This window comes from Nonomuraea sp. 3N208 (assembly GCF_052245935.1).
Classification (GTDB): domain Bacteria; phylum Actinomycetota; class Actinomycetes; order Streptosporangiales; family Streptosporangiaceae; genus Nonomuraea.
Genome location: NZ_JBQQBR010000010.1, coordinates 54,785 through 168,087, shown reverse-complemented (window position 1 = coordinate 168,087; position 113,303 = coordinate 54,785). Strand labels below are relative to the sequence as shown.

Genomic DNA, 113,303 nt, shown 5'->3' with positions numbered 1-113,303 from the left:
ACAGGTCCTTCGCCTCCTCCTTCCGCCCCTGCATCGCCATGACCTCCACCAGCCAGAAGCTGCACGCCAGGAACGCGCCCTCCCCGCCGGGCAACCCGTCCACGTCGTTGTCCTCGGCGATCGGGTAACGCAGCACGAACCCGTCCGACATGAGCTCCTTCTCGATCGCCGCCACCGTCCCCACCATCCGCGGATCGTCGACGGGCAGGAATCCCACGACGGGCATCATCAGCAATGCGGCGTCCAGTTCCGAGGATCCGTACGACTGCGTGAAGGTGTTCCGGCTGGGGTCGTACCCCTTGTCGCAGATCTCCGCGTGGACGATGTCCCGCAACGTCCGCCACTTCTGCACGGGGCCGGTGCGGCCGAACCGCTCCACGTATTTGACCCCCCGGTCGAGCGCCGCCCAGCACATCACCTTGGAGTGCACGAAGTGCCGCCGCGGCCCCCGCACCTCCCATAGGCCCTCGTCGGGCTCGTCCCAGTGCTCCTCCACGTAGTCGAGCAGCTGCCGCTGGATGGTCCAGGCTCGGTCGTCGGCCGACAATCCGCGGGTGCGCGAGACGTAGAGGCAGTTCATGACCTCTCCGTACACGTCCAGTTGCAGCTGCTTGACGGCCTCGTTCCCGATCCGCACCGGGCGCGACTCCTCGTAGCCGTCGAGCCAGTCCAGCCGCAGCTCGGGCAGGCGCCGTTCGCCGGCGACGCCGTACATGATCTGCAGGTCCTGCGGGCGGCCGGCGATCGCGCGCAGCAGCCACGAGCGCCAGTCCGCCGCCTCCTCCAGGTAGCCGGACGAGATGAGCGCGTCGAGCGTCATCGTCGCGTCTCGCAGCCAGCAGAAGCGGTAGTCCCAGTTACGCACCCCGCCCAGGTCCTCGGGGAGCGAGGTGGTGGGGGCCGCCACGATGCCCCCGGTGGGCGAGTACGTGAGCGCCTTCAGCGTGATCAGCGACCGCATCACGGCATCCCGGTACGGCCCGTCATAGGTGCATTTGGCGACCCAGTCCGCCCAGAAGGCCTCGGTCTCTTCGAGCTGGTCGTTGCAGTCGATCTGCGGCGGCATCGGCTCGTGCGAGGGATGCCAGGTGAAGATGAACGCCAGCCGGTCGCCCTCCTTGACGGTGAACGTGGCGCGGTGGGCGTAGTCACCGCCCTTGAGCGGCACGGGGGAGTGCAGCCACGCCGAGTCGGGCCCGCCGATCGCCTGCAGGTGACCGTTGCTGCGCCGCACCCACGGCACGATCCTGCCGTAGTCGAAGCGCACCCTGAGCACCGTGGACATCTCCACGGTCCCGGAGACGCCCTCGACGATCCGTACCACGTCGGGGTTGCGGTCGCGGGGCGGCATGAAGTCGACGACGCGGACCGTGCCCGTCGAGGTGTCCCACTCGCTTTCCAGGATGAGCGTGTCGGGCCGGTAACGCCGCCGGTCGGCGTGCCTGCGGCCGGTCGGGCCGAGCCACCAGTGACCGTTGCGTTCGCCGCCGAGCAGCGCCGCGAAACACGAAGGCGAGTCGAACCTGGGCAGGCAGAGCCAGTCGATCGAACCGTCCCTGGCCACGAGCGCGGCCGACTGCATGTCTCCAATGAGGGCGTAATCCTCGATCCGCATGCCTATAGACGCTACTAGGAGAAACGGGGGTCCCGCGGCCGGACTCGATCATGTCGCGTCATGTCCGGCGCCGGCCGCGGAGCTCATCAGCGGGGGCCGGCGGGTGCCAGCGGGAACCAGCGGGTGAACAGCTGCGTCAGCGGCCCGATGGCCAGCGCGAACACCAGCGTCCCCACCCCGACAGTGCCGCCCAGCAGCCAGCCCGCCGCCAGCACGGTGACCTCGATGAGGAACCGGCCCAGGCGCACCGACAGCCCGAGCCGGACGAGCCCGGTCATGATCCCGTCCCGCGGTCCCGGACCCAGGCCGGCGCCGATGTACAGCACGGTCGCCAGCGCGATCGCGACCACGCCCAGTGCCACGTACAAAGCTTGGAACGCCAGATGCGCGGGCGTGGGCAGCAAGAAGATCGCACCGTCGGCGAACAGCCCCAGGAACACCACGTTGCTGATCGTCCCGAGGCCTGGCCGCTGCTTGAGCGGGATCCACAGAAGCATCACCAGCGCGCCGACGCCGATGATCACTGTGCCGATCGACACACCCACCCTGATCCCCACGCCCTGGTGGAACACGTCCCACGGGTCGTTGCCCAGCCCGGACTCCACCTGCAGTCCAATGCCCAGGCCGTACAGGGCCAGCCCGCCGTACAGCCGGGTCAGGCGGGCGGGAAGGGAACTCGCTCTCACAACGGTCGTCTCGCTCATAATGGCCCCAGAGTGGCAGGCCATCGGCTTGCCAAAACAGGGCCAATCACGAAAAGTGGCCTTATGAGGCATCTCTCGGCCGCCCAGGTGGCCCGGCTGGTCAACGTCGATCCAGGCGCCCGCCCGTACTACCGCGCGCTCGCCGACCGCGTCCGCAACCTGATCATGGACGGCCAGATCCCGGTACGCGTCCGCATGCCCGCAGAACGCCACCTCGCCGAGATCCTCAAGGTCAGCCGCACCACCGTGACGTCGGCGTACGACCTGCTGCGCGAACGCGGCTACCTGGAGAGCCGCCAGGGCTCGGGCAGCTGGACGGCCCTGCCCGACCCGGCCACCACGCCGGACAACCCGTGGCTCGGCACCGACGGCGACGGCCTGGTCCAGCTCCAGTGCGCCGCCCCGCCGGCACCGCAGGCCCTCCGGCAGGCGATGCTGGAGGCGGTGGAGGACGTGCCCAGGTACGGCATGGGCAACGGCTACGACCCGATGGGACTGCCGGTGCTCAGGGAACGCATCGCCGCCCGCTACACCGCCAGGGGGCTGGCCACCAGGCCGGAGCAGATCGTCGTCACCACCGGCTCCCAGCACGCCATCCAGCTCGTGCTCGGACTGCTCGTCGGTCCCGGCGACCCGGTGGTGGTGGAGTCGCCGACCTACCCGCACGCCATCGACGTGGCCAGGCAGCGTTCCGCCCGCATCGTCCCGGTCGGGATCTCGCAGGAGGGCTGGCAGGCCGACCTGCTGACGGGGGCCATGCGCCAGTCCGGGGCACGCCTGGCCTACCTCATGCCCGACTTCCAGAACCCGACCGGCGCCCTCATGGACGACGCCACCCGCGCCGCCGTCGTGGGCGCGGCCCGGCGTACCGACACGCTGGTGCTGGTGGACGAGACCTGGCTGGAGCTGGCCCTGGACGAGGTGCCGCACACATCCCCCATGGGCTCGTTCGACACCGACAGCCGCGTGATCAGCATCGGGTCGGCGTCGAAATTGTGGTGGGGCGGACTGCGCATCGGCTGGATCCGCACCACCGCGGCGCTGGCCCGCCGCCTGGCCGTGCACCGTTCGGCCGTGGACATCGCCAGCCCGGTGCTGGAGCAGCTGGTGGTGGCGCGGCTGTTCGACCGGCTGGAGGAGACCCGCGCCGAGCGCCGCCGCACCCTGCGGGCCTCACGGGAGGCGCTGGTGTCGGCATTGCGCGAGCAGTTGCCCGAGTGGACGTTCACGGTGCCGCGCGGCGGCGGCACCCTGTGGGTACGCCTCAACGGCGCTGCCACGAACAGGAACGCGCCCGGGTCCGGCGCGACTCGGATCGCGCCCGGGTCCGGCGCCACTCCCTTGGCCGAGGCGGCGGCCGGCCATGGCGTGCGCATCGCGCCCGGCACGTGGTTCGGCTTGGAGGGCACCCTCGAGGGCTACCTGCGCCTGCCGTACACGCAGCCGCCCCAGGTCCTGGAGGAAGCGGTCACCCGCCTCCGCGCCGCCCGCGACCACGGCCCCCGCGGCGCCTCCCGCTCGCCGGACTCGCTCATCGCAATGGTGTGAGCGGATAGACCCCGACCGTCACTCGCCGATGCCTCTGGCCAGCGGCGCGCGCCATTTGAAGCGCATCGCCGCGATCCGCAGCCCGAACGCCAGCACCGCCGCCGCCAGCGTCGCCGGCCACCCGTGCAGCCCATACGAATAGACCACCGCCATCGCGCCCGACCCCAGCATCGCGGGAACGGCGTACAGCTGGCGGTCGTACAGCAGCGTCGGGATCTCCCCTGCGAGCACGTCCCGCAACATCCCGCCGCCCACTGCCGTCACCACCCCCAGCAGGGCCGCGTGCAGCGGGCTCAGCCCGTACTCCAGCGCCTTCTCCGTCCCCACCGCGCAGAAGAGCCCCAGCCCGGCCGCGTCCAGCACCAGGATGGCCGGCATCACCCGGGCCACGTGCGGATGCCAGAAGAACACGATCACCGTGGCCGCCACCGGCACCAGCACGTAGCCGACGCTCTGGAAGGCGGCCGGCCGCACGTTCAGGATGAGGTCGCGCACCACGCCGCCGCCCAGGGCGGTCATCCCGGCCAGCACCATCATCCCGACCACGTCGAGCCGCTTGCGCACCCCCATGAGCGCACCGGACAACGCGAAGACGAAGATTCCGACGAGATCGAGAAGCTGAGACACGGCACCCTGTCTACACGATGGGATCTACAGGATGGCCTCGGCGTGGTAGTGCTCGGCCATCAGCACCCGCAGCCGCCGCGTGAACATGAACAGCGCCACCCCGGCCACGATCGCCAGCACCGCCAGCACCAGGTAGTACGCGGGATCCGACAGCACCCGGCTCAACCGCCCGGTCTGCCCGCCGACCGCGTCACCCACCGACACCGCGATGAACCACACCCCGAGCATCTGCGCCTTGAACGCCTCCGGCGCCAGCTTCGTCGTCACCGACAACCCGACCGGGCTGAGCGACAACTCGCCGAACACCTGGATCACGTACACCAGCACCAGCCACCACACCGACACCTGCCCGGCCCCCGCCAGCGCGGCCGCGATCGCCATGGCCACGAAGCTCAGCCCCACCATGATCAGCGCGAATCCGAACTTCTGCGGCGTGCTCACCCGCGTGCCGAGCCGCACCCACAGCGCCGCGAACACCGGCACGAAGATCATGATGAACAGCGGGTTGAACGACTGCGTCGTGGCCGCCTGGATCCGCACCCCGAACAGCGACAGGTCGGTATGGCGCTCGGCGAAGAACAACAGTTTGGTCGGCGCCAGGTCGTAGATCATCCAGAAGATCGCCGCAGCGACGAACAACCAGATGTACGCCTTCATCCGGTCCCGCTCGTCCTCGGTGAGATGGTGGCCGCCCATCATGATGTAGCCGAAGTAGGCGACCGGCACCGCCAGGATGATCACCGTGAGCACGATCGTGAACCGGTCGATGGTGAACGTGCCGGTCACCACCCACAAGCCCAGCGCGACCACCGCGACGCCCGTCCCCAGCCCCGCCAGCAGGCCGAAGCGGCGCCGCTCTTCGGGGGACAGGCGCAACCCGGGCCGCTCGCCGACGCCGCGCAGGGACCGGCCGCCCCACACGTACTGGATCAGGCCGAGCGCCATGCCGACCGCGGCCGCGCCGAACCCCAGGTGCCAGCGGTCGCCCGCGGCCAGCCAGCCGACCACGATTGGCGCGAAGAACGCGCCCAGGTTGATGCCCAGGTAGAACAGCGAGAACCCGGCGTCCCTGCGCCCGTCCTCGTCCTCGTCGTAGAGCCGGCCCACCATGACCGAGACGTTGGGCTTGAGCAGGCCCGTGCCGGAGATGATCAGCAGCAGTCCCAGCCACACGAAGAACGGCGTGGTCACCGGGATCGCCATGCTGATGTGGCCGAGCATGATGACGAACCCGCCCCAGAACACCGACCTGCGCGGCCCGAGTATGCGGTCGGCGATCCACCCGCCGGGCAGCGCCACCAGGTAGACCAGCGCCTGGTAGACGCCGACGACCGCCTGCGCCGTCTCCGGCGACATGCCCAGGCCTTCCCTGGCCGGGGACGCCGCCATGAACGTGGCGAGGATGGCGCGCATCCCGTACCAGCTGAACCGCTCCCACATCTCGGTGCCGAACAGCGTCGCCAGGCCCCAAGGATGCCCGAAGAACGTCCTGCCGCCGGCCATGGATGAACCCCCGAATCGCATCCGATCGATCACTCTACGTGAACGACGCTTGCAAGGTCTTGCCGCTACCCCGCACGTGTGGTGCGATGCATCCCACTCGTGCAAGTGAATACTGACGGGAGGCGCGCGCCATGGCCGAAGTCCTCGAGGTCCGGGCCGAGATCGAGCAGCAGATTGCCGGCCGTACCGTATGCCTGCAGCTCCAGCAGGTGGCCGAGCGGCATCCCGACGCACCCGCCTATTCCGATCCGGAAGGTGACGGCTGGCGCACGCTGACGTACGCGCAGGCGCGCCAGCGGGTCTTGGAGATCGCGGCCGCCTTCGCCGCGCTCGGGCTCGAGCCCGGCGACTCGGTGGCGCTGATGATGGTGAACCGGAGCGAGCATGTGCTCGCCGACCTCGGCGCGGTGCACGCGGGCGGCGTCGGCTGCACGGTCTACTCGACGTTCGCCCCCGAGCAGATCGCGTTCGTGGCCGAGAACGTGGGCGCCAAGTACGCCGTGCTCGGCGGCCCCGCCGAGCTGGCCCGCTGGCAGCCCGTGCTCGACCGCCTCACCGGCCTGCGCAGGATCGTCATGCTGGAGGGGGCGCCGTCCGACGACGACCGGTTCATGACGTGGGCGGACTTCCTGGAGCTCGGCCGCGTCCGCCTGGCCGACGACCCCGCCCAGGTGGAGGACCGCTGGCGCGGCGTGACCCCCGACGACGTCGTCACCGTCCTCTACACCTCCGGCACGACCGGCATGCCCAAGGGCGTCCCGCTCACGCACGGCAACGTCTTCTACGAGGTCGCCGCCACGGACCGGCTCACGTCGCTGCCGACGCTGGGCACGCAGATCTCCTATCTCACCTACGCGCACATCGCCGAGCGCATCCTCAGCCTCTACCTGCCGCTGCTGAAGGTCTCCCACGTGCACTTCTGCACCGACCTGGCCAACCTGGGCGCCACGTTAGGACAGGTCAGGCCGATGATGTTCTTCGGCGTGCCGCGCGTGTGGGAGAAGATGATGGCCCGCCTGCTCGCCGTGCTCGCCACCCAGCCGGAGGAGCAGCAGGCCGCCGTGCGCGCGGCCATGGAGGCCGGTCAGGCGTACGTCGAGGCCGGCCAGTACGGTCACACCATCACCCCCGAGATCCAGGAGGGCTACGAGAAGGCCGACGCCTCCCTCCTGTCGATCATCCGCGGCATGATCGGGTTCGACCGCGCCGAGTGGACCGCCACCGGCGCCGCGCCCCTCCCCGACGAGGTGCAGCGCTTCTACGCCGGGCTCGGACTCAAGGTCATCGACGTGTACGGCATGACCGAGACGACCGGCGCGTTCACCGGAAACAGCCCCGCCTGCTACCGCCTGGGCACCGTCGGCAGGGCCGAGCCCGGCGTCGAGATCCGCATCGCCGAGGACGGCGAGCTCCTCACCCGCAGCCCGCTCAACACCCGCGGCTACCTCAACCGCCCCGAGGCCACCGCCGAGCTGGTCGACGCCGACGGCTGGCTGCACACCGGCGACATCGGCACGGTCGACGAGGACGGCTTCTACCGGGTGGTCGACCGCAAGAAGGAGCTCATCATCACCGCCGGCGGCGAGAACATCTCACCGGCCGAGATCGAGAACCACCTCAAGCAGCACCCACTGATCGGCCAGGCCCTCGCGTACGGCGACCGGCGGCCGCACACGGTGGCCGTGCTGACGCTCGACGGCGAGGTCGCGCCGGGCTGGGCGCAGGCCCGCGGCATCACCTTCGCCTCGCTCGCCGAGCTGGCCGAGCACCCCGAGGTGCTCAAGGAGGTGGAGGCCGCCGTCGAGGCCGCGAACGGCAAGCTGGCCCGGGTGCAGCAGGTCAAGAAGTGGGCGCTGCTCGGCACCGAGTGGACCGCCGAGACCGAGGAGCTCACCCCGAGCCTCAAGCTCAAGAGGCGGATCATCCACGCGAAGTACGCCGACGTCATCGAAGGGCTCTACGGCTAGCTGCGGTTAGAGGCTGATCCCGGCTTTGCCATTCGGGGCGTGTGTTGTGGTCCTGGTCATTACCGGCCGGTTCCTACCGTCTCGATCATGACCAGAGGACTGCTTCTCGTCTCGCTCGCGGTGGGGGCGCTCACGGCGCCTCCCGCGCCTGCGTCCGCCGCTGTGTCCACAGCCGCGACCGAACTCGCCATTCGAGCCATCACCGTACGTCCCGCGGAGCCCGTGGTCGGGGCGCAAGGCTCCGTCCGCCTGGTGGTCGACGTGGTCGCCAAGGGAGCGCGGCCCAAGAACGGCGTCACCGTCAAGGTCGAGCCGGGCGCCCCACCGGGGCCGGTGCTGGCGTCCAAGCCGCCGGTCATGGATCCGTCCGACCCGTCGCCCTCGATTCCAGCGCCGTCGCCATCGGCCCCGGTCCCTGCACCGTCGGGCGCCACTCAGCCGGGCTCGCTCCAGCCCAACGACCCGATCCACTCACTCGGCCCATCCGGTCAGCCGTCGCAGAACGCGGGACCGATCCAGAACGTGGAGCCGCTCCCGGGAAGGGGACCGGTCCCGAGAATTGAGCCGGTCCCGGGATCAGAGCCGGTCCAGGGTGTGGCGGCCCCGGCCCCACGGCCGATCGAGGGCGGGGCACCCGCGGTCCAGGACGGGAGCCCCAAGCTCGGTACGCAACCCGCCGCCGGCCCCGCCCTCCCGCCGAGGCTCGTGTGGCGGCTGGCGGCGAGCCCGCCCGCCCGCATGGCCGACGGCTGGGAGACCTGGCGTTTCCTGCCCGACAAGCGTCTGAGCCGCTTCTACCCGGCGGGCGCCTGGACCGTCACCGCCACCGCGCGGGGCACGGACGGGACCACGGTGACGGAGTACGCGTCGTTCCAGCTCAAGCGGGAGACCAAGCTCTCCGAGGTGCAGGCCGAGCGCGTCAGGGGCGCGGTACGCGTGCGCGGCTCGCTCACGAGGGTGGACCCGCGCGGCCTCACCGACTTCGGCCCGTTCGACAAGCAGCCGCTGGAGATCATGTGGCGCCGGGACGACGCCGCCGACTGGGAACGGGTCGGTGAGACGACGACGGACGCCGCGGGCGCGTTCGCCGGCACGATCCTGGGCCGCTCGGGCGGGCATTGGCGCGTCCGCTACGCAGGAACAGGGCACTACGCCCCAGACGTCTCCAAATCCCAGCAAATAGCCCAATAACCTACTTGGCGTCGCGCGGGCGTTGCCGAATCGTGATCAGCTTTACCCCAACTTTTCCTTACCCTTACGCGTCATTGGCAGATGACGCGCCCCGCTTGGGGCGCGTTTGACACGGGGAAGGAAAGTCACGTGAAGATGCGACGTCTCGCCGCCGGTTTGGCGGCCGCCGCACTGAGCGCCACCGTGGTGGCCACGGCGGCCTCGCCCGCACTCGCGGACGAGGTTGACCCGGACATCGACGGCGGCAACACGAGCTTGACGTTCGACGCGAACCCGGAGCCCGCCTGGCGCGGCAAGCCCATCGACCTCGAGGGCAAGCTCTCTGTACAGTGCGCGGAGGACTACATCAGCGGGCTCGTGTCGGTGCACCACGCCGACACCTGCAAGACGCAGGAGCGCTGGCACCGTCTCGCCTGGAAACGGATCGTGATCCTCTTCCAGCCGGACGGCAGCGGCAAGTGGGAGTACGTCGAGACGGTCAGGACCGGCCGCAGCGGCTACTTCCACACCACGGTGCCGGCCCGCACGTCGGGCACCTGGCGCGCGGTCTTCGAGGGCGCCAAGTGGCTGGAGCCCGCGGAGGCCACGGACTGGGTCAAGGTCATCGGCCGTCACCACCACTAGCAGCACCGGGACGCCCGGCCGACTCCGGCCGGGCGTCCGCCATGTCCGGCCCCAGGAGTCAGCAGGCGTCAGTAGGACACGGCGACCTGCGCACGGTGGTGCCGGCCCTCGCCGGCCTCGTCCACCACCGCCACCGCCAGATCGGCGAAGGAGAACACCGGCTCGCCCGCCGCGGCGTCCGGCACCCGCCCGCCGCCGATCCGGTACCGGCCGGTCCGGTCCGCCTCCTCGTCCAGGAACACCGGCGGCGGCGCGAGCACCACCCAGTCCAGATCCGACTCCTCGTACGCGGGCAGCTCCGCCGCGTGCCCCAGCGAGAACGCCCGGGCGTCGTCGGGGAAGCCGGGCGTGTCCGCCAGCCGGACCCCCGGCGCGACCTCCAGCAGGCTGCCGACGCCGACCGCCACGAGGCGGCGCACCCCCGCCCGTGCCAGCCCCTCGACCAGAGCGCGGGCCGCTGCCGCGTAGAACTCCTCCGACGGCACATCCATCCTCGCCGCCGCCTGGACCGCCGCGTCGTGCCCTGCCGCGACCGCCGCCACGCTCGCGGCGTCGGTGACGTCCCCGGCGACCACCCGCACCCCCTCGCGTGCCAGGCCTTCGTGCCTGCCGGGATCGCGTACGACCGCCGTCACCTCGTGCCCGCGCCCGGCCGCCTCCGCGACCACCCGGCGCCCGGCCCGCCCGCCTGCGCCGAAAACCACGATCTTGCCCATGCCGGCACTCCTCTCATCGGCCGGGCTTCCCGGCCGCCACGCCGACGGTAGAGGGCGACCTGTCGCTTTCCGCAACGATAGTTACCTACGATGGCGGCCATAAGCCAGATCGATGAGCCTGGGCCGGAGAGAGCGAGGCACGATGCCAACAGAGGCCCGTAGCGAATGCGACGATAAGCACGGAGTGCCGCTCGATCCGGACATGTTCACCGGCTGCCCACCCGTCGCCGCGCCCATCCGCGTCGGCGCCAAGTGGACCGCCAAGATCATCCGCTGCCTGGAGTCGGGACCACGCCGCTTCACCGAGCTCCAGACGCCGCTGCGCGGCATCACCCCGAAGGTCCTCACCGAGTCCCTGCGCGCCATGGAACGCGACGGCCTGCTCACCCGCACCGCGTACGACGAGATACCGCCACGCGTCGAGTACGCGCTCACCGACCTCGGCCGCAGCCTCCTCGAACCCATGGACGCCGGCTGCGAATGGTCCAGGAGGCACCTGGCCGAGCTGATGCACGCCCGCGAGAGCTGGCAGGCGGCCAGGCTGGGGGCATGAGTCCTGACCCGCCACGCCCGACGGCGCCGCGCTGAGCCGCGTGGGAGCGGAATCGATCTAGGCGCGGATGTGTTGTCGTGCGGAGAAGGGCCAATTTTGGGTGGCTGCCGATGGGCGTCGTAGGCTGGGCCCTCTGGCGAACGAACAGGAGGTGACGCCCCGTGTTGCGAGACTCGTTCGGACGGGTGGCGACAGATCTTCGGGTGTCCCTCACGGACAAGTGCAACCTGCGCTGTACGTACTGCATGCCGCCCGAGGGCCTGGACTGGCTCCCCAATGCCCAGCTCCTCACGGCTGACGAGATCGTCCGCCTGGTGCGGATCGGGGTCGAACGCCTCGGCATCACCGAGGTCCGCTACACCGGTGGCGAGCCACTGCTGCGGCGCGAGCTGGTCGACATCGTGACCCGCACCACCGAGTTCCAGCCGCGGCCACAGGTCTCGCTGACGACCAACGGCATCGGGCTGGCCCGCCTGGCCGAGCCGCTGGCCGCCGCCGGGCTCGACCGGGTCAACGTCTCGCTCGACACGCTCGATCCCGAGACGTTCAAACGGCTCGCGCACCGTGACCGGCACGCCGACGTGATCGCCGGGCTCGCCGCGGCCGACCGGGCCGGGCTGCGCCCGGTCAAGGTCAATGCCGTGCTCATGCGGGGCCTCAACGAGCACGAGGCGGTCCCGCTGCTGCGCTGGTGTCTCGAGCAGGGCTATGAGCTGCGTTTCATCGAGCAGATGCCGCTGGACGCCCAGCACGGCTGGAGCCGCGAGGACATGGTCACCGCCGACGAGATCCTGGGCCTGCTTGCCGCCGGGTTCGACCTCGCGGCCGACGACCTGGAGGAGCGCGGCAGCGCGCCCGCCGAGCGGTTCCTCGTCGACGGCGGGCCGTCCAGGGTCGGCGTGATCGGGTCGGTGACCCGGCCGTTCTGCGGCGCCTGCGACCGGGTCAGGCTCACCGCCGACGGCCAGGTCCGCAATTGTCTGTTCGCCACCGAGGAGTCGGACCTGAAGACCGCCATGCGGGCGGGCGCGTCCGACGACGAGCTGGCCGAGCGGTGGATCGCGGCGGTGGCCCGCAAACGCGCCGGGCACGGCATCGACGACCCGTCCTTCCTCCAGCCGTCCCGCCCGATGTCCGCCATCGGCGGCTAGGGCCCGCGGCGATGGGGAACACGACGACCCGCGCCGACACGACCCACACCCACGCCCACGGAACCGGCAGCGCGCCGGCACCTACCGGCCGCGGCGTCGTCTGCCGAGAGCGCCGGCGACGCGACCTCCCCGACCGGCGGCACCCGCGACCCGTCGCCTCCGACTGGAGCTGCCGGCGCTGCGGCGCGCTCGGCGGAGGGCGTAGATGGTGCGCGGACCTTTGCGCACGGCGGCATCCCCGCCCTGACCGCCGGCCTGGCACTCGCCACGGCCCCGTGGGTGGCGCTGCTCGCCGGGGACCTGCCGTTCCTGACAGCGACGCACGTACGGGCCCTGCTCGACGCCGCCGGCCCGGCGCCGGAGCGGTGATGGTGCACGACAGCGGGCGCGAGCAGTGGCTCGCCGGCGCCCGGCCGGCCGCGGAGCTGAAGGCGGCCCTCGCCTCCTACGGCGGACGCTCGCTCTAGGGGCCTGCCGGCCCCCTCACCGGAACACGCCTGGCGCTGCCCGGGCGGCCGTGGTTCGACTGCGACACAATGGACGATCTGGAGGAGGCTCGTATGAACGTGCTCAACGAATGGACCGCGCTGGCCTGCAAGGAGCTGGGCATCGACCCGGCGACTGTGGACCGCGATCAGATACTCGACCTGACCAAGGAAGTCGCCCACGGTGTGGCCCGTCCGGCAGCGCCGCTGACGGCGTACCTGCTCGGGCTGGCCCAAGGGGCGGGCACCGCCCCTGAGGACGCTGTGGCCAGACTGACCACATTGGCGAAAAACTGGAGCCGCGCCACCACCGAGACGCTGACAGACGACTGACACTCGAACGAACTCTTGAAGTCAAGCTCGCTCCCGCCTGAAAGTTTCCTGTGAATATCGGGGCGGGAGCGATGTAAACGATTTCGGGAAAGCAGCCCTACCGACTTCCGAGTGGGCGTCGCACTAGATCGTCCGGCGGGCAAACGTTTCGCCAGGAAAAGGGCGACGCCGGGTGGTTACGGGGGCAAACCACCCGGCGTCGCTTCATCGGCGTTCCGACGGGGGCCCGGAACGCCGGCACCAGCACTCCGACGGGGGACCGGAGCGCTTGGCTAAAGCGTACACCTACAACCCATGGGATGCGTCAAGACTTAGTCACGACCCGATCTCGCGTCGATGCAGCGGTATCTCGGTTTGGTTAGCCTCAGGGCTCTGAAAGGTAGGAGGCGGGGCAGCCTTCCCCCTCTCATTGGCCCCGATTACCGCTATGTATGGCAAAAAGACCGCCGCTGCGATGAACAGCAACCGGTACGGCCACGGCACCGGCACCACCACCGCCAGGATCAGGCAGATCGTGCGGATCCCCATCTTGATGAGGTAGCTGATCTCGCGCTTGCGGATGTCGGCCGACAGCGACGGCCGGGCGTCCGTGACCTGGTGGACGTCTGCTTTCTTGCGCCACCCCTTCATAGGTTCCACGGTAGACCTCGGAGGAGCGGGACGCGACGGCGCACCCGGGTGGTGACGGGGGTCATGCGATCATGGCCTTCGGGTAAGGAGGAGAAGGCGATGACGGATCGAACGTACCGGGTCACCGAGATAGTCGGAACGTCGAAGGAGAGCGTCGACCAGGCCATCCGCAACGGCATCCGGCGGGCTGCGCAGACCCTGCGCCACCTGGACTGGTTCGAGGTGACCGAGGTCCGCGGCTACATCGACGAGGGCGAGGTCGCGTACTTCCAGGTGGGGTTGAAGGTGGGCTTCCGGCTGGAAGACGCCTGAGCGGCGTCCTGAGGGCCTTTCCGGGGATGACAGGGCGGGCGCCGGGCGGCACACCGGGCATGGGGAGCCGTGGCGTTGCTGGCGGCGCTGACCGTCGCCGTGGCGCCCCCCGCCTGGGCCACCGGAGCCCCTCGGGAAGCCGTCGGAGCCCGTCAGGAAAGGGCCGCCGCCGGGGTCCTGCGCCAGGCCCCGCTCAGCGACGCCGAGCCGGCCAGGAAAGCCGCCGGGTGGCCCAGCCGCACACACGCTGGTCCGTCGTCTACGACCTCGACGCGGGCACCGCCAGGCACGTCGCCGGCCAGCGCTGGCAACGCATGCACACCATCCGCCTCTCGTGAGCCGATTTGAGCGGTTAGATTGGCCGATGTGAGTGCCGAGTTCCGACTTCTCCTGGTCTGTACGGCCAACATCTGCCGTTCCGCCATGGCAGAAGTGATCGCCGGGGCGATGCTCCAGTCAGCACCCCTGCCGATGGCCACGGGGAGCGCGGGGGTGCGCGCCCAGGTCGGCCATCCCATGGCGCCGCACGCGGTCGCCGCGCTGGCCAAGCTCGGCCTGGACGGGCGGGCGCACCGGGCCCGGATGCTCGATCCGGACCTGGTCAGGTCCGCGGATCTGCTGCTCACGATGGAGGCCGCGCACGTCGCCGTCGCCGTGGGGCTCGACCCGGGGGCCGCGCACAAGACGTTCACCCTGCCGGAGTTCGCCGCGCTCGCCTCCGGGGCCGGAGGCCGCCGCTATCGCTCCGACACGGTGGAACGGGCCCGCGCCATCGTCCAGTCGGCCGCCGCCCGCCGCGACCAGAGGCGCGTCATGGACGTGTACGACCCCTACGGCGGCCCGCCCGAGGGCTACGACGCCTGCGCCAAGACCCTCGGCGAATCCCTCAGCCACGCCCTCGGCGCCCTCCTCGGCCCCCGCTGACCGCCGTCATCCCTCGGAGGGCGTGACTCACGTACGGCCGGGCCGTCAGCTCGCTTGGCTGACCGTGGACATGTTGAAGTCCGGCACCCGCACCGGCGGCATGATCGTCCGCTGGAAGTAGTCGTTCCACTCCCGTGGCAACGTCCGCTCGCTCGCCCCCACCTCGGCCAGTCGCCCCAGCAGGTCCACCGGGCTCTCGTTGAACCGGAAGTTGTTCACCTCGCCCACGACCTCGCCGTGCTCCACCAGGTAGACCCCGTCGCGGGTCAGCCCGGTCACGAGCAGCGTCTGCGGGTCGACCTCCCGGATGTACCACAGGCAGGTGACGAGCAGCCCGTGCTGCGTGGAGGCGATCATCTCCTCCAGCGACCGCCCGTCCCCGGCCCCCGCCATGATCAGGTTGTCGATGCCCGGCGTCACCGCCAGCCCGCTCAGCTCCGCCGAGTAACGCGTCTGCAGCAGCGCCTCCAGCCGCCCGTCCTTGATCCAGTCGGTCGGTCCCAGCGGCAGCCCGTTGTCGAAGACCGAGCTCTGCCTGCTGGAAGCGTGCGCCGTCACGAACGGCGCGCACGCGATGCCCGAAGCGCCCGGATCGCTCGACAACGTCACCGGCAGCGTGCCCAGCTGCTCGCCCACCCGGGTGCCCCCGCCCGGCTTCGAGAAGACCGAACGCCCGTCCAGCGCGTCCCTGGCCCCCGCCGACCAGAACAGGTAGATCATCAGGTCGGCCACCGCGCTGGGCGGCAGCAGCGTCTCATAGCGCCCGGCCGGCAGGTCCACCCGGGTCTTGGCCCACTCGAGCCGCTGCGCCAGCGAGGAGTCGAGCGCCGACACGTCCACGTCCGTGAAGTCCGGCGTGGACACGCCCGTCCACGCCGACCGCTTCAGATCGGCGGACTTGGCGTTGAGCTCCAGCCGCCCGGTCGGCTGGTCGTGGCGCAGCCGCACGCCCGCCGACGTGCCGAGGAACGTCGAGGTGAGCGAATGCTCGGCGAAGCCGTACAGCTTCCTGCCGCCCGCCTCGGCGGCGGCGAAGGCCTCGCCGAGCGCCGGAGCGAACCTCTCGAACACCCCGATGTCGGTCGGACGCACGTCAGAGTCCCACTGCGACGACTGAGGCACGCCCTCGACGAGGGGGCGGGCGTCCTCCGCCGGCTGCGCGTCCCGCGCCGCCGCGTCCGCCGCCGCCACGACGTCGGCGACCTGCTCGTCGCGTACGGAGGCCCGTGACACCACCCCCACGCCCTCGCCGGCGACCGAGATCACGGTCAGCCGCGCGGAGCGGGCGACGCCGTTCGTGGTGAGCGTGTTGCCCGCGAACCGCAGGTTGGCCGTGGACCCCTCGTCCACCAGCACCACGCAGCCGTCGTTCCGAGAGAGCTCCAGCGCCCTCTCCACCATCTCCTGGGGACCCACTACTTCCCACCCTCCTGCACGGTGTTGAGTATCCGCACGCCCTTGAACAGCGCCGACGGACATCCGTGGCTGACCGGAGCCACCTGCCCCGGCTGGCCCTTGCCGCAGTTGAACGCCCCGCCCAGCACGTACGTGTCAGGCCCGCCGACCGCCTCCATCGACCACCAGAAGTCCGTCGTCGTCGCCTGGTAGGCGAAGTCCCTGATCTGCCCGGCCAGCTTGCCGTGCGAGATCCGGTACGCCCGCTGCCCGGTGAACTGGAAGTTGTAACGCTGCATGTCGATCGACCAGCTCTTGTCGCCGACGATGTAGATGCCGCGCTCCACCCCGCCGATCAGCTCGTCGGTCGAGGGCCCGTCCGGCGCCGGCACCAGCGACACGTTCGCCATGCGCTGGATCGGCATGTGCCCGGGCGAGTCGGCGAACGCGCACCCGTTGGACCGCCCGAGCCCCTTCATCAGCGCCATCCGCCGGTCCAGCTGGTAGCCGACCAGGATGCCGTCCCTGACGATGTCGAAGCTCTGACCCTGCACGCCCTCGTCGTCGTAGCCGATCGTGCCCAGGCCGTGCGTGACGGTCCTGTCGCCGGTCACGTTCATCAGCGGCGAGCCGTAGACCAGCTCGCCCAGCTGGTCGAACGTGGCGAAGCTGGTGCCCGCGTAGGCCGCCTCGTAGCCGAGCGCCCGGTCCAGCTCGGTGGCGTGGCCGATCGACTCGTGGATCGTCAGCCACAGGTTGGACGGGTCGACCACCAGGTCATAGTCGCCCGCCTCGACCGACGGCGCCGCCAGCTTCTCCGCCAGCAGCTCCGGCAGCCGGTCCAGCTCGGCCGGCCAGTCCCACCCCGTGCCCGTCAGGTATTCGTACCCGCGCCCGACCGGCGGCGCGATCGTCGACATGTCGTCGAAGCCGCTCTCGTACGCCTTCATCACGTTGAGCTTGGGATGCACCCGCACCCGCTGCTGCGTGGTCACCGTCCCGGCCGTGTCGGCGTAGAACTTCTGCTCCTTGACCTGCAGCAGCCGCGCCGACACGTGGTCGGCGCCCTTCATCAGCCCGGCCGACCACGCCGCGAGCAGGCCCACCTTGTCGGACTGCGGCACGTCGAACGGGTCCACATCGTACGACGACACCCACACGGCCTCGGCGTGCACCGGCTCCGGCGCCAGCTCGATCGGCTCCCTGTTGATGGGCGCGCTCACCTCCGCCACCCGAACCGCCTGCTCGGCCACCACCGCGGCGGCCTCGGCCGTCAGGTGGATCCCGGCCGCGAACCCCCACGTGCCGCCCTTGACCACCCGCACGGCGTAACCGAGGTCGTCGGCGTCCATGGCGCCCTCGAGCCGGGTGTCGTAGAGGCTGAGCGTCTCGGCTCTGACGCGTTCGAGCCGGAAGTCGGCGTGTTCGGCACCGAGGTCGCGAGCGCGTTGCAAGGCGGCGTCCGCCAGCTGCCGCAGCGGCAGCTCCAGGAATTCGGGATCGATCTGGCGCATGTCCACGATCCTAACCCCGTGATCTTGTGCCACCCGGACAAGTCGATACCGGCGGGTAGGAGATAGCGTCAGGTTCCATGGCACGCTCAGTACTCGTCACCGGGGGCAATCGCGGCATAGGCCTCGCGATCGCCCGTGAACTCGCCGCGGCAGGCGACGCCGTCGCGGTCACCTACCGATCGGGGGAGCCCCCCGAGGGCCTGTTCGGCGTGCGCTGCGACGTCACCAGCATGGCCGACGTCGAGGCCGCCTTCGACAAGGTGGAAGCCGAGCAGGGCCCGGTCGAGGTCCTGGTCTCCAACGCCGGCATCACCAAGGACACGCTGCTGGCGATGATGAAGGAAGACGCCTTCACCGACGTCATCGACGCCAACCTGACCGGCGCCTACCGCGTCTCCAAGCGGGCCATCCGCCCGATGATGAAGCTCAAGCGCGGCCGGATCATCCTCGTCTCCTCCGTCGTGGGCCTGTCCGGCCAGGCGGGCCAGGCCAACTACGCCGCCTCCAAGGCCGGCCTGGTCGGTTTCGCCCGCTCCCTGGCCCGCGAGTACGGCTCGCGCAACATCACGGTCAACGTGGTCTCGCCCGGATTCGTCGCCACCGACATGACGGCCGATCTCGACCACGAGAAGATCGTCACGAACATCCCTCTCGGGCGGCAGGCGGCCCCCGAAGAGGTCGCGCGTGTCGTGCGCTTCCTGGCGAGCGACGACGCCTCCTACATCACCGGGGCCGTGATCCCGGTCGACGGCGGACTTGGAATGGGGCACTGACGTGGGCATTCTCGAAGGCAAGCGGATCCTGGTGACCGGCGTGCTCACCGACGCGTCGATCGCGTTCTCGGTGGCCAAGCTGGCGCAGCAGGAGGGCGCCACGGTCGTCCTCACCGGGTTCGGCCGGCTGAGCCTGGTGGAGCGCATCGCCAAGCGCCTGCCCTCCCCGGCGCCGGTGCTGGAGCTCGACGTGCAGAACACCGAGCACCTCGACACCCTGGCCGCCCGGGTCGGTGAGCACGTCGACGGTCTCGACGGGGTCGTGCACTCGATCGGCTTCGCCCCGCAGAGCGCGCTCGGCGGCAACTTCCTCAACACCTCGTGGGAGGACGTCGCCACCGCCCTGCAGGTGTCGACGTACTCGTTCAAGTCGCTGGCCGTGGCCTGCCTGCCGCTGATGAAGGAGGGCGGCGCGGTCGTCGGCCTCGACTTCGACGCCTCCAAGGCGTGGCCCGTCTATGACTGGATGGGCGTCGCCAAGGCCGGCCTGGAGTCCTGCAACCGCTACCTGGCCCGCGACCTCGGCAAGCAGAACATCCGCGTCAACCTCGTCGCGGCCGGGCCGCTGCGGACGATGGCGGCCAAGTCGATCCCCGGCTTCAAGGAGTTCGAGGACAGCTGGCCGGAGAAGGCCCCGCTGGGCTGGGACCTGTCCGACACGGTCCCGGCCGCCAAGGCGTGCGTGGCCCTCATGTCCGACTGGTTCCCCGCCACGACCGGCGAGATCGTCCACGTGGACGGCGGCGTCCACGCCATCGGCGCCTGACCCCCTCGCTCGGTCGTCAGGCCGGCTCGCAGACACAGACCTGGCGGATGCGGGTGGCCGTCAGGTCGCCGCCCGCCAGATCACCGTCACGGCGCAGCAGGCGAACGCTGCCTTCGCGCCTGCGGCCGCATCCGGCGTGCGGGGGCGAGATGTCTCGGACCCGCGTCCGGGCTGACCGTGCTCATGCCAGGCGGTGGCGGCCACTGCCGACACGGGCCGGCTCGAACGGGATCGACTCCACCTGCTCCGTACGCTGCCGCCGCTGCTGCACGATCCGCGCGGCCAGCACCGCCGACCCCAGCAGGGCGATCGTCAGCGCCGTCCCCAGAACGTCGGAGGCCGGCGGCGTGGGCCGGACCACCTGACGGTCCTGCATCGGCACCGTCAGCTCGTGCGCGAACGGGTTCGGCCACAGCAGGTCCACCCGCGCCTCGTCCGTGTCGGCGGTCGGCCGCTCGGTCACCGGCCGCTCGTCGTCCATCTGCTGCGGCCGGCTCTCCGGCGGCGTGGGACCGCCGGTCGGCGCGGTGGTGGAGGCCTTGTCGCCGTCGCGCGAGGTGCTGTCGGGGGACGGCGTGGAGGGGGTGGTTGACGCGTTGTCCTGCACGGTCTTGTCCTCGCAGGCGAGCACGGGGAGGCACACGTCGCCGAGCCCGTCGGGCACCAGCCCGGTCTTGGTCGGCGTGGCCGACGGCTCGGCGGTCTTGGTCGGGGTGGCCGTGCCGGTGGGGACCGCCTTGCCGACCTCGCCGAGCACCTCGTCGGTGGTCTTGTCCACGCCGCTCGTCACCGGGTCGGTGGTGCCGCCGGTCAGCGAGTCGACCGTGTCGGTGACGGTGGTGACGACGTCGCACAGGGTGTTGGTCACTCCCGACAGCAGGCCGCCGTCGCGCGTGCAGTCCTGGCCCGCGGCAGACCCCGTGGTGGATGTAGTGGTGGACGCACTGGCCGACGCCGCGGCCGGGACGGCCGACAGCGCCACCGCGAGAACTCCGGCCGAGATCGCGGTTCTGCTCCCCATCCGTCCCCTCCTGCCTCGCCTCCGAAGGAAATCTTTATGGATATCGCTCGTCAGACGCAGGCTTTTCGCGGGTAAAGTTGCGATTCGGTATCGACTAGTGATACGTGAGTGATGCTCTCGTTCGTGATCAGTCGAGTGACGACACGTCATCGAGGGCCTCTCGGATCTCTATGGGCAGCACCACGTCCTCGGCCGGCAGGGCCCCGGTGAGCTGCGCGTGCGTACGGGCGCCGACGATGGCCGAGGCCACGCCCGGCTGGTCGCGCACCCACGACAGGGCAACGGCCAGCGGCGACACCCCTAGCCCGTCGGCGGCCGTCATGACGGACTCGACCACCCGGCGGCTCCTCTCGTCGAGGTAGGGGCGCACGAAATCGGCGAAGTGCGGGGTCGCGGCCCGGGAGTCGGCCGGGATGCCGGTGCGGTATTTCCCGGTCAGCACCCCCCGGCCCAGCGGAGACCAGGCCAGCACCCCGACGCCGAGATGGGCCGCGGCGGGCAGCAGCTCGCGTTCGGGCTCGCGGGCCAGCAACGAGTATTCCACCTGAGCCGAGGTGATCGGGATGCGTCCGGGGATCATTTTCTGGGTGACCGCCGCGGCCGCCAGCTGCCAGCCGCTGTAGTCGCACACGCCCGCGTAGACGGCCCGGCCGGAGGCGACGATCGCGTCGAGCGCGGCCAGCGTCTCCTCCAGCGGCACTTCCTCGTCGTACGTGTGCAGCTGCCACAGGTCGACGTAGTCGAGCCCGAGGCGGTTGAGCGAGTCGTCGACCGCGGCGATCAGGTGGCGCCTGGAGGCGTCGCGCGGCCGCCGGCCCGCCGGCGTCACCACGGCCTTGGTGGAGATCACCAGCTCCGAGCGCGGCACCGAGTCGCGCAGCAGCCGGCCGAGGAGCCGCTCGGCGTCGCCGCCGGTGTAGACGTCGGCCGTGTCGACGAGAGTGCCGCCCGCGTCCACGAAGGTGCGGAGCTGGGCGGCCGCCTCGTCCGCGTCGGTGTCACGGCCCCAGGTCATCGTGCCGAGCCCCAGCCGGGACACCGACAGGCCGCTGTGGCCGACATAGCGCTGCTCCATGATCCCGCCAGGTTACCGCCCGGGTGGCCTCAACGTCGTGTTCGGCGGCCGGCGTCACACAGACCCGTCCGCCCGGCTTCGACACTGTGATCGAGGCCTGCGACACTTGCCGGGTGACCACGCTGCTTCTGGCCCGGCACGGGCTGACCCACCTCACCGGGCCGGTATTGGCCGGCCGCACGCTGGGGGTGCGGCTGAGTGAGGCGGGCCGGGCGCAGGCCGCCGCGCTCGCCGAACGCATCGCGGGCGTCAGGCTCGACGCCGTTGTCTCCAGTCCGCTCGAACGCTGCCGGGAAACGGCCGAAGCGGTGGCCGAGGGCCGGGAGTTCGGCGTGGAGATCGACGAGCGGTTCATCGAGTGCGGTTACGGCGGCTGGACCGGGCGGCCGCTGAAGGAGCTCGCCCGTGAGCCGCTGTGGCAGGTCGTGCAGGCGCACCCGAGCGCGGCGACATTTCCGGATGGGGAGTCCCTGGCCGGAATGCAACATAGAGCTGTCTCGGCGGTCCGGGAGTGGAATCAACGCCTGGGGGAGAAGGCTGTCTACCTGGTTTGCAGCCACGGCGACGTGATCAAGTCGATCGTCGCCGACGCTCTGGGGCTCCACCTCGATCAGTTTCAGCGGATAACGGCTGATCCGGCGGCCCTCACCGTCATTCGCTATGCCCCCTTGCGTCCCTTTGTTCTCAAGCTCAACGATATGGGGGAATTGCGGCTTCCCGAGGATTCGGAGGAGAAAGACGGGGGAGAAAACATCACCGGGAGCGATGCCGCCGTCGGCGGCGGGTCCGGAACCACGTAAGGTCAGGCTATGCCGGTCTTCGACTACGACCCACCGGAGAGGTTCGTCGCCGGTGCCCTCGGGCAGCCGGGCGCGCGTGTCTTCTTTCTGCAGGCCAGGGCCGAGGGCAGACTGACCACTGTAGCGCTGGAGAAACTGCAGGTGGCCGCGCTCGCGGGCAGGCTGGACGAGTTGCTCGACGAGGTGCTGCGGCTCAGCGGGGGCACCGCGCACGTGCCCGCACTGGCGCCGGCCGACCTGTCCGACGACGAACCGCTCGATGTGCCGGTCGCGGAGGACTTCCGGGTGGGCACCATGGCACTGGCGTGGGACGCGGAGAGATCTCAGGTGGTGATCGAGGCGCAGGAGGTCATCGACGAGGACGATCTCGGCAGCCCGGACCCCGCGGTGCTGCGCGTGCGGATCAGCGCGGGCGCCGCCCGCGCCTTCACGCAGCGGGCCCTGCAGATCGTCGCGGCGGGCCGGCCGCCGTGTCCGCTGTGCGCGCAGCCCCTCGACGCCACCGGGCACGTCTGCGTGCGCCTCAACGGATACCGCGGGGGTGAGGCGGCTTCATGACCGCTCCGGAGAGCGAACCGGCCGTCAAACCGTCCAATCCGCCGGGCATGCATGACGAGGACGCCCTCACGCTGCTCCGCGACGGCCGCCTGGAGGTGGCGGGACGCCTCGTCGAGGCCACCAACATGACGCTCTACTGCTCGGTCAAGCTGGGCGAACACTCGGCCGCCTGCGTCTACAAGCCGGTACGCGGCGAGCGCCCGCTGTGGGACTTCCCCGACGGCACCCTGGCCGCCCGCGAGGTGGCCGCCTACGAGGTGTCGCAGGCGACCGGCTGGCGCATCGTGCCCCCGACGGTCTACCGCGACGGCCCCTTCGGCCCCGGCATGGTGCAGCTGTGGATCGACACCGAGCGCGAGATCGATCTCATGCGGCTGGTCAAGAGCCGCAACCCGGTGGTGCGCCGGATGGCCGTGTTCGACGCGGTGGTCAACAACGCCGACCGCAAGGGCGGTCACCTGCTGCCGCTGCCGACGGGGCACGTCTACGGGGTGGATCACGGGGTGTGCTTCTCCGTCGAGGACAAACTGCGCACGGTGCTGTGGCAGTGGCGCGGCAAGCCGCTCGCCAGGGAGGCCGTGGCCGTGCTGGCCAAGCTGGAGCGCGACCTGGAGTCGGGCGCGCTGGGGCGCAGGCTGCGCGAGCTGCTGACGCTGGCGGAGGTCGAGGCCACCTGGCAGCGGGTCAGGCGGCTGCTGGACACCGGCGTGCACCCGTACCCGTCGGAGGGCTGGCCCGCCATTCCCTGGCCCCCCATCTGATCGCCTGCGCCGGTTTAATACTCTTTGCCCATGTGCACGCTGATCGTGAGAACCGGGCAGCCGCTGACCCTCATGGGCGTGCGGGACGAGTTCGCCGACCGGCCGTGGGAGGGACCGGGCGAGCACTGGCCGGACTACCCGGGCGTGATCGGCGGGCGAGACCTGAAGGCCGGGGGCACCTGGCTGGCTCTCCATCCGGCGGCCCGCCGGGCCGCGGCTCTCCTCAACGCCTACGGCAGGCCCGCACCCGAGACGACGAAGGTCTCGCGGGGTGACCTGGCGCTGCGTGCGGCGTACACGGGCGAGCTGCCCGACGCGGATCTGACCCGCTACGACCCTTTTCACCTGGTGCTCGCCGACCTGGCGCGGGTGCGGCTGTTCAGCTGGGACGGCGAGCGCAGCAGCGTCTCCGGTCTGCCCGACGGCACGAGCATGATCGTCAACTCGGGCCTGGACCCGGCCAGCGAGCGGGTCATCGCGTACCTGCCCAGGTTCGAGACCGAGGTCTGGCGGGAGCTGATCACGGCGGAGCCGTCCGCCGACCAGGGCGCGCTCATCGTCCGCCACGAGCTGCCCGATGGCCGGGTCTTCGCCTCCCTGTCGGTGATGGAGGTGGCGCTCGCGCCGGACGGTGTGACGTACGACTTCACCGACCTGACCGCAGAACGGGACGGATAGGCTCAGGAACATGAGATCGTGGTCTGCCCAGAACGTCCCAAAGCTCCCTGGTGAGAGCATTCCGCTGCGTCTCTACGACACCTCGGCCAAGCAGGTGCGGCAGACCGATCCCGGACCGACCGCCAGGATGTACGTCTGCGGCATCACCCCCTACGACGCCACGCACCTCGGCCACGCCAACACCTACCACGCCTTCGATCTGGTCGGCCGGCTGTGGCGGGACGCGGGCCACGAGGTCCACTACACGCAGAACGCCACCGACGTGGACGACCCGCTGCTGGAGCGGGCCGCCCAGACCGGCATCGACTGGCAGGACCTGGCCGAGCGGGAGATCGAGCTGTTCCGCGGCGACATGGAGGCGCTGCGGATCCTGCCGCCCCGCGAGTACGTCGGCGTCACCGAGGTCGTGGGCGGGGTGGCGGACCTGATCGCCGCGTTGTCGGCCAAGGGCGTCACGTACGTCCTCGACGGCGACGTCTACTTCAGCGTGGCCGACGCCCCCAAGTTCGGGCAGGTGTCGGGCTACGACGAGAGCGAGATGCTGGCCTTGTTCGCCGAGCGCGGTGGCGACCCGGACCGGGCCGGCAAGCGCCACCCGCTGGACTGGCTGCTGTGGCGGGCCGAGCGGCCGGGCGAGCCGGCCTGGGAGTCGCGGCTGGGCAAGGGCCGTCCGGGCTGGCACATCGAGTGCACCGCGATCGCCCTGGACAACCTCGGCGCCGGCTATGACGTGGCGGGCGGCGGCTCCGACCTGATCTTCCCGCATCACGAGTGCGGCGCCTCCGAGGGGCACGCGGCCACGGGGGAGTGGCCGTTCGCCAAGTTCTACACGCACGCCGGCATGGTGGGGCTCGACGGCGAGAAGATGTCGAAGTCCAAGGGCAACCTGGTCTTCGTCTCCAAGCTGCGCCAGGAGCACGACCCGATGGCGGTCCGGCTCGTGCTGCTTGCCCACCACTACCGCGCCGACTGGGCGTACGTCCCTAGCCTGATCGCCGACGCCGAGCGCAGGCTGGCCCGCTGGCGCTCGGCCGTCGGCCTGGCCTCCGGGCCGCACGCCGGCGAGCTGCTGGCGCGGGTGCGTGAGCACCTCGCCGACGACCTCGACTCGCCGGCCGCGCTGGCCGCGATCGACGCCTGGGCCGAGGCCGCACTCGCCGGTGGCGGCTCGGATCCGGACGCCCCCGCCCTCGTCAAGGACCTGGCCGACGCCCTGCTCGGCGTCGCGCTCTAGCCCCGCAGAAAGCCCCGCGCCTGGCGGGGCTTTCTCGTGGGCACAGTGGCCGGCCCCGCGTCTCTCGGAAGGCGCGGGGTTTTCTTATGCCTACAGCTACCGCTAGACTGATTATCAGTAGAGCTGATTATTTTAGGAGCTGACTATGATTCTGATCACCGGCGGGCTGGGCTTCATCGGCACGCACACCGCGCGGGCGCTGCTCGACCTCGGCGAGTCCTGCGTGCTCGTCCAGCGCCGCCCCGGCACGTTCCCGGACGAGCGGGTCGTCGTCGAGCAGGCCGACCTCACCGACGAGGCCGCGCTCCTCGCCATCGGCGACAAACACAAGATCACCGGCATCGTGCACCTCGCCGGCTCGGTCCCCTGGCCGCCCGGCGCGTGCCAGCCCCTCGACGGCGCGGAGAAGGCCGTCAAGAGCCTGCTCAACGTCTTCAAGGCGGCGAGCGCCTGGCAGGTCGGCCGCCTCGGGCTCGCCAGCACGATCGGCGTGTACGGCGGCGTTCCGACCGAAGGCGCCCTGGGCGAGGACGTGCCGCTGCCGATGACCGCGGGGCACCCGATCCCCGCGTTCAAGAAGATCGGCGAGCTGCTGGCCGGCCACCTGGCCGGAACCCTGGGCCTCGACGTGGTCACCTACCGCATCGCCGCCATCTGGGGCCCGCTCGGCCACTTCCCCTCGCCGTTCTTCGCCGCGCCCCAGCTCGTCCACGCCGCCGCCCGGGGCATCACCCCGGCGGGCGCGCCGATGCGGGCCGGCGACGGCATCGACATGTGCTACGTCAAGGACTGCGCCCGCGCCATCGCCCTGCTCCAGCTGGGCGAGCGGCTGCGGCATCGCACGTACAACGTGGGCTCGGGTCGGCTGACCACCAACGGCGAGGTCAGTGCCGCGATCAAGAGGCTCGTCCCGGATGCCCGCGTCGACCTGCCCGAGGGACGAAGCCCGGGCGCTGCCGGCGCGCCCGGCGTCTGGCTCGACATCACCCGGCTGCGCGAGGACACCGGCTACGAGCCCGCCTACGACACCGACCGCGGGGTCGCCGACTACCTTGCCTGGCTGCGCGCCGGCAACGAGCGCTGAACCAGGCGGTCGTTCAGGTCCGCACCCGCTCGAGCTGCTCGATCGCGGCCAGCTCGGCCGAGAACCACTCGATCGTGCGGCGCAGCCCTTCCCACGCGGGCACCCGGGCCTGCCAGCCCAGCCGCTCGGCCGCCAGCGTCGTGTCCGGCCTCCTGACCTTGGGATCGTCGGCGGGCCGGTCGATGAACACGATCTCCGACGACGACCCGGCCAGATCCCTGATCGTCGTGGCCAGCTCCAGCATGGTCAGCTCGTCCGGGTTGCCGATGTTGACCGGACCGGCGAAGTCGCTGCGGGCCATGGCCAGGATGCCCGAGACGGTGTCGTCCACGTAGCAGATCGAGCGCGTCTGCGAGCCGTCGCCGGTGATGGTGATCGGCTCGCCGGTCAGCGCCTGCCTGATGAACGTCGGGATCGCCCGCCCGTCGAACGGGCGCATGCGCGGGCCGTACGTGTTGAAGATCCGCACGATGCCGGTGTCGGTGCCGCGCGAGTGGCGGTAGGCCGTGGTCAGCGACTCGGCGAAGCGCTTGGCCTCGTCGTACACGCTGCGCGGGCCGACCGGGTTCACGTTCCCCCAGTACGTCTCCTTCTGCGGGTGTTCGAGGGGGTCGCCGTACACCTCGCTGGTCGAGGCGAGCACGAACCTGGCGGCCTTCTCCCTGGCCAGCCCCAGCGCGTGCAGCGTGCCCAGGCTGCCCACCCGCAGCGTCTCGATCGGATAGCGCAGGTAGTCGACCGGCGAGGCGGCTGAGGCGAAGTGCAGAACGAGATCCAGCCGGTCCGGCACGTGCACGAAACCGGTCAGGTCGCACTCGATGAGCCGGAACTCCGGCCGGTCCATCAGATGCTCGACATTGCGCGGACCGCCGGTCAGGAAGCTGTCCATGCAGACGACCTCCGACCCCTCCTCCAGCAGCCGCTCGCACAGGTAGGAACCGAGGAATCCGGCGCCCCCGGTGACCAGAGCCCTCATGATGTGACCTCCAACGCAGCGTCGACGACTTCGGAAACCTCGATCTTCAGCAGGCCGGGATCGACCCGCTGGCCGTGCGGATCCCCGTACCGCCCGGCCCACAGCGCCACGTGGCGCCAGCCGGGCGGCGGGCCCCACAACGCCGGCGAGACCGGCCCGAACAACACCACCGACGGCACGCAGAACGCCGTCGCCAGATGCGCGACGCCGGTGTCGCCGCAGACCACCAGCCTGGCCCGGCTGACCAGGTCGATCAGGTCGGCCAGGCACGTCTGGCCGGCCAGCATCCGCTCGGGCGGCAGCCCGGCCAGCTCGGCGACCTTCCTGGCGATGGGAACCTCCTCAGCGTTGCCGGTGACGACGACGTCGTCCAGCACGGCCGCGACCCGCGCGAACCGGTCGGGCGGCCAGCGCCGCGCCGGATAGGCTGCCCCCGGGTGCACGATCACCGGCCCCGTGCGGTCGGAGATGCCGAGCGTCAGGTCGCCGGGATCGGCCGGGATGCCATGCCACTCCAGCAGGCCACACCAGCGCCGCACCTCGTGCACGCCGTCCTGCCACGGCGGGCCCGTGCCGAAGCTGATCAGCCGCCCCGGCTCGGTGCGCCGCAGCGCGTCGATGCTCTGCGGCCCTTTCCCGTGCAGGTTGACCGCGATGTCCGGCCGCTCGAACGGCACCCTGTCCATCGGTATGGGTCCCGGCCCCGACACGTCCACATGGCCGTCCACCGCGCCGATCGGCGGCAGCAGGGCCTCCAGCGCCCGCGGCGCGGCCAAGGTGATCCGGTGCCGCGGGAACGCCTGGCGCAGGGCCCGCAGCGCGGGCACGGCCGTCAGCAGGTCGCCGAGACCGAGCCCGCGCAGCACCAAGAGCTCTAGGGCCATGACGTCTCCGTCGAGGGGCAGATGACGAGCTCTCTCACCTCGCAGCCGGCCGGCTGCCGCAGCGCGAACACCACGGTCTGCGCGACGTCGGCCGGATCGTTCAGCCCGGCCTCGGGACCCGGTTTGTACTGTTCCGGCCGCCCGTCGAAGAAGGCGGTCCGCATGCCGCCCGGGATCAGCAGAGTCACCCCCACCTCGCCGCGCAGCTCGACCGCCAGCGCCCGGGTGAGGCCGACGACGCCGAACTTCGACGCCGAGTACGCCGACGCGTCGCTCAGCGGCCGCAGCCCCAGCGTGGATGCGCAGGTGACGACCTTGCCGCGGGTGTGCTTCAGGTACGGCAGCGCGGCCCGGACCACGGACGCGGTGCCGAGCAGGTTCACCTTGATGACCCGCTCCCAGTCGGCGGCCGGCACGTCCTCCAGCCGCCCGCACGCGTCGATGCCCGCGGCCGTCACCACGCCGTCCAGGCCGCCGGCCCGCTCGGCGAGCTCGCGTACCGCCCGCTCGGCCTCGCCGCGGTCGGCCAGGTCGGCGGTGACGTGATCAAACCGCTGGTCCGGCTCCCGTACGTCGACGACCAGCGCCCGCCAGCCTTCCTTCTCCACGGCTTCGGCGGTGGCCAGGCCGAGCCCGGAGGCTCCCCCGGTAATCAAGATGTTCACTGGATCTCCCTGATCAGATTCGTTGTCGAACGTCCCGGCAGCGTGCTCAGCACGACGATCTCCGCGCCGAGCCCGGCCAGGACCTCGGATTCGGGCAGGACCTCCCCCTCGTAGTCGCCGCCCTTCACCCACACGTCGGGGCGTAGCAGCTCGATGGCATGGGCCGGGGTGTCCTCCTCGAACACCAGCACGGCGTCCACGCAGCCGAGCGCCCTCAGCACCTCCACCCGGTCGCGGGCGTCCACGATGGGCCGCGCGGGGCCCTTCAGCCGGCGTACCGAGGCGTCGGAATTGACGCAGACGACGAGCGCGTCGCCCAGCGCCCTGGCCCGCCGCAGCAGGCTCACGTGGCCTGCGTGCAGCAGGTCGAAGCAGCCGCCCGTGGCGATCAGCCGGCCGCCGTTGGCGCGGGTGAGGCCGGCCACCTCCAGCGCCGTGCGGGGCCGGTCGCCGAGCCGCTGCTCCTGGATCTTGATGGAGGCGGCGCCGCCGCGCTCCACGAACCGTGACGCCTCCCCGACGCCGATCGCCACCGCACCCGCGACACCGTGGCCGTCGCGCAGCGCCAGGGCCGCGGCGCCGGCCAGCCGGTCGCCCGCGCCGCACGCATCGTGGCCGCCCGCCCGCACCGGCGGCGGCACCTGGATGAGCGGCCCGCCCTCGACGGCCAGCGCGGCTCCGCACGCGCCCGTCGTGACGGCCACCGCCCCGGCCCGCAGCTCCCGCACCAGCCGGCGGGCGGCCTGGTCGGGGCCGCGGTAAGCGGACGGGCACAACACCCGCGCCTCGGCCTCGCTCGGCGTCAGCAGCGCGCAGCCGGGCATGGGCAGCTCGCCTCTCGGGTGCGGGTCCCACAGCACCGGCACGGTTGTGTCGCGTAGCAGCTCGCGGGCCATCTTGGCCACGCCTCTGCCGTAGTCGGACACCAGCACCGCGCCGGCCTTGGCGACCGCGTCGGCGGCCGCCTCGCTGGGGGCGTACCTGGCGGTGCCGTCGCCGGTGTCCAGCCTGACCAGCGTCTGGCCTCTGGCTCTGACCCTGGTCTTGCGCACGGTGCCGCCGCGCAGCGGCAGCCGTACCAGGTCGAGCTCCTCCGACAGCAGACCGCACAGGCGGTGCCCGTCCGGGTCGTCGCCGATCGCGGTGATGAGCACGACGTCGGCGCCGTCGCGGGCGGCCAGCAGCGCGGCCAGGCCGGCCCCGCCGGGGCGCGCCTGCTCGGCGATGACGTCCACCACCGGGACGGGCGCGTCCGGGCACAGCCGCTCCGCCTCGCCCTCGACATCCACGTCGAGCAGCGTGTCCCCGAGCACCACGAGCGGCCCGCCCGCGCTGTGATCCATCACAGCGCCTCCTCCACCGCATCGCACAGCAAGTGGATCAGGGCGAGGTGCACCTCCTGCACCGTGGCCGTGTCGTCCGCGGGCACGGCCACCGCGTCGTCGCACAGGCCGGCCAGCGGATTGGGTGCCGGCCCGGTCATGGCCCAGGCCAGGATCCCGCCGTCCTGCGCCGCCTTGGCCGCGGCCAGCACATTGGGGCTGGTGCCGCTGGTGGACAGGCACAGCAGCACGTCGCCGGGCCGGCCGTGCGCGCGCACCTGGCGGGCGTAGACCTCCTCGGCGCCGAAGTCGTTGGCGATCGCCGTCAGCGACGACCCGTCGGCGTGCAGCGGGATCGCCGCGTACGGCGGCCGGTCGTCCCTGAAGCGGCCGACCAGCTCGGCCGTCAGGTGCTGCGCCTCGGCCGCCGAGCCGCCGTTGCCGCAGGCAAGCAGCCGGCCGCCGGAGGTCAGCACGCCGGCCAGCTTCGCGCCCCATGTGCGGACCCCGGCCGCCTGGGCATCGACCTTCTCCAGCGCGTTCCAGAGCTTTTCCAGATGAGTGTCCACGATCAACCCCCCAGAGCCGCCAAGCCGCACAGCTTGCCGTCGATGACCTGCGTGTACACGGCCTCGGTCCGCTCGGCCACGTGCCGCCAGCCGTACCTCTCACGGGCCCGCCTGGCCCCCGCCGCCCCGAGCCTGGCCCGCTTGTCCGGGTGGCCGAGCACGTCCTTCAGCGCTCTGGCCAGCGCGCGCGGGCGGCGCGGCGGCACCAGCACGCCGCAGCCGGCGACCGTGTCCAGGTGCCCGCCGACCGCGGAGGCCACGACGGGGACGCCGCACGCCATCGCCTCGACCGGGACCATGCCGAACGGCTCGTACCACGGCACCGTCACCACGACGTCGGCGGAGCGCATCAGCGCCGGCACCTGCGTGCGCGGCACACTGCCGATCACGTGCACCCGGTCGTGGAGGCCGTACCCGGCGGCCAGGTAGCGCAGCCTGACGGCCTCCTCGTCGTCCGGGCTGCCGCCGGCAATCACCAGATCGGCGCCGGGCAGCTGGCGCAGCGCCGCGATCACCGTGTCCACACCCTTGCGCGGCACCATCCGGCCGATGCACAAGATCATGTGGCCCGCCGGGCGCGGCGCCACCGGCCCGTCCGGGCAGAACGCCGCCAGGTCCACCCCGCATGGCACGACCGTGATCCGCTGCTCCGGCACGCCCATCGCGCACAGCTCGCCCACCTCGTCGCTACAGGTGGCGAGCACCGCGTCGGCCCGCTTGCCGATCTCTCGCTCGGTGTCCAGGCGGTGCGCCGGGCTGGTGTCCGCCTCGCCCTGCCAGCGCCGCTTGACCGCGCCCAGCGCATGGAACGTCTGCACCACGGGGATTCCGTCGGCCGCCTGGAGCGCCGCCTGCCCGCTCATCCAGAAGTGCGCGTGCGCGACGTCCGGCGGGTCGATCGCCCAGTGGTCGGCGAGGCGGTCGGTGAACTCCGGCATGTACGGCGGCAGCTCGTCCTTGGGTATCGGCACCGGGGGACCGGCCGGCACGTACTCGACCGTGACACCGGGCGCCAGGGGGACCGACGCCGGCTGCGACGTCGACGTGCGCCGGGTGTGGACCGCGATGGTGTGCCCGCGCTCGGCCAGCGCGACGGCCAGCGCGGCGACGTGCACGTTCTGGCCGCCCGCGTCGACGCCGCCGACAGCGGCCAGCGGATCCGCGTGCTCGGAGATGAGATCGACCTTCACTGAGTTAGCTCCCTCACTGCCTTGACCACCTGCTCACTTGTCACCTGGGACAGGCACGGGTGTCCGGGGATAGGGCAGATACGCGCCCTGCTGCCCTTGCAGGGCGCCTGCTGATCGCCGAGCAGCACGGCGGGGACCCCGTACGGGGCCCACCGCGCCGCCGGGACGACGGGGGCGAACAGGCTCACGACCGGCGTGCCGACCGCCGCGGCCAGGTGCGCGGGGCCGGTGTTGCCGGCCACGAGCACGCTGGCGCGTTCCAGCACGGCGGCCAGTTCGGCAAAAGTGGTCGCGCCGCCGAGGTCGGCCGCGTCGTCGCCGGCCACGTAGGCGGTGAGGTCCCGTTCCGTGCCGGTCACGACGACTCGCTGCCCGTCCTCCGCCAGCTCGTGCACGGCCAGCCGATGCCTTTCGGCCGGCCATGTCCTCGCGGGCGCCGACGTCCCTGGATGCACCACGACATACGTGCCTTTGCCGGCACCTCTGGCGGCACCTTTGCCGGCGTCGGCGCCGACGCTGAGCAAATGCCCCGTAAATTTGTCTATATCCGGCAGTGGTCGTTGAACTGCGAGTTTGCCGTCATCGCCCGGCGGCAGCTCGAACCCCGCCGCCCGCGCCACGGCCAGCATCCGCTCGGCCTCGGGCACGTCGACGCTCTCGTCCACGACGTGGCGGACGTCGAGCAGAGAGCCCGGGTAATCGTTGCTGATCGCGGTGATCCTGCGCACGCCGGCGAGCCTGAGCAGCAGCGCCAGCGGGAGCGCCGACTGGTGGAACGAGGTGAGGACCACCGCCTCGTTGATGCCGTGCAGCCGCCCGACCAGGTCGGCAACCTGCGCCTTGCTGACGGGCGGGGGAGTGTGGTCGATCCACGGGGCCCGCCACTCCACCACGCGGTCCACGCCGGGCAGCAGCTCGGCGGCCGCCCTGCCGTTCGGGCCGGCCAGGAAGACGACCTCCTCGGCCAGTGTGCGCACGGCCCGGACTGCCGGACCGGTCAACAGCACGTCCCCGGCGTCGTCGAGCCGCGCCACCAGCACGCGCCCCCGGCGGCCGGCGCTCTTGGCGGCGGCCCGTTCGGCCTGCTCGGCGGTCGCCCTCGTGGGCGTGGCCCTCGCGGGGGAGCCGCATCTCGCGGTGCCCGCCGTCATGCACGGGCCCGCACCGTACAGCACCGCTCCCGGCATGCGAGCGCTCATCGCCGCACCCTCCATTCCCCCCGCAGCCGGTGCGCGCATGCGACCGGCGGGATCACCACGCTGGTGACGACCATCCGCCACACCTCTTCGGGGGTACGCGGCCCGGGCTCGATCCGCTGCCACGCGAACGCCGCCGTCAACCCGGCCCACACGAACCCGGCGGCCCCGGCCACGACGCCCAGCCCTCGCCCCGCGCGCCGCCCGCCGAGTGCCGCCAGGCCGAGCGCCGCCAGTCCGGCCGCCGTGGTCACCGCGTGTGTGCGCAGCCGCCCCCGCCCACCGCCGATGGCCGCACGCCATCCCGGCCCGTGCACGCGCCGCATCAGCGCGTCGTCGGCGTTGCCCCGCTGGAAGCGCACGCTGGCCCAGAACCCGTCCTGCCGCACGGGATGCGCCGTCACCCGGTCGCCGCGCACGAGCCGGTGGCCCGCCCGCACGACCCGCAGCGCGAGGTCGGCGTCCTCCCGGTAGGCCCGCGGAAAACGTTCGTCGAACCCGCCGACCGCCTCCAGCACCGACCGCCGGTAGGCCATGTCGGCCGTCGCCCACAGCGCGTCCGCCAGCCCCGCGGTGTTGCGCTCGGCGTCGGTCGGCCGGCGGTCCGACGGCAGCGGCACCACGATGCGCCCCTGGCTGCCCGCCACGTCCTCGGGCAGGTCCACCAGGTCCTTCCAGACCGCCTCGGCCCACCCGGGCTCGGGAATCACGTCGTCGTCGAGGAACACCACCCAGGGTGTGTCCGCGGCCCGCCACCCGGCGTTACGCGCCGCGGCGGGACCCCGGCCGCCGCTCCGGACGATCCGTACGTGCTCATCAGAAATGCGAGCTCCGGCGGGCAGCATCACACTACGCTCCTTCGTGCGACTGCCACCGCCACGACGGAGAGTACCCTCTCGAACGCGCTTCGTAACACGACGATCGTCCACCACGATGACCTGCACACCGGGGCCCACGGCGGCCACCGTGTCGCCGAGCGTCGGCCGCCCGATGGTGGGGATCACGACCGTGATCACGAGGCGAACACCTCCCCGCGCCGCACCACGTACGGCCCGAGGACGAGCACGTCCACCGGCGCCGACCCGAAGCATTCGAGCGCGTCCCGCGGGTCGTCCACCATGGGCCGCCCCGCGGTGTTCAGGCTCGTGTTGACGATCACCGGCAGCCCCGTGCGGGACTCGAACTCCGCCAGCACCTGCGCCATCAGCGGCTCGCCGGCGGGGGAGACCGTCTGGATGCGGGCGGTTCCGTCCACGTGCACCACCGCCGGGATGCGCGCCGCCCAGTCCGGGTGCACGTCGTGCACGAACAGCATGTACGGCGACGGCACGGGCCCCCGCCCGAAGATCTCGGCCGCCCGCGACTCCAGCACCATCGGCGCGATCGGCCGGAACTGCTCGCGCCCCTTGACGTCGTTGAGCCGCTCGGTGTTCCGCGCGTTCCCGGGATGAGCCAGCAGCGACCGGTGCCCGAGTGCCCGCGGCCCGTACTCGGCCCGCCCCTGGAACCACGCCACGATCTTGTCGGCGGCCAGCTCGGCGGCCACCACCGCGGCCAGGTCGGCGGGCCGGGTGTGCGGCACGCGCGCCACGTCCAGCCACGCTCCCAGTTCCTCGTCGGTGAAGCCGCGCCCCAGCGCCGCCGTCGGCATGGGGACGGTCGGCTCGCCGTGCGCCTGCGCCAGGTGCAGCGCGCCGCCCAGCGCGGTTCCCGAGTCGCCGGCGGCGGGCTGCACCCACACCTCGTCGAACGGCCCCTCGTCCAGCAGCCGGGTGTTGGCCACGCAGTTCAGCGCGACGCCGCCGGCCAGCGCGAGCCGTCGCTCGCCGGTGCGCTCGTGCAGCCAGCGCACCAGTTCCATGAGCACCTCCTCCAGCCTGGCCTGCACGCTGGCGGCCAGGTCGGCGTGGTCGGAGGTCCAAGCGCCGCCCTTGGGCAGGGCCTTGGCGTAGACGTTCCAGTCCACGGGCTCGACGCGGAAGCCGCCGTCGCCGGTCGTGTAGATCGCCTCGCGCAACGCCTCCAGGTGGCGGGGCTCGCCGTAGGAGGCCATCGCCATCACCTTGTACTCGTCGCTGGAGCGCAGGAAGCCGAGGTGCTGGGTGACGTCCTCGTACATGAGGCCGAGCGAGTGCGGCAGTTCTTGGGTGGCCAGCACGTCAAGCTCGCCGTCGCGGTAGCGGCCGGCCAGGTGGGAGACGTTCTCGCCACGGCCGTCGCACACCAGCACCGCGCAGTCGCGCCCCTCCGTCGACCACTGGGAGGCCAGCCCCGCCGAGGCGGCGTGCGCGACGTGGTGGGGCACGTAGCAGACCCGGCCGGGGTCCAGTCCCGGCAATGCGGTGGCCAGGAACAGCGGGGCGCGGACCGCGTACGTCGTGCGCAGGTCCTCCCAATCGCCGTCCGGGCGCTGCGTCACCAGCGCCGGGTCGTACGAATACGCCACCGCGTCGATGTCCTCCGGGGCCAGGCCCGCCTCCCGCAGGCACCAGGCGGCGGCCTGCTCGGGCAATTCCCACGTCGAGAACGCCAGCGGCCGCTTGCCGTGCTTGCGGCGACTGAAGCGCTCCTCCTCAGCCGCGGCCACGATCCTCCCGTCGACCACCAGCGCCGCCGCCGGGTCGTGAAAGATCGCGTTAATGCCGAGAAATCGCATATTTCCTCCCCCGCAGGATGTCGTGAACGGCTACCGAGAGAAGCGGTCCTCAAACCTGCCGCAGGCCCGCGAGATGCGGAAACGGGCGTGGCGGCCTGCGCTTGGTCACCGTACGTAGTTGTTTGCCGGTTTAGTCCCCGGGTAGCTGGCGGGCACGCGACGGAGGTGAAAGGTGTTCGAAAAGCGACGTCCCGGCGCCGTGCTCTTCGACCGGGACGGGACCTTGATCAGGGATGTGCCCTACAACGGCGACCCGAGCCGGGTCGAGCCGATGCCGGGCGCGATGGAGGCGCTGGGCCGGTTGCGCCGCGCCGACGTGCCGGTGGCCGTGGTCACCAACCAGTCGGGCGTGGCCAAGGGCCTGGTCTCCCCGGACGAGATGGACCAGGTGAACGCGAGGGTGGAGGAACTGCTCGGCCCGTTCGACGCGTGGGCGATCTGCGTCCACGACGACGCCGACGGCTGCACCTGCCGCAAACCCGCGCCCGGGCTCGTGATCAGGGCAGCCGCCGTGCTCGACGTCAGCCCGCGCGACTGCGTGGTCGTCGGCGACATCGGCAGGGACATGGAGGCCGCCAGGGCCGCCGGCGCCAGGGGCATCCTCGTCCCGACCGAGCTGACGCTCCCGGAGGAGATCGAGCAGGCCTCCGAGGTCGCCGAGGACCTGACCGACGTCGTGGATCGTGTCCTCAGCGACGCCGAAGACCCCGTGCCCGCCGGAGCTCGCGTCGCCGCGCCGTGGGCCCGCACCATGGGCTGGAGCCGCTGGTGAGGGTCCTCATCTGGCACGTGCACGGCTCGTGGACGAGCGCCTTCATCCGCGGCAGGCACACCTACGTGCTGCCGCTCGTTCCCGGCCGGGGTCCCGACGGGCGGGGGCGGGCGGCCACCTACGACTGGCCGGACAGCGCCCGCGAGGTCCCGTGGGACCGGCTCCGTGACGAGCCCGTCGACGTGGCCGTCTACCAGCGGCCACACGAGATCGACCTGGCCCGCGAATGGCTCGGCCGCGACGTGCCGGGGATCTACGTCGAGCACAACACGCCCAAGGGCGACGTGCCCTCCACCCGGCATCCACTGGCCGGCCAGGCCGACATCACGCTGGTCCACGTCACCCACTTCAACGATCTCTACTGGGACAACGGCAAGGCGCCCACGCGCGTCATCGAGCACGGCGTCCCCGACCCCGGCCACCTCTACACGGGCGAGCTGCCCCGGGCCGGCGTCGTGGTCAACGAGCCGGTGCGGCGCACCCGGGTCGCCGGCACCGACCTGCTGCCCCGCTTCGCCGAGCGGGTTCCGCTCGACGTGTTCGGCATGAAGGTGAACGGGCTGCCGTACCGGGCGTACGAGGACCTGCCGCAGCACGTCATGCACGCCGAGCTGGCCAGGCGGCGGGTCTACCTGCACCCCTACCGGTGGACCTCCCTGGGGCTGGCCCTCATCGAGGCCATGACGCTGGGCATGCCCATCGTCGCGCTGGCCGCCACCGAGGCCGTCGAAGCGGTGCCGCCGGAGGCCGGGGTCCTGTCCACGAAGGTCCCCGTGCTGGCCGAGGCCCTGCACGCGTTCGCCGCCGACCCCGAGAGCGCCGCCCAGGCCGGCAAGGCGGCGCGTGCCGCGGCCCTGGCCCGCTACGGGCTCGGCCGGTTCCTGTCCGACTGGGACCGGCTGCTCGCAGAGGTATGACCCCGGACGGCATGGGTAGGCGCGAACGTCATGATGATGATGCTCGACTGGACACGCAGAGCCGCCTGCCTCGACCTGGACCCGGAATTGTTCTTCCCGATCTCTCTGGAGGGGCCGAGCCAGTCACAGGTCGAGCGGGCCAAGACCGTGTGCCACGGCTGCCCCGTGCGTGAGCCGTGCCTGGAGTACGCGCTGAACACCCGGCAGGCGTACGGCGTCTGGGGCGGCACCGATCCTGAGCAGCGCCGTGAGCTCAGCCTGGCAGGGCCGCCGCGAGAAAGCGTTCCCGCTCAGCCGCTTCGAGATGGTCGCTGAACAACACGCCGTCCAGGTGGTCGGCCTCGTGCTGCAGCACCCTCGCCAGCACGCCGAGCGCCCGCACCGTCACGGGCTTGCCGAACATGTCGCGGCCCCGAGCGGTGACCATGTAGGAACGTTCCAGTGGCCACCACACACCGGGTGCCGACAGGCACGCCTCATCGGCGACGATGCGCCGCTCCGACAGCTCCAGCCGCGGATTGACCAGATGGCCTGATCTGCCGTCGTAGGCGTAGACCACCACCCGCACCGGCTCCCCGATCTGCGGGGCGGACAGCCCCGCGCGGCCGGCTCCCGACCGCATCGTGGCGGTCAGCGACTTCACCAGCCGCCGCAGCTCCCGATCGAAGTCGTGGATCGGCTCCGCGACCGAGCGGAGCACAGGATCGTCGAACGTACGAATAGGCCGGACCGTCACCCCGCCACTCCCCGATAAGCCGCGCCGTCAGGGTGAACGTTTCCCGCGATCGCCTCCGCCAATCGCGAAAGCGCGGCCTTGTAGCACAGCGGTAACAAGAGAGACCCGTGGGCGAAACCACCCGAAAGCAGTATCGGAGGGTGATCTCACTTGCGTCACACGCGCCTGTGATGCCTGGCCGGGTGCTCGGGGCCCGGCCAGGCATCCTCGCATATCTGGAGGTATCGGTATGAGTGCGCTTCCCCTCGAAGGCGGCGCCGCCCCAGAAACAGCGCCTGACGCGCTGTCGGGCTTCACGGTCGGCGTGACCGCGACCCGGCGGCGCGAGGAGTTCGGCGCTCTGCTGGAGCGGCGCGGCGCGCGGGTGGTCAGCGCCCCCGCGATCCGCCTGGTCCCCCTGGCGGAGGACACCGACCTGCTCGCCGCCACCAGACTCGCCCTCGAGTCGACGCTCGACGACGTGGTGGTCACCACGGGCGTGGGTTTCCGCGGCTGGATGGCCGCCGCCGAAGGCTGGGGGTTGTCGTCCGACCTGGGCGAGCACCTGGCCACCGCCCGCCTGCTCACCCGCGGGCCCAAGGCCAGGGGAGCGGTGCGGGCCGCCGGGCTCAACGACTACTGGACCCCGGCCACCGAGTCCTGCGAGGAGGTCAAGCAGTACCTGCTCGCCCAGGACCTGCGCGGCCGGCGCATCGCGGTGCAGCAGCACGGCGAGCCGCTCGACGACTTCGTGGCCGCGCTGCGCCAGGCCGGCGCCGAGGTGATAGAGATCCCGGTCTACCGGTGGCTGCCGTACCGCGACGTCTCGCCGCTGCGCCGCCTGATCAGCCAGACGATCTCCGGCTCGGTGGACGCGGTGGCCTTCACCAGTGCGCCCGCCGTGCACGCCATGCTCGGCATGGCCCGCGCGGAAGGGCTGGAGGACACGCTGCTCGCGGCGTTCAGCGGGCCGGTCGTGGCCGCCTGCGTGGGGCCCGTCACCGCGGGACCGCTGACCGCGCGCGGCGTGCCGACCCTGCAGCCGGACCGCTCGCGGCTCGGCGCGCTGGCCCGCGCGCTGGCCAGGCATCTGCCCGAGCACGGCGTCACCAGGCTGGTGGCCGGCGACCACAACCTGGAGATCCGCGGCCACGCCGTGGTCGTGGACGGCGAGCTGCGGCCGCTGCCGCCCGCCCCGATGGCGGTGCTCAAGCGGCTGGCCGACAAGCCTGGGCATGTGGTCTCCCGCGCCGACCTGCGTACCGTGCTGCCGGGCAGCATCGCGCGCGACTCGGCCGAGCACGCCGTGGAGATGGCCATCACGCGGCTGCGCCGCGCGCTCGGCCCGAGCGGGATCGTGGAGACGGTGGTCAAGCGCGGCTACCGGCTCGCGTGCCAGTACGAGGCGGGGATGTGATGCCCGCACTGATCCTGGCCGCGCACGGGACGCGCAGCGTCGCGGGGGAGGAGACCCTGTCAGCCCTGACGCGGACCGTCGCCAGGGCCCGTCCAGGGCGCCGGGTCGAGCTCAGCTACCTCGAGATCAGCTCGCCCCTCCTGGCCGACGTCCTCGACGCCGTCCGCGGCCCGGTGGTGGTGGTTCCGCTGCTGCTGGCGGGCGGCTACCACGTCCACATCGACCTGCCCGACGTCATCGCCGAGCACCGTCCCGACGCGGTGGTGGCCGGCTGGCTCGGCCCGCACCGGTTGCTGACGTCGGTGCTGGCCCGCAAGCTCGCCCGGGCAGGGCTGCGCTCCACGGACGCGGTCGTGCTCGGCGCGGCCGGCTCCTCCGACCCGGCCGCGCTCGCCGACGTGCGGGCCGCCGCGCACCAGCTCGCGGTACGCCTGGCCCGTCCGGTCACGGCGGCCTTCGCCTCGGCCGGCTCCCCGTCGCTGGAGGAGGCCATGGAGCGGCTCGGCTCGACCCCGGCCGCCCGCGTGGCGATCGCCTCGTACGTGCTGGCGCCCGGCTTCTTCCACGACCGCCTGGCCGCGGCCGGCGCGGGGCTGGTGAGCGAGCCGCTGGGCGCCGACCCGGACGTGGCGGCGCTGATCTGGCACCGCTACGACGAGGCGCTGCGCGGCCGCCGCACCATGCCGCAGCCCGCCCGGGCATCGCAGCGCTGAGAGCCCGGCGACCGGGGGCGTCCCGCTCTGGCGCTCAGGCGCTCAGGCCGCTTGGGCCGTCAGGCGACCGCGGACGGACCGCTTCGCCGAGGCCGTCAGGCGACCGCGGGTGGACCGCTTCCGCGAGGCCGTGCCGTCAGGCGACTGCGGACGTGACGGGCTCCAGGCGCAGCTCGCGCACGATCCCGACGGCGCTCGCCTCGCGCGTCGGCTCCGCGTCGGCGCCGACGAACATCTCGATGTAGGCCCGGTGGAAGCAGCCCGCGATCAGCAGCCGGGCGCTGGCCTCCGGGTCGACGTCGGACCGCACCCGGCCCAGCCGCTGCTCGCCCGCCAGGTAGGCGGCCAGCGGCGCGGTTTCCGTATGGGGCCCGAGCTCGGTGTCACGGACGGCCTGGCGGAATCGGACGGTCACGTTCGGCGAGGTGAAGGCGGGCAGCGCGGCGCTCTGTACGTCGATGTAGTACTCAATGCCCGCCTGGGCAACAGGAAGGAGGTTGTCCGATACGCACCCTTTTCCGATGCGATGGGTGAGATCGTGGAGAATGCTCAGCCAGAGCGGAAGCCGGTCCTGTAGCAGGGCAAGGAAGTGATCCACGGAGCCGCCGGGCCGGTCCTCCCTGAGGGAGACAGCCATCTCCAGGATGCGCCGCCGGGTGTCCTGACTTCTTTGATGCGGATCTAAATGGGAAGTCGCCATGGCGTGCCTAACGTGCGCGGTCAGTGGGTAGGCATCACGGCGCGAAGCCGAAGTTTCGCGATTTATCGGGTAGCTGGCTTAAATCTGGGATCCCAACTTCACTGCAATCTTGTGGTCACCGATTATTACCCGAAAGCGTGAAAAATTGTCGGTTTTAATCCCTGAGGGTTAGCTGTCAGTGTCGCGGCTGGTGAGGCTCTCGTTATCGCGCTGACCTCAGCTGTCGGTGTCGCGGTCCCGTCGGCGCAGGTAGCGCTCGAACTCCGCCGCGATCGCGTCCCCGCTGGCCTCGGGCAGCTCGGCGGCGTCCTTGCGCTCCTCCAACTCCTTGACGTATTCGGCCACCTCGGTGTCCTGAGAGGCCAGCTCGTCGACACCGCGCTCCCACGCGAGGGCCTCTTCCTCGAGATCGCCGAGCGGCATCGGGACCTCCAGCACGTCCTCCAGCCGGCGCAGCAACGCCAGCGTCGCCTTCGGGTTGGGCGGCTGGGCCACGTAGTGCGGCACCGACGCCCACAGCGAGATCGCGTCCAGACCCGCCTGGCCGAACGCGTGCTGCAGCACCCCGACGATGCCCGTGGGGCCCTCGTAGCGGCTCAGCTCCAGGTTGGTGGAACGGGCCAGCGTCGCGTCCGTCGCGCCGCCCAGGATGGGCACGGGGCGGGTGTGCGGCGAGTCGTTGAGCAGCGCGCCCAGCATGACGGCCAGCTCCACGCCGAGCTCGCGGCAGATCTCGATGATGTCGGCGCAGAACGAGCGCCAGCGCATGTTGGGCTCGATGCCGCGCAGCAGCACGATGTCGCGCTCCACGCCCTCCGGCCTGGCGCGCAGCAGCCGGGTCGTCGGCCACACGATCGACTGGGTCAGCCCGTCGTTCATCTCGACAATGGGCCGCGTCACCTGGAAGTCGTAATAGTCATCCGGGTCGAGCGCGATGAGCGGCTCGGCCTTCCAAGCGGTCTCGAGATGGGCGATCACACCGCTGGAGGCCTCGCCCGCATCGTTCCACCCCTCGAATGCGGCAATAAGCACCGGGTCGACGAGCTCGGGGAGCCCTTCGAGCTCTATCACGTGTCGCCTCCTCTCTCCATTGTCCCGCTAAGCCTATGCGGTAAGGAGGCGTCGGCGTCACTGATCTCTCTTCGAACGCCGGGCCGTCCCATACCGCGTTACCGGGCCGTCTCCGCCGGCCAGGTCCGCGACCGCTGCCTTCCGGCGCGCCGGCACCCTTCACGAGCGCGAACGTGTTCGCGCTCGGCGCAGCCCCGCGCTCGGCGCAGCCCCGCGCTCGGCGCTGCCACGAGTGCTCGGTGGCAGCCCCGTGCTCGGTGGATACTCGCTTCGCGTTCGGCGGGGACCCGTGTCCGGCCGGCCGGTCAGCGCTTGCCGTCGGTGGTGTGCACGATCAGCACATCGCAGGAGGCGCGGTGGGACACGCCCGAGGGCACGGACCCGAGCAATCGGCCGGCCAGGCTGTTGAGGCCGCGATTGCCCACCACGATCAGGTCGGCGCGGTGCCTGGCGGCCAGCGAGACCAGCACGTCCACGGCCTCGCCCTTCTCGGCGGCGAGGACCACGTCGGGGGCGCCCGCCGCGACGGCGTGCTCGCGCGCCGCCCGCAGCGCGTCGTCGGCCGGGGTGGAGCCGCTCACCTTGTACGCCAGCTCGCCGAGCCGGTCGGCGGCCGCCGTGCGCTCGCTCTCCCGCATGGGCAGATAAGCGCAGGCCAGGACAAGACTGGCGCCGGTCGCCGCGGCCAGGGACGCCGCCGCGGACACGGCGCGAAACGACGAGGCCGAGCCGTCGGTGCCGACGAGTACGGTGCGATAGGTCATGGAGACCCCTATTGGACGCTGCGTTCAATGACCAATCGGCAGCCTAACGCCCCACCCACCACCCATCGCAGCCACCCACCACCACCCGCCGCCACCCACCGCCCATCCGCCGCCGCCGACCCGCCGCCGCCTACCGCCGTCCACGCGCCGCCGCCTACCGCCGCCCGCCGCCCGCCGCCCGCCACCGGCCACCGGCCACACAAGTCTTCCGCCACTCACCTCTCCTGCCACTCCGGATCACCTGGTCCTGCGCCCACCCACCGCCGGATGTCGTGGTCTCACCCGAGTCACTGTTGTGCCAGCAGGGACAGCATGAGAACGATCTACCGGCCCTGTTACGAACAGCCTCCGGAGTGCAGCCGATAAGCTCTACGCCATGAGCATTTCCCCGTCCTTCCGAGAAGTGTTGTCCCAGCGCGTGATCGTCGCCGACGGCGCCATGGGCACGATGCTCCAGGCCCAGGACCCGACCCTCGATGACTTCCACGGTCACGAGGGCTGCAACGAGGTGCTCAACGTCACCCGCCCCGACATCGTGCGCGGCGTCCACGACGCTTACTTCGCCGTCGGCGTCGACTGCGTCGAGACCAACACGTTCGGCGCCAACCTCGCCGCACTCGGCGAATACGACATCTCCGAGCGGGTCTTCGAATACTCCGAGGCGGGCGCCAGGATCGCCCGCGAGGCCGCCGACCACTGGGCCACGCCGGACCACCCGCGTTTCGTGCTCGGCTCGATGGGCCCGGGCACCAAGCTGCCCACGCTGGGCCACATGCCGTATTCCAGCCTGCGCGACGCCTACCGGGACAACGCGGCCGGCCTGATCGCCGGCGGCGCCGACGCGCTGATCATCGAGACCTGCCAGGACCTGCTCCAGGTCAAGGCCGCCGTCATCGGCGCCAAGCGGGCCGCCGAGGCCTCCGGCCGGGACATCCCGATCATCGCCCAGGTGACGATCGAGACCAACGGCGCGATGCTGCTCGGCTCCGAGATCGGCGCCGCGCTGACCGCGATCGAGCCGCTCGGCGTCGACATCATCGGACTCAACTGCGCCACCGGTCCCGCGGAGATGAGCGAGCATCTGCGTTACCTCGCCCGCCACTCCCGCCTCAAGCTCAGCTGCATGCCCAACGCGGGTCTGCCGGTGCTGACCGCAGACGGCGCCTACTACCCGCTGTCGGCGCAGGAGCTGGCCGACGCGCACGGCACGTTCACTCGCGACTACGGACTGTCCCTGGTCGGCGGCTGCTGCGGCACCACCCCCGAGCACCTGCGCCAGGTCGTCGAGCGGGTCCGCGGCAAGGAGGTGGCGCCGCGCCGGCCGCACCCCGAGCCGGGCGCGTCCTCGCTCTACCAGACCGTGCCGTTCCGCCAGGACACCTCCTACCTGGCCATCGGCGAGCGCTGCAACACCAACGGCTCCAAGGCCTTCCGCGAGGCCATGCTGGCGGGCCGCTGGGACGACTGCGTGGAGATGGCCCGCGACCAGGCCCGCGACGGCGCCCACCTGCTCGACCTGTGCGTCGACTACGTCGGCCGTGACGGCGTGGCCGACATGAAGGAGCTGGCGTTCCGCTTCGCCACCGCCTCCACCCTGCCGATCATGCTCGACTCGACCGAGCCGGCGGTGCTGCAGGCCGGGCTGGAGATGCTCGGCGGCCGCGCCGCCGTCAACTCCGTCAACTACGAGGACGGCGACGGCCCCGACTCCCGCTTCCAGAAGATCATGCGTCTGGTACGCGAGCACGGCTCGGCCGTGGTCGCGCTGACCATTGACGAGCAGGGCCAGGCCCGAACCGCCGAGTGGAAGGTAGGCGTCGCCACCCGCCTCATCGAGGACCTGACCGGCAACTGGGGCATGCGGGTCGAGGACATCATCGTCGACTGCCTCACCTTCCCCATCGCCACCGGCCAGGAGGAGACCAGGCGCGACGGCCTGGAGACCATCGAGGCCATCCGCGAGCTCAAGCGCCGCTACCCGGGCGTCCAGACCACGCTGGGTCTGTCCAACATCAGTTTCGGGCTCAACCCGGCCGCCCGCATGGTGCTCAACTCGGTGTTCCTCAACGAGTGCGTCAACGCCGGGCTCGACTCGGCCATCGTGCACGCCTCCAAGATCCTGCCGATGGCGCGCATCCCCGACGAGCAGCGCCAGGTCGCGCTCGACATGGTCTACGACCGCCGCCGCGACGGCTACGACCCGCTGCAGCGGTTCATGGACCTGTTCGAGGGCGTCGACGCCGCCGCCATGCGCGCGGGCAAGGCCGAGGAGCTGGCCGCTCTGCCGCTGTACGAGCGGCTCAAGCGGCGCATCATCGACGGCGAGCGCAAGGGCCTGGAGGCCGACCTCGACACCGCGCTCGAGCAGCGGCCCGCCCTGGAGATCATCAACGACGTGCTGCTCGACGGCATGAAGACGGTGGGCGAGCTGTTCGGGTCCGGGCAGATGCAGCTGCCGTTCGTGCTGCAGTCGGCCGAGGTCATGAAGGCCGCGGTCGCCTACCTCGAGCCCTACATGGACCGCGTCGAGGGCGAGACGAAGGGCCGCATCGTGCTGGCCACCGTCAAGGGCGACGTGCACGACATCGGCAAGAACCTCGTCGACATCATCCTGTCCAACAACGGCTACCAGGTGGTCAACCTCGGCATCAAGCAGCCGGTGTCGGCCATCCTGGAGGCCGCCGACGAGCAGAAGGCCGACGTCATCGGCATGTCGGGCCTGCTGGTGAAGTCGACGGTCATCATGAAGGAGAACCTGGAGGAGATGAACTCCAGGGGCCTTTCGCAGAAATACCCCGTGCTGCTCGGCGGCGCCGCCCTGACCCGCGCCTACGTCGAGCAGGACCTCGCCGGGCTGTTCGAGGGCGAGGTGCGCTACGCCCGCGACGCGTTCGAGGGGCTGCGGCTCATGGACGCGTTCATGGCCGTCAAGCGCGGCGTGGCCGGCGCGACGCTGCCGCCGCTGCGCGAACGGCGCGTCAAGACCGGCGCCGTGCTCACCCGCACCCCGGTCGAGGAGCTGCCCGCCCGCTCCGACGTGGCGGCCGACAACCCCGTGCCGGCGCCGCCCTTCTACGGCGACCGCATCGTCAAGGGCATCTCGCTGGCCGACTACTCCGCCTTCCTCGACGAGCGGGCGCTGTTCCTCGGCCAGTGGGGACTCAAGCCCACCAGGGGAGGCGACGGGCCCGGCTACGACGAGCTGGTCGAGACCGAGGGCCGGCCGCGGCTGCGCATGTGGCTGGAGCGCATCCAGACCGAGGGCCTGCTGGAGGCGGCCGTCGTCTACGGGCACTTCCCGTGCGTCAGCGACGGCGACTCGCTGATCGTCCTCGACGAGTACGGCGGCGAGCGCACCCGCTTCACCTTCCCCCGCCAGCGCCGTGACCGCCACCTGTGCCTGTCGGACTTCTTCCGGCCCAAGGACTCCGGTGAGGTCGATGTGGTCGGCCTGCAGGTCGTCACCATGGGCTCGAAGATCGCCGAGGCCACGTCCGAGCTGTTCGCCAAGGACGCCTACCGCGACTACCTGGAGCTGCACGGCCTGTCGGTGCAGCTCACCGAGGCCCTGGCCGAATACTGGCACGCCCGGGTCCGCGCGGAGTGGGGCATCGGGGGCGAGGAGTCGCTGGACGACATGCTCAAGGTCAACATCCAGGGGTGCCGCTACTCCTTCGGCTACCCGGCGTGCCCCAACCTCGAGGATCAGGTGCAGCTGTTCCAGCTGCTCGACCCCGAGCGCATCGGCGTCACGCTGTCGGAGGAGTTCCAGCTCCACCCCGAGCAGGCCACCTCCGCGCTGGTCGCGCACCATCCCGAGGCCAAATACTTCAACGTCTGACCCGTCCCGGCCCCGCCGGCGGCCTGCGCCGCCGCCGGGGCGACGGACACGCGGGCCGGTGGGCGGCGCTCGCCCTGTGCCGCCCCAGGCCGGAGCCTGCTCTCCCGCTCGTCCTGCCGGAGGCGTTCACCAGGGCGGCGTTCATCCTTCCGCCACCCGGCCGGACGCGTTCACCACCGGACGGTGACAATGGCGTGCACCTACTCACCGAATCGGGGGAAGCATGGAAGCCGTCTTCTTCGACATGGACGGGCTGCTGGTCGACAGCGAGCGGGTCTGGCTGGAGATCGAGACCGAGGTGATGGGCCGGCTCGGCGGGCGGTGGACGCCCGAGCACCAGGCGCACCTGGTCGGTGGGTCCATGGAGCGGACGGTCGGCTACATGCTCGCCGTGTCCGGCTCCGGGGTTCACGGCGACACCGTGCGGCAGTGGATGGTCGACGGCATGGTGGCGCGCCTGTCGGCGGGGGTACGGGTGATGCCGGGCGCCTCTGAACTGCTCGACGCCGTACGGGCCGGGGGAGTCCCCGTGGGACTCGTCACGTCCTCGCTGAAGGAGATCGCCGACGCGGTGCTCAAGAGCGTCGGCAGGGACCGCTTCGACGTCGTGGTCACCGCCGACGACGTCTCCCACACCAAGCCGGACCCGGAGCCGTACCTGACGGCCGCGAGCCTGCTCGGCGTGGAGCCGGTCCGCTGCGTCGTCCTGGAGGACTCGCCGAACGGCGTGGCCGCGGCCACGGCCGCCGGCTGCGCCGTCGTGGCGGTCCCGAGCCTCCTGCCCGTCGAGCCGGCCCCCGGCCGGCTGGTGGTCTCCTCCCTCGAACAGGTCGCGGTCGCCGACCTCAGGGCACTCCTGACGTTCTGAGGGCTCGTCCCCTAAGGGAAAAGTGGTTCTCGCGGAGGAGGCGACCGGGCGTTCGCGTGCCAGGATGGAGTAACGAGCCACACATTGAGGGGGCGGCACAATGGACATGTTCAACCAGCTTGCTTCGCTTTGGCTGCCACTGTGTGCCGGTGCGACGGTCGCCGGGCTGGTGTTCAGCTTCCTGGCGTTCCGCCGCAGGGGTGCGGCTTCGGGGATGCGGGTGGCGGCATGGGCACTGTTGCCCATGGCGGCCTACCTGACCGGCGCGTTGCAGGCGCTGTGGACCATCGGCACGACCCTGGTGGGGTTCGTCACCGGGCTGGTGCTCAACCCGCTGGTCTGGGCCGGCGTGGCGGTCACGGGGCTGTCGGTGGTGCTGTTCGTCGTGTCCGGGGTCCTGCGCGGCAGGAGGCTGGCCGCGGGCAGGAAGAAGTCCGCTTCTGACACTCCAGCGCAACAGTCCGTTAAGCCTTCAGCGAACAAGTCGGCCGCCGCATCCAAGCCTCAGCCCGCCGTGAGCGCCCCGAAGCCGGCCAAGAGCGACGACGACTTTTCGGACATCGAGGAACTTCTCAAACGCCGTGGTATCGGCTGAATCCGGCTTGTGTCACAGTTCTGAGACTGAAACGGGACGTGCCCCAGACATTCCGTTCAAGATCGATACGAATGAGTTTCGCATCAATCACAGATTAGCCACATAGCAGCCCGAGGGACTGGTCACAGCAGCTCAGGCCATAGATTCTGCCTCCTGAGGTCGCGACTCGCGGTCTAAAGTCATCTCTAATAGACAGCGTCGTCTGGATGCAGGGGGCAATTTCGCATGACCGCGCCGCTAGACGTTTCCGGTTCCGCAGCAGAAGCGCATCCGGAGTCGGTGCTCGCGGGAGCGGGCAAGGCCATCCAGGGCCGGTCGCTCACCGGGATCGCCTGGATGCGGTTGAGGCGGGACAAGGTCGCGCTCGCCGGCGGGATCTTCGTCGTCTTCCTGATCCTGGTGTCGATCTTCTCCTCGCCGATCATCGCCGCTCTCGGGCACCCGCCGCTGGAGTTCCACCAGGACGCGATCGACCAGAACACGCTCCTGCCCAAGGGCACCTTCGGCGGCGTGAGCAGCGAATACCTGCTCGGTGTCGAGCCGGTCAACGGCCGCGACATCTTCAGCCGCATCGTCGCCGGCGCGGGGATCTCGCTGCTGATCGGCTTCCTCGCCACCCTCGTGTCCGTGCTCATCGGCACGGTCCTGGGCGTCCTGGCGGGCTACTTCGGCGGCTGGGTCGACCAGGTGATCGGCCGGATCATGGACGTCTTCCTCGCCTTCCCGCTGCTGGTCTTCGCGATCGCGCTCGCCGGTGTCGTCCCTGACAAGGGGTTCGGTCTGGAGGGCAACGGGCTGCGTGTGGCGATGCTCGTCTTCATCATCGGGTTCTTCAGCTGGCCCAGCATCGGCCGCATCGTGCGCGGGCAGACCCTGTCGCTGCGGGAGCGGGAGTTCGTCGACGCCGCGCGCAGCCTCGGGGCACGCCACGGCTACATCCTGTTCCGCGAGGTCCTGCCCAACCTGATGGCGCCGATCCTGGTCTACGCGACCCTGCTCATTCCGACCAACATCCTGTTCGAGGCCGCGCTCTCGTTCCTGGGAGTCGGCATCAACCCGCCCACCCCGACGTGGGGCGGCATGCTCTCGGAGGCGGTGCGTTTCTATACACTCCCGCACTTCGTGCTCTTCCCGGGCCTGGCGATCTTCGTCACGGTTCTGGCGTTCAACCTGTTCGGCGACGGGCTGAGGGACGCCTTCGACCCGCGCGCGCATTGACCTTCGCCAACGCTCCATCCCCCATCTCACCAACAAGGGGTTAGTCAATGAGAAGGAAATCCGCACTGGCGGCAGCCGCGACAGCGGCGCTCGCCTTGGTGCTCTCCGCCTGTGGCGGAGGTGGCGGCCAGCAGCAGCCGGCCCAGTCGGCCACCGCCGGCGGCGCCGCGCAACCCGCGGCGAACGTGGCGCTGACCCAGGTGTTCAACGCTTCCAGCAAGAAGGGAGGCACGCTCAAGGCCGCGCACTCCTCCGACTGGGACAGCCTGGACCCGGCCGACACTTACTACGGCTACTCCTTCAACTTCGGCCGCCTCTACTGGCGGACGCTGACGATGTACAAGCCGGGACCGGGGCCCGAGGGCGCCACCGTGGTGCCCGACCTGGCCGAGGGACTCGGCCAGCCGAGCGCCGACGGCAAGACCTGGACATACAAGATCAAGAGTGGTCTGAAGTACGAGGACGGCTCGCCGATCACCGCCCAGGACGTGGCGTACGCGGTGGGCAGGTCGTTCGACAAGGAGACCTTCACGCACGGCCCCTCCTACCTCAACGAGCTGCTGGCCTGGCCGAAGGACTTCAAGGGCGTCTACAAGACCCCCGACGTCGACTACAAGTCGGCCGTCGAGGCGACGGACGACACCACGGTCGTCTTCCACCTGACCAAGCCGTTCGCGTCGATGGACTACATCGTCCAGATGCCGATGACGGCCCCGGTGCCCAAGGCCAAGGACACCGGCGCGAAGTACCGCGAGCACGTGATCTCCTCCGGTCCTTACAAGTTCGAGAGCGTCCAGGCCGGCAAGAGCCTGGCGCTGGTGCGCAACGACCAGTGGGACGCGGCGACCGACCCCAACCGTCCGGCGCTGCCCGACCGCATCGAGGTCCAGCTCAACGTCAACGCCGACGACCTGGACAACCAGCTCATGTCCGGCAACATCCACCTGGACGTCCCGGGCACCGGCCTGCAGCCCGCCGCGCTGGGCAAGGTCCTGCCCGACCCGGCGATGAAGGCCCGTACGGACAACCCGGTCCTGCAGCGTCTGTGGTTCGTGTCGGTCATCCCCGACACCAAGCCGCTGGACAACCTCGACTGCCGCAAGGCCGTCATGTGGGCCGCGGACCGCGTCGCCAACCAGACCGCCTTCGGCGGCCCCGTCGCCGGCGGCGAAATCGCCACGAACGTCATGCCGCCGCCCATCAAGGGCCAGCAGAAGTTCGACCTGTACCAGACGCCGGAGAACAAGGGCGACGTGACCAAGGCCAAGGAGGCCCTCGCGGCCTGCGGCCAGCCCAACGGCTTCGCCACGACCATGTCCTTCCGCTCCGACCGGCCGCGCGAGAAGGCGCTGGCCGAGGCGATGCAGCAGGCGCTGGACAAGGTCGGCATCAAGCTCACGCTCAAGGGCTTCCCGGCTTCCAGCTACTTCTCCGACTACGCCGGCAACGTCGAGTACGTCAAGAAGAACGGCATCGGCCTGGCCGCCCACGGCTGGGGCTCGGACTGGCCCGACGGCTACGGCTTCCTGCAGGCCATCGTCGACGGCCGCACCATTCGCGCGGCGGGCAACTACAACCTCAGCGTCAAGAACCCTGAGGTGGACAAGCTGATCGACCAGGCCTCGGCGGAACTCGACGCCACGGCCCGCGAGAAGCTCTGGGTCGACGTGGACAAGAAGGTCATGGAGGACGCCTCCATCCTGCCCGTGGTCTGGGCCAAGGCCCTGCTCCTGCGCGGCCAGGGCGTGACGAACATCGCCTACAACGAGGGCCAGCAGGCGTACGACTACGTCATGCTCGGCGTCCAGTGACCAGGCGAGCTTCGGGGATCTAACGAAGGAAGGTGAAGGCGGGAGCGGCCTGGCCCGGCGACGGGCCGGGCCGCTCGGCCGGTAGCGGTGCTCACATACATCATCAGACGGCTGATCGGCGCGATCGCGATGCTCATCGTGATCAGCATGGTCACGTTCGGCATCTTCTACATCGTGCCCCAGTGGGCCGGGGCCACGCCGGAGGCCCTCGCCTCGCGGTACGTGGGCCGCGCGGCCACACCGGAGACGGTGCACCTGGTCGCCCAGAAGCTCGGCTTCTACGACCCGGTGGTCGTGCAGTACGGCCGGTTCCTCAAGAGCCTCGTCTTCGGCGCCGAGTACGACTACGGCGCGGGGGTCGAGCAGTGTCCCGCACCGTGCTTCGGCTATTCCTTCATCACCGGCCAGCCCGTCTGGCCGGACCTGATCGACCGCCTGCCGGTGACCATCTCCCTGGCCATCGGCGCCGCCCTCATCTGGGTCGCGGTCGGCATCGGCGTGGGCGTGCTGTCCGCGCTGCGCCGCGGCAGCTTCTTCGACCGCCTGTCGATGGGCACCGCGCTGGCCGGCGTGTCGCTGCCCATCTTCTTCACCGGCATGATCACCCTGGTCATCTTCAGCTACGGCCTGGGCTGGACCGCGCCCGGCGGCGCCTATGTCCCCTTCACCCAGAACCCGGCGCTGTGGGCCTACGACCTGCTGCTGCCGTGGATCACGCTGGCGTTCCTGTTCGCGGCCGGCTACGCCAGGCTCACCCGGGCGGGGATGCTCGAGACCATGGGGGAGGACTACATCCGCACCGCCCGCGCCAAGGGCCTGCGTGAGCGCGAGGTCATCGTCAAACACGGCCTGCGCGCCGCGCTGACGCCGGTCCTCACCCTCTTCGGCATCGACTTCGGCCTGCTCATCGGCGGCGCCGTGCTCACCGAGACCACCTATACTCTGCCCGGGCTCGGCCAGTACGCCATCCTGGCCATCAGGAACCAGGACCTGCCGCAGGTCATGGGCGTCGTCCTCATGGCCGCGCTGTTCGTTGTGATCGCGAGCCTGGTCGTCGACATGCTCTACGCCGTGGTCGACCCGAGGGTGAGGTTGTCATGAGCTTCCTTGACGTCAAGGATCTGAAGATCCACTTCCCGACCGACGACGGTCTGGTCAAGTCCGTCGACGGGCTGTCGTTCGGCGTCGAGCGCGGCAAGACGCTCGGCATCGTGGGCGAGTCCGGCTCCGGCAAGAGCGTGACCAGCCTCGGCGTGCTCGGCCTGCACAAGGGCGGCCGTGCCAGGCTCTCCGGCGAGATCTGGCTCGACGGCGAGGAGCTCATCGGCGCCTCCGCCGAGCACGTGCGCGGGCTGCGCGGCAAGAAGATGGCGATGATCTTCCAGGATCCGCTGTCGTCGATGCACCCCTTCTACACGGTCGGCCACCAGATCATCGAGGCCTACCGCATCCACCACAAGGTCACCAAGCAGGTGGCCCGCAAGCACGCCATCGACATGCTCGGCCGCGTCGGCATCCCCGAGCCGGCCAGGCGCGTCGACAGCTACCCGCACGAGTTCTCCGGCGGCATGCGGCAGCGCGCCATGATCGCGATGGCGCTGTCGTGCGACCCCGAGCTGCTCATCGCAGACGAGCCGACCACCGCGCTCGACGTGACCGTGCAGGCCCAGATCCTCGACCTCATGGTCGACCTGCAGCGCGAGTTCAACTCCGCGCTCATCATCATCACCCACGACCTGGGCGTGGTGGCCCAGGTGTCCGACGACATCCTCGTCATGTACGGCGGCAAGTGCGTCGAGTACGGCTCCGCCGACGACATCTTCTACCGTCCCGAGCATCCCTACACCTGGGGCCTGCTGGGCTCCATGCCCCGCCTCGACCGCGAGCCCACCGAACGGCTGCTGCCGATCAAGGGCTCCCCGCCGTCGCTGATCAACGTGCCGCCCGGGTGCGCCTTCCATCCCCGCTGCCCGTTCGCCGAGCGCACCGACGGCAGGGCCGACACGGAAGTGCCCGCGCTGGCCGAGACCGAGGGCGGTCATCTGGTGCGCTGCCACATGAGCAGGACCGAACGGCGGACCCTGTGGGAGACCGAGATCAAGCCAGTGCTGGAGACCCAGTGAGTGAAACCGAGCTGCTTCTTTCCGTGCAGAACGTGGAGAAGCACTTCCCCGTGACGAAGGGCCTGTTCAAAAGGCAGGTCGGCGCGGTCAAGGCGGTCGACGGGATCAGCTTCGACGTGTTCAAGGGCGAGACGCTCGGCCTGGTGGGCGAGTCGGGCTGCGGCAAGTCCACGACGGGCCGGCTGGTCACCAGGCTGCTCGAGCCCACTGCCGGCAAGGTCGTCTTCGAGGGCCAGGACATCACGCACATGGGCCAGGGCCGGCTCCGCCCGCTCCGCCGTGACATGCAGATGATCTTCCAGGACCCGTACTCGTCGCTCAACCCCCGCCACACGGTCGGCGCCATCGTCGGCGCCCCGTTCCGCATCCAGGGCGTCAAAACCGAGCACGGCGTCAAGAAGGCCGTCCAGGACATCCTGGAGCTCGTCGGGCTCAACCCCGAGCACTACAACCGATACCCGCACGAGTTCTCCGGCGGCCAGCGGCAGCGCATCGGCATCGCCCGCACGCTCGCGCTCAAGCCCAAGCTCATCATCGCCGACGAGCCGGTCTCCGCGCTCGACGTGTCCATCCAGGCCCAGGTCGTCAACCTGCTGGAGGACCTGCAGAACGAGCTCGACCTCACCTATGTCGTGATCGCCCACGACCTGTCAGTGGTGCGCCACATCAGCGACCGGGTCGCCGTCATGTACCTGGGCAAGATCGTCGAGATCGCCGAGCGCAAGCGGCTCTACAACTCGCCCATGCACCCGTACACCAACGCGCTGCTGTCGGCCGTGCCCGTGCCCGACCCGAAGGTCCGCAAGGACCGCGAGCGCATCCGGCTGGCCGGCGACGTGCCCAGCCCGCTCAACCCGCCGCCCGCCTGCCGCTTCCACACCCGCTGCTGGAAGGCGCAGGAGATCTGCAGAACGGTCGAGCCGCCGCTGGAGGAGCTGGCCAGCGGCCACCGCGTCGCCTGCCACTTCCCGGAGAACGCCCCGGAGGTCGCCAAGGAGACCCCCGCCGCGAAGTGAACCCGGCTGGGGCTCAGGACAACGCGCCCGGGGTGATCAGCCCCGTCTCGTAGGCCAGCACCACCGCCTGCACGCGGTCCCGCAGCCCCAGCTTGGTCAGCACGTTGCCGACGTGCGTCTTGACCGTCGTCTCGCTCACCACGAGCTTGGCCGCGATCTCCGCGTTGGACATGCCCTTGGCGATCAGCCGCAGCACCTCCAGCTCCCGCTCGGTCAGCCGGTCCAGCCGCGCCGGCGCGGCCTGCTCGTACGCCGACGGCAGCCGCGACGCGAACCGGTCCAGCAGCCGCCTGGTCACGCTCGGCGCCACGATCGCGTCGCCGGCCGCCACCACCCGGATCGCCTGCACCAGCTCGTCCGGCGGCACGTCCTTCAGCAGGAACCCGGACGCGCCCGAGCGCAACGCCTCCACGATGTACTCGTCCAGGTCGAACGTCGTCAGCACCAGCACCTTCGGCACGTGCGCCGCCGGCGCCGCCTCCCTGACGATCCTGCGGGTCGCCTCGATGCCGTCGATCCCCGGCATCCGGATGTCCATGAGCACCACGTCGGGCAGCAGCGCCCTTGTCTGCTCCATGGCGGCCTTGCCGTCCCCGGCCTGCCCCACCACCGTGAGGTCGGGCTCGGCCTCCAGGATCAGGCGGAACCCCGTGCGTAGCAGCGGCTGATCGTCCACCAGCAGCACTCTGATCGTCATTGTCCGTCCTTCAACGGGAACGTCGCCCGCACCTCGAAACCGCCCCCCGGCAACGGACCGATGCTCAGGATTCCACCATAGAGTGCCACCCGTTCGCGAATGCCGACCAGACCATGCCCTGACCTTATGGGCGGATCCGGCGCGCCCTTTCCGTCGTCCTCCACCCGTACGTCCAGCTCTCGCGGTTTGTGCCGGACGGTCACCACCGCCTCCGCACCCGCCCCCGCGTGCCGCAGGCTGTTCGTGAGCCCCTCCTGGACCAGCCGGTAGGCGGCCAGGTCCACCCCCGCGGGCAGCGGCCGCGACTCGCCCTCCACCAGCAGCCGCGTCGGCAGACCCGCCTCCCGCATCTGCTCCACAAGCGCGGGCAGGTCCTGCACGCCCGGCTGCGGGCCCAGCTCGGCCCTGGCGTCGGTACGCAGCACGCCCACGATGTTGCGCATCTCCGCCATCGCCATCCGGCCCGTCTGCTCGATCGTCGACAGCGCCTCGCCCGCCAGCTCCTGATCGGAGGCCAGCACCCGGCGCGCCGCCGCCGCTTGCACGATCATCACGCTGACGTGGTGGGCGACCACGTCGTGCAGCTCGCGGGCGATCCTGGAGCGCTCCTCGGCGCGGGCGGCCCGCGTGTCGGCCTCGTGCGCCCGCTCCAGCCTGGACGCCCGGTCCTTCAGCTCCTCCAGGTACGCCCGGCGCAACCGCAGGCTCCGGCCCGCACCCCACACCGCCACCAGCACCACCAGGACCATCACATGGTCGGTCCAGCTCGTCGCGCTGACCGGGCCCGCCGCCGCCCCGAAGGCGTAAGCAGCCAACGACACCGCCAGCCCGGCCAGCGCCATCGCCAGGCCCCGATGCGAGGCCACGGAGTACAGCAGCACCAGCCCGGCCAGGCCCGGCACGCCGTTGCCGTACCCGGACGCCGTCGCCACCGCCTCCGCCGCCAGGCCCGCACACAGGGCCGCCAGCGGCCACCGCCGGCGGACCGCCACCGGCACGCACGCCAGCACCACCAGCGCCATCCCGAGCGCGTCTGGGGGACGCAGGCCCTCCACCGGCAGGCCGTCGGCTGCGAGCCGGTCGGGGTCGTAGGTCATGAACAGCACGACCGACGCGACGGCCACCACCCCGGCTAGGACCGTGTCGTGGAGCCTGGTTCGGTCGATGTGCACGGCTTCACTGTAAGACCAGGTGAAAGCCCATAACCTCCTCCCTCGGGAGGATTACCCGGCCTACACCTCCTCGCCGATGCCCGTCACCCGCTCCAGTGGGACGCTCCGCTGATTCGGGGCGGCGTCCCGTCGGCTCTGGGTGCCGTGTCGGGCGTGGCCCCACGCTGGGTGAGCGCCTCGGCCGTCACAGCTCGTCGGTGGCCGAGCGGCGGCTGCTGCGGACCGTGTCGCCGGGCCGGCGGTCGGGGACCGGGGGAGGGTTGCCGCCGAACTCCGGGCACAGCGCCTGATGGTCGCACCAGTCGCACAGCCGGCTGCGCCGGGCCCGCCACTCGCCGGTCTCCATCGACCGCGCGATCGCCGCCCACAACGCCATCACCTTGCGCTCGGTGGCCAGCAGGTCGCCCTCGTCCGGCGCGTACCGCAGCACCTCGCCGGCCCCGCCCAGGTAGACCAGCTGCAGCAGCCGCGGCACCTGCCCGCGCAGCCGCCACAGCACCAGCGCGTAGAACTTCATCTGGAACAGCGCCTTGGCCTCGAAGTCCGGCCCCGGCGCGCTGCCGGTCTTGTAGTCGACCACCCGGACCTCGCCGGTCGGCGCCACATCGAGCCGGTCGACGTAGCCCCGCAGCATCAGCCCACCGTCCAAGACCGCCTCCACGTAGAGCTCGCGCTCGGCCGGCTCCAGCCGCGTCGGGTCCTCCAGCGTGAAGTAGCGCTCCAGCATGCCGCGGGCCTGCGTCAGCCACTCGCTCTGCTCGGCGTCGTCGGCGAACATCTCCGCGTATTGCGGGTCCTCCGCCAGCAGCCGCGTCCACTGCGGCTCCAGCAGCTCCAGCGCCGCCTGCACGGAGCGGCGCGGCGCGGGCAGGTCGTAGAGCCGCTCCAGGACCGCGTGGACCACCGTGCCGCGCACCGCCGCCTGCGAGGGTCTCTCCGGCAGCTGGTCGATCACCCGGAAGCGATAGAGCAGGGGACAGGTCATGAAATCGCCCGCCCGGGACGGGGAGAGAGCTCCAATGATCACCGGCTCGGTCAATGTCATGCACCGCACTCTAGGTCAAGGCCCCGACAGAATAGGCTCCCGCGAAACGAGGTTCACGTGCCGCGGCGCGTAGCATCAAGGGCAGCGACACCACGTACCGGCGGGAAGACCGCGATATTGCGGGACCCCGGCGGCAAGGACGTTCAAGGAGTGCGGTGAGCGAGCAGACCCCGCGGCAGGAGTTCTCCGGCATCCGGATGGGGAGGCCATTCGGCATTCCGGTATACGTCTCGTGGACGTGGTTCCTCGTGGCGGCCTTCATCACTGTGATGTTCGGGCCGCGGATGCAATACATGCTGCCCGAGCTCGACAGCACCGCCGCGTACGCGGTGGCGTTCTTGTTCGCGGTGCTGCTGTACGTCTCGGTGCTGCTGCACGAGCTGGCGCACAGCGTCCTGGCCAAGTGGTACGGCCTGCCGGTGCGCAGGATCACCCTCTACCTCCTCGGCGGCGTGTCGGAGATCGAGAAGGAGCCGCCGACGCCGGGCAAGGAGTTCGCGATCGCCGCGGCCGGGCCGGCGCTGTCCCTCGGGCTGGCCGGGCTGGGCCTGGCCGCCGACGTCTTCGTGATCAACGGCGGCGGCATCGTCGAGGCGCTGACCTGGCAGCTGTGGTTCGCCAACCTCATCGTCGGCGTGTTCAACCTGCTGCCAGGCCTGCCGCTCGACGGCGGCAGGATGCTGCGCGCCGGCGTGTGGAAGCTGACCAGGAACCCCGGCTCCGGCACCATCGTGGCCGCCTGGGGCGGGCGGGTGCTGGCCGTGCTGCTGGTGGCGTTCCCACTCGCGACCGCGCTCACGGGCGGCCAGGAGATCGACTTCACCGACCTCGTGTGGCCGCTGGTGCTGGCCTCCTTCATCTGGATGGGCGCCACCCAGTCGCTGCGCGTGGCCAAGATCAGGGCCAGGATCCCGAAGGTCAACGCGCGCGCCCTGGCCCGCAGGGCGATCCCCGTGACCGCGGAGACGCCGCTGGCCGAAGCGCTGCGGCAGGCCGCCGAGCGCGGGGCGGGCGCCCTCGTCGTGGTCGACCACGACGGCCGGCCCCTGGCGATCGTGAACGAGGCCGCGGTGCAGGCCACTCCCGATCATCGCCGCCCCTGGGTGAACGTCGCCTCCCTCGCCAAGTCCCTCGAGCCCACCATGGTGCTCGACGCCGACCTGGTCGGCGAGCCGCTCATCGACGCCATGCGCGAGGCCCCGGGCAGCGAATACCTGCTGGTGGAACGCGGCGGCGAGGTCTACGGAGTGCTTACCACGGCCGATGTGAACCGGGTTTTCACCGGCGTCTGATTTGTCCCACTCGTTTAAGCGGCGGCCCCCGGATAGGGTCGTGTCCAGCAGTTTCGGGCGGGCCGGTTTGGACTCCGGCGATTTCTGCGATGCGACGACTGGCCGATAGTGTTCGGTTTGGCCAAACTTGCACAGTTAAGGGGTTTGTTGCGGTCCACCGGTTCACCGAATCGAGACGACGGGGGCAGCGACACGCCCTCGCCGTCTGGGTATGCGTATGGCTGGTGGGCCACCGCAAGCCAGCACAGCAGTGTGGGTGCCGTGACATCGCCGGCTTCCGGGGAGGAGAGTTGAGTGACCGAGCGCAGCGAGGGCACCAATGAGCGCAGCACGGTCGTCATGAGGGAGGACGCATGACCGACCACGGCTTCGGAACGGTGCGTCCGCTTCCTGGAAATGGACTGGTCGCCTACGTGGGCGGGCTGCTGCTGGTGTGCGACCCGGGCGAGGCCACCGCCGACAGCCTGCTCGAGGCGCTGCGCGAGACGGCCGCCTCCGGCGGTGACGGCAGGGCGCTGGCCCGCCGCGCCGCGCAGGTCCTTGCGGCCAACATGGCCGGCGACCCCGCCACGTGCGCCGTCGCGGGCGCCGTGAGCGGCGGCGTGGCCGTGCTGGTCAGCGGCTCGGCGTCGGCCACCATCGGCACTTCGTCGGGCGAGACGCGCCTGGCCGGCAGCGACTCCTTGACGTGGGCCGACCGGCTCGTCACCGGCACCGTCGAACGCGTCGAGCTGAGCCTGCCCGGAGCCGGCAGCCCCCACCCAGCCGTCCGCTTCGAGGGCGGCGTGATCCACGGCGGCGGCCTCGTCGGCGACCTCACCGACCAGCCGTCCGTGCCCGCTCCGTCCCGGCCGCTGACCAGCGAGATGCCGGCCACGGCATTCCACTTCGAGGCCGACCTGATCCAGCCTGCCGCACAGCAGCAGGTCGAGCGGCCTCCGTACCCGTTGGCCGACCAGCCGCCGGTCCTGCAGGGGCAGCCCTCTGGCCCGCAGCCCGCGCCCCCGGCCGTGGAGCAGCCGCCGCCCTACCAGCCGCCGCAGGACCAGCCCCAGCCGCCGTACGTGCCGCACCAGGAGCAGTCCCCCTACCAAGGCCCGCAAGAGCAGCCTCACTATCAGGGTTCGCAAGAGCAGCCCCCCTACCAGCCGTCGCACGAGCCGCCGCCCTACCAGCCGCCGCAGGACCAGCCTCCTTACCACCAGCAGCAAGACCAGCCGCCGCCCCTGCCGGATCAGCAGCAGTTCCCGTCCTACGACGAGCAGCCGCCCTCCGGCAACGGCGTCGGCGAGCCGCAGGTCCCGCAGCACATGGGCCCGCCGGAGCACTTCGACCAGCCCCCGCCGCCCCTGCTCGGCCCGCCCGACCACTTCGACCACCCGGGGCCGCCGCCCCAGGAACAGCAGCAGCAGCAGCCCGAGCACGGCGACCGCCCGCTCGTCTACGGGGTCGACTGCAAGAACGACCACTTCAACGACCCCCGCGTGCCCTACTGCGCCGTCTGCGGCATCGCCCTGGTGCAGCGCACGCTCGTCCCCTACAAGGGTCCGCGCCCCTCGCTCGGCGTCCTCATCCTGGACGACGGGACCGCGCTGCCGCTGGAGACCGACTACCTGCTCGGGCGCGACCCAGAGCGGGCGCCCGAGGTGGCCGGGGGCACCGCCAGGCCCGCCAAGGTGACCAGCCCGGACGGGTCGGTGTCGCGGCGGCACCTGCGGGTGGCGCTGGACGGGTGGGACGTCAACCTGGTGGACCTGGGCTCCGTCAACGGCACCCAGATCCAGCCGCCCGGCGATCCCAACTTCTACGACATCCCGCCGAACGAGCCCGTCACCATCGCGCCGGGGACCACGGTCCGCGTGGGCGTCTCCCGTACGCTCCGCTTCGAGGCGCACCGAGGGTAGGGCGGCCCGTCACGCCGACCGAGTCCCCGGGCCCATGGGTCCGGGGACTCGTGCGTGTGCGGGCACAATGTCTGGCCGCGATGATGTGGTGGGCTTCGCACCTGCCGCGCGTCCGCGGCCAGACCCGGGCTGGGGATCGGGACGCGCTCGCGGCCTGGCGCGCAACGCCGGCTCTGTCAGAGCGGCGGCCGAAGTGTGCGGCGCTCGGCGAGAGGCAGACGGGTCTGCGCGGCCTGGAGGCACGAGTGGGCGCTGCCCTGGCGCAGGCGGACAGGCGGCGGGTCGGCGGTGCCCAGGGCAGGGGTGCCCGCGGGCTGTGAGGGCGGTCCCGGGCGCTGGACCAGCGGGACCTGGGGAAGGACGCCGGCACCGGTGCAGGGCCGTGATGGTGCAGGCTGTGGCCGGCGGAGGTGCTGCAGGCGGCCGGTGGGGTGCGGGCCCTCCCCGCTTGGTGGGGCGGTCGCTCAGGAGCTGGGTGGGGTCAGGAATTCGCGGGCGCCGCGGAGGCGGGTGCGGAGCCGGCGTTGTGTCGCCGTGCAGTCCAGGCGGACGTCGTACGGCCCGGGCAGGGCCGTGTCGGCGCGGCGGCCGGTGGGCAGGCGGCCGGCGTCGAGGCCGTCCCTGCGGGCGATCAGCACCCCCAGCTCGTGGCGGCTCAGCGCGTCGGGGCCGGCCAGGTGCCACATGCCCGAGTCCCCGCGGACCGCCAACTCCATGAGCGCCGCCGCGAGGTCGGCGACGTGCACCGGGCACCTCACATCGTCTGTGAACAGAGCCCCGTCCCCGCGCCCTGCGGCGAGCCTCCGCACGAACGCCTCGTGCGGGGATCCGCCGCGCCCGATGATCAAGGACGTGCGGGCGATCGCGGCGCCGGGCAGGATGGCCCGCACCGCCGTCTCCGCGGCCGCCTTGGCGGCGCCGTACGGGTTGACCGGGTCCGGCACGCACGTCTCGTCGTAGCGGGGCGCGGAGCCCGAGAAGACGGCGTCGCTGGAGACGTGCACCAGCCGCCCGCCAGCCGCCGCCACGGCCAGGGCGAGGTGCGCCGCGCCGTCTGCCGTGGCCGTCCAGTCCCGCTGCCGGTACGCCGCGTTGATCGTCACCTCCGGCCCGAACGCGCCGGCGACGGAGGCGGCGTCGGCACGCGAGCGCACGTCCAGAGGCAGCCACGCGACCCTTGGGAGCTCTCCGGCCCGGGTCAGGTACGTCGCGCCCACGTCATGACCCGACGCCACGCACAAGCGTACGAGCTCGCCTCCGAGAAAGCCGCTCCCACCCACGATGAGAATCCGCATGAATCGCCACCTTCCGTCATTGCCGCCCCCGTAGAACAGCCTGTTTCGTCAGCCCATCTACACACAAATACGACATATCCGGCTTGGGTGCCCGCACAGTGACCGGAAACCTGACGGAGGCCGATGGTCGGCCGGACCAAGGGCCGGGACCCCCGGGATCCAGGGGCTCGCCGCCGCGGGGACGCGGCACAGGGGGAGCGGCGCGGGGCATATTCCGCCGTCCCAGTAAATGTTCCGACCAGCGTAGAGAAATCGCCAAATAACCGAAAAATCATCGGAAAATGTGGTCGATTGAAACGACCTCATACTCGCATTACCGGCGCATTACCGCCCGGCAACCGGCCACCCCTTTCCCGGCCATCCGGACGACCCCAACGCTACGCCGGCCGGAAGGCCCGGATGCCCCGCAGCATGCGTACCGCCGCCTCCAGCCCGCTGGCCGCCTCGAGCGCCCGCGCCGCCGCCGTCGCGAACCGGCCCAGCAGGTGCTCGTCCGCGTCCCCGAACCCGCGCCCCGCGACCCACACGAACGTGTGCTCCCGCGCCATCACCGGCACCGGAGTGGCCAGGAACCCCGGCTCGCCCACGGCCGCGTCACGGGCCAGCCGCAGCGTACCCGCCGACACCGCCAGCTCCTTGAGCACCCCTGATTCCGTCAGCCAGCGGCCCACCCGCAGCGGATCCCCGGGAGGGGCGTGCACGTGGACGGGCAGCGCCTCCCGCCGCAGCGGGTCCACCCGTACGAACCCCGCGTAGGCCGTGCCCGCGATGGCGGCGGCAGTGCGCGCCAGCCGCTCGACGAGGTCATCGGCCTGCAGACAGGAGAAGTCGGCGACGAGTTCACGCATGGCGACATCGACACGGTTGTACGGCATCGCGGTGATCCCTCAAGCGGAGGCGGCGAGATCGCGCGGCCCGGTCGCGCGACTCGAGTGCGGGTGTCCCGACTATCACCCCCGATGGGGCCCTTGACTAGCCCTCAACAGGAAATCCGAATTTTTCCCCTTTCGGTCCCTGGGCGGGACCCGCCGTATGGCCGGCCAGGAGAGCCGCCGCGACTGGTCGCGGCCGGGCCCACGGCACGTCTACGACGAGCGCAGCCGCGCCCACGCCACGTCGTCCACCCGCCCGCCGTCCGCCTTCGGGAACAACTCCCGGTGCACGCCCTCCCTTTGGAACCCGGTGCGTTCCAGCACCCGGTGCGAGGCCACGTTCCCCGACTCGGTCCCGGCCACGATCCGGTGCAGCGCCGTGTGCGCGAACGCCCAGTCCACCAGCAGGTTGACCGCCCGCGTCATGAACCCCTTGCCCCGGAAGTCCGGCACCAGCGAATAGCCGATCATCGCCTGCCCCAGTGCCGGCAGCACCTGCGTCAGCTGCACATGCCCCGCGAACGCCCCAGAGGCCGCGTCCCTGATGGCCAGCTCGATCCGTTGCCCCGACACCCACCAGTAGCCGGTGTAGCGGCAGCGCCGCTCGTCGTCCTCCATCGTGCTCGGCGGCATCATCGAATAGGCCGCCACGCTCGGCTCGGTCACCATCCGGTGGAAGTCCGCGGCGTCCCCGGCCGCCAGCGGCTCCAGCCGCACCACGCCGTCGGACAGCCGCCCGTCCTCGAAGAACGGCAGGTACGGCTCCGCGGCCCCCACCACGTCGCCCTTCAGCCTGGCGAAGGTCACCAGGTCGACGTACCGGCCGTCGCGCATCGACTTGGCATCCCTCCTGCGCCCCTCCTCGCGGAAGCCGCTCTTGTACGCCACCCGCAGGCTCGCCACGTTCTCCACCGCCGTCTGCAGCTCGACCCGGCGGATCCCGTGGTCGAACACCCAGTCGGTGACCGCCCTGGCCGCCGTTGAGGCCACGTCCTTGCCCCGCGCCCACGGCGCCACCACGTAGCCGATCTCGGCCACGCCCCAGGGGTCCGGCGGCCGGACGCCGACGGAGCCGACGTACTGGCCGTTCTCGCTGATCGCGAACTCCGCGCCGCCGGCCTCCCACTTGGCCGCCGCCATCGCGAAGTAGTCGCGCGCGTCCTCCACCGCGTACGGCGACGGCAGCGCCGGCAAGAACCAGGCCGTCACCGGATCGCCGCAGGTCTTGACGATCCCCTCGGTGTCGCCCTCCACGGGAGGCCGCAGGATCAGGGGTCCGGAGGAGATCACGTCACGCGGGAGCATCCCCCATAGATATCGCGCGTCCGGACGTGCTCGAAAGCCCTATAACCTTGCCGCCATGGGTTTCCGCAGGCATGGGCCTTTCCAGGCGGGGGATCAGGTACAGCTCACCGACCCCAAGAACAAGCGCCACACGATCACGTTGAAGCAGGACGGCGTCTTCCACACCCACAAGGGCGCCATCCCGCACAGCGACCTGATCGGGCAGCCTGAGGGCTCCGTCGTGCGCTCCTCCGGCGGCACCGCCTACCTCGCCTTCCGCCACCTGCTGCAGGACTACACGCTCGCCATGCCGCGCGGCGCGGCCGTCATCTACCCCAAGGACGCCTCGATGATCGTCGGCATGGCCGACATCTTCCCCGGCGCCCGGGTGATCGAGGCCGGGGTCGGCTCGGGCGCGCTGACCTGCTTCCTGCTGCGCGCCGTCGGCCCCGACGGGCACGTGACCTCGTACGAGCGGCGTGAGGAGTTCGCCGACGTGGCCCGAAAGAACGTCGAGAAGTTCTTCGGCGGGCCCATGGACGACAACTGGCGGCTGGTCGTCGGCGACCTGGTCCACTCCATCGACGAGGTCGACGTCGACCGCGTCATCCTCGACATGCTCGCCCCGTGGGAGTGCGTCGACGCCGCCGCCAAGGCGCTCACCCCGGGCGGCGTGATCTGCTGTTACGTGGCCACGACCACACAGATGTCCAAAACCGTCGAGGCCATCCGCGATCACGGGTGTTTCACCGAGCCGCATGCGTGGGAGACCCTGATTCGCGACTGGCATGTCGAAGGGCTCGCGGTAAGACCCGATCATCGGATGATCGGCCACACGGGCTTCCTCGTCACCGCCCGCCGCATGGCGGACGGCGTGACGCCCCCGCCGCGACGCCGTCGACCGAAGGGGACCACTGAAGAACTATGACAATTTGGCCACGAGGGTGCGTTCGTGCGTGACACGGGAACAGATTGCCGTGTTCCTATGCTGGGAGTATTAAACGCACTATTGGGGATTATTCACCGAACACTGAATGTCACTCTACGAACACTGCCCGGCCAGGTTACGGAGGGGCCCGAGATAGGTAAGGTCCTAAGTAGTCGCCCTCGACTGGGAAGGAGGTGACGGGGCGTGGCAGCTCGCGATGATGCTGAGGCTCGAGCCGCGCAGCGCGAACGGGAGGTCGCTGATCTTTCAACACAGGTCTCCTTCCTCCAGGAGGAGATCACCGCGCTGAGGCGGAAGCTGGCCGAGTCACCCCGTCAGGCCAGGGTCCTCGAAGAGCGTCTCCATGAGGCACAGGCGAACCTCGCGGCCGTGACCGGCCAGAACGAACGCCTGGTGGCCACACTCAAGGAGGCCAGGGACCAAATCGTCGCTCTCAAGGAGGAGGTCGACCGGCTGGCGCAGCCGCCATCCGGCTTCGGCACCTTCCTCGAGGCCAGAGAAGACGGCACGATCGAGGTGTTCACCGGCGGCCGCAAGCTGCGGGTGAACGTCAGCCCTGCCGTCGACATCGACTCGCTGCGGCGTGGCCAGGAGGTCATGCTCAACGAGGCGCTCAACGTGGTCGAAGCACTCGGCTACGAAGAGGTCGGCGAGATCGTGATGCTCAAAGAACTGCTCGACGAGGGCAAGCGGGCCCTGGTCATCTCGCACGCCGACGAAGAACGCGTCGTGCGTCTGGCCGAATCGCTGGTCGGCCAGCCCATCAGGGCCGGCGACTCGCTCCTGCTCGAACCTCGCTCCGGCTACGTCTACGAGCGCATACCCAAGTCCGAAGTCGAAGAGCTCGTGCTCGAAGAGGTCCCCGACATCTCCTACGAGGAGATCGGCGGCCTCAGCAGGCAGATCGAGCAGATCAGGGACGCCATCGAGCTGCCCTACCTGCACGCCGATCTGTTCCGCGAGCACAAGCTGCGGCCCCCCAAGGGCGTGCTGCTGTACGGGCCGCCCGGCTGTGGCAAGACGCTCATCGCCAAGGCCGTCGCCAACTCCCTGGCCAAGCAGGTCGCGGAGAAGACCGGCCAGTCAGGCAAGAGCTTCTTCCTCAACATCAAGGGCCCGGAACTGCTCAACAAGTACGTCGGCGAGACCGAGCGGCACATCCGCCTGGTCTTCCAGCGCGCCAGGGAGAAGGCTTCCGAGGGCACCCCGGTGATCGTGTTCTTCGACGAGATGGACTCGATCTTCCGCACCCGCGGCTCCGGCGTGTCGTCCGACGTCGAGAACACCATCGTCCCCCAGCTGCTGTCGGAGATCGACGGCGTCGAGGGCCTGGAGAACGTCATCGTCATCGGCGCCTCCAACCGCGAGGACATGATCGACCCGGCGATCCTGCGGCCCGGCCGCCTGGACGTCAAGATCAAGATCGAGCGGCCGGACGCCGAGGCGGCCAAGGACATCTTCTCCAAGTACCTCGTCGCCGACCTGCCGCTGCACCCCGAGGACCTGTCGGAGCACAGCGACTCCCGCGAGGCGACGATCGGCGGCATGATCCAGAGCGTCGTCGAGCGCATGTACACCGAGAGCGAGGAAAACCGCTTCCTCGAGGTGACCTACGCCAACGGCGACAAGGAAGTCCTCTACTTCAAGGACTTCAACTCCGGAGCGATGATCCAGAACATCGTCGACCGGGGCAAGAAGATGGCCATCAAGCAGTTCCTCGAAAGCGGCCAGAAGGGCCTGCGGGTGCAGCACCTGCTCACGGCCTGCGTGGACGAGTTCTCCGAGAACGAGGACCTGCCCAACACCACCAACCCGGACGACTGGGCCCGCATCTCCGGCAAGAAGGGCGAGCGGATCGTCTACATCCGCACGCTCGTCTCCGGCAAGCAGGGCACCGAGGCCGGCCGGTCCATCGACACCGTCGCCAACACCGGCCAATACCTGTAACACCACCGAAGAACGGGAGGGCCGGGCGGCCCTCCCGTTCTCGTGTGCGGCACGGCCGACAGGCATGCCCGGCGCCGTGGCGCGAACACACCCTGACCGCCGGCTCCTAGCATGGCGATCATGGAGTACCTCAACCCCGGACGCGCCCCCTACACCGCGCGGGAGCGCGAACTCATCGGGGCCGCGCACACCCGCCAGGCCCGCGCCCACTTCGACCGGCACCCCGCCTACCGGCCCACGCCCGTCCACACCCTGCCCGGCCTGGCGGGCACGCGGGCCGTCCACGTCAAGGACGAGAGCGGCCGCATGGGGCTCGGCAGCTTCAAAGCCCTCGGCGGCGCCTACGCCGTCCACCTGCTCGCCCAGCGGCACGGCGGCGGCACCCCGGTCCTCTGTGCCAGCGCCGGCAACCACGGCATCTCCGTCGCGTACGGCGCGCGCGAGGCCGGTGTGCCGTGCGCCGTCTACCTCGGCCACGACGTCCCCGAGGCGTTCGCGCGGCGGCTGCGCGTGCTCGGCGCCGAGGTGCGGCGCGACGGCGACGACTACGAGGCCGCCATGGCCGCCGCGCAGCGGGCCGCGCACGAGCACGGGTGGCGGCTCGTCGCCGACAGTTCGTGGGAGGGCTACACCGAGGTGCCGCTCGACGTCATGCGCGGCTACACGGTCCTGTTCGACGAACTCGCCGGGCCATGGCCAGGCACGGGTCACGTCCCGCCGGGCGCGGGCGCGCCTTGGGAGGCGCCCACCCACGTGTTCGTACAGGCGGGCGTCGGCGGGCTGGCCGCCGCGGCCGCCGGATACATCCGCGACCGCTGGGGCGAGCAACCGAAGATCATCGTTGTGGAGCCGGAAGGCGCGCCCTGCCTGATCGAGAGCGCCCGCGCCGGCCGCCCCCTCCGCGTCCCGGGCTCCCACACCGATCTCGGCAGGCTCGACTGCCGCGAACCCTCCCTCATCGCCCACCGCCTCCTGACCCGCCTCGCCGACCTCTACATGACCATCACCGACGACGACGCCGAGGCCGCCGTCCGGCTGCTCGCCGGCCACGGCGTCGCCCTGTCCGCCTGCGGCGCCGCCGGAGCCGCAGGTCTGGTCGCGCTCAGCCCCTCAGGTCGCGCCGCCCTCGGCCTCGACTCCACCTCCCGGGTGTTGGTAGTGGGAACTGAGGGACCGGTGGAACCAAAGTGACACAATTTCCGTCAAAGATGGCGTGCATGCCCCCAACCGGCCCAAACACGCTCGGGAGGACGGCCGGTTGGCCGAACTCGACCTCCTGCGCTTCGTCGCCGCCCTGGCCGTCGTCGCCTTCCACTACCTGGTCGCGTACGCCTCCGTCTGGGGCGACCGGCCCGCCGAGCTGTTCCCCGCGCTCGCCCCGTTCGCCGGGCTCGGCATCCTCGGCGTCGAGTTGTTCTTCATCATCAGCGGGTTCGTCATCCTCATGAGCGTCTGGGGACGCGGCCTCGGCGCGTTCGCCCGGTCCCGGCTCGTCCGCCTCTACCCCGCGTACTGGCTCAGCCTCGGCGCCGTAGCCGCCCTCTACGGGCTCACCGGCGCCAAGGCGCTCGACCCAAAACTTTCACCAGGCGAATACCTGCTGAACGCCACCATGTTCCAGCGGTTGTTCAAGATCACCGATGCCAGCCCCGTCTACTGGTCGCTGTGGGCCGAACTCCGCTTCTACCTGCTGATGGCCATCCTCGTGATCATCGGCGTCACGTACGGCCGCGTGCTGGCGTTCGCCGGCCTCTGGCTGGCCGCCGCCCTGGCCGTCAAAGTGCTCGGGCACACCGGGATTCTCGACAACCCCGTCCTCGACGAGATCGTCATGCCGGACTACGCCCCCTACTTCGTCGCCGGCATGAGCCTGTATCTCGTACGCAAACACGGCAGTTCCTGGCTGCCCTGGCTCTACGTCGCCGCCGGATACGCCATGTCGATCGACTCCGCGCTCGCCCGCGTGCACCGGCGCATCGACGCCGCCGGGTTCAAGAACATGCCGGTCACCGATGCCAGCGTCATCATCACCATCACCGTGATCTTCGCGGTGATGGCCCTCGCCGCGCTCGGCGTCCTACGCCTCAAATCCTCCAAAACGCTCACCGCGCTCGGAGGCACGACATACCCTCTTTACCTGTTCCATGGTGTCGTCGCCGTCGCCCTCATCCCCGCGCTCACCGGCGACCTGCCCCCCTGGGCCGTCGCCGTCATCGCCACGCTGACGGCCGTCCTGCTCTCGTATCTGGTCTACTCCTTTGCCGAACGCCCCATCCAGCGGCTACTCAAGCCCCGCAGACCCACACAAACCCCATCAGCTCCGGTCGTACAGGTGGAAAAGGCGTCGGTGCCATAACTCTGTGGCCCTGGGGCACTGTGAAGGGCATAGGCTCGGGCATATAAACGGCGGATAGACAGACCCGGACGAACAGAGGGTGTTGCATGACGGTGCGTCGGGTGATGGGCATCGAGACCGAGTACGGCATCTCCGTACCCGGCCAGCCAGGCGCCAACGCGATGGTGACCTCCTCACAGGTCGTGAACGCCTACCTGGCCGCCTCGGCGGCCCGCGCGCGCAGGGCACGATGGGACTTCGAAGAAGAAAACCCGCTGCGCGACGCACGCGGCTTCGACCTGGCCAGAGAGGTCGCCGACCAAAGCCAGCTCACCGACGAGGACCTCGGACTCGCCAACGTCATCCTCACCAACGGCGCCCGCCTCTACGTCGACCACGCCCACCCCGAATACTCCTCGCCCGAATGCACCAACCCCCGCGCCGCCGTCATCTGGGACAAAGCCGGAGAACGCGTCATGTACGACGCCGCCACCCGCGCCTCCGCCATCCCCTCCAACGCGCCCATCCAGCTCTACAAGAACAACACCGACGCCAAAGGCGCCTCCTACGGCTGCCACGAGAACTACCTCATGCGGCGCGCCACCCCCTTCGCCGACATCGTCCGCCACCTCACCCCCTTCTTCGTCTCCCGCCAAGTCGTCGTCGGCGCCGGCAAAGTCGGCATCGGCCAGGACTCCCGCGGCGAAGGCTTCCAGATCAGCCAGCGGGCCGACTTCTTCGAGGTCGAGGTCGGGCTTGAGACCACGTTGAAGCGGCCCATCATCAACACGCGCGACGAGCCCCACGCCGACCCCGAGAAATACCGGCGACTCCACGTGATCATCGGCGACGCCAACATGTCCGAGATCTCCACCTACCTCAAGCTCGGCTCCACCGCGCTCGTGCTCGCGATGATCGAAGAAGGCTTCCTCACCCGCGACCTCGCCGTCGAAAGCCCCGTGCAGGCACTCAGGGCCGTCTCCCACGACCCCAGCTGTAAGTACGAGATCCCCATGCGCGACGGACGCAAGCTCACCGCCATCCAGCTCCAGATGGAGTACCTGGAGCAGGCTCGCAAGTACGTCGAAGAGCGCGGCACCGCCCAAGACGAGATGAACAAGGACATCCTCGACCGCTGGGAATCCGTCCTCACCCGCCTCGCCGAAGACCCCATGCAGCTCGCCCACGAACTCGACTGGGTCGCCAAACTCGAACTCCTCGAGGGCTACCGCAGCCGCGACGGCCTCGCCTGGTCACACCCCAGACTCCAGCTCGTCGACCTCCAATACTCCGACATCCGGCCCGACAGAGGCCTCTACAACCGCCTCGTCGCCCGCGGCCGCATGCAACGCCTCGTCACCGAAGACGAAGTCCAGCGCGCCGTGGAAAGCCCTCCGGCCGACACCCGCGCCTACTTCCGCGGCCGGTGCCTGAGCCAATACAGCGAATCCGTCGCCGCCGCATCCTGGGACTCCGTCATCTTCGACATCCCCGGCCGCGAATCGCTGCAGCGGGTCCCGACGCTGGAGCCGCTGCGCGGGACGAAGGCCCACGTCGGTGAGCTGTTCGACCGGTGCAGGACCGCCGCCGACCTCGTCGCCGCGCTCACCGGCGGAGACTGACCCTCACTCAGAGCAGCAGGCCGATCCCCAGCGTCAGCGTGCCCACCGCCAGGCACGCACCGCCGGCGAACGTCAACCAGATCAGCCTGCTCGGCTTCGTGTCACTCGGGCGCACCACCGACAGGAAGAAGCCCAGCGGCATCAAGATGGGCGCCGCCACGATCAGTGTGCGCGTCAGCGCCGTCACGCCCTCTGACAGGCTCGCCTGGTCCACGTACAGCATCGCCACCAGGCTGAACAGGACCAGAACGCCCGCATGCGCGTGGCCGGCCCGCCACAGGCTGCGGCGGACCGGGTTGTCCAGATAGCCAGGGACGTTACGCATGAGGAACTTGAGCAACGTGATGCCGCCGAAGGCCACTCCGGGGACTGTGATGAGGAGCACACCTGCGGTGCTCAGAGACGAAGGGGACATCTCAACCTCCTTGTGGGTACGGCATCCCAGTATTGGATAGGAGGGCTATCTAGTCAAGCGGACAAGATCGCTGGGCGATCGGCGCGAAATGTCGGCTGGTTCGGGGAAGATATGCCTTAGAGGCAGTCCCCCAAGTGGAGGTAGGACATGGCTACCAAGGACACCGGCGGTCAGAAGCAGACCGGGCGGCGCGAGGCCGAGGTCGAGGAGACCCAGGCTGCGGAGGCGTCTGACGTTCAGGAGCGGCAGGAGAAGCTCACTGACGATGTCGACTCGATTCTGGACGAAATAGACGAAGTTCTCGAAGAGAACGCAGAGGAATTCGTGCGCTCTTACGTCCAGAAGGGCGGAGAGTAGGGCAAAACGGACAGACGAAAGGGGTGAATCGGGTGGAAACGCCGGACGGAGTAAAGCGGTGCCCGGACTGTGGGGAGACTAAGACGGTCTCTGAGTTCGGGCGCAATAAGCGCATGGCTGATGGGCTTGCGCGATATTGCAAGGCCTGCTTCAGGAGGCGTTCCACTCAGAGTTACCGCAAGCGCATGGGCGAGCAAGGGAAAACTGTGCGCGATCGGGTTCAGGTTCCCGCTGGGCATAAGTACTGCGCGCGATGTGCGGAGATAAAGCCCAAGAGCGAGTTCGGTAGTAACAGGGCTAGCAAGGATGGAGTGACCACCTACTGCAAGCCGTGTCATGCTGTCGTTACTCGTGAGAATAAGACCAAGAAATACGGCAGTGAGCGGAATTATCTGCTCCAATACCGTTACGGCATTACCCAGGACGACTTTGAGCGCATGCTCGCCCAGCAGGGCGGGCTCTGCGCCATCTGCAGGGTCGTTCCGGGCACCTTCGTCGATCACAGTCACGAGACCGGGCAGGTCCGGGGCGTTCTCTGTTTCAACTGCAACAATGGGCTCGGCCACTTCGGCGACAACACTGTCTTGCTGGAGCTGGCCGCCCTCTATTTGGACGGGGAGGTGCTCTGGCCGGATTTCCTGATCCTGCCGGAGCAGCGTGACGGCGGGTCCGTGGCGCGGACGCGGACTTATCACCTGTCGCAGCGTTATCGGATGCGGCATGAGGATGTCGAGAAGATGGTCGCGGCGCAGCACGGGTTGTGTGTGGTGTGCTGGGGCCGGCCGCCGGAGCATGTGGATCATTGTCATCGGACCGGCGATGTGCGGTATGCGTTGTGTTTGCCGTGCAATACCGGGATCGGGCAGTTCAGGGATGATCCGGCGGTGGTGTGGCGAGCGCTGTCGTATGTCGAGGCGGCGTCGCCGGATGATTTCGAGGAGGTGGAGGTCTCCGAGGAGGAGCTGGAGGAGTTGTTCCGGGCCGAGGAGGAGCTTCGTGCTGATTTCTATTCCAGGGCGACCCGGGTGGGTTGAGTCCGGTTATTTCTCCGGCATGGTGTAGTCGACTGCCACGCCGAGGAGGCGGACAGGGCGGTTGAGGTCGAAGCGGTCGAGGATGGCGACCGCCGTGTCGGACAGGACGCGGGGGTCGGTGGTGGGGGTGGGGAGCTTCGACTGGCGGGTGCGGGTGAGGAACGGGGTGAAGCGGACTTTGACGGAGACGCGGATCGCTTCGCGGCCTTCGGTGGCGGCGTCGTGGGCGACGTGTTCGGCGAGGGCGGCGACGTGGTGGGCGATCTCGGCCGGGTCGGTGAGGTCGTGGGGGAAGGTGGTTTCGCGGCTGTGGCCGCGGGCGATCCAGGGTGTGGTGACGACTTCGGCTTCGCCTTTGCCGAGGGCGAGGTAGCGGTACCAGGGGCCGTTGGTGGGGCCGAAGGCGCGGGCGAGTTCGGCGGGGTCGGCGGCGGCGAGGTCGGCGACAGTGTGGAGGCCGAGGGCGGCGAGTTTCTTGGAGATTTTGGCACCGATGCCCCACAGGGCGTCGGTGGGGCGGGCGTACATGATCTCGGCCCAGTTGTCGCTGGTGAGGCGGTAGATCCCGGCGGGTTTCGCGAAGCCGGAGGCGAGTTTGGCCTGGTGTTTGTTGTCGCCGATGCCGACGGAGCAGGACAGGTCGGTGCGCGCGCGTACGGCGTGCTGGAGGTCGGCGGCGAGGGCTTCGGGGTCGTCGGTGGCGGCGCCGATGAAGGCTTCGTCCCAGCCCCATATTTCGACCCGTACGGGGAATTCGCGCAGCACTGCCATGACGCGTTCTGAGGCGGCTTCGTAGGCGGGCGGGTCGCTGGGCAGGAAGACGGCGTGGGGGCAGCGTCTGAGGGCGGTGCGGAGCGGCATGCCCGAGTGGATGCCGTGTTCGCGGGCTTCGTAGGTGGCGGTGGCGGCGACGGTGCGGGGTTGGGTGGGGTCGCCGCTGCCGCCGACGACGACGGGTTTGCCGCGGAGTTCGGGGTGGCGGAGGATTTCGACGGCGGCGATGAACTGGTCGAGGTCGACGTGCAGGATCCAGTCTCTGGTGGGGCTGGATGGCCCGGTGGTCATGGTGTCCAGTATGGCCTGTGCGGCGCGGAGGGCCACGCTAGGCCGCTCTCAGCCGGCCTGGTGGTTCTCGCTGAGGTGCAGTGTCTCGTCGCGGTAGATGAGGCTGCGGCGGGGCACGGCCCAGGCCTGGGTGCCGGTGGGGGGTTCGTCGCCTTCGGGGACGGCGGCCTGGATGAGGGCGTCGGGGGTTTCGAGGGTGACGAGGGTGTGGGTGCCGAGGTTTTCCAGGACGGAGATGGTCCCGGGGAAGGCATCGGGTCGTGGGGTGGCGGACAGGTCCGTGTATTCGGGGCGTACGCCGTAGGTGACGTGGTCGCCGGGGGCGAGGCCGGGCGGGACGGGGAAGGTGGCGCCGGCGACGTGGAGGGCGGTGGGGGTGACCTCGGCGGGGAGCAGGTTCATGGGGGTGGAGCCGATGAAGGAGGCGACGAAGGTGGTGCCGGGGCGGTGGAAGATGTCGGCGGGGGTGCCGATCTGGATCATGCGGCCTTGGGACATGACGGCGATGCGGTCGGCGAGGGCGAGGGCTTCGGCTTGGTCGTGGGTGACGAAGGCGGTGGTGACGGCGAGTTCGCGCTGAAGCCGTTTGAGGAAGGTGCGGGCTTCGAGGCGGAGGCGGGCGTCGAGGTTGGACAGCGGTTCGTCGAAGAGGAACGCGGCGGGGTGGCAGGCGATGGCGCGGGCGAGGGCGACGCGTTGTTGCTGGCCGCCGGACAGTTCGCTGGGGCGGCGGTGGAGGAGTTCGGTGAGGCTGAGCCGGGCGGCGACTTCGGCGGCTTTGGCGGCGCGCTGGGCGCGGGGCGTCTTCTTGATGCGGAGGGGGTAGGCGATGTTGGCGGTGACGTCCATGTGGGGGAAGATCGCGTAGTCCTGGAAGACCATGGCGACGTCGCGGTCGCCGGGCGGCAGGGCGGTGACGTCCCTGCCGTCGATGCGGACGCTGCCGGCGGTGGGGGTTTCGAGGCCGGCGATGGTGCGCAGGAGGGTGGTCTTGCCGCAGCCGGAGGGGCCGAGGAGGGCGAAGAACTCGCCGTCGGCGATGGTGAGGTCGATGCCGTCGAGGGCGCGTACCCCGCCGGGGAAGATCTTGGTGAGGCCGTGCAGCGAGATCACCGTTTGATCCCTCCGTGGAAGCGGAAGCCGTACCGCTGGGAGACGAACAGGTACATGGCCACGACCGGGAGTGAGTACAGCAGGGAGAAGGTGGAGATGAGGTCGAGCCTGGGGGCGCCGCCTTCGGTGTAGAGGGTGTAGAGGATGACGGAGCCGGGGGCTTTCTCGGGGTCGCGCAGCAGGATGAACTGGAACAGGAAGCCGCCCCAGACGCTGGCGAGGGCCCAGACGGCGATGGTGGCGAGTCCTGGCCGGACGAGGGGGATGACGATGTGGCGCAGGATCTGCAGGGGGGATGCGCCGAAGACGCGGGCGGACTCCTCGTAGGAGGTGGGCGTCTCGTCCATGAAGTCCTTCAGGATGAAGATCGCGGCGGGCAGGAGGCCGCCGGAGACGACGAGGATGACGCCGAGGTGGGTGTCGATGAGGTCGAGCCGGGTGGCGAGCTCGAAGATGGGCACCATGGCGGCGGTGCCGGTGACGACGGACGACAGCAGCAGGAGCAGGTAGAGCAGCGCGTCGCGGCCGGGTACGCGGACTCGGGACAGGGCGTAGGCGGCGAGGGCGGCGAGGGCGACGACGAGCGCGGCGGCGCCGCCTCCTTGGATGAGGGAGTTGCGGATGGAGCCGAGCGCGTAGGGGTTGTCGAGGATGGCGGCGAAGTTGCGCAGCGTGAATTCAGGGATCGACGTGGTGATGGTGGGGGTGTCGTCGAAGGGGGCGCTGGCCAGCCAGAGCATGGGGAGGGTGAAGAAGGCCAGGACGACGGCGATGAAGACAGTGGCGGCGAGGCGACCGACGACGTGGCGGATCATGCGGGTGGTCCTCCGGCGGCGGCGACTTCCTGCTGGCGGCGCTGGCCGCGGAGCAGTCGCAGGTATGCCAGGGCGAAGATGAGGTTGATGAGCAGGATGAGGAAAGAGATGGCGGCGCCGACGCCGAGCTGGCCGTCTCTGAGTGCGATGCGGTAGACGTACACGGGCAGGATTTCCGAGCGGCCTTCTGGGCCGCCGCCGGTGAGGACGAACGGTGTGAAGTCGTTGAACGTCCACAGGCTGATGAGCAGCAGGTTGGTCAGGATGTGCCGGCGGATGCGGGGGAAGACGACGTCGCGCAGCTGCTGCGGCACGCTTGCGCCGGCCAGGCGGGCGGTTTCGAGGTGTGAGGGTGGCACGTTCTCGAGTGCGGCGGAGTACAACATCATGGAGAACGCGGTGCCGCGCCACACGTTGAAGATGATGATCGACAGCAGCGGGTAGTCGAGGAGCCAGGCGAATCCGGGTGTGTGCAGCAGCGCGTTGAGTGTTCCTTCGTCGCGGTCGAGCAGCGCGAACCACAGGAATCCGACGACGGTGCTGGGCAGGATCCACGACAGCAGGACGACGCCTTCGACGAGGCGGCGCACGGGGCCGGTGCGGGTGCGCAGGATCCAGGCGAGGGCGAAGCCGAGTCCGGCCTGGCCGATGATGGCCGAACCGCCGACGTACAGGACGGTCAGCCACAGCGAGGTGAGGAAGCGGGGGTCTTCGAGCGCGCCGGTGTAGTTGTCGAGGCCGACGACCTGCGGGTTGGCGGCGGCCAGGCCGGTGAGCCGGTAGTCGGTCAGCCCGAGGTAGATGGTCCACAGGGCGGGGAAGACGAGGAAGACGGTGATGAGGACGAGGGCGGGCAGGACGAACGTGATCGCCCTGCCCTTGCCCAGTCCGGCGGCGTCAGCCGCCGACGTTGGCCGCGCCACCGACGATTTCCTCCAGTTTGGCCTGGTAGGCGGCGGCCGCCTCGTCGGCGCTCTTGCCGCTGACGACGGCGGCGGTGGCCTCCTGCAGGGCGGTCGACACCTGCGGGTAGACGGCCAGTCCTGGCCGGTAGGCGGTGAGGGGCAGCACCTCGTCGGCGATGTACTTGAGCATCGGGTCGGCGGTGAGCACCTCGCTGTTGACGTCGGTGCGGGAGCTGATGCGCGCCTGCCCGGCCAGCTGCGACTTCGTCGCCTCGGCCGAGTGCATGAAGGCGAGCAGGTCCCAGGCGAGCTTGGGGTTCTTGGAGAACGGGTTGAGCACGCGGACGGCGCCGCCTGACATGCTGACGTGATCCTGGCCGCGGATGCCGCCGCCCGGCTGCTTGGCGGGGATCTTGGCGTAGCCGACGACCTGGTCGCGGTCCTTCATGGGGGCGACGCCGGCGGTGGGTTCGACGACGGAGCGCCAGAAGTAGTCGCTCTCGGCCAGGATGCCGATCTTGCCTTGCGCGAATTGGGCGAAGGACTTGTCGCGGCCCTTGGCCTCCTGCTGGAGTTTGGGGTCGCCGAGGCCGCTGCCGCCGTAGATCTGCTGGTAGAAGCCGAGCACGTCCTTGACGGCCTGCGAGTCGCCGGCCCACTTGCCGGCGGCGTAGATCTCGGAGCCGGCGCCGGCCAGCAGCGGGAGCACGCCTTGCATGGTGGTGGCCTCGCCCATGGCGGTGCCGGCGTTGATCTGGATGGGGACGGGCACGCCGGCGGCCTTGAGCTTGTTTCCGGCGTCGATGATGTCCTGCCAGCTCTTGGGCTCCCACGTCTCGGGCAGCCCGGCCTTGGCGAACAGGGTCTTGTTGTAGAACAGGACGCGGCCATCGGTGCCCTGCGGCAGGCCGTACTTCTTGCCGTCGAAGATGCCCAGGCCCTGCACGGCCTGCGGGATCTGCGACCAGCCCTCCCACTGCTCGACGGCGGGGCCGCCGACCTCGGTCAGCGGCTTGATGTAGCCGGCCTGGGCGAACTCGCCGACCCAGATGCCGTCGACGTCGATGACGTCGGCGCCGCTCTTGGATTTGAGGTCGAGCGCGATCTTCGTCTTGTACTGCTCGTCGTCGACGCCGCTGGGCTGGAACAGCACTTTGACGTTCTGGTGGGTCTTCTCGAACTCGGGGATCACCCAGTTCTTGATCCAGGTGGCCGACTCGGAGTTCTTGCCGCCCTGGATGGAGTTGGCGGCGATGGTGAGGGTGACGCTTCCCGGGCTGGATTCCGTGCCCGTGCCGCAGGAGGTGAGGGCGAGGACGGCGGTGGCGGCGATCACCGCAGGTCGGCTGGGGAATCGCATGTCGGCCTCCTGTTCAGGACGTGCAGACATACCGACAATCGCATGGGCCGTTGGCGGCGTAAAGAAACGATCTGGACACGAGGCCCGGCGTTTCCGGGGTCACGCAGGGGAGGGTTCGCCGTGAGCTGATCGTGGGAAGTGCAGACAGCAGCACAACATGAGTAGGGTCGCCCTAGGAACACTGACGATTGGGAGGGAGTCGCGTGGCATCGCACAGGGATCTGCCCGCCGGCTTGGGGGACCATCTTTTCCGTAACACCGGAACCTCCTCGTTCACGGAGTTCGTGAGCTCGTATGCGCCGGAGTTGCTGCCGCGGCGGGATGAGGTTCTGGCCACTCCGATCGGCGACCAGGTTCCGCACGCGACCACGATCGTGGCCGCCACCTTCGCCGGTGGCGTGGTCATGGCGGGCGACCGGCGGGCGACGTCGGGCAACATCATCTCGCAGCGTGACGTGGAGAAGGTGTTCCGCGCCGACGAATACTCGTGCATGGGCATCGCGGGCACGGCGAGCACGGGCATCGAGTTCGCCCGGTTGTTCCGCGTGGAGCTGGAGCACTACGAGAAGCTCGAGGGCCTGGGCATGTCGGTGAAGGGCAAGGCCAACCGGCTGGCCACCATGATCAGGGGCAACCTGGCCATGGCCATGCAGGGGCTGGTGGTGGTGCCGCTGTTCGCCGCCTACGACCCGGACAAGGACGAGGGGCGCATCTTCAGCTACGACGTGGCGGGCGGGCCGTACGAGCGGGAGAGGTTCGACGCGATCGGCTCGGGCTCGATCTTCGCCCGCGGGTCGATGAAGAAGCTCTACCGCGACGGCGCGTCGGCGGACGACATGGCGATGACGCTGATCCAGGCGCTTTATGACGCGGCCGACGACGACTCGGCGACCGGTGGTCCCGACGTGACGAGGAAGATCTGGCCGATCGTGACGGTGATCGACGCCGACGGCTTTCGCCGGCTGAGTGAGGAGCAGGTCTCCGGCTACGTCGACCAGATGCTGGAAGCCCGCCTGATCTCGCCCGACGGCCCCATCGCCCCGCTGCGCTAGAAAGGACCACCGCCTGTGTCCATGCCATTTGGATATGCGTCCCCTGAGCAGATCATGCGGGACAAGGCCGATTACGCGCGCAAGGGCATCGCGCGGGGCCGTTCCGTCGTCGTGCTGCAGTATGTCGACGGGTTGTTGTTCGTGGCGCCCAACCCGTCGCGGGCGCTGCACAAGATCAGCGAGATCTACGACCGCATCGGGTTCGCGGCCGTGGGCCGCTACAACGAGTTCGAGGAGCTGCGGCGCGGCGGCATCCGCTACGCCGACATCAACGGCTTCACCTATGACCGCACCGACGTGACCGGCCGCGGCCTGGCCAACCTCTATGCCTCCAACCTGGGCCGCATCTTCACCGAGTCGATCAAGTCGCTGGAGGTGGAGGTCGTGATCGCCGAGGTGGGCGACACCCCGGAGGGTGATGCGATCTACCGGTTGACGTTCGACGGGTCGGTGTTCGACGAGCACGGTTTCGCGGCCATGGGCGGCCAGGCGGAGGCGGTGGTCAGCCGGCTGAAGGAGCGTTACCGGGAGTCGATGTCGCTGGCGGACGCGCTGGAGGTGGCCCTGTCGGCGCTGACGGAGCCGGGCGGGGAGCGGCCGCCGGTGGGGCAGCTGGAGGTTGCGGTGCTTGACCGCCACCGGGAGCACCGCAAGTTCTTGCGGCTGACGGGCGCCCGCCTGGAGCGCCTCATCGCCCAGACGTCCACCCCGCCGTCCGCCCCGCCCACGGCCCCGCCGTCCGATACCCCGCCTCCCACCGGCCCCGAGGGGCCCGTGGACGACGGCTCGTCACCCCTGTAGGTCTACCTGCCGTCCCCGGGGCCGCCACTCGGTCGCGGTCCCTCGGGGGCGGGCGGGGCCTGTGCCGGACGCCGTGTCGGCCGGAGATGTGATCCGTATCACGATGATTCGCCCGAACCGGGCGGCGTGATCGAGGATCTCAGAATCCGTGAACACTTCCATGCGGACTCTCCTGGCCGGTGGCGCGGCCGCCGCGGTGATGCTGACGTCCGGAGTGGCCGCGCACGCCGCCACCGCGTACCCGGACTACGAGGCGCCCAAGATCTTCGGCACCTCGTTCCAGCCTGACCCGAAGCATGACTTCACCAAGGGCATCCACTCCCGCCGCAACGGCATTCTGCGCGGCTGGATCACCGACGTGCGGGGCGCCGTCGCGGAGTACGAGCCGATCAAGTGGAAGAAGGGCACCCATACCGAGGGCAACTTCGTGGGCCCGCCCGAGGGGGACGTCATGGCGTACGCCTCGCCCATCGCCAAGGACGTGCTCTACCTGTCGGCGTACGGCTGCTCGTCGTCGATGACGAACCTCACCGTGAGCAGGAAGACCGGCCTCGGCACCAAGAAGTGCTCCAGGACCACGCTGATCAAGCGGCACGACCGCACGCGGATGCCCGCGCTCATCACCGTGCACAAGGGCAGGATCGTCAAGGTTCAGGAGATCTATACGCCCTGACGGGCGCGCGGCCGGCACCCGCGCCCCGTGGGGGCGGGCGCGGGACGGAGCGTGCCGATCGCGCCCGGCGGAAAACACCCGAGAAGATCTCTCCCGCTGGCCGACCCGCGGGCATAGTGTGAGGTAATGGATCGTCGCATCTTCGGGCTGGAGAACGAGTACGGCGTGACCTGCACGTTCAGGGGGCAGCGCAGGCTGTCGCCCGACGAGGTCGCGCGCTACTTGTTCCGGCGGGTCGTGTCCTGGGGCCGATCGAGCAACGTCTTCCTCCGCAACGGCGCACGTCTCTATCTGGACGTGGGCAGCCATCCTGAATACGCAACACCCGAGTGTGACAACGTCATCGAGCTCGTCACCCACGACAAGGCGGGCGAGCGCATCCTCGAAGGGCTTCTCGTCGACGCCGAGAAGCGGCTTCGCGAGGAGGGCATCGCCGGTGACATCTACCTGTTCAAGAACAACACGGATTCCGCCGGCAACTCCTACGGCTGCCACGAGAACTACCTGGTCGGCAGGCACGGGGAGTTCGGGCGGCTGGCGGACGTGCTGATCCCGTTCCTGGTGACGCGGCAGATCGTGTGCGGCGCCGGCAAGGTGCTGCAGACGCCCCGCGGCGCCGTCTACTGCGTGTCACAGCGGGCCGAGCACATCTGGGAGGGCGTCTCCAGCGCCACCACCCGGTCCCGGCCCATCATCAACACCCGTGACGAGCCGCACGCCGACGCCGAGCGGTTCCGCCGCCTGCACGTCATCGTGGGCGACTCGAACATGAGCGAGACCACCATGCTGCTCAAGGTCGGCGCCACCGACCTGGTGCTGCGCATGATCGAGGCGGGCACGGTGATGCGCGACCTGTCGCTGGAGAACCCGATCCGGGCCATCCGCGAGGTCTCCCACGACATGACCGGCCGGCGGCGGGTGCGCCTGGCCAACGGCCGGGAGGCGTCGAGCCTGGAGATCCAGCAGGAATACCTGTCGAAGGCGAAGGACTTCGTCGACCGGCGCGGCGGCGACGCCATCGCGCACCGGGTGCTGGAGCTGTGGGAGCGCACGCTGCGCGCGGTCGACACCGGCGACCTCGACCTGGTGGCGCGGGAGATCGACTGGGTGACGAAATACCAGCTCATCGAGCGTTACCGGAAGAAGTACGACCTGCCGCTGTCGTCGCCGCGGGTGGCGCAGCTGGACCTCGCCTACCACGACGTGCACCGCAAGCGGGGCCTGTTCTACCTGCTGCAGAAGCGCGGCTCGGTGGAGCGGGTGGCGTCCGACCTGAAGATCTTCGAGGCCAAGTCGGTGCCGCCGCAGACGACCCGGGCGCGGCTGCGCGGCGAGTTCATCCGCAAGGCGCAGGAGAAGCGCCGCGACTTCACCGTCGACTGGGTGCATCTCAAGCTGAACGACCAGGCGCAGCGGACGGTGCTGTGCAAGGACCCGTTCCGCAGCGTCGACGAGCGGGTGGACAAGCTCATCGCCGGGATGTAGCGATCGGTTTACCTCGGCCCTACCGGAGAGTCAGGTAGGGTGGCGCGAATCTGCCGTCTTTCCGAGGGAAGCGCATGCGCCGCGTTCTGGCCATTCTGGCCGCCCTGCCTTTGATCTTGTTCGCCGCCGCGTGCGGCTCCGAAGATAGTCCCGCGACCAGCGCCTCCGCCAGCGCCCCCGCCGGGGGTTCCGCCGGGGTGAAGGTCACCGGTAACGTGGGCGCCAAGCCCACGGTGACCTTCCCCTCCGGCACGCCCGCGACCAAGTCGTCGTACGAGGTGATCCAGCCGGGCACCGGCGCCGCGGTCAAGGCCGGCGACAAGGTGATCGTCAACCTGACCGTCTACAACTGGGACGGCAAGGGCAACGCCGTCCAGGGTTCCTCGTACGACACGAAGGCGCCGGAGACGATCCCGGTCAACGAGCAGCTGCCGCAGGTGCTGCAGGAGGGCTTCACCAAGGTCAAGCACGGCGGCCGGCTGCTGGCCGTGCTGGCCAACGACTCGATCCCGCAGCAGCAGCAACAGCAACAGACCACGCCGGCCGAGCCGACCAAGGTGTTCGTGATCGATGTGGTGGGCGCGCCGCCGGCGGCGCTGAAGGCCGCCACCGGCAAGGAGACCGGTCAGAGCCTCGCGGGCGTCAAGGTCGAGAACCCTGGCGGCGACAAGGCGCCCACGCTGACCACGAAGACCTCCGAGAAGCCGTCGGACAAGCTCGTCGTCAAGACGCTCATCGAGGGCACCGGGGCGAAGGTGCAGGCCACCCAGACGCTGACCGTGCACTACACGGGCAAGATCTGGGGCACCGACAAGCAGTTCGACTCCAGCTGGGAGCGGGGGCAGCCGGCCGAGTTCCCGCTCAGCGGGGTGATCCAAGGGTGGCAGCAGGGGCTGGCCGGGGTGCCGGTCGGCAGCCGGGTCGTGATGAGCATCCCGCCGGCCCTTGGATATGGCGACCAGGCGCAGCAGAACATTCCCGCGAAGAGCACGCTGGTGTTCGTCGTGGATGTCCTGTCGGCCTACTGACGAGCCCGCGGAGGCGCGCGGGGCGGGCCTCCGCGGCATGGGGTGTGCGCCGGCCGTACACCACCGGCCCGGACCGCGCGCCGGCCATGGCCGAGCGTCCCGCGCCGGGTCCGGTGGTGGCCGGGTGCCCGTGCGCGGTGCCGGCCGCGCCCGTCGCCTCGGGCCCTTGCCGACCGGGCTGCGTGGCTTGTGACGCGGTGCAAGGGGGATGTGCGCGTGGGGGATATTTCGTAGCTTGGTGACGTGTGATCTGGCGTCGCGGTAGCATCGCGGGGCCTGCCGGCGCAGCGTCGGCGGGCCGCTCCGCGTGGGAGGATCGATGCTCCGCCGTGCCGTCGCCCCGCTCCTGCTGGCGTGCCTGATGGCGGCGGGCTGCACGGGCGAGCCGGCGGGGAGCCTGGAGCTGAAGGTGGGCGGCGCGTTCGGTGCCAGACCCACGATCGCCTTCCCGGACGGCAGGCCGGCGGCCGGCCTCCAGGTGGACGAGCTGGCCACCGGCAAGGGCGCGCGGCTCGAGCCCGACGACGTGGCGATCGTCCAGTACACCGCGCACGTGTGGGACGGCGGCCAGAACCGCCTGGTCGACTCCAGCTTCAACCGCGGCGCCCCGGCGGCGTTCCCCGTGGGGCGGCTGCTGCCGGGCCTGGACCAGGCGTTGCAGGGCCGCACGGTCGGCAGCCGGGTGATCGCGGCCATCCCGCCCGACCAGGGCTTCGGCCCCAACCCGCCGACCGGTGTCCAGCCCGCTGACGAGCTGTTCTACGTCGTCGACATCCTCGGCGCCCACCCCAAGGGCGCCTCGATCGTCGGCAGCGGCGGCTCGCTGGCGGGCGTGCGCGTCACCGGCGGTGGCCGCCCGAAGCTGGCGGTGCCCGCGACCGCGCCGCCGGCCCGGTTCGCCGCCAAGGTGCTCGACCGCGGCAGCGGGCGCAGGACGCAGGCGGGGCAGCTCGTGGTCGTCCAGTACTGGGGCGCGGTCTGGAGCCGCCGCCGGATCTTCGACACGACCTGGACGACGGGGCAGCCGAAGGCGTTCAGGATCGGCGACGGCACCGTGATCAAGGCCTGGGACAAGGCACTGGTCGGCGTCCCGGCCGGCAGCCGCGTCCTGATGATCGTGCCGCCCTCGCACGGGTACGGCGCCCCGGGCCATCCCGCGTACGGGATCAAGGGCTCCGACACCCTGGTCTTCGTGGTGGACGTCCTGGCCGCGTACTGACGGCGGAGGCGGCACGGAGAAATAGACTCCGCTTGTGGGCCACCAGAGGGAGCGAACGATCAGACACGGCGGCACCGACGATCTCGAGGCGCTGGCCCTGCTGCACGACCCCGTACGCCGCAGCCTCTACGACGCCGTCACCGCCGGCGGCGGCGACGTGGGCAGGGGAGAGGCGGCCGAGGCGGCGGGCGTGTCCAGGACGCTGGCCGGGCACCACCTGGACAAGCTCGTCGAGGCGGGCCTGCTGGAGAGCGGGTTCCGGCAGCAGGAGAAGAAGGGCCCGGGCAGCGGCCGGCCCGCCAAGGTCTACCGCAGGGCCAGGGGCGAGCGGTCGGTGAGCCTGCCGCCGCGCGACTACGCCGCACTCGCCTCGGTTCTGGCGGACGTGGTGGACCTGCTCGGGGCCGAGGAGCAGGCCGAGGAGGTGGCCCGCCGCGCGGGCGAGCGCATGGCCGGGCAGTACGCCGGGCAGCCGGTCGAGCGGGTGCTGGGGGAGCGCGGCTACGAGCCGTACGAGGAGGGCGGGACGCTGCGGTTGCGCAACTGCCCGTTCCACGTCCTGGCCGAGGAGCAGCCGCTGCTGGTGTGCTCCATGAACCTGGCCCTGTGCCAGGGGCTGCTCCAGGGGCTCGGCGACGACCCGGCCAGGGCGAGGCTGGATCCGCGGCCGGGGGAGTGCTGCGTCGCCCTTTCTAAAACAAATGGAGATTGACATAGAAGGAGAAGGGGTGGTGTGCTGGGCGTCATGCATCTCGCTGAGCTGAACCTCGCCCACCTGCGCGCCCCCATCGACTCCGCCGAGCTCGCCGAGTTCGTCGCCCTGCTCGAACCCATCAACGCCATCGCCGACGAGGCCCCCGGATTCGTGTGGCGGCTGAAGGAGAGCGAGACCGACCCCACCGCCACCGTCGTGCACGACTACGGCGACTACCTGCTGATCAACTTCTCGGTGTGGGAGTCGCTCGACACGCTGTGGGACTACGTCTACCGCAGCGCCCACCTGGGGGTGCTGCGCCGCCGCAGGGAGTGGTTCCTGCGCATGGCGGAGCCGTACATGGTGATGTGGTGGATCCCCGAGGGGCACATCCCGTCGCTGGCCGAAGGGATGGAGCGGCTGGAACGCCTCAAGGCCGAAGGGCCGAGCCCCGAGGCGTTCACGTTCAAGGACTCCTACGACAGCAGCGCGGCCCCCAGCCTGCCCGCCGCCGCCGAGGCCAGGAAGTAGGCCAGGTCCTCCTCCAGGCCCCGGCCCATCGTCGACAGCTTGACCGGCGAGCCGCGCAGTGCCTCGTGCAGGCCGTCCACCGGCACCGGCACCAGGCGGTGCCGCACGGCCAGCAGCTCGGCCTGGTCCCTGACCCGCTCGCCGAACTCGCCGGGCAGCTCCGGCACCGGCACGTCCGCCGGGGACAGGGCCACCCGGCCGTAGGCGGTCAGCGAGTGGTGGGAGACTCCGTAGTGGCGCTCGCGCCGGTCGCCCTCGCTGATTCGCAGCGCCGCCACCGGCCGCCCCCGCAGCACCCCGGCCGCGTTGACCGCCTCGCCCGCCGACACGCCTGAGAAGCCCCATTTGGTGCCCGTGCCGAGGTTGCCCGGGCCCTGGGCGACGATCGCGACGTCGGCCTCCAGCACGTGCCTGGCCGCCAGCAGCCCCGTGTGCACGGTGACCGCCTCCACCTCGCCGCCGAACGCCTGCCCGACCGTCACCACGCCCGCCAGCCAGCCGGCTTCCCGCAGCCGCGCCGCGGCCATCGAGAACCACACCGGCAGCGCGCCGCCGTCCTGCATCACGTACGCCACCCGCGTGCCGGGCGCGGCCTCGTACAGGCCGCACAGGATCGGAGCGAGCGCCGAGTGCAGGTCGGCCACCACCACCGGCATCCCGTCCAGCGAGTCTGCCTCGCGCAACTTGTCGTGATGGGGGGAATCCTGCTCGTCCGCGCCCAGCACCGTGGCCTGCAGCGGCGTGTACCGGGCCTTCACCAGGTGCCCCGGTCCCTCAGGATCTTGCGGCAAACGGTTCGGGACGGCCACCACCATGGCGTAACCTCCCGTACCGAGACCCATTGCGAGCGCGGTCGTGTTGAGCAGCACCTCGTCGCCGGGTTCCGGGCGGCCCACCAACGGTGGGTACGCGAGCGCCCGGCACTCCCCCTCGGGGACGGCGACGTCCAGCTCCACCGCTCCCGGCCACTCGCGTCGGATCCGTACGACCTCGCCCTTGCGCCATCTGATCACGGGGGCAGGGTAGCGTCATGAAGGAGGAGTGAGGCAGATGTCGCGCCGGAAGACGGAACGATTGCTCAATCTGGTGATCTGCCTGCTCGCCACCCGGCGCCCGCTGTCGGCCGAGCAGATCCGCCAGGCCGTGCCCGGCTACGACCGGGACGGCGACGAGGCGTTCCAACGCATGTTCGAGCGGGACAAGAACGAGCTGCGCGAGCTCGGCATCCCCATCGACGTGGTGCGGGACCCGTGGGAGGACGAGCCCGGCTACCGGATCGAGCGGCAGTCGTACGAGCTGCCCGAGATCACTCTGGAGCCGGACGAGGCCGCTGTGCTGGGGCTGGCCGCGCAGGTGTGGCAGCGTGCCAGTCTGGCCGAGGCCGCCTCGGGGGCGCTGCTGAAGCTGCGCGCCGGCGGCGTGGCCACCGACCAGCCCGTCGGCGGGACGATGGGCGGAGGCGCTCTGGAGTTGCGCGTCGACACCCGCGACCCGGCGTTCCCCGCGCTGTGGGACGCCGTACGCGACCAGCGGGTCGTGCGCTTCGACTACCGCGGCGCCGGCAGTGAGAGCGTCCGCAGCCGGACCGTGGAGCCGTGGGGCGTGGTCAGCCGCCGCGGCAAGTGGTACCTGGCGGGCTTCGACCGCGACCGGCAGGCGCCGCGCGCCTTCCGGCTCAGCCGCATCACCGGGCAGGTCGCCGCGCTCGGCAAGGCGGGCGCCGTGCAGGTGCCCGAAGGCATCGACCTGCGGGCCATGGTCGGCTTCCCCGACGAGCCCATGGACGAGCGCGTCGCCGTCGTACGCGTGCGCCAGGGGGCGTGCGAGGGACTGCGGCAGCTGGCCAGGGCCGTGCATTCCGGCACCGACGGGTGGGACGAGGCCGAGCTGGTCTTCTCCGACCCCGAACGGCTGGCCGGGTGGATGGCCAGCCTCGGCGCCGACGTCGAGGTCGTCGAGCCGCCGGACGCCCGCGAGGCCGTCATCCGCAGACTGAAGGGGGCCATGGCGTGAGCGAGCCGAGCGAGCGAACAATCAGACGCGGCAGTGGCCCACTCATGCGACCGACGAAGGAGGGCGCATGAGTGGGTCGGCGGATCGGCTGCCCAGGTTGCTGGCGCTGGTGCCGTACCTGATGTCCCATCCTGGGGCGCAGGTCGGCGAGGTGGCCTCGGTGTTCGGGCTGAGCGAGAAGCAGCTCATCGACGACCTGCAGCTCGTGTGGATGTGCGGGCTGCCCGGCCACACCCCCGGCGACCTCATCGACGTGTCCTGGGACGGCGGCGAGATCATCATCGACAACGCCGACACCATCGCCAGGCCGCTGCGGCTCGGCATCGACGAGGCCAGCGCCCTGCTGGTCGCGCTGCGCATGCTCGCCGCCACCCCTGAGCTCGCCGAGGTCCAGGCCGGCAGCGACGCGCTGCCTCGCGTGATGGCCAAGCTGGAGCGGGCCGCGGGCGAGGGCGCCGCCACCGTCAGCAGCCAGGTCACCGTCGACGTCGACGCCGCCCCCGACGCGCTGCCGCGGGTACGCGAAGGGCTGAAGCGGGGGCGCAGGCTGTCGCTGCGCTACTACGTGCCCGGCCGCGACGAGGTGACGCCGCGCGAGGTCGACCCCACCCGGGTCGTGGTCGTCGACGGCCGCGCCTACCTGGAGGGCTGGTGCTACCGGGCCGAGGCGATGCGGCTGTTCAGGCTCGACCGGATGCTCGGCGTGGACGTCCTCGACGTGCCCGCCGACCCGCCGGAGGAGGCCGAGCCCATCGACGTCACCCAGGGAGTCTTCCGGCCCTCGCCGACCGACGAGCTGGTCGAGCTGGAGGTCAGCGCCGCCGGGCGCTGGGTGGCCGAGTACTACCCGTGCGAGCAGGTCATCGAGCTGGGCGAAGGGCGGCTGCGGGTGGCGTTGCGGGCCCGCGACGAGGACTGGATACTCAAGCTGGCGCTGCGGCTGGGCGACACCGGCAGGGTCGTCTCGCCGCCCCGGATGGCCGAGACCGTCCGCCGTGAGGCCGAGCGCGCCCTGGCCCTGTACGCTCACCGGTCATGACGTGGATCTTCTTGACCGCCGGGCTCGTCCTGGCCGGGCTGGCCGTGCTCGCAGTCGCGGCCGCCCGCGTCGTGATCGCCGCACGTGGCCTGAACAGGGAACTCGCTCAAATTAACGAGCAATTCAGGTTGAAACAGGACCTCAAGGGATGAGGCAGAGCGCCTGGCAGCGTACGATCGGGGGGAAACACAGCACGCCGCTCACCGTGAAGGACGTCACATGAACTTGGGAGCTCCAGAGATCATCCTGATCCTGGTGGCCTTGGTCCTCCTGTTCGGGGCCAAGAAGCTGCCGGACCTCGCCCGTGGCGTCGGCCGGTCCCTGCGCATCTTCAAGGCGGAGACCAGCAAGATGACCGAGGACGACGACGACAAGCCGACGGTCGTGCAGGCCACGCCCGAGCCTCAGGCGGCCCCCGCGCCCCCGCAGCAGATCCCTGCCGCGCCGGTGATCTCCGCCGAGGAGCAGGCCCGCCGGCTCGAGGAGGAAGCCGCGCGCCTGCGTGCCGGCGCGCAGGCAGACAAGCGTCCCTGACCACCCCTCGTCCCCAGGACTGCTGAATGGCGCTGCTGAAACGGTCGGGCCCCAAGTCGGAGTCGGACCCCGAAGGCCGGATGCCGCTCATGGAGCACCTGCGTGAGCTACGCAACCGGCTGCTCATCGCGTTCGCCGCCGTGGCGGTGGGCCTGATCGTCGGCTGGATCGTCTCCGGCCTGGTGTGGGAGCTGCTCAAGGAGCCCTACTGCGCGACTCCTCAATCGCGCCAGCTCAACGGGGCGTGCAGTCTCACCTACAACGGTATCTTCTCGTCGTTCTTCATCACGCTGAAGATCTCGTTGATGGTGGGCCTTGTGGTGTCCTCGCCCGCCTGGCTCTACCAGATCTGGGCGTTCGTCACCCCGGCGCTCTACCGCACCGAGAAGCGCTACACGATAACGTTCCTGGCGCTGGCCATCCCGCTGTTCGCGCTGGGCGCGGCGCTGTCCTACTTCATCATGGACACCGCCCTGGGGTTCCTGCTGGGATTCTCGCTCGACGGCACGGTCGCCACGATCTCGATCGACGACTACCTCGACTACGTCCTGATCATGCTGATGATCTTCGGGGTGTCCTTTGAGCTGCCGCTGCTGCTGGTGTTCCTCAACATCATCGGGGTGCTGCCGCGCGCGACGGTCGCCAAGCACCGGCGGCTGATCATCTTCCTGATGTTCGTGTTCGGCGCCGTCGTCACGCCCGGCGGCGACCCGATCACCATGATGGCGCTGGCCGCGCCGATGATCGTGCTGTTCTCGGCCGCCGAGCTGTTCATGTACCTGCGGGAGAAGCGGCAGCCACAGAGCGAGTTCGCGCACCTGTCCGACGACGAGGCCTCGCCGCTGCCGGAGGACACGCCGCTCGACGACGACGATCCCGCGGACACCCGCCTCGAAGAGGACCCGGTTCGGCCCGATAGGCCCGAAGAGGATTCCGGTTCCGTTCGATAGGCGATAGGTTCCGGGCGTGTCCCCGCAACTTGCGCTGCTCGTCAACCCGGCCGCCCGCGGCGGCCGGACGCTGCGCCTGCTCGAGCCCGTGGCGCGCCGACTGCGTGCCGGTGGGGCCGAGCTGTCGGTGATCGTCGGCGATGACGCCGCGGACGCGCTCGAACGCGCCTGCACCGCCGTCGCCGAACGCCCCGACGCGCTCGTCGCCTTCGGCGGCGACGGCCTGGTCCACCTGGCCGTGCAGGCCGTGGCCGGCACCGACGTGCCGCTCGGCATCATCCCCGCCGGCACCGGCAACGACATCGCGGCCGCGCTCGGCGTCCCCTGCAAGGACCCCGTCGCGGCGGCCCGTACCGTGCTGCGCATGAAGTCGCGGCTGGTCGACGCGGCCCGCATCCGCGCCGGGGGCGTCGACGAGCTGTTCGCCGGCGTGGCGTGCTGCGGATTCGATTCGCGCGTCAACGAGCGGGCCAACCGGCTCACCTGGCCACCCGGGATGGCTCGATACCTGGTCGCGACGCTGGAGGAGCTGCGGTCGTTCCGGCCCATCCCGTTCCGGGTCACCTTCGACGACGACGAGGTGGTCGAACAGGAGGCCATGCTGGTGGCCGTGGCGAACACCTGCTCGTACGGCGCCGGGATGCAGGTGTGCCCGGATGCCCGGCCCGATGACGGGCTGCTGGACGTGGTGATGGTGGGCGCCATCTCCAAGGGGAAGTTCCTGCGGGTGTTCCCGAGCGTGTACCGAGGGACGCACGTCGGGCACCGGGCGGTGTCGGTGCGGCGGGTGCGCAGGGTGAGGCTGGAGGCATTGGACGTGGTGGCGTACGCCGACGGGGAGCGGATCGGACCGGTGCCGGTGGAGTGCGAGGTGCGGCCCGGGGCGCTGCGGGTCATCGTTTGAGATCTACATTGTAAAGGCGCCCGGGTGGGTGCGATCCGGGGAAGGTGCCGAAGGACCGGCACCCCTCACCCGCCCTCCCAAGACGACCTCGGCCGACGTGCGGTGGGGTGCGGCGGCGGCGCAAGGGGGCCCGGGGGAACGGGCGGGACGGACCGGAATGGCGATTTCGGTAGGCTGACGGGTATGACAACGCCAGCGGAACGCTACGCGGCCTTCCGTCAGAAGCACGGGGACGAAGGGGCCGCTCTCAGGTCGTTCCGAGGTCTCTACGACTTCGCGCTGGACGACTTCCAGCTAGACGCCTGCCGGGCCCTGGAGGCCGGCGACGGCGTCCTGGTGGCGGCGCCAACCGGATCGGGCAAGACGGTGGTCGGCGAGTTCGCCGTCCACCTGGCCCTGGAGCAGGGCCGCAAGTGCTTCTACACCACCCCCATCAAAGCGTTGTCCAACCAGAAGTACAACGACCTGGTCAAACGCTACGGCACCGCCAAGGTCGGCCTGCTGACCGGCGACAACAGCATCAACGGCGACGCCCCCATCGTGGTCATGACCACCGAGGTGCTGCGCAACATGCTCTACGCCGGGTCGGCCACGCTGGGCGGGCTCGGTTTCGTCGTCATGGACGAGGTCCACTACCTGGCCGACCGGTTCCGCGGCGCGGTGTGGGAAGAGGTCATCATCCACCTGCCGGAGTCGGTCCGGCTGGTGGCGCTGTCGGCGACGGTCAGCAACGCCGAGGAGTTCGGCGAGTGGATGGGCGAGGTGCGCGGCGACACCACGGTCATCGTCGACGAGGTCCGGCCGGTGCCGCTGTGGCAGCACATGATGGTGGGCAACCGCCTCTACGACATGTTCATGAACGACGACCTGACGCCGCGCATCAACCCCACCCTGATGCGGGTCACCAAGGACGCCGAGCGGCTGACCGCGGGCCGGGGCCGGCGCGGCTACGGCCGGCCGCAGCGGTCCCGGCCGCCGGACCGGGTGCAGGTCATCGAGAAGCTGGACGCCGAAGGGCTGCTGCCGGCGATCACGTTCATCTTCTCCCGCGCCGGTTGCGCCGCGGCGGTGCAGCAGTGCCTGTACGCCGGGATCCGGCTCACCACCGACCGCGAGCGGCACGAGATCAGGCAGCTCGTCGACGAGCGCACCGCGCACCTGCCCGACGAGGACCTGGCGGTGCTGGGCTTCCTGGAGTGGCGCGACTGCCTGGAGCGCGGCCTGGCGGCGCACCACGCGGGCATGCTGCCGGCCTTCAAGGAGGTCGTGGAGGAGCTGTTCACCCGCGGGCTGGTCAAGGCGGTCTTCGCCACGGAGACCCTCGCCCTCGGCATCAACATGCCGGCCCGCAGCGTCGTGATCGAGAAGCTGGACAAGTGGAACGGCGAGACCCACGCCGACCTCACGCCCGGTGAATACACGCAGCTGACCGGCCGGGCCGGGCGGCGCGGCATCGACGTCGAGGGGCATGCCGTGGTGCTGTGGCAGCTGGGCATGGACCCGCTGTCGGTTGCGGGCCTGGCCGGCACCCGCACCTATCCGCTGCGCTCCAGCTTCCAGCCGTCGTACAACATGGCCGTCAACCTGGTCGGCCAGTTCGGCAGGGAGCGGGCGCGCACGCTGCTGGAGGAGTCGTTCGCGCAGTTCCAGGCCGACCGGGCGGTCGTGGGCCTGGCCAAGCAGTTGCGCAAGCACGAGGAGGCCCTGGAGGGCTACCAGGAGGCCATGACGTGCCATCTGGGCGACTTCCCTGAATACGCGGCGCTGCGCCGCCGCCTGTCCGACCGGGAGGCCGAGCTGGCCAGGCAGCGGGGGGCCGCCCGGCGCGCCGCGGCGGTGCGGTCGCTGGAGGCGCTGGAGCCCGGGGACGTCATCCGGGTGCCCGGCGGGCGGCGGGCCGGTCTGGCGATCGTGCTCGACCCGGGGCTCAACCCGCGCGGCCGTGCTGCCGGGACGGGGCCCAGCCCGCTGGTGCTGACGATCGGCAAGCAGATCAAGAAGCTTGACCCGGCCGACTTCCCGGTGCCGGTCGAGCCCCTGGAGAAGCTGCGCATCCCGAAGAACTTCAACGGCCGCTCGCCGAAGGAACGCGCCAACCTCGTCTCCACGCTGCTGGCCAAGGTCGGCGACCGTGACCTGGGCAAGCCGGCCAGGGCCCGCGACCACACGGTGGAGGACGAGGAGGTCAACGAGCTGCGCCGGCGCATCCGCCAGCACCCCTGCCACGGCTGCGACGAGCGCGAGGACCACGCCCGCTGGGCCGAGCGCTACTACAAGCTGCTGCGCGAGACCGAAGGGCTGCGCCGTCGTGTCGAGGGCCGCTCGCACGTGATCTCCCGTACGTTCGACCGCATCTGCTCGGTGCTGGAGCAGCTCGGCTACCTCGACGGTGAGACGGTCACCGACGAGGGCCGCCGCCTGGGCCGCATCTACACCGAGCTGGACCTGCTGACCGCGGAAAGCCTGCGCAAGGGACTGTGGGAGGAGCTGGAGCCGGCGGAGCTGGCGGCGTGTGTGTCGGCGCTGGTGTTCGAGTCACGGGCCGCCGACGACGCCCGCCGGCCCAAGATCCCCGCAGGGCGGGCCCAGGACGCGCTGACGTCGATGATCCGGCTGTGGGGGGAGCTGGAGGGCATCGAGTCCGACCACGGGCTGTCCGCCATCAGGGAGCCCGACCTGGGGTTCGCCTGGGCGGCGTTCCGCTGGACGAAGGGGCACGCTCTGGACGCGGTGCTCATGGACGGCGTCAACGGCAACGAGCTGGCCGCGGGCGACTTCGTGCGGTGGATCAAGCAGCTGATGGACCTGCTCGGCCAGCTCGGGAACGCGGCCCCGCCCGACAGCAAGATCAAGCAGACTGCCGTCAAGGCTGTGGACGCCATGCGGCGCGGGGTGGTGGCCTACTCCTCGCTCACCTGAGCGGCCCGTTAGCCCGTCTAACCGTCTAGTCGTCGCGGCGGAGGCCCAGCACCATCACCACCAGGCCCAGCAGGCCCACCACGGCGGCGACGGCGGTCAGCGTGCCTCCGTCGAACCACAGGTGCAGCAGGCCGAAGCTCCTGTCGAAGAAGTGCTCGGCGATGAGCGCACCAAATCCTTGAATCATGAGGATGATGCCGAAGAACGTCATGCACCGATCGTGGCAGGCACGGCAGAGCGTTCCATCTAACCAAAGTATCGTCCGCCCTACTCCTTAGAACCAGTTCTCAGAAGCACCTTTGGCCGTCCTATTACCTACTTTGGCCATTTTGCGCATTTACACCTAATTTAACTGGAATGCGGAATCGCCTTTCTGGGCTGGTCTGACGGGTCAAGTCTCTTTTGCCCCGGCGAATATCTCGTGATTTATTTGAATTCGGGTGCTAACGTCCGATTTGTGAATGTGTCGGCCATCCAACGGGGGAGGAATCATGGCTAACACGCAGTTCACGCAAGTCGGGTTCCACGAAGGATGGGGTTGCCGCCGACGGCGGTGGCGCAGACGCCGCTGCTGCTGGGGCAGACGCCGTAAGTGGTGGTGGGGGTGGTAAACACACCCCGTGAGGGCCGGCGGCTGAGCCGCCGGCTCTCTTTCGTCGCCTCCGGCCGTGAACTCGCGCCGGCGATTTCCCTTCGCCGCACCTTCCGCGAGTTCTGGCCGGACACGCGCGGGTTGCGCCGGCTGTTCGCGGCCGGCGTGCTGCTTGCCATCGTGGCCGCGCTGTGCGAGGTCGCCGCGATCCGCCTGTTCGGTCACATCACGGACGAGGTGCTCGCCACCCGGGATCTGGGAGCGTTCTGGGTTCCCGCGCTCACCTGGCTCGGGCTCGCCGCGGTCGCGGGCGTCGCCGCCTTCGCCGGCACGTACGTCACCGCGCTCGGCGCCGAACGGTTCCTGCTGGGACTACGCGACCGGGTGTTCGCCCACATCCAGACGCTCGCGCCGGACTTCTCGGAGAAGCGGCGCCTCGGCGACCTCATGGCCCGGCTCACCGACGACGTCGAGGCCATCGAGGAACTCGTCGGCTCAGGGGTGGTCAAGGCCCTCACCACTGCTGCCAGCGCGGTGTTCTTCGCCGGAGCCGCCTTCCTCATCCGGTGGGACCTCGCGCTCGTCACATTCGCGCTCATCCCGGCGTTCCTGCTGGTGTCGAAGGCGTTCGCGGCCAGGTTCAGAACGGCCGCGGCGCGCGAGCGGCACAGCAACGGCGCCATGAACAGCGTCCTGGAGGAAGGGCTGGCCAACCAGCCGCTCGTGCAGGCGTACAACCGGCAGCCCGCCGAGTCGCGCCGCCTGCACGCCGAGGGACGCACGTGGCTGCGCGCCAACATGGCGCAGGCCTGGCTGTCCGGCCTGTACGGTCCCGCCGTCCAGATCATCGAGACCGTTTGCCTGATCGTCATCCTCGGTGTCGGCGCGTGGGAGATCGCCGCAGGCCGGCTGACCATCGGTGGCCTGCTCGCCTTCGCCGCGTACCTGGCCCTGCTCTACCCGGCCGTCCAGGGCCTCGGCGAGCTGGCCTTGACGGTGTCGGAGGCGGCCGCGGGGTCCGACCGGATCATCGAGATCCTGCGGACCAAGCCGGCCGTCACCGACGCACCCGGTGCCGTGCCCGCCGGGGCTCGCGGGCGCCGCCGCGGGTGGATCGAGTTCGACAGGGTCGGATTCACCTACCCGGGGCGGGGGCGGCCGGTGCTGCGGGAGGTGTCCTTCGCTGCCGGGCCCGGCGAGCTGCTCGTGCTCACCGGGGCCAGCGGGGCGGGCAAGTCCACGCTGGCCAAGCTGCTGCTGCGCTTCTACGACCCGGCCGCGGGGCGCATCCTGCTCGACGGCGCCGACATCCGCGGCCTGACCCGCGAGTCGCTGCGGGCCGAGGTCACCGTGCTGCACCAGGAGACGCTTCTGTTCTCCGGATCGGTACGGGACAACATCGTCTATGGGCGGCCGGACGCCTCGCACGACGAGGTGATCAGAGCCGCCCAGGCGGCTGGGGTGCACGATTTCGTCAAACTGCTGCCCCAGGGGTATGACACGCCGGTCGGGCAGCGGGGGCGCCTGCTGTCAGGCGGGCAGCGGCAGCGGATCGCGATCGCCAGGGCCATCCTGCGCGACGCGCCCGTGCTGGTGCTCGACGAGCCCATGAGCGGGCTGGACGAGGCGACGGCCGCCCAGGTCATGCAGCCGCTGCGGCGGCTCATGGCCGGTCGCACGACGATCCTCATCACCCACGACCTGCGGCATGTGCCCGAAGGGGCGCGGATCGTCGAGCTGAAGCCGGTGCCCCGTGAGGACCGCCTGCGCCTCAAGCGCACCGGCACCCCGGCCCGCCGCCCGGCCCCGTACCCGGCGCCAGAGCCACCGGAACCGGTCCGCCCTGCCCACCACGCAGGGGCGCCTGGATCGGGGCGGTACGCTGCACCGCCTTCGGATCCCGTGGGCGGCGTTCATCAGGCCGGGGCGCCCGCTCCGGGGCGGCCGGCCGCAGCCGCATCGGATTCGGTGCGTGGCGCCCGCCAGGGGCCGGGCCCCGGCCGGTACGCCGGGACGCCACGCGAAACGGTCCCCGGCACTCGCCAGACGGAGTCGCCTGCGCCGGATAGGCAGGGCACTGCCCCGCCGGGACCGATCCGCGGCTCACGCCGAGCCGTGTCACCGGACCCGCGCGGCGGCGACCCGGGGGGCTAGGCGCTCGGCGCGAAACCCCGGGCCGGCCGACCGCCGGCAGTCCGTGCGCCGGGTCCGGAGACCGCACCTGCCGACACCCAGGGCCGGGTGCCGGAGACCACATCCACCGACACCCGCCCTGCAAGGCGGGTGTTTCGGTTGTGGGGACCGTGCCGCCCGCCAACGGACGCCGCCGGGCAGACGCGCTCCGCCCGGCCAACGAACCAACGCACGACCGCACCGTCCCGGCCATGGGGAGGCGGCGGCACGAGGCCCGGCTCCTGGCGGCGATGTTGACCGACTGCGCGGGCTCGTGGCGGCGAGGTGGACGGACTGCGCGGGCTTGTGGGGCGGTGGGGTGGTCGTAAGGGCTGTATCTCGGGGTGTCTCCTCAGTAGAATCGGAGAGCGCTCTCCGGTTGTCAGAAGGCAGGTGCACGCCATGGGCGACGACCACAGCACGGCCAGGCCGTTACGCGCCGATGCCCGCCGCAATCGCGAGCGGGTCCTGCAGATCGCCCAGGAGGCGCTGGCCAGCGACGGCCTGACCATCTCCTTCGACGAGATCGCCCGCCGGGCCGGGTTCGGCGTCGGCACCGTCTACCGGCATTTCCCGACGAAGGAGGCGCTGTTCGAGGCCGTGCTGCTGGGGCGGGTCGAGCGGTTCGTGGCGGACGCCCGCGCGCTGGGGACGGCGGAGGACCCGGGCAAGGCGTTCTTCGGGTGGTTCACGCACGTGGTCGAGCAGGCCTCCGCCAACCAGGCGCTGTGCGACATGCTGGACAGCGGCTCGGGAATGGCGTTACGGCCGGGCTCGACCCTCGAGGAGGACTTCGGCAAAGCGCTCGGCCGGTTGCTGGCCAGGGCGCAGCAGGCCGGCGCGGTGCGGCGCGACCTCGTGACCGATGACGTGCAGGACCTGTTACGCGGCTGCCTGGCGGCCGAGCGGAGAGCCCGGGCAAGGGGCGGGGCCGTACGGTTGGCGGAGGTGATCTGCGACGGGATGCGGGCCCGGCCGCGCTGAGGCCGGGTATCGATCGCTTCAGGCGGCACGGTGACGACGGGCGCGATGGCCTGGGCCTCGGTGAGCTGGGCCGCGGAGACGGCGCCGAGGCGGTGGTGAGCTCGTTGACGACGGCGGGGCCGTAGAAGTCGCCGGCCGGCCAGTTGCACGGCGCCGTAGCCGGCCTGATCGGATCAGGCCAGGGTGAAACGGACCTCGCGGGTGGCCGGGTCCGCTTGCGCCAGCCGTACCGTCACCTGCTCGCCGAGGGGGAGAGACCCGTCGCAGCGGGCGATCACCGCGGGGTCGGTGAGCTGCACCTGCCCGCCGCCGCGCCGCTCGTCCACGTCGATCACCACCGCCTCGAACGCCTGCCCGAGCCGGTCCCGCAGGAGGAACGCCTCCACCAGGTCCACGCACGCCCGGTCCACGGCCGCCGCGCGCCGTCCCGAGGACGACATGAGGCCGGGCAGGCTCGCCAGCCCCGCCCGCACGTCGGACGGCACCGGCTCGCCCGCGGCGATCGCCAGGCACACCTCGGTCGCGTACCGGTCGACCAGGCGCCGCAGCGGGGCCGTGACGTGCGCGTACGGGGCCGCCACCGCGGCGTGCCCGGCCTCCTTCGGCGGCGCCCCGTCGAAGGAGGCATAGCCGGAGCCGCGCAGCAGCACTCTCGACTCGTGCAGGAACGCCGCCTGCTGCGGATTGCGTGGATCCAGGCCATGCACCACCGCGCCGTACCCGGCGCCGTCGGGCCACGGCACGCCCAGCGCCCGCGCCACCCTGACGACCTTGGCCAGGTCGTCGGGACGCGGCGGCGGCAGCACACGCAGGATGCCGATCTCGGCGTCGAGCATCATCGCGGCCGCGGCCATGCCGGTCAGCAGCGAGATCTGCGCGTTCCACGCCTCGGCCGGCAACGGCAGCCGGAACTCCAGCCGGTAGCCGCCGTCGGCGGGCACCACCTCCTGCTGGGGCGTGGGCAGCGTGACGCCGCCGCGCTCGCGCTCCAGGGCCAGCCGGAGCCGGCCGATCTCGGCCAGCAGCGCCAGGACGCCGTCGGCGGTGCCGGTGTCGACGGCCGCCTGCACGTAGGCGTAGTCGAGGCGCTCGCGGCTGCGTACGAGGGCACGCTGTACGTCCGCGCCTACCGTGCGGCCGTCGGTGTCGAGGTCGATTCGCCACACCGCGGCAGGCCGCGGCGCGCCCGGCAGCAGGCTGGCCGCGCCCTCCGACAAGACGCGGGGATGCAGCGGCACCTTGCCCGCCGGCAGGTAGACGGTCTCGCCCCGGGAGCGGGCCTCGGCGTCGATGATCCCGCCGGGCTGCACGAAGGCGCCGACGTCGGCGATGGCGTACCAGACGCGGTAGCCGGTGCGCAGCCGTTCCAGGTGCACGGCCTGGTCGAGGTCCATCGAGCCGGGCGGGTCGATGGTGACGAACGGCACATCGGTGAGGTCCTTGCCGGTCGGCCGGGGCACCTCCGCCACCCATTCGGCCTCGTCGAGCACGGCACGCGGGAAGTCGCCCGGCAGAGCGAGTTCGCGGCTGATCCGCTCGAAGCCGTCTTCCAGCTTGACCGGGATCTCTTCGGGTACCTGAATCATCGACACGCGCCCAACCTACCGGGGGCGGGCGGTGCCGATCATGCAAGGTGGCCGTCGAGGCCGGTGATTCGCAGCAGCCGCCGCATGGCCGGCGGGACGCCTGCGATGCGCAGCGGCGTGTGCTGGCGCCGGGCGAGGTTGTAGACGGAGACGAGGATGCCGAGCCCGGCCGCGTCGATGAAGGACAGGCGGCTGACCTCGATGACCACCGCGGCGTGCTGGGCGCGGCCGGCCTCCCGCAGCAGGGCGAGCAGGTGCCCGCGGAGAAGTTCGGTGGTGGCGATGTCCAGCTCGCCAGACACGGCGACGGTCACGGTGCCGTTGCGGCGGCTGGTGGTCAGCTGTAGTGGGTCCAAGTCCGGCTCCGCGCTCTGTCAGGGCCGGGAACACTCCTGTCGCTGTGCGCGGACCCGCCCTTGTCGTAGACACCAGATGCGATGCGCATGTCACTCAACGCGACTGCGTGCTTCCAAAATGGAGTTTACCTTCCTGGTGGCGAACGTCGAGAGCTGCGCGATGGTATCGGGTAGACAGGAGAATTCCTCGGGAAAACAATTCCCGTTACCCGGTTGGAAAAACATCACCCTTAGCGGGCTTTCAGACCGAGAAGGCCGTGAAGGGCAGGCTCGGCGCTGGATGCGACGACGTGCGGCCAGTTCTGTGGCTTTTTACCTTTTTCGAGCACCGTGACTGGCGTGTACTGGGGCGAGGGGCCGGTGGGTGGGGGTCGCGGCGGCCGGTCTGGGGGAGGCCGGCCGCCTGATCCGGAGCCGGCCAGGCCATCCATGTGGAAGGGGGCCGTGGGGGAGCCGTCCTTCCGGCGTGACGTCGGAGGGATGGGTAGGGGGTTTTTTGCTGAAATTCCCGAGTTTGTGGAGAAAGATCACACTACGCTGCTAGCCCGGTAAGTACGAGGGGAGTGGCGAAATCGTGTGGATCGCAGCCGCAGTGCTGGCCGCCATCGTCGTGGGGGTGGTGGTCTGGTGGCTCCGCCGTGACGCGGTCGGCGGCGAGGCCGGCGGCGTGTTCGAGGTCGAGCGGAAGCGGGACTGGGAACTGCGCCTCACGCCCGAGGCCGAGGCCGCGTTCCTGGAGGGCCTGCGGGCCTACCACGACGCGGGCAACGCTCTGCGCCTCGCGGGGGAGCAGGGGGTGCTCACGACGGACGACCCGCCGCGGCTGATCTCGCTGCACCTGCTCGCCGACGGCTTCACCGCCCTGGGTGACGCCGCGATGCACGACCCGCACGGCACGGTCGCGACCATGATGGAGCAGTCCGCCGCCGCCGAGCTGCCCGGGGTGCTGCACCTGCGCCCGCAGTGGCTGGCCGGTGAGGTCGACGGCATGGACCGGGCGTCCTTCGCCGACGCCGTCCTGGCGCTCGTGTGCCCGCCCGGGGCCGCGGGCATCGCAACCTGCTCGCGCGACGAGGCCGCCGGCGCGCTGCAGGTCACCGTACTGGGCGGGCCGCCGGGGGAGGAGCCGTCCCAGGTCAACACGATGCTGCTGGACCTGGCCCGGATGCTCGACCTCTACCAGGAGGCCCGCGAGGAGCAGCTCGACGCGGCGGCCGACGAGCTGCTGCGCGAGGTCGTGTCCGGTGTGCTCGCCGCCGGCGGGCCTGGCCTGACCTGGGTGCGCCCGCCCACCTCCGAGGAGCGCCGCATCGTGGTGGATGGTCTCACCCGCGAGGAGTATTAGGCGTTGACCTCGGCGCGGCCGTGCCGCCAGTACCCCATGAACGCCACCGCGCGCCGGTCCATGCCGCGCTCGGCCACCAGATGCCTCCGCAGGGTTTTGATCACCGCCGCCTCGCCGGCCAGCCACGCGTAGAGGGAGTCGGCCGCCTCCTCCTGCGGCACCTCCCACAGTTCTTCGGCATCGACGTCCACGTCGTCGAAGGCCTCGGGCTGAGGCAGCGCAGGCAGCAGCCGCTCGGCCGCGGCCCGCACGGCGGGGACGAGCAGGTCGCCGCGCTCGGCGTCGTTCCTGGCCAGCCAGGAGACCTGTACCGAGCAGGCCTTCTGGACCGGCAGGAAGTCGTCCGCGCAGGGGACCTCCATGAGGGCCTCGCCATGGACGCCGGCGGGCAGGCGTTCGAGCACGGAGCAGATCGCGGGCACGGCGGTCTCGTCGCCGGCGATGAGCACGGTCTTGCTGCCGGCCGGCGGGCGGAACTCCAGGCCGCCGTGCCATCCGTCATAGCGGGCGTCAGGGCCCATGAGCACGGCCGTGTCGCCGGGCCGCGCCTCCTCCGCCCAGCGGGCCACCGGGCCGTCGCCTCCGGGGTGCATGACCACGTCGACGTCGACCTCGCCGACCTCCCGGCGCACCTGCCTGGCGGTGTACGTGCGCATCGGGTTGCGCTTGTCGTCGTCGAGCCCCCGCCACCGCGTGAACCAGTCGGGACCGGACGGCAGGTGGGTCAGGCCGTGCTGCGGAACCGGCAGGATGAGCTTGATGCGCTGGTCGAACCCGTTGTCCGCGAAGTGATGGAGATCGTCTCCGGTGAACGTCACCCGCAGGAACGACGGGCTGAGCCGCTGCAGCCGCTCAACCTGGACGTGGAACATGTGAAAGGGCTCGCTCATCCCGACCTCTCCATCGACATTAGGTGAGCCTAACCTAAATGATCGCGGACGGGATGGCCAGTGCCGTCAGATCGTCCGGGAGAAGCGCAGGCCGGACGCGATTCTCACAGTCGGTGCCGCAGGGTTGTGATGAAAGTTTCACGGCTCATTGACAGCGGGAAAGCGCTTACCTATGTTGTGGCGTGTTCGCTCACACGTATGGCAGCCACATATGTGAACGAAGCTCACCTGGGGGGCCACCATCTCGCAGGCCGGCTCGGCCTGCGCGGGCCAGCAAGGAGCTTGTATCGTGCGACACAGAATCAGTGGCAGGACGGCCGCGGTCATCGCGGGCGTCGTCGCCCTCGCCGGCACCACCGTGGCCGGCATCGTGGCGGCCTCCTCCGCGGCGGCCGCACCGGCGCCCGGGGCGTACACCGTGGTCAACAACGGCAGCGGCCTGTGCCTCACTGTGCCGGGGGCCACCACGTCCGACGGCGTCCAGCTCACCCAGACCGGTTGCGGCGGCTCCGGCCAGACGTGGAACCTGGCGACGAGCGGGAGCGGCTACACGCTCAAGGCCGCCCACAGTGGCAAGTGCGCCGGCGTGCGGGATGCCAGCACGTCCGCGGGCAAGCCCGTGCAGCAGGAGAGCTGCAGCGGCGCGTCGTCCCAGACATGGACGCTGCCTGAGTCGGGCAGCACCGTCAGGGTGGTCAACGCCAACGGCGGCAAGTGCCTCAACATCAAGGACAACTCGACCGCGTCCGGCGCGCTGGTGCAGACGAACTCCTGCGACTCGGTCGCGACCAAGCAGTGGCGGCTCGTCCCCGCGGGCGGCGGCACCCCCGGCCCCGACCCGACCCCCACTGTGACGACGCCGCCTCCCGGCGGCAACCCGACCGGACTGGTCGGCTGGGCCACCCAGGGCGGCGGCACCACCGGCGGCGGCACCGCCTCGCCCGTCACCGTCACCTCCGCCTCCGCCCTGACCAGCGCCCTGTCCGCCAGCGGCGCCGCGGTGATCCGCGTGTCCGGCACGATCTCCTGCTCCGGCATGCTCCGCGTGGCCTCCAACAAGACCGTGCTGGGCAACTCCGGCGCGACCATCGCGGGCTGCGGGTTCAACATCTCCGAGGCGTCCAACGTGATCGTCCGCAACCTGACCTTCCGGGACTGGAACGACGACGCCATCAACATCCAGTACGCCACCCGCGTGTGGATCGACCACAACTCCTTCAGCAACGGCTACGACGGCGCCGTGGACGTCAAGCGGGCCAGCGACTACGTCACGATCTCGTGGAACAAGGTCTCCAACCACAGCAAGACCATGCTGCTCGGCCACGATGACGGCAACAGCGCCGAGGACCGCGGGCACCTGCGCGTGACGTACCACCACAACTGGTTGGACGGCACCAACAGCCGCCACCCGCGCGTGCGCTACGGCAACCCCGTGCACGTCTACAACAACTTCTACGGCGGCGTCACCGACTACGGCGTGGCCTCCACGCAGGAGGCCGGCGTGCTGGTCGAGGGCAACTACTTCGAGAACACCGACGACCCCTTCCACCGCGGCGAAGGCGACTCCGACCCGGGCAACCTGGTCGCGCGCAACAACCACTTCGTCAACTCCGGCACCGGCGACCAGGGCGGCAGCGTCGGCTCCATCCCCTACTCCTACACGCTCGACACCCCCGCCAACGTCAAGTCCATCGTGACCGGGGGCGCGGGCGCGGGCCGCATCTCCGTCTGACGACGCCTCCCCAACCAAGGCCCCTCCGGCGCCCGCCCCGGAGGGGCCTCCCCACGACCGGCGAGAACGACGGGTTCGGGTAGCGTCTCCACTCAGGTCACGGACACCCCCGCCTGAATAAGGAGACCGACTTTGTCCCCCCTCATCCTCTCCGCAGCGGGCGCTGCACTGCTGCTCGACACCGGCGGCCAGGGCCTGCCGCGAGTCCGCCACTTCGGCGCGGACCTCGGCCCCGCCGCCGGGTCCGACCTCCTTCCCGCACTGGCCTCCACGACCGCCGCGCTGCCGCTGCTGCCCGCCCAGGGCGACGGCTGGTACGGCAGGCCGGGCCTGTCGGGCACCAGGACCGGCGAGGAGTGGCCGGTGCGGTGGACCCTCGACCGGCTCGATGTGGACGCCACCCCGGGCGCCGGCGGCACGGTGACCATCGCCGCCTCCGACGTGCGGGCGGGGCTGGCGCTGGTGAGCGAGCTGACCATGGACGCGGGCGGCCTGGTGACGCTGCGGCACACGGTGACCAACACCGCCGCCGCGCCGTACCGGCTGGCGGGGCTGATCTGCGCGCTGCCGGTGCCGGCGCGGGCCGGCGAGCTGCTGGACTTCACCGGGCGCTGGGCGCTGGAGAAGGTGCCGCAGCGCAGGGCGTTCGGGCACGGCGTGTGGAGCAGGGAAAACCGGCGCGGCCGCACCGGGCACGACGCCACCGGGCTGCTCGTGGCCGGGACCGGCGGGTTCGGCTTCCGCGCCGGCGAGGTGTGGGCGGTGCACGCCGGCTGGAGCGGCAACCATGTGCACTACGCCGAGCGGCTGCAGGAAGGGCCCGCGCTGCTGGCCGCGGGCGAGCTGCTCGAACCCGGCGAGATCACCCTGGCTCAGGGGGAGAGCTACCGCACGCCGCTGGTGTACTTCACCTGGTCCGGCAGCGGCCTGGACGAGGCGAGCGCCCGGCTGCACGAGCACCTGCGGGCCGCCCGCCCGCTCCCGGTCCGGCCGGTCACGCTCAACAACTGGGAGGCCACCTACTTCGACCACGGCCTCGACCGGCTGCTGGAGCTGGCCGACAAGGCCGCGGCGGCCGGGATCGAACGGTTCGTGCTCGACGACGGCTGGTTCCGCCACCGCCGCGACGACCGCGCCGGGCTCGGCGACTGGTACGTCGACGAGGGAGTCTGGCCCGACGGCCTGCACCCGCTGGCCGACCACGTGCGCAAGCACGGCATGCAGTTCGGGCTCTGGTTCGAGCCGGAGATGATCAACGAGGACTCCGACCTGGCCCGCGCCCACCCCGACTGGATCCTCGGCCGGTCGGACCGGATGCCGCCGCCGTATCGCAACCAGCAGACGCTCGACCTGGCCGAGCCGGAGGCGTACGCCTACCTGCTGGAGCGGCTCGACACCCTGGTCGGCGAGTACGCGCTCGACTACATCAAGTGGGATCACAACCGCGACATCACCGAGCCCGTCCACGACGGCGTGGCCGGCGTGCACGCCCAGACGGAGGCGACCTACCGGCTGCTGGACGAGCTGCGCCGCCGCCACCCCGGACTGGAGATCGAGTCGTGCTCGTCCGGCGGCGCCCGCGTCGACTACGGCATCCTCGCCCGCACCGACCGGGTGTGGACCTCCGACAGCAACGACGCACTCGACCGGCAGGCCATCCAGCGCTGGACCGGGCTGCTCGTGCCGCCGGAGCGGATGGGCGCCCACGTCGGCGCCCCCAGCGACCACATCACCGGCCGGTCGCTGCCGCTGGCCTTCCGCGCCGGCACCGCGTTGTTCGGGCACATGGGCGTGGAATGGGACCTGACCTCGGCGAGCGAGGCCGACCTCGAGGAACTGGCCACGTGGATCGCCCTGCACAAGCGGCTGCGGCCAGTGCTGCACGCCGGGAAGGTGGTCAGGGCCGACCACCCCGACCTGTCGTCGCTGCTGCACGGCGTGGTGCTGCCCGAGCGCGGCGTGTACGGCTACGTGCAGGTGACCTCCCGGGTGGAGTCCGCGCCGGCGCCGCTGCGGCTGCCGGGCCTTGACCCCGCCGCGCTGTACGAGGTGCGCGTGGCCGGGCCCGTCCCGCAGGGCGCGGCGATGCCGGAGTGGGCCGGGGCGCCGGTGCGGCTGCCCGGCGCCGCGCTGGGCGAGCTCGGGCTGCGCGCCCCGGCGCTGCGCCCGACGTCGGTGCTGGTCATCGAAGTGGAGAGGATCGCGGGCTAGTTCAGGTCAAGCTCCGAGCCGCCGAACCTGTCGCGCAGGAAGCGGCCCTGATCGCGCAGCGCCTGCTCGTCGCCCCGATGGATCGCCTCGGCGACCTTGCGCATCTGGGCGTCGAGCAGCGCCAGCTGGGCCAGCAGCTCCTCGTGCGCGCTGCGCTCGCGCTCGGCCCGCCGGGCCAGCGCGTATCCGCGCGGCAGGTTCGCATACGCCTCCAGGCTGGCGGGCAGATAGCTGCGGATCGTCTGCGACACCACGTGCAGCTGATCGGGCGAGGCGGTCAGCTGCTCGGCCCGCTCGAGCACGCCCCGGAGGACCTCGGCCAGCCCCCGCACGGCCGCCTCCACGTCGCCGGGGAAACGCCGTTCCATCCGCCGCAGCAGCGTGTCCAGATCGTCCCGCAGCGCCCGCGTCTCGACCTCGGCGTGCGAGATGGTCAGCTTGACGCGGTCCGGCGGGGCCAGCAGCGCGCCGACCCCGTACAACGCGGCCACGACCACCGGCCAGTACGCCCCCGCCAGGCCCAGGAAGTGAGCCAGCAGGCCGAGCAGCGCCAGGCACGAGCCGGCGATGTTCCTGTTCGAGCCCAGGTATCGCAGCACCCGGTCACTGATAGCCACGGATCTCCTTGAACGCGCTGCTCAGCGACGTCGAGCGGGCGTCGAACACGGCGCCGCCGGTCAGCTGCGCCACCTGGCGCATCTCCTCGACGTCGCTCTCGCCGAACAACACCACGAACGTCGGCGTGCGCCGACGCTCCTGCGGCAACGTCCGGTAGTGGGCCTCGAAGGCGGCGTAGTCGCCGCCGTCGGTGTTCTCGCCGTCGGTCATGAGCACGATCGAGCTGTAGCGGCCGGGCGTCACCGGCCGGTCGTAGGCCGCCGTGAGGCTGTCGTAGATCGCGGTGCCGCCGTCCGCCTCCAGGTCCTCGGCGAACGCCTTGATCTGCGCCAGCACCGGCTCGGGGTCCCGCTCCGGGACGGTGAAGGGGACCGGCTCGCCCGGACTGTCGTTGAACGGGATCATCGTCACGGTCTCCCGGTTGAGGAACCGCGTGAAGGCGCCGGAAGCCGAGGCGTCGGCGCCGGTCAGCGCCACGAGCGCGGTGCGCAGCGCGTCGATCCTGTCACCGTTCATCGACCCCGACGTGTCCAGCACGAACGTCGCCTCAGACGGGACGCGCACCTGGTTGAGATAGGTGGAGATCAGCTCGTCGGCGGTGCTGCGCCGGTTCGGGAACGGCAACTCGATGAGCTGCGCCGAACCGAACTCCGCGCCCGGGGTCACGCCGGGCACGATCGGCCGCCGATGCGTGCTCGTCATGATGTGGTTCTGCACGGCGGGCGTGCGCAGCCAGGCGGTGAGCTTGCCGTACAGGGCCTTCTTCTCCTCCGGGGCGGAGGCCAGCAGCGTGAGCGGGTAGTCGGCGCTGACCACGCCGTCGCTCGGGTAGATCAGCGTGACCGGCTCGCGCAGGCCCAGCAGCACCGACTCGTAGTTGACCATGCCGTCCACGCCCGGGTCGCGGGCGTAGGCGTCGGCCAGCCAGCCCGACGAGCCGGCCGTCAGCCGCTGCGCGGAGAAGAACTCCTTTAGCTTCGGAGTGACCGTGGCCACCTGCTCGGCGCTGAGCGCGCCGTCCGCGTCCGACAGCGCCGCCGCCACCCCCACCAGGGCGGAGAAGCCCGAGTTGGAGGAGGCCGGGTTCGTCATGCCGAAGCTGAAGCGGCCGGCCTTGGCCGCCGCCGCGATGTCCGCCCACGAGACCGGCTTGCCGTCCCAGCCGAGCTCGGCTGCCTTGGCCGGTTTCAGCCCCAGCACCACGGGGGAGACCATGGTCTTGGTCTGGGTGGACAGCTTGGCCTGCGCGCCGTCGATCAGGGACAGGTAGCGGTTGGAGGAGAACCAGGTCGCGTCCACGCGTTCGGCGGCGCGGCCGCTCGCGACCTGTTCGGCGCCGTCGAGCGTCCCGGTGTAGGTGAGCCTGACCTTGACGCCGGCCTCCTGCTCGGCCCTGCGCAGCAGTGGCTCGAGGTCCTTGACCTCGCTGCCGGCCAGCACCCGCAGCAGGTCGGGACCATCGGGGAGTTCCTCGCCCTCGCCGCCCGCCCCGCACGCGGCCGCCAGCAGCAGCGTGACCGCGATCAGCGCCCGCCTCACTCGGCACCCTCCCTCGCCCGCTCGAGGTACGTCTTCGCGTGGTCCAGCTCGGCCGACAGGCTGTCCACCGTGGTCGCCATGCTCTCGACCGCCTTCGCGCGGAAGGAGTCGATGAGGTCCATCGTGGCGTAGACGTTGTCGAACGCCTGCCGCAGCGTGTCCAGGTCCACGGTCGCCGACGCCGCCTGGTTCTGGATCGCGCCCGCCTGCGTGCGCAACATCTCGCTGGTGGCCAGGATCAGGTCGCTGGTCGTGGCGTTCAGCGCGCTGATCTGGTCGAGCACCAGCTTCTGCCCGGCCAGCGCCTGCGCGACCGTCACCGCCGTACGCAGCGCCGCGACCGTCGTCGTGGTGGCGCGGTCCACGCCCTTGCTGAGCTCCAGGTTGTTCTTGCGCACCAGGTCCAGCGCCAGGTAGCCCTGCGCAGAGACGGCCAGCTGGGTGAGCAGGTCCTGGTGCTTCTGCCGCACCGCGAACAACGCGTCCGAGCGCAGCGCCGTGGCCCGCGCCTCATCGGCCTGCGCGATCCGCTCCTCCAGGGCCGCGTCCATGGCCTGCGCCATGACGGCGTACTCCTGCAGCCGCGTCATCGCCTCCCACAGATTCGCCTTTTCGCCCTCGATGGCGGCGTTGTCGCGCAGCAGCTCGTCCTGGCCGGACTTGAGCGCGCGGATGATGTCGTCGATGTGCTTCTGCGCGGAATGGAACTTGGCGAAATAGTCGCGCAGCCGGTCGCCGAACGGGATCAGCCCCAGCAGCTTGCGCGCCCCGCTCGCGGCCTGCTTCGGATCCAGGTCCACGACGGTACGGCGCAGCGCCACGAGGTCGCCGGCAACCTTGGTCTGGGCGTCGGAGCCCTCGCCGCGGGCCGCGTCGAGCGCGGCCACCGGCCGCTTCAGCATGCGGTTGGCCACCTGCGAGGCGGACCTGATCTCGGTGTCGCCCATCGAAGAGATGTCGTGCACCTTGCGGGAGAACTCCGGGGAGCGCGGATCGAGCCCGCTCAGCTCCCCGGCGAACTCCCGCGCCTTATCGGTCAGCTCGGCCGCGCGCTCGCCGGCCATCGGCAGCATGCCGGCCGCCGTCTCCGCCGGCACCGGCGCGACCGGCGCGGGCGGCGTGAGCACCAGATCGGACACGTGAGGATCTCCTTGTCAGGGCCGGGCGGCGTCGATGGTCGTGATCAGCTCGTCCAGCCGCTCGTACGCAGGCGGCTCGACGACGTCGACCAGGTCGGCCGCGGCCGGCGCCTTGGTCTTGGCCACCAGGTCGGCGAACGCCTGGGGGTCGGTGGTGCGAAAGCCGTACGCGGCCGCCAGGGCCAGCAGCTTCGGGTCCTTGGTCAGCAGCTCGCCCACCCGCGTGCCCTGGCCGGAGAGCGGGACCAGGGTGTGCTTGCTCAGCACGGTGGGCGACGGGTAGACCAGCCGCATCTCGGGCTTGATCGCGCCGTCGCCGGCGAAGACGTGCGCCAGGTACTGCGCCTCGTACACCACCAGCATCGGCGTCTTGCCCGCGCCCAGCGCCAGGTAGTCGTCGAACGACGCCTCGCTGGTCGACTCGGCGAAGCCCTGGTCGAGCACGGCAGGCGCGAGGATGGGCGCGAACTTGGCGATCTGGGCGTCGGAGCTGATGACATCGTCGCCGTTGGCCACGTAACCGATCACTGACAGGTACATGGCGGCGGAGTTGGACGTGCGGATGTCGGTTGTGGTGAGCAGGACTCGTTTGCGAGCCGGGTAAGCCGAATTACCCGGGATTTGATCCCATCGAGTGCCTTTGTCCACTAATTCTAGATATTTCTTAATATCAAGTATTTGGTGCCCTTTGCCGGAATCGCGGAGCACGCCGGCCTTCGTCAGCAGCGCCGCGATCGGCTCGTACGTCGCCACCGCCATCGGCGAGTAGAACGGCGAGAACGTCGTCGTGGCCTTGCGATCGCGCTTGATCCGCTCCGCGGCCGGAACGCTGGAGGGGAAGGCGAAGGCGTACTTGCTCAGGTCCATGTCGGTGACGATCTGCCGGGATCCGGCGGTGTCCACCTCGACGCTCAGGCCGTGCGCGGCGAAGGCCGCCTTGACCCGCGGATCGTCGAAGAACGGCTTCTTCTCCGACCCGATGACCCCCCGTACCAGTGCTAATTCCTGGCCCTTGTCCTCCCGGCCGCCGAGGACGATCGCGACCACCGCCACCCCGGCCAGAGCCACTGCCAGAATGACGCCGATCCAACGCTTCATCGCACCCCGTTTCGTGAAATGTCCCCCATAACTTGAATTATGGAAGGGTGGTTGGGGGATTCGCGTGGGCGGAGAGGTGACCGTACGGCAGAATTCATCCGCCGTTCACGGGCGTCCGGGCCGTCCCGGACAGTGCGCTAAGATCATCGCCATTCTTGCTCGAGCCTGGGCCGCCGCCCGCCTGTACCGCTTCGGGCGCGTGGCGACTCCGGAGCCCTCAAGGCCCTGCCCAACCTGGCCGTCGACGGGCCCGGGCGCTACCGGATGCGGGTCTACGCCCGCCACTGGGAGTGGGGCGAAGCCGACCCTGACGCCCCCACCGAGGAGCACCTGATCGTGGTCTACCCCGGCCGCTCCACCGAGAAGATCGTTCACCGTCCGCGGCAACGTCCCTCTTGACGGTGGGCACCCCCACGGTTAACACTCTCGCAACACGTTTCACGCGCAGTGTGATGTTAGCGCTAACAATTGAGGAGTCGCCGATGCGACGACGCGCTCTGGCGTGCCTGGCCGCGTTGGCCGCCACGGTTTCGCTCGTGGTGTCGCCCGCCCAGGCAGCGGCGGCCGACGGCCCGGTGCTGTGGTACAAGCTCGACGAGCAGGCGGGAGCGGTGGCGGCGGACTCGTCCGGCAACGCCCGCCACGGCACGGTGCGCGGCACGGCCGGCTGGGGCGACGGGCTGACGTTCAACGGCAGCGACACCGACGTGAAGCTGCCGAACGACGTCATGAAGGGCATGGACTCGATCACCGTCTCCACGGACGTCCTCGTCGATCCCGGGCAGCGCACGCCGTACTTCATCTACGGGTTCGGCAACACCAGCGGCACGAGCGGCAACGGCTACCTGTTCGCGACCGGCAACCACCTGCGCGTCGCGGTCGCCAACGGCAACTGGTCGACCGAGCAGAACACCCGCCTGTCGACCTCGTACAACCTGGCCCGGGGCGGCTGGAAGCACCTGGTCTACACCCAGACGGGCACCACCGGCCTCCTGTACGAGGACGGCGTGGAGATCGGGCGCAACACCAACGTCACGATCACGCCGGGCTCCATCGGCGGCGGCACGACCACGGCCAACTACCTCGGCCGGTCGCTGTACTCCGGGGACAGGCTGTTCCAGGGCAAGCTGCGGGACTTCCGCATCTACGACCGGGCGATCAGCGCGGACGAGGTCAAGGGCCTGGCGCAGCCGACCGTCGCCGCCGCGCTCGCGGCCGACAAGCAGGCCCTCAGCCTCGGCGACACCAGCGCCGTCACCGCCGACCTGACGCTGCCGGCCGCCGCGCCCGGCGGCTCCAAGCTCACCTGGGCGACCAGTGACGCCGCGGTGGTCACCGCCACCGGCAAGGTGACCCGGCCCGCGAACGGGCAGCCGCCCGCCACGGCCACGCTCACGGCCACCCTGGCCAGGGGCTCGCTCACCGACACCAAGACGTTCGAGATCACAGTCATGCCCGAGCACGACGACGCGAAGATCGCGCAGGACGCCGCCGCCGCGCTGAAGGTGCACGGCGCCGACGACGTGCGCGGCAACCTCACACTCCCCGTCGTCGGCGAGAACGGCACCACGGTCTCCTGGGCCTCCGGCGAGCCGTCGGTCATCACGCCCACCGGAGAGGTCACCCGCCCGGCCCCCGACGCCGGCGACGTCACCGTCACGCTGACCGCCACGGTCACCAAGAACGCCGCCACCGCCACCCGCGAGTTCACCGCCAAGGTGCGCGAACTGCCGGCCAAGCAGGACTACAAGGGCTACCTCTTCAGCTACTTCACCGGAGAGGGGACCGCGGACGGGGAGCAGGTCTACTTCGCCCTCAGCCGCGGCAACGACCCGCTGCGCTGGCGAGAGCTCAACGGCGGCAAGCCCGTGCTCACCTCCACGCTGGGAGAGAAGGGCCTGCGCGACCCGTTCATCATCCGCTCGCCCGAAGGCGACAAGTTCTACCAGATCGCCACGGACCTGCGGATCTTCGGCAACGGCAACTGGGACGCCGCCCAGCGCACCGGCAGCAAGTCGATCATGGTGTGGGAGTCGACCGATCTGGTCAACTGGAGCGAGGGCCGGCTGGTGAAGGTCTCGCCCGACACCGCAGGCAACACCTGGGCGCCGGAGGCGTACTACGACGACACCATCGGCGCGTACGTCGTCTTCTGGGCCTCCAAGCTGTACGCCGCGGACGACCCGAACCACACGGGCAACACCTACAACCGGATGATGTACGCCACGACCCGCGACTTCCGCACCTTCAGCGAGCCCAAGGTGTGGGTGGACCCGGGCTACTCGGTGATCGACTCGACGGTCATCAAGCACGACGGCACGTACTACCGCTACACCAAGGACGAGCGGAACAACAGCTCGACCACCCCGTGCAGCAAGTTCATCCTGGCCGAGACGTCCACTTCGCTGCTCGACACCAAGTGGGACTTCCTTTCCGAGTGCATCGGCAAGGGCGCCATGAGCCAGGGCGAGGGCCCGACCATCTTCAAGTCCAACGACCAGGAGAAGTGGTACCTGTTCATCGACGAGTTCGGCGGGCGCGGCTACATCCCGTTCGAGTCGACGAACCTGGCCTCGGGCACCTGGACACCGTCGGCGAACTACTCGCTGCCCGCCAGGCCCCGCCACGGCACCGTCATCGGCGTCACGCAGGCCGAGTACGACCGGCTGCTGCGCGCCTACGCGCCCGGCCAGCTCGTGGAGAGCACCGAGGAGGTCAAGGTCGTCACCGGCATCGGTGACGCGCCGATCCTGCCGGAGAAGGTGACCGCCACGTTCGCCGACGGCAGCACCGGCTCGGTCGCCGTCACCTGGGACGAGGTCCCGGCCTCCGCCTACGCCCAGGCGGGCACGTTCACCGTGCAGGGCACGCTGCCCGACGGCGCGTCGGTGCGGGCCAAGGCGACGGTCACCGTGTCGGCCGAGGGCGTGCCGGTGGAGAGCCTCACCGTCTCGCCCGCCGAGCTGCGACTCGGCGTCGGCGTGGGCCGCCAGGTCAAGGCTGTCGTCGAGCCCGCGAACGCCACCGCCAGGCAGCTCACCTGGACCAGCGCCGACCCGTCCGTCGCGACGGTCAGCGCCACCGGCCTGGTGACCACGGTCAAGGCGGGCAAGACCGAGATCACGGTACGCACCGCGGACGGCTCCAAGACCGTCACCATCCCCGTCGAGGCCACCGCCG

At 70.6% G+C, this 113,303-nt stretch carries 105 protein-coding genes (2 of these 105 running past the window's edge); 61 read left to right on the top strand and 44 right to left on the bottom strand.

Translation table 11 applies throughout. The annotated features are described in order from the left end of the window. Positions 1-1,615: the 5' portion of a glycoside hydrolase family 15 protein gene (locus tag ACTWPT_RS17550; protein WP_443178450.1), read on the bottom strand. The gene continues 140 nt to the left of window position 1, outside the view; 1,615 of the gene's 1,755 nt are visible here — the first part of the coding sequence; its start codon is at positions 1,613-1,615; its stop codon lies beyond the left edge, outside the window. A gap of 86 nt (positions 1,616-1,701) precedes the next feature. After that, positions 1,702-2,319 (bottom strand): membrane protein YczE, encoded by a 618-nt coding sequence (yczE, locus tag ACTWPT_RS17545; protein WP_443178449.1) that lies wholly within the window; start codon positions 2,317-2,319, stop codon positions 1,702-1,704. Between the two features lie 63 nt (positions 2,320-2,382). Between yczE and yczR the strand changes: the two genes are divergently transcribed. Beyond that, the gene (gene yczR / locus ACTWPT_RS17540; protein WP_443178448.1) at positions 2,383-3,867 is read left to right on the top strand and encodes a MocR-like transcription factor YczR; all 1,485 of its coding nucleotides are present in this window, start codon (positions 2,383-2,385) and stop codon (positions 3,865-3,867) included. 18 nt (positions 3,868-3,885) lie between these two features. On the opposite strand, the gene ACTWPT_RS17535 is transcribed toward yczR, so the two are convergent. Continuing rightward, complete coding sequence (locus tag ACTWPT_RS17535; RefSeq protein WP_443178447.1) at positions 3,886-4,494, bottom strand: trimeric intracellular cation channel family protein; 609 nt, start codon at positions 4,492-4,494, stop codon at positions 3,886-3,888. Positions 4,495-4,518: 24 nt separating this feature from the next. Next, complete coding sequence (locus ACTWPT_RS17530) at positions 4,519-5,997, bottom strand: peptide MFS transporter (protein ID WP_443178446.1); 1,479 nt, start codon at positions 5,995-5,997, stop codon at positions 4,519-4,521. 131 nt (positions 5,998-6,128) lie between these two features. Here ACTWPT_RS17530 and ACTWPT_RS17525 point away from each other — a divergent pair, with 131 nt between their 5' ends. From ACTWPT_RS17525 to ACTWPT_RS17515, 3 genes are all read left to right on the top strand, one after another. Beyond that, complete coding sequence (locus ACTWPT_RS17525) at positions 6,129-7,964, top strand: AMP-dependent synthetase/ligase (RefSeq protein WP_443178445.1); 1,836 nt, start codon at positions 6,129-6,131, stop codon at positions 7,962-7,964. An 87-nt stretch (positions 7,965-8,051) separates the two neighbouring features. After that, on the top strand, positions 8,052-9,155 hold the full coding sequence (locus tag ACTWPT_RS17520; protein WP_443178444.1) for a hypothetical protein: 1,104 nt from the start codon (positions 8,052-8,054) through the stop codon (positions 9,153-9,155). A gap of 129 nt (positions 9,156-9,284) precedes the next feature. Continuing rightward, positions 9,285-9,779, top strand: coding sequence for a hypothetical protein (locus tag ACTWPT_RS17515; protein ID WP_443178443.1), 495 nt, complete (start codon positions 9,285-9,287; stop codon positions 9,777-9,779). 68 nt (positions 9,780-9,847) lie between these two features. Here ACTWPT_RS17515 and ACTWPT_RS17510 read toward each other — a convergent pair whose 3' ends face one another. Then, positions 9,848-10,495, bottom strand: a complete 648-nt coding sequence (locus ACTWPT_RS17510) for an NAD(P)-dependent oxidoreductase (RefSeq protein ID WP_443178442.1) — start codon at positions 10,493-10,495, stop codon at positions 9,848-9,850. Positions 10,496-10,679: 184 nt separating this feature from the next. Here ACTWPT_RS17510 and ACTWPT_RS17505 point away from each other — a divergent pair, with 184 nt between their 5' ends. The 3 genes from ACTWPT_RS17505 (at position 10,680) to ACTWPT_RS17495 (ending at position 13,017) form a co-directional block, all read left to right on the top strand. After that, positions 10,680-11,048 carry a winged helix-turn-helix transcriptional regulator gene (locus tag ACTWPT_RS17505; RefSeq protein ID WP_443178441.1) on the top strand — a complete coding sequence of 123 codons (369 nt, stop codon included), beginning with the start codon at positions 10,680-10,682 and terminating at the stop codon, positions 11,046-11,048. Positions 11,049-11,209: 161 nt separating this feature from the next. Further along, positions 11,210-12,199, top strand: a complete 990-nt coding sequence (moaA, locus tag ACTWPT_RS17500; protein WP_443178440.1) for a GTP 3',8-cyclase MoaA — start codon at positions 11,210-11,212, stop codon at positions 12,197-12,199. A 560-nt stretch (positions 12,200-12,759) separates the two neighbouring features. After that, a complete protein-coding gene (locus tag ACTWPT_RS17495; RefSeq protein WP_443178439.1) occupies positions 12,760-13,017 on the top strand; it encodes a DUF6457 domain-containing protein in 258 nt (85 codons plus the stop codon). A 315-nt stretch (positions 13,018-13,332) separates the two neighbouring features. Here the strand turns inward: ACTWPT_RS17495 and ACTWPT_RS17490 are convergent, their stop codons facing one another. Next, positions 13,333-13,647, bottom strand: coding sequence for a DUF3099 domain-containing protein (locus ACTWPT_RS17490; protein ID WP_443178438.1), 315 nt, complete (start codon positions 13,645-13,647; stop codon positions 13,333-13,335). A 99-nt stretch (positions 13,648-13,746) separates the two neighbouring features. On the opposite strand from ACTWPT_RS17490, the gene ACTWPT_RS17485 reads away from it, so the two are divergent. Then, the gene (locus tag ACTWPT_RS17485) at positions 13,747-13,959 is read left to right on the top strand and encodes a dodecin (RefSeq protein WP_443178437.1); all 213 of its coding nucleotides are present in this window, start codon (positions 13,747-13,749) and stop codon (positions 13,957-13,959) included. A gap of 366 nt (positions 13,960-14,325) precedes the next feature. Then, complete coding sequence (locus ACTWPT_RS17480; protein WP_443178436.1) at positions 14,326-14,883, top strand: arsenate reductase/protein-tyrosine-phosphatase family protein; 558 nt, start codon at positions 14,326-14,328, stop codon at positions 14,881-14,883. Positions 14,884-14,928: 45 nt separating this feature from the next. Here ACTWPT_RS17480 and ACTWPT_RS17475 read toward each other — a convergent pair whose 3' ends face one another. Together ACTWPT_RS17475 and ACTWPT_RS17470 are read right to left on the bottom strand one after the other, a co-directional pair. Further along, positions 14,929-16,299, bottom strand: coding sequence for a metallopeptidase TldD-related protein (locus ACTWPT_RS17475; protein WP_443178435.1), 1,371 nt, complete (start codon positions 16,297-16,299; stop codon positions 14,929-14,931). Continuing rightward, entirely contained in the window at positions 16,299-17,792 is a 1,494-nt protein-coding gene (locus tag ACTWPT_RS17470; protein WP_443178434.1) for a TldD/PmbA family protein, read from the bottom strand. Before ACTWPT_RS17470 ends, ACTWPT_RS17475 begins: the two co-directional genes overlap by 1 nt. Positions 17,793-17,869: 77 nt before the next feature. Here ACTWPT_RS17470 and ACTWPT_RS17465 point away from each other — a divergent pair, with 77 nt between their 5' ends. Together ACTWPT_RS17465 and fabI are read left to right on the top strand one after the other, a co-directional pair. Next, the gene (locus tag ACTWPT_RS17465; RefSeq protein ID WP_443178433.1) at positions 17,870-18,565 is read left to right on the top strand and encodes a beta-ketoacyl-ACP reductase; all 696 of its coding nucleotides are present in this window, start codon (positions 17,870-17,872) and stop codon (positions 18,563-18,565) included. Between the two features lies 1 nt (position 18,566). Further along, positions 18,567-19,331, top strand: coding sequence for an enoyl-ACP reductase FabI (fabI, locus tag ACTWPT_RS17460; protein WP_443178432.1), 765 nt, complete (start codon positions 18,567-18,569; stop codon positions 19,329-19,331). A 181-nt stretch (positions 19,332-19,512) separates the two neighbouring features. Here fabI and ACTWPT_RS17455 read toward each other — a convergent pair whose 3' ends face one another. Both ACTWPT_RS17455 and ACTWPT_RS17450 read right to left on the bottom strand, forming a co-directional pair. After that, positions 19,513-20,352, bottom strand: a complete 840-nt coding sequence (locus tag ACTWPT_RS17455) for a hypothetical protein (protein ID WP_443178431.1) — start codon at positions 20,350-20,352, stop codon at positions 19,513-19,515. Between the two features lie 127 nt (positions 20,353-20,479). Beyond that, positions 20,480-21,427 (bottom strand): aldo/keto reductase, encoded by a 948-nt coding sequence (locus ACTWPT_RS17450; RefSeq protein WP_443178430.1) that lies wholly within the window; start codon positions 21,425-21,427, stop codon positions 20,480-20,482. 113 nt (positions 21,428-21,540) lie between these two features. Here ACTWPT_RS17450 and ACTWPT_RS17445 point away from each other — a divergent pair, with 113 nt between their 5' ends. The 6 genes from ACTWPT_RS17445 (at position 21,541) to ACTWPT_RS17420 (ending at position 26,542) form a co-directional block, all read left to right on the top strand. Next, on the top strand, positions 21,541-22,227 hold the full coding sequence (locus ACTWPT_RS17445) for an MSMEG_4193 family putative phosphomutase (RefSeq protein WP_443178429.1): 687 nt from the start codon (positions 21,541-21,543) through the stop codon (positions 22,225-22,227). Positions 22,228-22,236: 9 nt separating this feature from the next. Further along, on the top strand, positions 22,237-22,785 hold the full coding sequence (locus ACTWPT_RS17440; protein ID WP_443178428.1) for a DUF3090 domain-containing protein: 549 nt from the start codon (positions 22,237-22,239) through the stop codon (positions 22,783-22,785). Next, positions 22,782-23,546, top strand: coding sequence for an SCO1664 family protein (locus ACTWPT_RS17435; protein WP_443178427.1), 765 nt, complete (start codon positions 22,782-22,784; stop codon positions 23,544-23,546). Before ACTWPT_RS17440 ends, ACTWPT_RS17435 begins: the two co-directional genes overlap by 4 nt. 30 nt (positions 23,547-23,576) lie before the next feature. Further along, the gene (locus ACTWPT_RS17430; protein ID WP_443178426.1) at positions 23,577-24,224 is read left to right on the top strand and encodes an NRDE family protein; all 648 of its coding nucleotides are present in this window, start codon (positions 23,577-23,579) and stop codon (positions 24,222-24,224) included. Positions 24,225-24,234: 10 nt separating this feature from the next. Next, positions 24,235-25,458 carry a cysteine--1-D-myo-inosityl 2-amino-2-deoxy-alpha-D-glucopyranoside ligase gene (gene mshC, locus ACTWPT_RS17425; protein WP_443178425.1) on the top strand — a complete coding sequence of 408 codons (1,224 nt, stop codon included), beginning with the start codon at positions 24,235-24,237 and terminating at the stop codon, positions 25,456-25,458. Between the two features lie 145 nt (positions 25,459-25,603). Next, a complete protein-coding gene (locus ACTWPT_RS17420) occupies positions 25,604-26,542 on the top strand; it encodes an NAD-dependent epimerase/dehydratase family protein (protein ID WP_443178424.1) in 939 nt (312 codons plus the stop codon). Positions 26,543-26,555: 13 nt separating this feature from the next. Here ACTWPT_RS17420 and ACTWPT_RS17415 read toward each other — a convergent pair whose 3' ends face one another. The 9 genes from ACTWPT_RS17415 to ACTWPT_RS17375 are packed head-to-tail and all read right to left on the bottom strand — an operon-like array spanning position 26,556 to position 36,000. Beyond that, positions 26,556-27,518, bottom strand: coding sequence for a UDP-glucuronic acid decarboxylase family protein (locus tag ACTWPT_RS17415; protein WP_443178423.1), 963 nt, complete (start codon positions 27,516-27,518; stop codon positions 26,556-26,558). After that, the gene (locus ACTWPT_RS17410; RefSeq protein WP_443178422.1) at positions 27,515-28,402 is read right to left on the bottom strand and encodes a glycosyltransferase family 9 protein; all 888 of its coding nucleotides are present in this window, start codon (positions 28,400-28,402) and stop codon (positions 27,515-27,517) included. Before ACTWPT_RS17410 ends, ACTWPT_RS17415 begins: the two co-directional genes overlap by 4 nt. Continuing rightward, complete coding sequence (locus tag ACTWPT_RS17405) at positions 28,393-29,067, bottom strand: SDR family oxidoreductase (RefSeq protein WP_443178421.1); 675 nt, start codon at positions 29,065-29,067, stop codon at positions 28,393-28,395. The genes ACTWPT_RS17410 and ACTWPT_RS17405 overlap by 10 nt, the downstream gene beginning before the upstream one ends. Next, positions 29,064-30,410 (bottom strand): PfkB family carbohydrate kinase, encoded by a 1,347-nt coding sequence (locus ACTWPT_RS17400; RefSeq protein ID WP_443178420.1) that lies wholly within the window; start codon positions 30,408-30,410, stop codon positions 29,064-29,066. Before ACTWPT_RS17400 ends, ACTWPT_RS17405 begins: the two co-directional genes overlap by 4 nt. Then, positions 30,410-30,958, bottom strand: coding sequence for a D-sedoheptulose-7-phosphate isomerase (locus tag ACTWPT_RS17395; protein ID WP_443178419.1), 549 nt, complete (start codon positions 30,956-30,958; stop codon positions 30,410-30,412). The genes ACTWPT_RS17400 and ACTWPT_RS17395 overlap by 1 nt, the downstream gene beginning before the upstream one ends. Before the next feature lie 2 nt (positions 30,959-30,960). Then, the gene (locus ACTWPT_RS17390) at positions 30,961-32,148 is read right to left on the bottom strand and encodes a glycosyltransferase (RefSeq protein ID WP_443178418.1); all 1,188 of its coding nucleotides are present in this window, start codon (positions 32,146-32,148) and stop codon (positions 30,961-30,963) included. Continuing rightward, a complete protein-coding gene (locus ACTWPT_RS17385; RefSeq protein WP_443178417.1) occupies positions 32,145-33,347 on the bottom strand; it encodes a glycosyltransferase family 9 protein in 1,203 nt (400 codons plus the stop codon). Before ACTWPT_RS17385 ends, ACTWPT_RS17390 begins: the two co-directional genes overlap by 4 nt. Then, the gene (locus tag ACTWPT_RS17380) at positions 33,344-34,348 is read right to left on the bottom strand and encodes a glycosyltransferase family 2 protein (protein WP_443178539.1); all 1,005 of its coding nucleotides are present in this window, start codon (positions 34,346-34,348) and stop codon (positions 33,344-33,346) included. The genes ACTWPT_RS17385 and ACTWPT_RS17380 overlap by 4 nt, the downstream gene beginning before the upstream one ends. A gap of 8 nt (positions 34,349-34,356) precedes the next feature. Further along, complete coding sequence (locus tag ACTWPT_RS17375; RefSeq protein ID WP_443178416.1) at positions 34,357-36,000, bottom strand: carbamoyltransferase family protein; 1,644 nt, start codon at positions 35,998-36,000, stop codon at positions 34,357-34,359. Positions 36,001-36,172: 172 nt separating this feature from the next. On the opposite strand from ACTWPT_RS17375, the gene ACTWPT_RS17370 reads away from it, so the two are divergent. Genes ACTWPT_RS17370 through ACTWPT_RS17360 form a run of 3 tightly spaced genes read left to right on the top strand, consistent with a single transcriptional unit; the run spans position 36,173 to position 38,004 of the window. After that, complete coding sequence (locus ACTWPT_RS17370; RefSeq protein ID WP_443178415.1) at positions 36,173-36,772, top strand: D-glycero-alpha-D-manno-heptose-1,7-bisphosphate 7-phosphatase; 600 nt, start codon at positions 36,173-36,175, stop codon at positions 36,770-36,772. Next, a complete protein-coding gene (locus tag ACTWPT_RS17365) occupies positions 36,769-37,689 on the top strand; it encodes a glycosyltransferase (RefSeq protein ID WP_443178414.1) in 921 nt (306 codons plus the stop codon). Before ACTWPT_RS17370 ends, ACTWPT_RS17365 begins: the two co-directional genes overlap by 4 nt. Positions 37,690-37,722: 33 nt before the next feature. Beyond that, complete coding sequence (locus ACTWPT_RS17360; RefSeq protein WP_443178538.1) at positions 37,723-38,004, top strand: WhiB family transcriptional regulator; 282 nt, start codon at positions 37,723-37,725, stop codon at positions 38,002-38,004. Here ACTWPT_RS17360 and ACTWPT_RS17355 read toward each other — a convergent pair. Next, positions 37,943-38,425, bottom strand: coding sequence for a peptide deformylase (locus tag ACTWPT_RS17355; RefSeq protein ID WP_443178413.1), 483 nt, complete (start codon positions 38,423-38,425; stop codon positions 37,943-37,945). The two genes, ACTWPT_RS17360 and ACTWPT_RS17355, sit on opposite strands and share 62 nt — an antisense overlap. A gap of 229 nt (positions 38,426-38,654) precedes the next feature. Here ACTWPT_RS17355 and ACTWPT_RS17350 point away from each other — a divergent pair, with 229 nt between their 5' ends. Then, positions 38,655-39,821, top strand: coding sequence for a uroporphyrinogen-III synthase (locus ACTWPT_RS17350; protein ID WP_443178412.1), 1,167 nt, complete (start codon positions 38,655-38,657; stop codon positions 39,819-39,821). After that, entirely contained in the window at positions 39,821-40,534 is a 714-nt protein-coding gene (locus ACTWPT_RS17345) for a sirohydrochlorin chelatase (RefSeq protein ID WP_443178411.1), read from the top strand. Before ACTWPT_RS17350 ends, ACTWPT_RS17345 begins: the two co-directional genes overlap by 1 nt. Before the next feature lie 136 nt (positions 40,535-40,670). Here the strand turns inward: ACTWPT_RS17345 and ACTWPT_RS17340 are convergent, their stop codons facing one another. The 3 genes from ACTWPT_RS17340 to ACTWPT_RS17330 form a co-directional block, all read right to left on the bottom strand. Beyond that, on the bottom strand, positions 40,671-41,171 hold the full coding sequence (locus ACTWPT_RS17340; protein ID WP_443178410.1) for a hypothetical protein: 501 nt from the start codon (positions 41,169-41,171) through the stop codon (positions 40,671-40,673). Between the two features lie 279 nt (positions 41,172-41,450). After that, complete coding sequence (locus ACTWPT_RS17335; protein WP_443178409.1) at positions 41,451-42,305, bottom strand: PAC2 family protein; 855 nt, start codon at positions 42,303-42,305, stop codon at positions 41,451-41,453. Between the two features lie 305 nt (positions 42,306-42,610). Next, complete coding sequence (locus ACTWPT_RS17330) at positions 42,611-43,069, bottom strand: universal stress protein (protein ID WP_443178408.1); 459 nt, start codon at positions 43,067-43,069, stop codon at positions 42,611-42,613. Positions 43,070-43,445: 376 nt separating this feature from the next. Between ACTWPT_RS17330 and metH the strand changes: the two genes are divergently transcribed. The 8 genes from metH (at position 43,446) to ACTWPT_RS17290 (ending at position 54,541) form a co-directional block, all read left to right on the top strand. Further along, complete coding sequence (gene metH, locus ACTWPT_RS17325; RefSeq protein WP_443178407.1) at positions 43,446-46,910, top strand: methionine synthase; 3,465 nt, start codon at positions 43,446-43,448, stop codon at positions 46,908-46,910. Between the two features lie 223 nt (positions 46,911-47,133). Beyond that, entirely contained in the window at positions 47,134-47,778 is a 645-nt protein-coding gene (locus tag ACTWPT_RS17320; RefSeq protein ID WP_443178406.1) for an HAD family hydrolase, read from the top strand. Between the two features lie 100 nt (positions 47,779-47,878). After that, entirely contained in the window at positions 47,879-48,373 is a 495-nt protein-coding gene (locus tag ACTWPT_RS17315; protein ID WP_443178405.1) for a cellulose synthase, read from the top strand. 225 nt (positions 48,374-48,598) lie between these two features. Then, positions 48,599-49,591, top strand: coding sequence for an ABC transporter permease (locus ACTWPT_RS17310; RefSeq protein WP_443178404.1), 993 nt, complete (start codon positions 48,599-48,601; stop codon positions 49,589-49,591). Between the two features lie 47 nt (positions 49,592-49,638). Continuing rightward, entirely contained in the window at positions 49,639-51,402 is a 1,764-nt protein-coding gene (locus tag ACTWPT_RS17305; RefSeq protein WP_443178403.1) for an ABC transporter substrate-binding protein, read from the top strand. Between the two features lie 87 nt (positions 51,403-51,489). After that, positions 51,490-52,503, top strand: a complete 1,014-nt coding sequence (locus tag ACTWPT_RS17300) for an ABC transporter permease (protein ID WP_443178402.1) — start codon at positions 51,490-51,492, stop codon at positions 52,501-52,503. Continuing rightward, positions 52,500-53,525 carry an ABC transporter ATP-binding protein gene (locus ACTWPT_RS17295; RefSeq protein WP_443178401.1) on the top strand — a complete coding sequence of 342 codons (1,026 nt, stop codon included), beginning with the start codon at positions 52,500-52,502 and terminating at the stop codon, positions 53,523-53,525. Before ACTWPT_RS17300 ends, ACTWPT_RS17295 begins: the two co-directional genes overlap by 4 nt. Next, on the top strand, positions 53,522-54,541 hold the full coding sequence (locus tag ACTWPT_RS17290) for an ABC transporter ATP-binding protein (protein WP_443178400.1): 1,020 nt from the start codon (positions 53,522-53,524) through the stop codon (positions 54,539-54,541). The genes ACTWPT_RS17295 and ACTWPT_RS17290 overlap by 4 nt, the downstream gene beginning before the upstream one ends. Before the next feature lie 13 nt (positions 54,542-54,554). Here ACTWPT_RS17290 and ACTWPT_RS17285 read toward each other — a convergent pair whose 3' ends face one another. From ACTWPT_RS17285 to ACTWPT_RS17275, 3 genes are all read right to left on the bottom strand, one after another. Continuing rightward, entirely contained in the window at positions 54,555-55,238 is a 684-nt protein-coding gene (locus tag ACTWPT_RS17285) for a response regulator (protein ID WP_443178399.1), read from the bottom strand. After that, entirely contained in the window at positions 55,235-56,410 is a 1,176-nt protein-coding gene (locus ACTWPT_RS17280) for a sensor histidine kinase (protein WP_443178398.1), read from the bottom strand. The genes ACTWPT_RS17285 and ACTWPT_RS17280 overlap by 4 nt, the downstream gene beginning before the upstream one ends. 184 nt (positions 56,411-56,594) lie before the next feature. Then, positions 56,595-57,455, bottom strand: a complete 861-nt coding sequence (locus ACTWPT_RS17275; RefSeq protein ID WP_443178397.1) for a RecB family exonuclease — start codon at positions 57,453-57,455, stop codon at positions 56,595-56,597. Between the two features lie 155 nt (positions 57,456-57,610). On the opposite strand from ACTWPT_RS17275, the gene ACTWPT_RS17270 reads away from it, so the two are divergent. Both ACTWPT_RS17270 and ACTWPT_RS17265 read left to right on the top strand, forming a co-directional pair. Then, positions 57,611-58,747, top strand: a complete 1,137-nt coding sequence (locus ACTWPT_RS17270; protein WP_443178396.1) for a site-2 protease family protein — start codon at positions 57,611-57,613, stop codon at positions 58,745-58,747. 353 nt (positions 58,748-59,100) lie between these two features. Continuing rightward, positions 59,101-60,651, top strand: a complete 1,551-nt coding sequence (locus ACTWPT_RS17265) for an FHA domain-containing protein (protein ID WP_443178395.1) — start codon at positions 59,101-59,103, stop codon at positions 60,649-60,651. A gap of 464 nt (positions 60,652-61,115) precedes the next feature. On the opposite strand, the gene ACTWPT_RS17260 is transcribed toward ACTWPT_RS17265, so the two are convergent. The 3 genes from ACTWPT_RS17260 to ACTWPT_RS17250 form a co-directional block, all read right to left on the bottom strand. Continuing rightward, the gene (locus ACTWPT_RS17260) at positions 61,116-61,946 is read right to left on the bottom strand and encodes an SDR family oxidoreductase (protein ID WP_443178394.1); all 831 of its coding nucleotides are present in this window, start codon (positions 61,944-61,946) and stop codon (positions 61,116-61,118) included. Between the two features lie 377 nt (positions 61,947-62,323). Next, positions 62,324-62,821, bottom strand: a complete 498-nt coding sequence (locus ACTWPT_RS17255; RefSeq protein WP_443178393.1) for a hypothetical protein — start codon at positions 62,819-62,821, stop codon at positions 62,324-62,326. Positions 62,822-63,031: 210 nt separating this feature from the next. After that, complete coding sequence (locus tag ACTWPT_RS17250; protein WP_443178392.1) at positions 63,032-64,123, bottom strand: GNAT family N-acetyltransferase; 1,092 nt, start codon at positions 64,121-64,123, stop codon at positions 63,032-63,034. Between the two features lie 55 nt (positions 64,124-64,178). On the opposite strand from ACTWPT_RS17250, the gene ACTWPT_RS17245 reads away from it, so the two are divergent. The 5 genes from ACTWPT_RS17245 to dop all read left to right on the top strand — a co-directional run bounded on the left by ACTWPT_RS17245 (position 64,179) and on the right by dop (position 70,955). Then, positions 64,179-65,030 carry a tRNA (adenine-N1)-methyltransferase gene (locus ACTWPT_RS17245; RefSeq protein WP_443178391.1) on the top strand — a complete coding sequence of 284 codons (852 nt, stop codon included), beginning with the start codon at positions 64,179-64,181 and terminating at the stop codon, positions 65,028-65,030. A 204-nt stretch (positions 65,031-65,234) separates the two neighbouring features. Beyond that, a complete protein-coding gene (gene arc, locus ACTWPT_RS17240) occupies positions 65,235-66,998 on the top strand; it encodes a proteasome ATPase (RefSeq protein WP_443178390.1) in 1,764 nt (587 codons plus the stop codon). Between the two features lie 120 nt (positions 66,999-67,118). After that, positions 67,119-68,189: a pyridoxal-phosphate dependent enzyme gene (locus ACTWPT_RS17235; protein WP_443178389.1), complete on the top strand. Its 1,071-nt coding sequence runs from the start codon at positions 67,119-67,121 to the stop codon at positions 68,187-68,189. A gap of 67 nt (positions 68,190-68,256) precedes the next feature. Continuing rightward, on the top strand, positions 68,257-69,354 hold the full coding sequence (locus tag ACTWPT_RS17230) for an acyltransferase family protein (protein WP_443178388.1): 1,098 nt from the start codon (positions 68,257-68,259) through the stop codon (positions 69,352-69,354). 86 nt (positions 69,355-69,440) lie between these two features. Further along, complete coding sequence (gene dop / locus ACTWPT_RS17225) at positions 69,441-70,955, top strand: depupylase/deamidase Dop (RefSeq protein WP_443178387.1); 1,515 nt, start codon at positions 69,441-69,443, stop codon at positions 70,953-70,955. A 7-nt stretch (positions 70,956-70,962) separates the two neighbouring features. On the opposite strand, the gene ACTWPT_RS17220 is transcribed toward dop, so the two are convergent. Beyond that, positions 70,963-71,370: a hypothetical protein gene (locus ACTWPT_RS17220; RefSeq protein ID WP_443178386.1), complete on the bottom strand. Its 408-nt coding sequence runs from the start codon at positions 71,368-71,370 to the stop codon at positions 70,963-70,965. A 147-nt stretch (positions 71,371-71,517) separates the two neighbouring features. Here ACTWPT_RS17220 and ACTWPT_RS17215 point away from each other — a divergent pair, with 147 nt between their 5' ends. Beyond that, positions 71,518-71,727 carry a ubiquitin-like protein Pup gene (locus ACTWPT_RS17215; RefSeq protein ID WP_127934196.1) on the top strand — a complete coding sequence of 70 codons (210 nt, stop codon included), beginning with the start codon at positions 71,518-71,520 and terminating at the stop codon, positions 71,725-71,727. Positions 71,728-72,038: 311 nt separating this feature from the next. Then, positions 72,039-72,761, top strand: coding sequence for an endonuclease VII domain-containing protein (locus ACTWPT_RS17210; RefSeq protein WP_443178385.1), 723 nt, complete (start codon positions 72,039-72,041; stop codon positions 72,759-72,761). A gap of 6 nt (positions 72,762-72,767) precedes the next feature. Here the strand turns inward: ACTWPT_RS17210 and ACTWPT_RS17205 are convergent, their stop codons facing one another. The 5 genes from ACTWPT_RS17205 to ACTWPT_RS17185 are packed head-to-tail and all read right to left on the bottom strand — an operon-like array spanning position 72,768 to position 78,019. After that, the gene (locus ACTWPT_RS17205) at positions 72,768-73,826 is read right to left on the bottom strand and encodes a DNA polymerase IV (RefSeq protein ID WP_443178384.1); all 1,059 of its coding nucleotides are present in this window, start codon (positions 73,824-73,826) and stop codon (positions 72,768-72,770) included. Positions 73,827-73,874: 48 nt separating this feature from the next. Further along, positions 73,875-74,939: an ABC transporter ATP-binding protein gene (locus ACTWPT_RS17200; protein ID WP_443178383.1), complete on the bottom strand. Its 1,065-nt coding sequence runs from the start codon at positions 74,937-74,939 to the stop codon at positions 73,875-73,877. Then, positions 74,936-75,754, bottom strand: coding sequence for a carbohydrate ABC transporter permease (locus tag ACTWPT_RS17195; RefSeq protein WP_443178382.1), 819 nt, complete (start codon positions 75,752-75,754; stop codon positions 74,936-74,938). Before ACTWPT_RS17195 ends, ACTWPT_RS17200 begins: the two co-directional genes overlap by 4 nt. Continuing rightward, positions 75,751-76,677, bottom strand: coding sequence for a carbohydrate ABC transporter permease (locus tag ACTWPT_RS17190; protein ID WP_443178381.1), 927 nt, complete (start codon positions 76,675-76,677; stop codon positions 75,751-75,753). Before ACTWPT_RS17190 ends, ACTWPT_RS17195 begins: the two co-directional genes overlap by 4 nt. Beyond that, on the bottom strand, positions 76,652-78,019 hold the full coding sequence (locus tag ACTWPT_RS17185) for an extracellular solute-binding protein (protein WP_443178380.1): 1,368 nt from the start codon (positions 78,017-78,019) through the stop codon (positions 76,652-76,654). The genes ACTWPT_RS17190 and ACTWPT_RS17185 overlap by 26 nt, the downstream gene beginning before the upstream one ends. Before the next feature lie 203 nt (positions 78,020-78,222). Here ACTWPT_RS17185 and prcB point away from each other — a divergent pair, with 203 nt between their 5' ends. The 8 genes from prcB to ACTWPT_RS17145 all read left to right on the top strand — a co-directional run bounded on the left by prcB (position 78,223) and on the right by ACTWPT_RS17145 (position 85,502). Then, complete coding sequence (prcB, locus tag ACTWPT_RS17180) at positions 78,223-79,071, top strand: proteasome subunit beta (RefSeq protein WP_443178379.1); 849 nt, start codon at positions 78,223-78,225, stop codon at positions 79,069-79,071. A gap of 21 nt (positions 79,072-79,092) precedes the next feature. After that, complete coding sequence (gene prcA, locus ACTWPT_RS17175; RefSeq protein ID WP_443178537.1) at positions 79,093-79,872, top strand: proteasome subunit alpha; 780 nt, start codon at positions 79,093-79,095, stop codon at positions 79,870-79,872. 148 nt (positions 79,873-80,020) lie between these two features. After that, the gene (locus ACTWPT_RS17170) at positions 80,021-80,545 is read left to right on the top strand and encodes a hypothetical protein (RefSeq protein WP_443178378.1); all 525 of its coding nucleotides are present in this window, start codon (positions 80,021-80,023) and stop codon (positions 80,543-80,545) included. A 126-nt stretch (positions 80,546-80,671) separates the two neighbouring features. Next, complete coding sequence (gene pafA / locus ACTWPT_RS17165; protein ID WP_443178377.1) at positions 80,672-82,030, top strand: Pup--protein ligase; 1,359 nt, start codon at positions 80,672-80,674, stop codon at positions 82,028-82,030. A 74-nt stretch (positions 82,031-82,104) separates the two neighbouring features. Further along, positions 82,105-83,058 (top strand): FKBP-type peptidyl-prolyl cis-trans isomerase, encoded by a 954-nt coding sequence (locus ACTWPT_RS17160; protein WP_443178376.1) that lies wholly within the window; start codon positions 82,105-82,107, stop codon positions 83,056-83,058. Positions 83,059-83,377: 319 nt separating this feature from the next. Beyond that, positions 83,378-84,277, top strand: a complete 900-nt coding sequence (locus ACTWPT_RS17155; RefSeq protein ID WP_443178375.1) for an FKBP-type peptidyl-prolyl cis-trans isomerase — start codon at positions 83,378-83,380, stop codon at positions 84,275-84,277. Between the two features lie 34 nt (positions 84,278-84,311). Then, entirely contained in the window at positions 84,312-84,989 is a 678-nt protein-coding gene (locus ACTWPT_RS17150) for a helix-turn-helix transcriptional regulator (RefSeq protein ID WP_443178374.1), read from the top strand. Positions 84,990-85,022: 33 nt separating this feature from the next. After that, a complete protein-coding gene (locus ACTWPT_RS17145) occupies positions 85,023-85,502 on the top strand; it encodes a DUF3291 domain-containing protein (protein WP_443178373.1) in 480 nt (159 codons plus the stop codon). On the opposite strand, the gene ACTWPT_RS17140 is transcribed toward ACTWPT_RS17145, so the two are convergent. Beyond that, entirely contained in the window at positions 85,448-86,515 is a 1,068-nt protein-coding gene (locus ACTWPT_RS17140) for a DUF3866 family protein (protein ID WP_443178372.1), read from the bottom strand. The two genes, ACTWPT_RS17145 and ACTWPT_RS17140, sit on opposite strands and share 55 nt — an antisense overlap. Before the next feature lie 37 nt (positions 86,516-86,552). Between ACTWPT_RS17140 and ACTWPT_RS17135 the strand changes: the two genes are divergently transcribed. The 7 genes from ACTWPT_RS17135 to ACTWPT_RS17105 all read left to right on the top strand — a co-directional run bounded on the left by ACTWPT_RS17135 (position 86,553) and on the right by ACTWPT_RS17105 (position 93,861). Then, the gene (locus tag ACTWPT_RS17135; RefSeq protein ID WP_443178371.1) at positions 86,553-87,515 is read left to right on the top strand and encodes a helix-turn-helix transcriptional regulator; all 963 of its coding nucleotides are present in this window, start codon (positions 86,553-86,555) and stop codon (positions 87,513-87,515) included. A gap of 67 nt (positions 87,516-87,582) precedes the next feature. Next, entirely contained in the window at positions 87,583-88,554 is a 972-nt protein-coding gene (locus ACTWPT_RS17130) for a helix-turn-helix transcriptional regulator (RefSeq protein WP_443178370.1), read from the top strand. Continuing rightward, positions 88,551-88,706, top strand: a complete 156-nt coding sequence (locus tag ACTWPT_RS17125) for a hypothetical protein (RefSeq protein ID WP_443178369.1) — start codon at positions 88,551-88,553, stop codon at positions 88,704-88,706. Before ACTWPT_RS17130 ends, ACTWPT_RS17125 begins: the two co-directional genes overlap by 4 nt. 67 nt (positions 88,707-88,773) lie before the next feature. Further along, positions 88,774-89,088 carry a Sec-independent protein translocase subunit TatA gene (gene tatA, locus ACTWPT_RS17120; RefSeq protein WP_443178368.1) on the top strand — a complete coding sequence of 105 codons (315 nt, stop codon included), beginning with the start codon at positions 88,774-88,776 and terminating at the stop codon, positions 89,086-89,088. A gap of 26 nt (positions 89,089-89,114) precedes the next feature. After that, entirely contained in the window at positions 89,115-90,038 is a 924-nt protein-coding gene (gene tatC, locus ACTWPT_RS17115) for a twin-arginine translocase subunit TatC (protein WP_443178367.1), read from the top strand. A gap of 16 nt (positions 90,039-90,054) precedes the next feature. Next, complete coding sequence (locus ACTWPT_RS17110) at positions 90,055-90,942, top strand: YegS/Rv2252/BmrU family lipid kinase (RefSeq protein WP_443178366.1); 888 nt, start codon at positions 90,055-90,057, stop codon at positions 90,940-90,942. A 183-nt stretch (positions 90,943-91,125) separates the two neighbouring features. After that, the gene (locus ACTWPT_RS17105) at positions 91,126-93,861 is read left to right on the top strand and encodes a DEAD/DEAH box helicase (RefSeq protein ID WP_443178365.1); all 2,736 of its coding nucleotides are present in this window, start codon (positions 91,126-91,128) and stop codon (positions 93,859-93,861) included. A 25-nt stretch (positions 93,862-93,886) separates the two neighbouring features. On the opposite strand, the gene ACTWPT_RS17100 is transcribed toward ACTWPT_RS17105, so the two are convergent. Continuing rightward, entirely contained in the window at positions 93,887-94,072 is a 186-nt protein-coding gene (locus tag ACTWPT_RS17100) for a hypothetical protein (RefSeq protein ID WP_443178364.1), read from the bottom strand. A 393-nt stretch (positions 94,073-94,465) separates the two neighbouring features. Between ACTWPT_RS17100 and ACTWPT_RS17095 the strand changes: the two genes are divergently transcribed. Beyond that, the gene (locus ACTWPT_RS17095; protein WP_443178363.1) at positions 94,466-96,607 is read left to right on the top strand and encodes an ABC transporter ATP-binding protein; all 2,142 of its coding nucleotides are present in this window, start codon (positions 94,466-94,468) and stop codon (positions 96,605-96,607) included. A gap of 420 nt (positions 96,608-97,027) precedes the next feature. Further along, positions 97,028-97,609, top strand: a complete 582-nt coding sequence (locus ACTWPT_RS17090) for a TetR/AcrR family transcriptional regulator (protein ID WP_443178362.1) — start codon at positions 97,028-97,030, stop codon at positions 97,607-97,609. Positions 97,610-97,782: 173 nt separating this feature from the next. On the opposite strand, the gene ACTWPT_RS17085 is transcribed toward ACTWPT_RS17090, so the two are convergent. After that, entirely contained in the window at positions 97,783-99,195 is a 1,413-nt protein-coding gene (locus tag ACTWPT_RS17085) for an RNB domain-containing ribonuclease (RefSeq protein WP_443178536.1), read from the bottom strand. A gap of 38 nt (positions 99,196-99,233) precedes the next feature. Then, a complete protein-coding gene (locus ACTWPT_RS17080; RefSeq protein ID WP_443178361.1) occupies positions 99,234-99,551 on the bottom strand; it encodes an STAS domain-containing protein in 318 nt (105 codons plus the stop codon). A 574-nt stretch (positions 99,552-100,125) separates the two neighbouring features. On the opposite strand from ACTWPT_RS17080, the gene ACTWPT_RS17075 reads away from it, so the two are divergent. After that, on the top strand, positions 100,126-100,896 hold the full coding sequence (locus ACTWPT_RS17075; protein WP_443178360.1) for a hypothetical protein: 771 nt from the start codon (positions 100,126-100,128) through the stop codon (positions 100,894-100,896). Here the strand turns inward: ACTWPT_RS17075 and ACTWPT_RS17070 are convergent. After that, positions 100,893-101,786, bottom strand: a complete 894-nt coding sequence (locus tag ACTWPT_RS17070; protein ID WP_443178359.1) for a siderophore-interacting protein — start codon at positions 101,784-101,786, stop codon at positions 100,893-100,895. The two genes, ACTWPT_RS17075 and ACTWPT_RS17070, sit on opposite strands and share 4 nt — an antisense overlap. Before the next feature lie 289 nt (positions 101,787-102,075). Here ACTWPT_RS17070 and ACTWPT_RS17065 point away from each other — a divergent pair, with 289 nt between their 5' ends. Continuing rightward, entirely contained in the window at positions 102,076-103,518 is a 1,443-nt protein-coding gene (locus tag ACTWPT_RS17065; protein ID WP_443178358.1) for an RICIN domain-containing protein, read from the top strand. A gap of 132 nt (positions 103,519-103,650) precedes the next feature. Further along, positions 103,651-105,729 carry an alpha-galactosidase gene (locus ACTWPT_RS17060; protein ID WP_443178357.1) on the top strand — a complete coding sequence of 693 codons (2,079 nt, stop codon included), beginning with the start codon at positions 103,651-103,653 and terminating at the stop codon, positions 105,727-105,729. On the opposite strand, the gene ACTWPT_RS17055 is transcribed toward ACTWPT_RS17060, so the two are convergent. The 4 genes from ACTWPT_RS17055 to ACTWPT_RS17040 are packed head-to-tail and all read right to left on the bottom strand — an operon-like array spanning position 105,726 to position 110,123. After that, positions 105,726-106,346, bottom strand: coding sequence for a hypothetical protein (locus tag ACTWPT_RS17055; protein WP_443178356.1), 621 nt, complete (start codon positions 106,344-106,346; stop codon positions 105,726-105,728). The genes ACTWPT_RS17060 and ACTWPT_RS17055 overlap by 4 nt on opposite strands. After that, positions 106,333-107,886: a substrate-binding domain-containing protein gene (locus ACTWPT_RS17050; RefSeq protein ID WP_443178355.1), complete on the bottom strand. Its 1,554-nt coding sequence runs from the start codon at positions 107,884-107,886 to the stop codon at positions 106,333-106,335. The genes ACTWPT_RS17055 and ACTWPT_RS17050 overlap by 14 nt, the downstream gene beginning before the upstream one ends. Further along, positions 107,883-109,025, bottom strand: coding sequence for a toxic anion resistance protein (locus ACTWPT_RS17045; RefSeq protein WP_443178354.1), 1,143 nt, complete (start codon positions 109,023-109,025; stop codon positions 107,883-107,885). Before ACTWPT_RS17045 ends, ACTWPT_RS17050 begins: the two co-directional genes overlap by 4 nt. A 15-nt stretch (positions 109,026-109,040) precedes the next feature. After that, on the bottom strand, positions 109,041-110,123 hold the full coding sequence (locus tag ACTWPT_RS17040; RefSeq protein WP_443178353.1) for a hypothetical protein: 1,083 nt from the start codon (positions 110,121-110,123) through the stop codon (positions 109,041-109,043). Positions 110,124-110,387: 264 nt separating this feature from the next. Here ACTWPT_RS17040 and ACTWPT_RS17035 point away from each other — a divergent pair, with 264 nt between their 5' ends. Together ACTWPT_RS17035 and ACTWPT_RS17030 are read left to right on the top strand one after the other, a co-directional pair. Then, on the top strand, positions 110,388-110,522 hold the full coding sequence (locus ACTWPT_RS17035; RefSeq protein WP_443178352.1) for a hypothetical protein: 135 nt from the start codon (positions 110,388-110,390) through the stop codon (positions 110,520-110,522). An 83-nt stretch (positions 110,523-110,605) separates the two neighbouring features. Beyond that, a protein-coding gene (locus tag ACTWPT_RS17030) for a family 43 glycosylhydrolase (protein ID WP_443178351.1) crosses the window boundary here: on the top strand, positions 110,606-113,303 show its 5' portion. Its footprint extends 2,717 nt past the window's final position; only the first 2,698 of its 5,415 coding nucleotides appear in the window; the start codon lies at positions 110,606-110,608; its stop codon lies beyond the right edge, outside the window.

Coding starts and splice junctions, on each gene's coding strand:
- ACTWPT_RS17085 (WP_443178536.1), bottom strand. CDS start 99,195: ATGATTCAGGTACCCGAAGAGATCCCGGTCAAGCTGGAAGACGGCTTC.
- ACTWPT_RS17465 (WP_443178433.1), top strand. CDS start 17,870: ATGGCACGCTCAGTACTCGTCACCGGGGGCAATCGCGGCATAGGCCTC.
- dop (WP_443178387.1), top strand. CDS start 69,441: ATGACGGTGCGTCGGGTGATGGGCATCGAGACCGAGTACGGCATCTCC.
- ACTWPT_RS17035 (WP_443178352.1), top strand. CDS start 110,388: ATGCGGGTCTACGCCCGCCACTGGGAGTGGGGCGAAGCCGACCCTGAC.
- ACTWPT_RS17305 (WP_443178403.1), top strand. CDS start 49,639: ATGAGAAGGAAATCCGCACTGGCGGCAGCCGCGACAGCGGCGCTCGCC.
- ACTWPT_RS17435 (WP_443178427.1), top strand. CDS start 22,782: ATGACCGCTCCGGAGAGCGAACCGGCCGTCAAACCGTCCAATCCGCCG.
- tatC (WP_443178367.1), top strand. CDS start 89,115: ATGGCGCTGCTGAAACGGTCGGGCCCCAAGTCGGAGTCGGACCCCGAA.
- ACTWPT_RS17455 (WP_443178431.1), bottom strand. CDS start 20,352: ATGGGGAGCAGAACCGCGATCTCGGCCGGAGTTCTCGCGGTGGCGCTG.
- ACTWPT_RS17040 (WP_443178353.1), bottom strand. CDS start 110,123: ATGAAGCGTTGGATCGGCGTCATTCTGGCAGTGGCTCTGGCCGGGGTG.
- ACTWPT_RS17160 (WP_443178376.1), top strand. CDS start 82,105: ATGCGCCGCGTTCTGGCCATTCTGGCCGCCCTGCCTTTGATCTTGTTC.
- ACTWPT_RS17485 (WP_443178437.1), top strand. CDS start 13,747: ATGACGGATCGAACGTACCGGGTCACCGAGATAGTCGGAACGTCGAAG.
- ACTWPT_RS17385 (WP_443178417.1), bottom strand. CDS start 33,347: ATGAGCGCTCGCATGCCGGGAGCGGTGCTGTACGGTGCGGGCCCGTGC.
- ACTWPT_RS17490 (WP_443178438.1), bottom strand. CDS start 13,647: ATGAAGGGGTGGCGCAAGAAAGCAGACGTCCACCAGGTCACGGACGCC.
- ACTWPT_RS17340 (WP_443178410.1), bottom strand. CDS start 41,171: ATGGCTGTCTCCCTCAGGGAGGACCGGCCCGGCGGCTCCGTGGATCAC.
- ACTWPT_RS17315 (WP_443178405.1), top strand. CDS start 47,879: ATGGACATGTTCAACCAGCTTGCTTCGCTTTGGCTGCCACTGTGTGCC.
- ACTWPT_RS17415 (WP_443178423.1), bottom strand. CDS start 27,518: ATGAGGGCTCTGGTCACCGGGGGCGCCGGATTCCTCGGTTCCTACCTG.
- tatA (WP_443178368.1), top strand. CDS start 88,774: ATGAACTTGGGAGCTCCAGAGATCATCCTGATCCTGGTGGCCTTGGTC.
- ACTWPT_RS17350 (WP_443178412.1), top strand. CDS start 38,655: ATGAGTGCGCTTCCCCTCGAAGGCGGCGCCGCCCCAGAAACAGCGCCT.
- ACTWPT_RS17345 (WP_443178411.1), top strand. CDS start 39,821: ATGCCCGCACTGATCCTGGCCGCGCACGGGACGCGCAGCGTCGCGGGG.
- metH (WP_443178407.1), top strand. CDS start 43,446: ATGAGCATTTCCCCGTCCTTCCGAGAAGTGTTGTCCCAGCGCGTGATC.
- ACTWPT_RS17330 (WP_443178408.1), bottom strand. CDS start 43,069: ATGACCTATCGCACCGTACTCGTCGGCACCGACGGCTCGGCCTCGTCG.
- ACTWPT_RS17145 (WP_443178373.1), top strand. CDS start 85,023: ATGCATCTCGCTGAGCTGAACCTCGCCCACCTGCGCGCCCCCATCGAC.
- ACTWPT_RS17235 (WP_443178389.1), top strand. CDS start 67,119: ATGGAGTACCTCAACCCCGGACGCGCCCCCTACACCGCGCGGGAGCGC.
- ACTWPT_RS17530 (WP_443178446.1), bottom strand. CDS start 5,997: ATGGCCGGCGGCAGGACGTTCTTCGGGCATCCTTGGGGCCTGGCGACG.
- ACTWPT_RS17105 (WP_443178365.1), top strand. CDS start 91,126: ATGACAACGCCAGCGGAACGCTACGCGGCCTTCCGTCAGAAGCACGGG.
- ACTWPT_RS17250 (WP_443178392.1), bottom strand. CDS start 64,123: ATGCTCCCGCGTGACGTGATCTCCTCCGGACCCCTGATCCTGCGGCCT.
- mshC (WP_443178425.1), top strand. CDS start 24,235: ATGAGATCGTGGTCTGCCCAGAACGTCCCAAAGCTCCCTGGTGAGAGC.
- ACTWPT_RS17070 (WP_443178359.1), bottom strand. CDS start 101,786: ATGAGCGAGCCCTTTCACATGTTCCACGTCCAGGTTGAGCGGCTGCAG.
- ACTWPT_RS17400 (WP_443178420.1), bottom strand. CDS start 30,410: ATGGATCACAGCGCGGGCGGGCCGCTCGTGGTGCTCGGGGACACGCTG.
- ACTWPT_RS17470 (WP_443178434.1), bottom strand. CDS start 17,792: ATGCGCCAGATCGATCCCGAATTCCTGGAGCTGCCGCTGCGGCAGCTG.
- ACTWPT_RS17155 (WP_443178375.1), top strand. CDS start 83,378: ATGCTCCGCCGTGCCGTCGCCCCGCTCCTGCTGGCGTGCCTGATGGCG.
- yczR (WP_443178448.1), top strand. CDS start 2,383: ATGAGGCATCTCTCGGCCGCCCAGGTGGCCCGGCTGGTCAACGTCGAT.
- ACTWPT_RS17320 (WP_443178406.1), top strand. CDS start 47,134: ATGGAAGCCGTCTTCTTCGACATGGACGGGCTGCTGGTCGACAGCGAG.
- ACTWPT_RS17265 (WP_443178395.1), top strand. CDS start 59,101: ATGACCGACCACGGCTTCGGAACGGTGCGTCCGCTTCCTGGAAATGGA.
- prcA (WP_443178537.1), top strand. CDS start 79,093: ATGCCATTTGGATATGCGTCCCCTGAGCAGATCATGCGGGACAAGGCC.
- ACTWPT_RS17510 (WP_443178442.1), bottom strand. CDS start 10,495: ATGGGCAAGATCGTGGTTTTCGGCGCAGGCGGGCGGGCCGGGCGCCGG.
- ACTWPT_RS17525 (WP_443178445.1), top strand. CDS start 6,129: ATGGCCGAAGTCCTCGAGGTCCGGGCCGAGATCGAGCAGCAGATTGCC.
- yczE (WP_443178449.1), bottom strand. CDS start 2,319: ATGAGCGAGACGACCGTTGTGAGAGCGAGTTCCCTTCCCGCCCGCCTG.
- ACTWPT_RS17220 (WP_443178386.1), bottom strand. CDS start 71,370: ATGTCCCCTTCGTCTCTGAGCACCGCAGGTGTGCTCCTCATCACAGTC.
- ACTWPT_RS17310 (WP_443178404.1), top strand. CDS start 48,599: ATGACCGCGCCGCTAGACGTTTCCGGTTCCGCAGCAGAAGCGCATCCG.
- ACTWPT_RS17135 (WP_443178371.1), top strand. CDS start 86,553: ATGTCGCGCCGGAAGACGGAACGATTGCTCAATCTGGTGATCTGCCTG.
- ACTWPT_RS17495 (WP_443178439.1), top strand. CDS start 12,760: ATGAACGTGCTCAACGAATGGACCGCGCTGGCCTGCAAGGAGCTGGGC.
- ACTWPT_RS17295 (WP_443178401.1), top strand. CDS start 52,500: ATGAGCTTCCTTGACGTCAAGGATCTGAAGATCCACTTCCCGACCGAC.
- ACTWPT_RS17245 (WP_443178391.1), top strand. CDS start 64,179: ATGGGTTTCCGCAGGCATGGGCCTTTCCAGGCGGGGGATCAGGTACAG.
- ACTWPT_RS17255 (WP_443178393.1), bottom strand. CDS start 62,821: ATGCCGTACAACCGTGTCGATGTCGCCATGCGTGAACTCGTCGCCGAC.
- pafA (WP_443178377.1), top strand. CDS start 80,672: ATGGATCGTCGCATCTTCGGGCTGGAGAACGAGTACGGCGTGACCTGC.
- ACTWPT_RS17195 (WP_443178382.1), bottom strand. CDS start 75,754: ATGATCCGCCACGTCGTCGGTCGCCTCGCCGCCACTGTCTTCATCGCC.
- ACTWPT_RS17420 (WP_443178424.1), top strand. CDS start 25,604: ATGATTCTGATCACCGGCGGGCTGGGCTTCATCGGCACGCACACCGCG.
- ACTWPT_RS17520 (WP_443178444.1), top strand. CDS start 8,052: ATGACCAGAGGACTGCTTCTCGTCTCGCTCGCGGTGGGGGCGCTCACG.
- ACTWPT_RS17100 (WP_443178364.1), bottom strand. CDS start 94,072: ATGACGTTCTTCGGCATCATCCTCATGATTCAAGGATTTGGTGCGCTC.
- ACTWPT_RS17125 (WP_443178369.1), top strand. CDS start 88,551: ATGACGTGGATCTTCTTGACCGCCGGGCTCGTCCTGGCCGGGCTGGCC.
- ACTWPT_RS17185 (WP_443178380.1), bottom strand. CDS start 78,019: ATGCGATTCCCCAGCCGACCTGCGGTGATCGCCGCCACCGCCGTCCTC.
- ACTWPT_RS17215 (WP_127934196.1), top strand. CDS start 71,518: ATGGCTACCAAGGACACCGGCGGTCAGAAGCAGACCGGGCGGCGCGAG.
- ACTWPT_RS17130 (WP_443178370.1), top strand. CDS start 87,583: ATGAGTGGGTCGGCGGATCGGCTGCCCAGGTTGCTGGCGCTGGTGCCG.
- ACTWPT_RS17410 (WP_443178422.1), bottom strand. CDS start 28,402: ATGGCCCTAGAGCTCTTGGTGCTGCGCGGGCTCGGTCTCGGCGACCTG.
- ACTWPT_RS17430 (WP_443178426.1), top strand. CDS start 23,577: ATGTGCACGCTGATCGTGAGAACCGGGCAGCCGCTGACCCTCATGGGC.
- ACTWPT_RS17260 (WP_443178394.1), bottom strand. CDS start 61,946: ATGCGGATTCTCATCGTGGGTGGGAGCGGCTTTCTCGGAGGCGAGCTC.
- ACTWPT_RS17285 (WP_443178399.1), bottom strand. CDS start 55,238: ATGACGATCAGAGTGCTGCTGGTGGACGATCAGCCGCTGCTACGCACG.
- ACTWPT_RS17440 (WP_443178428.1), top strand. CDS start 22,237: ATGCCGGTCTTCGACTACGACCCACCGGAGAGGTTCGTCGCCGGTGCC.
- ACTWPT_RS17205 (WP_443178384.1), bottom strand. CDS start 73,826: ATGACCACCGGGCCATCCAGCCCCACCAGAGACTGGATCCTGCACGTC.
- ACTWPT_RS17090 (WP_443178362.1), top strand. CDS start 97,028: ATGGGCGACGACCACAGCACGGCCAGGCCGTTACGCGCCGATGCCCGC.
- ACTWPT_RS17450 (WP_443178430.1), bottom strand. CDS start 21,427: ATGGAGCAGCGCTATGTCGGCCACAGCGGCCTGTCGGTGTCCCGGCTG.
- ACTWPT_RS17360 (WP_443178538.1), top strand. CDS start 37,723: ATGATGATGCTCGACTGGACACGCAGAGCCGCCTGCCTCGACCTGGAC.
- ACTWPT_RS17375 (WP_443178416.1), bottom strand. CDS start 36,000: ATGCGATTTCTCGGCATTAACGCGATCTTTCACGACCCGGCGGCGGCG.
- ACTWPT_RS17275 (WP_443178397.1), bottom strand. CDS start 57,455: ATGACATTGACCGAGCCGGTGATCATTGGAGCTCTCTCCCCGTCCCGG.